Below are 115,343 nucleotides of genomic sequence, written 5' to 3'. Positions count from 1 at the left end.
TATCTCTCGGTAGGAATTAAAGCCTTCAGGTAAGTTTTGTAAGGTAATAATAATCGCGAGCAATAAACCACCGGATGTAGACACCGTAAAGGTAGCCCCCAGTGCAATAGCTTCAGGAATGAAGTCAGCTAACATAGCCACCAGTTGCCCTGCGGATGTCTTTCTTTTCGCAAGGAAAATATCCAAAAACATGAATACAGCGCCACCGGAGGCAAAACATAGTAGCGCCAGCAGTTGATTTAGACTGTCTATCGACTCTGGTACCAACACGAGTGCAACAGCAGAAAGAAGAGCCCCTCCCCCAAACGCCACTACCGTATGACGAAGTTCATTTTCCAACCACCGCGGACGAATATGTTCAAAACACGCTAAAGCAGCTCCGGCAGGCATAGCGAGACCAGCGACTAAGGTCAGAACGAGGATAAAAGTAAGTTCATGCATAACCGAAAACCCAAAGTGATGGTTACTTTACTGTAGACATAAAAAAGGCAGTTGAAAAACTGCCTAATGCTTTATGATCACGGTGCGCTTCACATTATTACATTACACGTCTACCAATCGACTGAATAATATCTTCACCAGGGCAAGTAAATGTCTGTGTTACACGTGAACATGGTTGCTCATCGCTTTCCACACAAAAGTCGAAACGCGTTTGTGTTTTTACCGGCTCAGAAATAATGCCTTGTGGTAATTGTTGCCAAGCCCAATTTTGAATGACATCTTCAGCTGCTTGACCAAAATAGCGAGCACTCTCCGCAACAATCTGAATATGGGTTACTTCATTCTCAGGGGTAATAACGTACTCTACAGTTGCGCAGCCATTCACGGACCGCATTGCCGCTTGCTCAGGGTAGCGCGCAGGAAAGCGTAGTAAATCGCCCCATTTGCTTTTCAGCAGTTCTCTAGGTGTCATTTCCATCGCCGTATATGCGTCATTATTTGCGCTTGCACTGTTTGAGTCTTGCGACATGTCGCTCGTAGATTGGCAAGCAGCTAATGTAACCGCTGCAACTAAAGTGAGAATTGATTTTTTCATGATTATCTTCCTTGTTTTTTCTACTTTTTAATCGGTCTTGAACAGCAGATACAAACTAGCATACTGCGCTGCGCAAAAAGTTCATCCAATATGGATTACCTGTACAACTCTTTTCGTATTTATTTACATTCAACCTTCGATGACTGGATACCCCAAGTCAATATACGCCAAAATGTATCCATATTGCTTGTCAGTTATCAGCCCCTTCTGATGATGCTCACGGGCTAAGTCAAAAGTCCAAGGCTGCCCTTCGGGAGATACAGGAACAGACAAATCAATATCCAATAAGCGCTGATCTTTTACCGTTAGCCCCTGTTCTTGTGCCTTTCTGGCGCAGTGTGCCAACACGTATTCAACTGCATATTTATCGACACTCGGTTGCCATGTATAAACAGTTTCGCATGCAGTTTTAAGTTGCCCGTCAGCATCGTAATATTCAAGTTTACCCTTCGTACAGGCTCCTAAAAACAGCGCAATCAGAATTGCGGTAATAGTGATTATTCTGCGCTTAATAAGGTGTTTCATACTCAAAGTCTGTACTCATTGTAAAATCCGAACTATTCAGCAAAACTAAGTAGCTTAATAAGTTAATGGCTGTACCTTGCATGTTATTAAACCAAAAAGCGAATCGGAATGAACATACTGGAAAAAATCACCAATGACTGGCAACGCCCTTGGGCGATAACTTGGTTTGTTTGCGGCGCCCTAGCCTTATTTTTAGGATTTTGGCTTACCACTGAACGTACCGGGTTAGACATATTCAAACTCTCTGTAGCGCTTGTCGGTCTATTATGCGTGCTTGCTTTGGCTTTTCGTAAAAACATCGGCGGCAATGGGCTTGGCATGCTTGCCAATGTCGGTGAGATTGTTGCTCAGGGAAGAAGTGGTGCGACCGGCTTAATGATGGCCCCGATATTCTACTTTTTTACTCACCTATTTGGCTTACTTCATTGGCGAAAACACCAAGACGACAAAGGTGACATGAAACCGCAATCAGGGAGCAAGCTGCTTTGGTTAATTACGCTGGGTTTTATAGCGCTGGGCTTGTTACTTTTTCCATGGGTAAATTCTAAGCTTCAAGCCTTTGCATTTATTCCCGCAGGTTCAAGCAGTGCAATCTCGTGGTTAGGCTTCAACATTACTTGGTATCAAATCAATGTTTTAGCTTTTGTTCTCGGCGTAACCGCCCAGACCATGATGATTTTGCGTTACGCAGCAAGTTGGTGGATTTGGATAGTCGTGAACTTCGTATGGCTAGCAGTGAACTTAGCCAACAACAACATGATATTTGCAATTCAAACGCTTATTTATCAAGTAAACGCGTTTATCGCTTTATATGAATGGTGGTCTTCTACGACTCGTCACAAACAAAACCTTGATTGAGTTCGTGCAAAAGAACTCGGTCTGTGTGCACTTCAATACTATAAAGCTTGTCGAACTCACTCTCGTCAAGCAACTCAAGTTCGGTGCCTGCCATTAAATTCGCAATAACCGGTGCGGTGTTACTGTGACCGACAATAAGCGCATCTTCCTTTTTACTGAGAACACTGTCGACTAAAGCTTGGCTGTCTCTTGCGTTATATTCTTGCACGACCAAACCTCGGTCTTGAGCTAGAGGCCGAGCTGTTCGCTGCGTACGTTGATAGCCGGTAGCATAAACTGCGTCGATATTTCTGTCTTTCAAAAGGTGAACTAAGGCTCGCGCACGCTGCTGTCCACAATACGACAATTGCGGATCGCGGTTTTCACCGTCACTCTTTGCCTTCTCAGCATGACGAATAATGTATACATGAAACTCATCAGCTTGATTATTCATACTTGAACATCCTGTCGTTATAGTTAAAGCAGTTAAAATCGCGAGAAATACCTTCACCTTACTTCCTCTTTCTTTTCGATGGCTTGCAACATTTAATAGTGAAAAAGCCTATTAGATGGTGAGAAACCACACTACAACAGCCATGTAAAAATCGTAAGCAACTGAAATATATAAAAATTACAAAGAGGCTTGAATCTTGCTTACTTTAATTCACATAAGCCATGTTGGTACAAACCACTATATTTACGCTAACGTGTATAAGATAACACGAGGGAATAAACAATGACGGTAAAGTTAGAAGACAGACCCATAGAGAAAGTTCGCGAAGAAACCATAGACAAGCTCATCGTTAACTATAGTCACGGTGTGATTTCTGCTGAAGCGTTCGAACGTAGATTAGACCAAGCATCGGAAAGTAACGATCATCAAGAGATTGTTGCCTTAGTAGAAGACTTACCTATGGAAGCAGATTCTAACTACGACACCTACAAAGAAAAGCAGTTTACACCCCATTACCGCTCGGGTAACGACGATACCCATCAAAAAATCACTACTATTTTAAGTAACACCGAAAAAAGTGGGCAATGGGTTGTGCCCAAGCGAATTAGCATCGTCGGGGTACTAGGCTCTACTAAACTCGATTTCAGCGACGCTATTTTTCAAAGTCAGAACGTCATTATCGACGTAAAAGATGCGCTGTGCTCTATTGAAATTTTAGTGCCAGAAAATGTAAATGTAGTCACTTCGGTCACCAATATTTTAAGTAATACTGAGCATCACGCCCCAAATATGGCAAACCGCCAGGCTCCAGTCATTACCATTGAAGGTTGGTCTGTACTTGGCAGTATCGAAGTAAAACTGAAAACCACAATGAAAGAAAAATTCATGGCGTTTGCCAACAGCATTAAAGAGTCTTTCTCAGGTAAAGATCTCTATTAATTTCAATAGCTAGCAATAGCCATGTTAAAAATATTTGACATGGCTATTTTCTAACCTTACACTTCCTCATGTTAAGTATTTTTAACATTGCTTGCTGTTATTTAATATCATGAGGTTTTCACATGTCATTCCAAGAACGCTCTGCATGGGCCATGCTCATTATTTTATCGGTCGCTTTTTTTGACCTCGCACACTCTGTTTACAACGCATCTATGCATGCGCAGCAGGTCATTGATCCGTCCTGGATGTTACTCGGTAAATTTGTCGGCACTATTATTGTTCTAGCCATCGCCTCGCACATCATTTTGGCGATAATTCAGCCTAAGCAAGCCGAGGGAAAGCTAGACGAGCGAGAAAAAACCATCGCACTTTTTAGTAGCCATATTAGTGGTATTGTACTCGCTATAGGTTTGTTTTTTGGGCTAGGCCATTACATGATTCACGAAGACGGCAATGCACTTTTCTATACTGCGTTTGGTTCACTCGTACTAAGTCAGATCGCCGAATACGTTATACTCATTTGGAAGCATCGCCGTGGCTAAGCTTCCTATCACCAATAGCGTACGAGAATTCAGAGAACAGCTAGACATGACTCAGGGTGAATTGGGTGACAAGGTAAATGTTACTCGACAAACGATTGCCGCCATAGAGCAACGACGTTACTCACCCTCTCTGGAAGTGGCATTTCGAATCGCTCATGAATTTAATCAACCTCTTGAAACTGTTTTTCAGTACGTTCCCGAAACATAAATTTAGGGCGACATAACCTGTCGCCCTCTTGTGTTGTGATAAGTTCTGTTATCATCAACAAGCTTTCACCCATATCGACAAGGAACTGAGTATGTGGACACCTGTTGTTCTTATTTCTATTGGCGCTAGTGCAGTTATCGGAGCCGTTATTGGCTTCTTATTTTCCCGCGCCCAAAGCCAACGCTCTATTGCTACCGTAGAGTCGGAACTTGCACATACTCAGCAGCAATTAGATACGCAAAAAGCGCAATACTCTGCAGTACAGCAAGAGCAACAAACCCTGCGCGAAAGCCTCACCAACACAGAACGCCAAGAAACTACGCTCAAAACTCAGCTAGAGGGCAAGCAGCAACAACTGAGTGAGCAAAAGTTAAGAGCAGAAGAGTTAGAAGCAAAGTTAGAGCAACTGCGAACTGAATATCACAGTTTGAATGTTACGCATACACGCCAACAAGAAGCACAAGAGAAGCAAGAAGAGTACTACCAGGCGCAACTTAAAGAGCTTAAAGAGGCACGAGCGGTGTTAACCAAAGACTTCGAAAACATCGCTAACAAGATATTTGAAGAAAAGGGAAAAACGTTCACGAGCACCAGCAAAGAAAGTATTGATGTGCTCCTAAAGCCTTTCAGAGAGCAAATCGAAGGCTTTCAAAAACGAATTAACGAAGTGCACGAATCGTCAGTGCGGGGTAACTCCAACCTGACATCGGAGCTGAAAAAAGTGCTCGATATCGGCTTAAAAATGAGTGAGGAAGCCAACAATCTTACATCCGCTTTAAAAGGTGACTCGCAGCAACGAGGCGCATGGGGTGAGGCACAGTTAGAGCGCACACTAGAAATGGGCGGCTTACAAGCAGACATCCATTATGAGAAGCAAAGCTCATTCAGAGACGCAGAAGGCAAGCATAAGCAAACCGACTACCTAATTAAACTACCCGACAACAAACAAATTATTATCGACTCAAAGGTCACCATGGTGGCTTACGAGAAAGCAGTAAGTGCCGAATCACCCGAAGAATACAACGCAGCAATGGTAGAGCACGTAAAAGCAGTAAAGCGCCACATCGACGATTTAGCGTCCAAAGACTATACCAATGTTATTGGCATGCGCAGCCCAAGCTTTGTACTGATGTTTATGCCTATTGAACCGGCTTACATTGAAGCATTGAAGCAAAACAAAGAGCTTTTTGAATACGGTTACCGCAAGAATATCGTATTGGTCTCCCATACCACGCTTATTCCAATTCTACGCACCGTGTCTAACTTATGGATGATGGACAAAAGCACCAGCGAAGCGCGCGAAATAAGCGAAAAAGCCGGTGAGATTTTTAACCAGGTTTGCTTGGTGGCAGAGCGCTTACAAAAGCTCGGTAGAACACTCAATACCGTAAGTAATCACTACAATGACACAGTAACCGCTGTTGCCGGCCAACAAGGTCTATACGGTAAGGTTGACCGCTTTAATCAACTCTCGGTGAAGGTATCTAAGTCTCTGCCTGACATGAGCACCTACCACGCAGATCACGACGTTGAAAAGCTTTCATTAGTGGTAGAAGCACTGCCTGACGAAGACGAAAAGTTAGAAGAAAAGCCTGATGAGAAAAGCGATTAATTTCGCTTTTCTAACTCAGCAACGCGTGCTTCCAACGCTTCTACTCGTGCGTTTAAGTCATCCGATTTACTCTCGTCACGAATCCATTTAGACAGCTTGGTTTCAGGCCCCACAATAGTAAGAAACACCATTACAGCAACACCACCAATAACAGCCCATTTTAAAATTTCAGCGACATCCATAATGTTTCCTCCGTTTAATCAATAGACACACTATAAACGATTTTAGGATTTCCAAAATACCGCTCGACACGCAAGAAGCACCGCTGGTGTAAATAAAAACCATATGGGGACAGGCTGAAGCCAGCCTCCTGTCCTACAACCCAAGCATAATACCTAGCAGAGTCTTTTAACCATTACCGTACTTGAATGGAATGTTTGCGGGCGAAGACTGTTGATAAAAAGGCAGATTTCGAACCAGAGGCTTGGCTTTTAGCATGAGGGAAGCACTCGATGTGCTTTTCTCATGCCGTGACATATACATTTCGGTAGCTATTGTTTGATGCAGCTTATCTTCCATGACAATAGGTGCGGATATACCTCTCACAGGGTCTCTGAGACATGGATGTCGAAGAGAAGCCCCCAGGGAAGGGTTTACGGCGTCCCTGTGAGAGGTATATCCGTGACCACATGGAAGATAAGCTGATACGTAACCAAATACCTAGCACCAGTTACTTTAACCATATGGGGACAGGTTGAAGCCAGTCCCCCTACTCAATAAAAAAGGGGGTCAGAGCACTAAGTGCTCTGACCCCCTTCCATCACGTAAAGAGTTTAGTTGCCAGTCAAGTCGTCGAAGAACTTCTTCACACCGTCAAAGAAACCACGTTCTTTTGGACGATAGCGAGCCGCTTCTTCGCCTTTGCCCATTGACTCTTCAAACTCTTGCAAAAGCTCTTTCTGCTTAGCCGACAAGTTCACAGGCGTTTCTAAAACAGCCTTACAAACCAGGTCGCCTACTGCGCCACTGCGCACAGATTTCACACCTTTACCACGCAAACGGAACATACGCCCTGTTTGTGTTTCAGTTGGAATTTTCAACTTCACACGGCCATCTAGCGTTGGCACTTGCACTTCACCGCCCAAGGCAGCTTGGGTAAAGCTTATCGGTACGTCGCAGTACAAGTTATTGCCATCACGGCGGAAAATAGGATGTTCACGTACATGCACTTGCACATAAAGATCACCTGCAGGAGCGCCATGCTCACCGGCTTCACCCTCACCTGCTAAACGAATTCTGTCGCCCGTGTCTACGCCAGCTGGAATTTTCACGCTAAGCGTTTTAGTTTTCTCTACCCGGCCTTCGCCATGACAGGTTTTGCAAGGGTTCTTAATAACCTTACCGCTACCACTACACTTCGGACATGTTTGCTGCACAGCAAAGAATCCTTGGCGCATTTGAATTTGACCTTGGCCATGACAGTAGTCGCAGGTTTCCGACTTCGAGCCTTTCTCTGCGCCAGAACCACCACAGTCGTCACATGCCGCTAACGTTGGAATTTTCAGCTCCGCTGTTTTACCAGCAACAGCTTCTTCCAATGAAAGTTCTAAGTTATAGCGAAGGTCTGAACCACGCTGAGCTCGGCTACGCTGTCTTCCGCGACCGCCGCCAAAAATATCACCGAACACGTCACCGAAGATGTCGGCAAAGTCCGCACCGCCGCCACCAAAGCCACCGGCTCCGCCTTGTGCTTGTTCAAATGCAGCGTGACCATATTGGTCATAAGCTTGGCGTTTTTGTGGGTCGTTCAAGACTTCGTAAGCTTCCTTTACTTCTTTAAATTTAGCTTCTAAGTCTTTGTCCCCTTTCGTACGGTCAGGGTGATACTTCATCGCCAAGCGCTTGTACGCTTTTTTGATGTCGCGTTCGTTAGCGCCTTTGTCTACGCCTAGAATTTCGTAATAATCGCTTTTAGCCATACTTTACGTCTTCTTTTATTCGGTTCTAAACAAACACACGGGCGTTACCTAGCGGCAACACCCGTGCAAGAACGTTCTAACAGAATCGACAATTATTTCTTGTCGTCGTCTTGAACTTCTTCGAACTCTGCGTCGACTACGTCATCCGCGGCGTTCTCTGCAGGGCCTTGCTCTTCACCTGCACCAGCTTGCTGCTGTGCGTTTTGCTGAGCAATTTCCATAAGTTTTGCAGACGCTTCCATTAAGGCTTGAGACTTCTGCTCAATCGCTTCTTTCTCACCCTCTTTCACTGCTTCCTCTAGCTCGCTAATTGCGCTTTCGATTGCAGTTTTGTCTTCTTCAGGAAGTGCATCACCTGCTTCTTCCATTTGCTTGCGTGTAGCGTGAATCAATGCATCAGCTTGGTTGCGAGCCTGAACAGTTTCTTCAAACTTGCGGTCTTCTTCTGCATTCAATTCTGCGTCACGAACCATGCTTTCTACTTCATCATCACTTAGGCCTGAAGAAGCTTTAATGGTAATTTTCTGTTCTTTACCTGTGTCTTTATCTTTCGCAGACACATTCAAGATACCGTCCGCGTCGATGTCGAAAGTAACTTCGATTTGCGGCTGACCGCGCATTGCTGCACGAATACCTTCTAGGTTGAATTGTCCCAATGACTTATTGTCACTTGAACGTTTACGCTCACCCTGAAGTACATGAATCGTTACCGCAGACTGGTTGTCTTCCGCAGTCGAGAATGTTTGCGACTTCTTCGTTGGAATCGTCGTATTTTTCTCGATAAGCGTAGTCATTACGCCACCCATAGTTTCGATACCAAGTGACAGTGGGCACACGTCTAGAAGTAGTACGTCTTTCACGTCACCTTGTAGTACACCCGCTTGAACCGCAGCACCAATTGCAACAGCTTCGTCTGGGTTCACGTCTTTACGTGGTTCTTTACCGAAGAAGTCTGTAACCAATTCTTGAACTTTAGGCATACGTGTTTGACCACCCACCAAGATAACGTCTTGGATGTCGCCTACTTTCAAGCCTGCGTCAGATAATGCTGTTTTTACTGGCTCAAGTGTCTTCTTGATCATGTCTTCTACTAAGCTCTCAAGTTTTGAGCGCGTTAGTTTGATAGCCAAGTGCTTAGGACCAGAACCGTCTGCTGTGATGTATGGCAAGTTCACTTCTGTTTGCTGCGCAGAAGAAAGTTCAATTTTCGCTTTCTCACCCGCTTCTTTTAAGCGCTGCATTGCCAAAGGATCTTTACGTAAGTCGATACCTTGGTCTTTCTGGAACTGTTCTACCAAGTAGTTGATTACACGGTTATCGAAGTCTTCACCACCTAGGTGCGTGTCACCATTAGTTGCTAGTACTTCAAACGTGTGCTCGCCTTCTACTTCGTCAATCTCGATAATTGAGATATCGAACGTACCACCACCTAAGTCGTAAACCGCTACTGTACGGTCACCAGCTTTCTTGTCCATACCGTAGGCAAGAGCAGCCGCTGTTGGCTCGTTGATAATACGCTTAACTTCTAAACCTGCGATGCGGCCAGCGTCTTTGGTTGCTTGACGTTGTGCGTCGTTGAAGTACGCAGGTACTGTAATTACAGCTTCAGTAACTTTCTCACCGAGATAGTCTTCTGCTGTTTTCTTCATTTTCTTCAAAACTTCAGCAGAAATTTGAGGTGGAGCTTTCTTCTCACCTTTCGACTCTACCCAAGCGTCGCCGTTGTCAGCTTTAACAATTTTGTATGGCATAATGCCGATGTCGCGCTGAACTTCTTCGTCTTCAAAACGACGACCGATAAGACGCTTAATTGCAAACAATGTGTTCGCTGGGTTAGTAACCGCTTGACGCTTTGCAGGAGAACCTACTAGCGTTTCACCGTCTTCTGTAAAAGCTACAATTGAAGGCGTTGTACGATCGCCTTCTGCGTTTTCAAGAACGCGTGCTTTGTCACCATCCATGATGGCAACACAAGAGTTTGTAGTACCTAAGTCAATACCAATCACTTTGCTCATAATAATCTCCCAAACTACCAATTCTTTCCGGGTTAACCTTTATGTGGGGTCACCCTGTTAAATTTCAATGAAATAACTCAAATTTCTTTGCAATTAAGCCTGAGTATCTACACCTTCGGTCGGCGCTCTAGACACCATCACCATTGCCGGACGTAAAAGTCGGCCATTTAGGGTGTAACCTTTTTGCATAACAGCAAGCACTGTATTTGGCGCGACGTCTTCGCTTTCCTGCATACCCATTGCTTGATGTAATTGTGGGTCAAACGCTTCACCTTCAGGATTAACCGGTTGCATACCAAACTTCTCGATAGTTTGGATAAAGCCTTTGTAGGTCATTTCAATGCCTTCATAGACACTTTTCATTGCATCGTCTTCGTTATCGATGGCTTGCATTGCACGCTCAAGATTGTCGATAACCGAAAGCAATTCACCTGCAAATTTTTCTAGCGCGAAGTTTTTAGCTTTTTCTACTTCCTGCGCTGAACGACGTTTCACATTTTCAGCTTCGGCAGCAACGCGCAACGCTTTGTCTTTTTCCGTTGAAGCTTGTTCTTGAGCAGCCGCTAAAGCCGCTTCCACTTCAGCAAGACGAGTTGCTAAATCGTTTTCACCTTCCGGTGCTTGGCTTTCTTGCGCGTCAGAAGTTGATTCTTCAACTTGCGCTTCGGTTTGCTCAACTTGAGCTTCTTCTTGCGGTTGTTCTTGTTGAGAACCGGGCTTAGCAGCGTCTGTCATGTGTTAAACTCCATTATTGGTCAATCTAATGAAGCCTATATGGGGCTAGCTAAAAATATTTCAATACAATTCGTAAGGGTTTTTATTGAATTTTTTTTAGATTCTTTTTAGCGTTACCCCATTAAACCTTTTCGTTCAACATTGAAAGGCGATTTGCAGGAATACCCGATGAGTCAGGATTTGATTACTACGCCAGCGCAAAATTCAACGTTCAAAACCATTGGACTGTTGGGTATTCCGTCGACCGACAAAGCTCGAGCAACATTTGAGTCGCTCTGCCAATCATTGTCAGACGCGGGTTACACCATCCTCGCAGAAGACAGAGCACACCAACAATGTTCAGTAGCGTCTATTGAGAGTGTGTCCACTTCAGAGTTAGGCAAGCGCGCTGACTTAGCTGTTGTGGTGGGTGGTGACGGCAATATGCTTGGCGCCGCAAGAGAATTGAGTTTGCATGATGTCGGCGTTATTGGTGTAAACCGAGGAAAGTTAGGTTTTCTTACCGATTTAAGCCCTGAGGACGCCACGAAGTATTTAAGTGAAGTGCTCGCGGGTGAATACACAACGGAAATGCGCTTCTTGTTAGACGCTCAAGTTAACAAAGAAAGTGGAGCATGCGAATATGGCAATGCCATGAACGAAGTCGTACTGCACTCCGATAAAGTTGCTCATATGATCGAATTTGAAGTGTTTGTTGACGACCAGTTTGTGTTTTCGCAACGCTCAGACGGTCTTATTATTGCTACGCCTACCGGCTCTACTGCATACTCATTGTCGGCTGGTGGCAGCATACTGCACCCCGGTTTGGAAGCGATAAACATCATCCCTATGTTTCCTCACACCTTAAGCAGTCGACCTTTAGTTGTTCCTGCAGAAAGCAAAATATCGCTTCGGGTTGCCCCCGACAACGAACCCCTTCATTTAAGCTGCGACGGTCATAACACCCTAGCTGTGAAACCTGGTTCAACGATAAACATTCAGCGTCAAGCTCAACATTTGCGTTTAATACACCCAAGAAATTACAACTATTTCAATGTTCTAAGAAACAAGTTGGCTTGGGGTAGCCGCCTCTTTTAAAGATTTTCTCTTAACTGACTTGCCATACTGTACAAACACTGTATATTTATACTGTACATATAAACAGTGCGGCATTTTCTATGGAGACTTCTTTATGTTAACGCAACTCTGTATTCGCAATTTCGCTATCGTCGATGACATGAGTATCGACTTTAAATCAGGCATGAGTGCTATTACAGGTGAAACCGGTGCCGGTAAATCCATCGCCTTAGACGCGCTAAGCCTTTGCCTAGGCGCACGCGCGGAAGCGTCTATGGTGCGCGACGCATCAAAAAAAGCAGAGATAAGCGCGAGTTTCCATACAGAAACCCTTCCCGACGTACAGAAATGGCTAGAGAGCCGTGAGCTTGAAGCCGACGAAGAGTGTGTTATACGCCGTACAATAAGCGCGGAAGGCCGCTCTAAAGCTTATGTGAATGCAGCACCTGTACCCGTTGCCTTACTGAAAGAATTAGGAAGTCTACTCGTAAGCTTACATGGGCAACACGATCACCATTTACTGATGAAGTCTGAGCAACAACTTACACTTCTCGATCAGTATGGAGATCATTCAAGTTTATTAGCGAAAGTAAAAGAGTCATGGAAAGCTTGGCAATCTTTACTGAAAGAAAAGAAACAGCTCAGTACAGAGAGCGAAGCTACACTCGCCCAGCGTCAGTTACTGGAGTATCAAGTTCGTGAACTCGAAGAGTTTGATATTCAAGAAGGTGAATTCGAACAGCTAGAACAAGATCATAATCGTTTAGCGAATACCACTCAGCTACAAGAGCACGCGCTTTATGGCTTAAATTCACTTTACGACGGTGAGCATAACAACGCTTATGGTCTGGTAGAGCAAGTTATTCAAAGACTCCAAGAAAGTGTAGAGCTAGACGACAAACTAGCCCCGATCGTTGAGTTACTCGAACAATCCAGCGTGCAAATAGAAGAGGCTGTTCGAGAATTAAGGCATTACCAAGATCATTTAGAAAGCGATCCACAAGCTTTCGCAGAAGTAGAGTCTCGGCTAACCAACGCTATGCAGTTGGCTCGCAAGCATCAAGTTGCGCCAGAAGAGTTAGTGAACCACTACCATGCTTTGCAAGGTGAACTAGCGGGTTTAGCCAATAGTTCTGAACGACTTGAAACGATAGACAAAGATATTGAAGCAGCGGAAGCTGAGTTTAAAGCTCATGCTGAAAAGCTGTCGTCAGCTCGCAAAACTACTGGCAAAAAGCTGTCGTCGCAGGTGCAAAGCACTATGCGAGACTTAAATATGAAGGAAGGTCAGTTTTTAGTTCGCATTGAAAGCTCGCTGCAGCAAAGCTCTGCGAAAGGATTTGATAGCGTAAGTTTTGATGTTGCCATGAATGCAGGTCAAACATTACAGCCTCTGCAAAAAGTAGCTTCTGGAGGTGAATTATCTCGCATAAGCTTAGCCATACAGGTACTCACAGCGCAGCACGACGGGTTACCTACATTGATATTCGACGAAGTAGACGTTGGCGTAAGTGGGCCAACCGCGGCAACCGTAGGAAAATTGTTGCGTAAGCTAGGTCAGGCCAATCAAGTTATTTGCGTTACTCACCTCCCTCAGGTTGCGGCGCGCGCGCACCAGCAATTAGAAGTGGAAAAGGTGAACCAAAATGGTAAAACAACAACGCAGATGACGCCATTGAATGACGACCAAAGAGTAAAAGCGTTAGCGCGCTTGCTCGGTGGCGACAATATTACGGCAAACAGCATTGCGAATGCGCAGGAATTACTTGCCGGTTAGGGAACTTTTTTGCATTAGATTAACCAAAGGCTGTGGTTCTCATATAGCGAGCCACAGTCTTTTTACGTTATGATGAACATTGTACTTTTGATGATTACACCAATGGATACCTTATGAAGTTTTTGGGAATTGCAGTATTTGTTATGTTTTTGGCGGGTTGCTCTGTGTTTGACCCGTTAGTTTATAAAATAGACATTCCGCAAGGGAACTATTTAGAGCAACGTGACGTAGATAATTTAAGAGTAGGAATGACGCACGAGCAAGTTACCTATGTTTTAGGCTCTCCAGTTGCAGAAGACGCATTCCGAAACGATACTTGGCATTATATATACCGTTTAAAGCCAGGTCGTGGTGACATCGTTACTCGTGAATTATTTGTCCACTTTGAAAATGGGCGTGTAGTAAGTATTTCAGGAGATTTCGAGACACCCGAAGATTTTAACGTACCGTTAGACGCCTAATTTAAGCAGTATTAACACCGGCGACTATATACTTTTCTGCTTAGCGAGGCTCTTCTCATGGTCACTACCAACAATTCTGAGGCGCAAAGCCAAGAATTTGTGATTGAGAAGAGTCCTTCTGATGAACGGGACTACAAATGGGTAACCTTACCGAATGGTCTTCCCGTTCTCTTGGTACATCAGCCAGACACCCCTCAATCAGCAGCTTCCGTCACGGTTAAAGCAGGACACTTTCAAGACCCGCCAGACACTCCTGGCTTAGCCCACTTTCTTGAACATATGCTGTTTTTAGGAAGTGATGCTTACCCAGAGGCAGATGCATATTCAGACTTCATGAGTTACTCCGGCGGCCACCATAACGCGTGGACAGGCACTGAGCACAGTAACTTTTATTTTGAAGTTCCTAATGAGCATTTCCACGAAGCATTAAAAAGATTCGCGCGAATTCTTATTGCCCCACAGTTGCATGAGGACTGGATAGAACGTGAACGCCAAGCTATTGAGTCTGAATTTAGGCTTAAGTTAAAAGACGAACTACGCCGATTATATGATGTGCACAAACAAACCAGTAACCCGTCGCACCCTTTCTCAAAGTTTTCTGTAGGCAACGCAGAAACACTACAAGACAAACCTGGGCTCACCATTCAAAATCAACTGCGCCAGTTTCACCAAGATTATTATCATGCTAGCAATATGGCGTTAACTTTGGTGAGTAGCGAGTCTATTGAAACCATGCAAGGTGACGTTGAACTGCTTTTTTCTGAGCTACCAAGCCAAGGGGTTGCACCGCCCGAAATCAGTGAACCGTTATACTTGAGCGACAACACCAGCCAATGGATTTACGTTAAACCGCTAAAAAATGCGAATCGTTTGTTTATAACGTTTGGCTTGGAAGAAATTAATAGCGACTACCTATATAAAACAACGAGTTTCATTGCGCATTTATTAGGTCACGAAGGAGAGTCTTCATTATGTGCGCAGTTACGCCACAAAGGCTGGATTCTTAACCTTTCTGCCGGTGGTGGCGCAAGCGGTAGTAACTTTAAAGACTTCACGATCAACATTCAGCTTACGGAAGATGGTCAGTCGCATATACAGGACATTATCCAATGGTGTTTTTCCTACATTCGGCTAGTCACAGCTGAGGGGATCAACGCAGCTCTATACAAAGACCGTGCTTCTATTGTAGGTTTGGCGTATCGCTTTCCTGAGCCTATTCAAGCCGTTGATTTAGCCTCACAACTCTCTGTAAATATGCTTCATTACGCACCTGAACATGTGGTTTCAGGTGACTACCGCATGGACGAACTGAATACTCTGTTTGCGCAAGACATTTTGGCTCGATTTATACCCGAGAACGCGCGCATTACTGTCGTTCATCCAGAGGTAGAAACTGACCAACATAGCCGTTGGTACGGTACCGAATTCTCAGTACGTAACATTACAGATTCAGAGGCAAAATTTTACATTCGAGAGCCAGAGCAAGTTACATTTAAACTTCCTAGCCGCAATGCGTTCATTCCGCAAAGAGACAAACCACTCCCTTTAGAAGGGCAAGCTGAAAGATACCCACAGCAAGTGGTACTAAATGAGGCATTTGACTATTGGCATTTACAAGACCGGGATTTCAGAGCTCCGAAAGGACACATCTATTTGATGTTGAAGCTTCCGTTTGCCAACGCTAGTGCACGCAATTACGCCTGTAGCCGTATTTGGTGCGAGTTAGGGCTAGAAACATTAAATGAACGCTTCTACGACGCTGAAATAGCGGGGGTTCATATTAACTTGTTCCCCCAACACGGGGGAATTACCCTTCACCTCACAGGTTTCTCGTGCCAACAGCCCAAGGTATTTAAAGAAGTAGTTAAAGCATTAAGTGAGGTGCGCGCCGACGAAGCTACGTTCGAGAACATTAAGCACTCGTTATCCAGCAATTGGGCTGCGGTTCACCAAACCAACCCGATTAACCACATGGTTGCCCTACTCCATCATCATGTTCAGCAAGGGGCACACACATCCAAACAGTTAGCCGAGAGTGTCTCCGACCTCGACTTTGACCATTACACCAATTTATTACCCGGCTTATTCAGAGACGCTCAAGCGACTTTGCTTGTTCATGGCGACTGGCCAGAAGATGAAGCTCGCAGCATGGCGCGTTACGCATCGTCGGTGTTACCTATAACCACAACACCTTCAACTACTTTGAGCCGATACGTTCGACGTATTTCTGAAGGCGTCGAGCGCGTAAGTTTTCCAAGTAGCCACCCAGACCACGTTGCAGCGTTTTTTATTCAAGGTGAACATACAGCACTTGCAGAAAAAGCTAATTTTCTGCTGCTTAATCATCTTGTGGGGCCTTTATTTTTTAACGAATTGCGAACTCGTCAGCAGTTAGGTTACTTAGTCGGAAACAGTTATATCCCTATGCATGGCTTACCCGGAATTTTGTTTTATGTGCAATCTCCACAATATTCCCCTGACGTTTTAGAAGGGAAAATTGTTGAGTTTTTACAAGAGTTTGCAGAGCAGGTTCAGCACATAAACAACGAGGAATGGCGCCGAGCCACGCAAGCTATTGCAGGGCACTTAGAAAATAAAGATCCAAGTTTACGCATTCGAGCTCAACGACTTTGGCAGTCAATAACCAAAAACCAAGCCGATTTCGAGTTGGCAAATACCCTTGCCCAAGAAGTCAGGAACGCACAACGGTCAGACTTCCTAGAATTTGTGCAACATCGCCTCACACAAGGGCTAGCCGCTATATCTTTATGTACGATAGCTTTGACAGAACCTGAATAATCCGTTAATTTTAGGTTCATAAATGATGCTATCCGTAATGGATAGTCTAATTCGAGGTGAGCGTGCGCTTCACAATAATAAATAAAATTAGTAGACGCATAACAACTCAATTCCCAATGTGGCTCACAAGCTGTTCTTTGCTCCTCTTAGCAACGGCAAGTTTACCTGTGTCTGCTACACAGCTCCCTCAAAACCTCGCGCCATGGTGGCGTTCAGGTTGGTCTATTGCAATTTTCAGCTTCTTTATTATTGTCTTACTTGGTTTGGGCTTTGAGATTTTCCGTGCACGACGAGAAACCATTCGGCACATAAAAGCCAGTGAGGAGCGCTTAAAGCTCAGTTTATGGGGAAGTGGCGATCAGCTTTGGGACTGGGAAATATCAAGCGGTGAGCTCTATTGTCAAAATGATTGGAATACCATTAAAGACTTTCCTCAAGACGGCATTCGTAACAAAAACGCCTCAGCCATTATTCATGAAGACGACCAAAGCAGAGTTCGAGACGCATTAATTCAGCACCTAAGTAATCATGTCGATCATTACGAGGTAACTTACCGCGTTAAAGACAAAGATGATGAATGGCGCTGGCTTCTTGACCGAGGCAAAGTTGTAGAAAGAGACGCAGATGGCACCGCGATTCGAATGACAGGTACCATCAAAGACGTTCATGAGCTATTTATGGCGCAAGAGCGAGTACGTTTATTCGCAGCCTCTTTCACCAATATCTCAGACGGTGTGTGTATTTACGACCGAGACTTCAAAGCGGTAGAAGTAAACGACGCCTTCGTTAGAATCACTGGAATTTCGCGAGAACAAACCACAGGTCGCCCTTTCAGGTTGGCGCTGTATTCCGATCAATTTACTGCTCATGTAAAAGAACAGCTTTCCTTAAGCGGAAGCTGGCGTGGTGAAGTGGACGACTTAAGAGCGTCTGGCGAGCGATACACCATCGATATTAGTATTGACGCCATCAAACGTGATGACGGTGTTATTACGCACTATGTGGCAAGCTTTGCAGACATTACACAACGGAAGGTTACCGAAACCGAACTGAGGCGTTTAGCCAACACCGATACCTTAACCGGATTACCTAACCGCTCCTACTTCCAGGTGAGTCACTCCACCCTTGTTCGAAAACGCATTCCACACGCACTTTTAATCTTTGATCTCGATAACTTCAAAAAGATTAACGACTCGCTTAGCCACGATATCGGTGACGTTCTACTTTGTCAGGTTGCAGAGCGCATTAATGAGTTAATTTCTCGCCAAGACTCACTTTACCGTTTGGGTGGTGACGAGTTCGCGATTGTTTTAGAACAAATATCCGACCTCAGCAGTGTGGCTAATATTGCAGAGGAGCTGGTTTCAGCCTTGCACGAACCTTTCTTAGTTGAAGAGCACGAGCTCGTGGTGAATGGCTCTCTAGGCGTAGTAGTTTATCCAGATGACGGCGACTCATCCTTAGAGTTATTGCAAAACGCAGACACCGCGATGTACCACGCCAAGTATAGGGGCGGAAACACTTATCAATTCTTCAGTGAGTCTATGAACGAAGCTGCGGTAAATCGCCTACAAATTGAAAACCAGCTTCGCCAGTGTCTGAAAGATGACCACCTACGTGTGCACTACCAACCGAAGCTGAATATTGCGACGGGCAAAATAGAAGGTTTAGAAGCGCTAGCACGCATATTTGTGCCGAATCATGGTGAAATGAGCCCTGCGGAATTTATTCCATTAGCTGAAGAAACAGGACTTATTTTAGAACTTGGTGAGCGGGTTTTAGAAAAAGCCTGTTTAGATGCAAAAGAGTGGCTACAGCGTGGACTGTTTCATGGCCGCGTTGCGGTAAACCTTTCTGCGAGACAGTTTAACCAACCTAACCTAGTACACAGCATTCTCGCTATTTTAGATAAAACAGGGTTACCTGCAGAAGCGCTAGAACTAGAAATCACTGAAGGGATGGTTATGACCAATCCCGAAAAAGCTATTCAAATCATGACCGAGTTAGCCAACTGTGGCATTCATTTGGCACTCGACGACTTCGGCACAGGCTATTCGTCACTAGCGTACCTGAAACGGTTCCCTATTCACTGCTTGAAGATCGATAAAGCCTTTATCGACGACATTCACACAAGTGCGCGAGAGCGTAATATGGTGGCGTCGATTATTTCTATGGCTCACAACCTCGACTTGAGCGTAGTTGCAGAAGGTGTAGAGTATGCGGAGCAACTCATGGTACTCAGCACCTTGAGATGTGAAACAGTGCAAGGCTTCTATTTTGCTAAGCCTATGCAAGGCGCCGACTTTGAAGTGTTCGCCGAAGAAAAAACTGCACTAAGCGTTAAATAAAACCCCTTCCCTACCCAGCGCTTTCAATAATCTAAATTGTTGATGCGTGCGAAACAGCGGCCATGCTAGTGGCCCTAAACATAAACCGATTAAACTCCACCGTCTTGGGCCCATAGCATACTGGTAAGCTTTAACGTAAAACATCACAGCGAAACACGCGCTTATCAAGAAGAACCAAAGCATGGCTTATCCTCATACAACTTAACTAAGGTAATTGTGGTTATTATAGCCAAAGCTTAAAGAAGGGTCATTTGCACGCTTGTTATGCAAAAAAGCCACGGAATAACAAATTCGTTACGCCGTGGCTTTGTTTCCAAAGGTTTTAATTAATCTTTGTAAAATTTCTGGTTTTCTTGTGCCATCGTCACTAGCAGTTCACAAGGTTTGAAACGCTCGCCCTCACTTGCTGCTAGAGCTTCAAGGCGCTCAACAATATGCGCTACACCGAGTGCATCCATGTATCGGAAAGGACCACCTCTGAACGGAGGGAAACCAATACCAAAGATCGCACCAATATCACCGTCGCGAGGCGAGCGGATAATATTTTCTTGTAAGCACCATGCCGCTTCATTCAGCATCGGCAATACGCAACGCTCTGAGATAGCTTTGGCGCTTGCTTGGGCATTAGGTTGAATACCTAAGACCTGATACACCGAGCTATCAACTTGCTTGCCCTTTGCTTTGCTATCGTAACGGTAGAAGCCTTTCTTGGTTTTGCGGCCTTTACGTCCGTCATCAATAAGTTTGCTAAACGCGTCTGGAGCTTCAAAGCGTTCGCCAAGTTCGTTACGCAAAATAGGCGCAACCTTACTAGCTACATCGATGCCTACTTCATCAAGCAACGCAACTGGTCCCACAGGGAAACCAAATTGAACCAACGCTTTGTCGATTGCTTCGACAGGCTCTCCGGCAAGTAACCAACGCGCAGCTTCATTCATATATGGCGCTAGAATACGGTTCACGTAAAAACCTGCACCATCTGCAACCACAATCGGCGTTTTACCTTGCTGCTTAGCAAACTGCACTGTCGTTGCAATTGTTTCTGGCGTAGTGCCTTCATGGGTAATAATTTCCGCCAACGGCATTTTCTCTACCGGAGAGAAGTAATGCAGCCCGATCACTTGTCCTGGACGCTTTGCTTTCGCTGCAATTTGAGTAATCGGTAACGAAGAAGTATTGGTAGCAAATATGGTGTGCTCAGCCGCATTTTGCTCGATGTCTGCAACCATCTTTTGCTTCAAGTCTAGGTCTTCGAATACTGCTTCTACAACGATGTCTGCGTCTTTGTAGCCACTGTAGTTTAAGCTTCCCGTAAGCATAAGTAACTGCTTCTCATAGTCCGCTTTCGTAATGTGACGTCGCTTTAACCGTGGTTGCAGTAATTTATTGTGATAAGCCATGGCGTTAGAAATACCGTCATGGTTAATATCTTTCAAGCGAACCGGTAACTTAGCTTTATTAATGGTGACATGCGCGATGCCGCCGCCCATTAAACCACCGCCTAGCACGCCAACTTTTTTCACTTCACTTGGTTTAGTGCCTTCAGCGCCAGTTTCTTTCTTCATCTCTGTGGTTGCGAAGAAGATATTACGAAGTTGCTGAGACTCTGGCGTCATCGCCAACTCACCAAACTTCTTAGCTTCAAACGCCAAGCCAGCTTTCATACCCTTTGTCACACCCGTTTTAATGGTGTCAATGATGCAATCAATAGCTGGGTAATTACCTTTCGCTTTCTTTTGAGCTTGTTCGCGAGCTTTACTAAACACCACACCTTTCATTGGGCCTTCAAGTACTTTACCCATGAAGTTCAATTTAGGTTTTGGTGTTGCAGGTTTGCCTTTCAGCGCCATTTCCATAGCCGCATCAAGTAATATCGACTCAGGCACAACCTCGTTCGCTAACCCTAACTTTTTCGCTTGTTTTGCACGTAACTGTTTGCCGGTCAGCATTAGCGTTAAACCTTGCTGAATACCTACAATACGCGGCAAGCGTTGCGTGCCACCAGAGCCAGGAAGTAGGCCTAGCTGTACTTCAGGAAGTCCAAGTACCGTTTTGGGTGAGTCTGATAGAACACGAGCATGACACGCCAGTGCCAACTCTAAACCGCCGCCTAAAGCTGGTCCATGGATAGCCGCAATCACAGGGATTGTCAGTGCTTCTAACTCATCAAATAAAGCCTGTCCTTGACGCGCTAAACTCTCGGCGTCTTCTGCGGTGCGGCATTCATTGATCATGCGAATATCAGCACCAGCGACAAACGAGCTCGGCTTACCGCTAATAAACACCAAACCTTTAAGGTCTTTATTGCCCTTAATTGCTGACATTAATTCAGAAACTTCTTCGACGAATGTCGCCTTAAGCGTGTTCATAGACTCGCCAGGAACATCGATTGTGACGACACCAATGCCGTTGTCGCGAATGTCTAAAGAAAATGCTTTCGCTGTATCAGTCATTATTCTGCCTCCACAATTACTGCTGCACCTAAACCACCTGCGGCACATGCTGTTGTTAGTCCTACACCACCGCCACGACGCTGAAGTTCACGAAGGGTTTGGGTTAGCATGCGTGTACCAGTTGCGGCAAAAGGATGCCCATAAGCGATAGAGCCGCCAAGTACGTTAAATTTACTTTCGTCAATTTCACCGATAGCTTCACTACGACCTAATTTTTCTTCTGCAAACTTTTTACTTGCGAACATCTTCTTGTTCGCCAGTGTCTGCGCTGCGAAAGCTTCGTGCATATCGATAAGATCTAAATCAGAAAGCTTCATTCCTGCACGGTCGAGTGCGATAGGCGTTGCGTACGAAGGTCCCATCAACATATCGGTATGTACATCTATTGCAGAGAATGCATAGCTCTTAATGTAACCCAATGGCTTATAACCTAACGCTTTAGCTTTACTCTCTGTCATCATGAGTACTGCAGACGCACCATCGGTTAGCGGCGTGGCATTTGCTGCAGTCACACTACCGTGCTTGCGATCAAACACCGGGCGTAATCTTGCGTAACCCGCTAAGTCAGAATTTTCGCGAATGTTGTTGTCTTTCTCATAATACGACTTATAAGGAGGCACATGAGCAGTCATCACTTCCTCGGTGAGCTTCCCTTCTTCCCACGCTTGGTGCGCTAAGGTATGTGAACGGTGCGCTAATTCGTCCTGTGCTTCTCGCGTAATACCATGCGTTTTAGCCATTTGTTCAGCGGTTTGTCCCATACTCAACCCTGTTGAATATTCTGCAACCGCTGGTGGCACAGGTAATAAGTCTTTCAGTCCTAAACGACGGAAAATAGCGATACGCTGACCTAAGGTCTTCGCTTTAGTCAGATCGACTAGCGCTCGCGCAAGCTTTTTAGACACGCCAATAGGCAACACCGACGACGAGTCTGCACCACCTGCGATACCAACATCGATAGTGCCAGCAAGCATCGACTCTGCAATATTTACAGCAGACTGGAAACTTGTAGCACAAGCTCTAGACACACTGTATGCATCGGTGCTTACGGGTAAACTCGTTCCTAATACAATCTCTCTGGCGATATTAGGAGCTTCTGGCATTTGTACGACTTGCCCAAAAACCAACTGTTGCACCCATGCTGGGTCTACGTCGAATCGTTGGATAAGCTCTTGAACTACCATTTTCCCCATATCGAGCGCAGGCACACCATGAAAAAAGCTCGCTTGTTTAGCGAACGGTGTACGTAAACCTGCCACGATTGCGATACGATCGCCGTTAGGCGTAATCAATCGTTGTTGCGGTGCTGACATATAAATCCCCTATCGAATACTGGTCTGACCACGAATTTCATCCCGATTCTAACGAGATCTGAGTCAGAAAGAAACCTTGCAAAGCAGATGAATAACCCCATTGTAAGAGTTACTATAAATCAAAATAACGAAGCCATTAGCATTTCCCTGCAAATACTTACTGTTGACGGGAACTGTAGAATGCATTCATGGTCGTAGCAAACGCCTTAAAAAATTATAAGAATCTGGGAGTCTTACAGATGCAACACGCAGCTCCATTTCAACAATTGCGCAAGTATTTAGAACAACAAGTATTGGGACAACCCGAACTTGTTGAGCACTTGCTTGTTACCTTACTTGCCAATGGTCATATTCTTGTTGAAGGTCCACCAGGCTTGGCTAAAACTCGTGCAGTGCAGGCACTCTCTCAAGGTATAGAGGGGGACTTTCACCGAGTCCAGTTTACCCCCGACCTCCTGCCTGCTGACCTCACAGGAACCGATATTTATCGACCTGAAACCGGCGAATTTCAATTTCAAAAAGGTCCTTTATTCCACAATTTAGTACTTGCGGACGAAATTAACCGTGCGCCTGCCAAAGTTCAGGCAGCATTACTAGAAGCCATGGCAGAGCGTCAAATTACAGTGGGCCAAACCACTTACCCATTACCCGAATTATTTACGGTTATGGCAACGCAGAACCCACTGGAACAGGAAGGTACTTATCCACTTCCAGAAGCTCAACTCGACCGTTTTTTAATGCACTTAGTGGTGTCGTATCCAGACAGTGAAATTGAAACCCAAATTCTGCGACTGAATAGAAATGAGTCGTTAGGAACACCTACCGTTGAGCCGCCTAAAATTTCGCAAACTGATATTTTCTCAGCGCGCCAAGAAGCATTAAATGTTCACATGGAAGAAAATGTGGAGCGCTATTTGGTTGCCCTTATTGTAGCTACCCGACAGCCGGGTGACTACGACGCTGAACTTGCACAATGGATAGAAATTGGCGCTAGCCCGCGAGCGACTATTGCACTAGACCGCTGCGCGCGAGCTAGAGCATGGTTAGACGGTCGCGACTTTGTAACTCCCGACGATATTCAAGCGATGCTGCACCCAGTACTTCGTCATCGTCTTATTTTAAGTTACGAAGCCGAAGCCGACGGAATTCAAAAAGACCAAGTTATCGATCAATTATTATTAAAGGTGCCTGCAACGTGAAGTCCACCCTTAAGCCGGAAGAATGGCTAAATAAGTGGAAATGTAATGGTGTGTCTTTGCAAGTCAAAGAGCTTCTCTATTACCGTTCGCGCCCGTTTACGCCTCCGTTTCGAGGTAAGCAAGGCAGCCATACCCAGCAAGGCTCTAAGCTAAGTAAACAACGTGGCAGAGGCATGGAGTTCGATGAAGTTCGCCATTACCAACCTGGAGACGATATTCGAGCTATCGATTGGCGCGTGACCGCTCGTACGGGAGACACCTACACAAAGCTTTTTCGAGAAGAGAAAGAGCGCCCTGTTTTTGTATGCGTCGACCTTTCTCACTCTATGCGGTTTGGTAGCCAGCTTCTTTTTAAGTCTGTGTGCGCAGCTCACATTGCCGCAGCAATCGGCTGGGCAGTAGCAAAACGAGGCGATAGAATTGGAGGATTAGTATTTACCGACTCTATTGCCCATGAAATGAAACCACAAGGTCGCGAAAAAGGTGTACTGCGCTGGTTGAAAATGATGATAAGAACAGAGCAAGAGTCAGCCTCTGAGGCGCCCGCTCAGCAAACTCTCTATAAACAATTACAACGGCTGCAAACATTGGTAACACCAGGTTCAGACGTTATTTTAATCAGTGATTTCTCGCAACTCGACCAAGCCTCTTTAACCCTTATACGTGGGCTACGAAGACATAACAGAGTTTTAGCCATCAACGTATATGACCCTCTCGAGATATCGCTACCGGAATTCAAAGGAGAGGCATTACGAGCTACCGATGGTGACTACGAAGTAGACTTTGACTTTTCCTCACCTCAATTTAAACAGGCCTATGAAGAAAACAGCTTACAGCTACAAGAGCAGCAACTTGAATACTTTAAATCGGCTGGCGTTCCTATCTTGAATTTTTCAGCTGGTTCTCCACCGGAAGAGCAATGGCAAGAGTCGAAGAGGCAATATGCATGAATAATCCTCTCGCTCAACTCAATGATATCCATGAGATTTCTACTGTAACCTGGTGGCCTTTAGGCTGGGGCTGGTGGGCACTTATAGCACTTTTAATCATTGCGATTACTGTAAGTATTTTAGTTTCGCGTAAACGTAAGCGCGACCAATGGGTATGGAGACAATGTTGCCAAACACTGCAGACGCCCCAGAACAGCATGGGTGACATTACGACCGTTTTGAAATTAGCCTGCCGTCGTTACCTTTCTGATGCTAACAACAGCGATGCAAAAGCTTTACATACGCTTACAGGCAAAGCATGGCTAGTGTATTTAAACAACCAGTTGCAAGAGCCCCTTCGCGCATCTGAGCAACACGTTGAAGCCTTGGCACTTAACATGTATCGGCAAACCGACGCGCAACATGTCGAGCAATACCAGCAATTCGCTTTAACTTGGCTTCATCATGCGTGTCCACGGAGGCCAAACTATGTTTGAGTTTGCTTGGCCATGGGTGTGGGTTCTTTTACCTGTACCGGTAATTTACTGGTTCATTAAGCCTTGGTCTCGTTCAGGTCAACGTTTTTCTTTTCCTAACATTAAAAAACGTGCTTTAGGAATCGAACACAACGTTGCCAGCCGCAAAATCAAATATCTCTTTCCATTATGGGTTTGGGCGTTACTCGTAGCGGGTATGTCACAGCCTCGATGGGTGGGAGAACCTATTCCAGTAGAACAAGAAGCGCGAGAGATTTTAGTCGCCATGGACTTGTCCGGCAGCATGCAAGTCGACGATATGGTTATGCAAGGACAACGCGTTACCCGACTTTATGCAGCGCACTCTATTCTCGCTGACTTTATTCGAAGACGTACAGGAGATCGCGTAGGTTTGGTGCTATACGCCGACTCGGCTCACTTATATGTACCCGTCACTTCAGACTTGGAAACGGTTGCTGAACTAGCCGAAGAAGCAGAAATTGGCTTAGTTGGGCAGCGCACCGCTTTAGGCGACGCAATTGGTATTTCTATTCGTTATTTCCTAGAAAGAGAAGCCGAACAAAAAGTTGTCATTATGCTTACCGACGGCATGGTAAATTCCGGCAACCTTGACGCTGAAGACGCCATACAATTGGCTCAAAGTAATGACGTGAAAATTTATACCGTCGGTATCGGCGCCGACGAGATGTTAGTGTCGGGGCTTTTTGGCAACCGACGCATTAACCCAAGCCAAGAACTGAATGAAGTATTCTTACAGCAGGTGGCTGAAGTCACTGATGGCGAGTATTTCCGGGCAAGAAGTGCAGAAGACATGGAGCGCATCTACGAAACTTTAGATCAACTCGAACCGGTTCAGTCTGACGAGCAATTTTTCAGACCATTTCAAAGCCTAACGCATTGGTTCATTATTTTAGCGTTAGTCAGCGTGCTTCTATTCGAAATGTTTCGAGCTATACGTTGGCGGAGGTTCAAGTAATGTTTGCCGAATTCCACTTTTTACGCCCACTATGGTTGTTATTACTACTGCCTTTATTTGTGCTCGTTCCGTGGTGGTTAAAACGTTCTTCTCAATCGGGTATTGCACGCCAAGTTATTGCCCCGCATTTACAGCAATACCTCGTGCAGTCCGCAGAGAAAGTTCGAAAATTTCCGTGGAAAATAGCTACTGCAATTTGGGTTATCGCAAGTTTGTCGGCAGCCGGCCCTGCATGGATTGAGCAACCAATTCCAGTAACAAGCCAAGACCGTGGCTATGTTATTTTATTCGACGCGAGCATGGACACACGCGCAACAGATTTAACGCCCGACCGCCATACAAGGCTTAAATATAAGGCTTTAGATCTCATTAATGCCTTAAAAGACGGCCAAACAGGCTTGGTGGCTTATTCAGGCGACGCATTTACCATCGCGCCCCTTACGCGGGATCCAGAAAACCTGCAAAGCATGATGCCAGCACTGACACCAGAAATTATGCCAGTACCTGGTCGTAACCCTTTAGCAGGTTTTCAAATGGCACACGACATGTTGACGCAAGCGGGATATTCACAAGGCGACATATATTGGTTCAGTGGCAGCATTGACCGCGCAGATATGGAAGATATTCGTCAATTCCTTCGAGAAGCCAACCACCGTGTTTCCGTGATCACAGCAGGAACAGAAGATGGAGCGCCGGTAAGAACTGAACAAGGCGAGTTACTTCGCACGCCGCAAGGTGACCTGGTTATTCCGCGCTTGTTTGTCGACTACTTCGAAAACATTGCGCAGCAAACAGGTGGCATACATCGCTCAATTTCGTCGAATAGCGGCGATATTGACGCACTTATATCACTTCCCGAACAAAGTGCAAACGCCACTGAACGCGAGTCAATTAATCATAATCAATGGCTTGATATGGGGCCTTACCTACTTTGGCTAATGTTGCCATTGCTATTCGCACTCGGTCGAAAAACACAAGTACTCAGTATTGCGGGAGTACTGCTTCTTTCACAGTTCCTGACCACACCACCTGTTTATGCTACGAACGCAGAAGATAGCGACTTAGTAATTGAGCGCGTATCTTGGTTCAACATGAATAGTGTGCGAAACGCATTTCGGAACAAAGAACAGAATGCTTTGAATGCATACCAAAGCCAACAATATGACCGTACCGAAGGACTGTCAGACGACCCTATGTTACAAGGAATGGCAGCGTATCGAGCCGGAGATTATGAACAAGCCGCACAATATTTCGGTCAGCAAGAAACCGCAGAGTCTTTTTATAATTTAGGTAACAGCCTAGCCCACTCAGGTCATTTAGAGGAAGCTATTGACGCTTACGATCAAGCCCTACAACAAAGACCTAACTGGCAGTCTGCGTTGGAAAACAAAGAAATTGTTGAGCAAATGAAGGAGCAACAATCTCAACAAGAAAATGAAAGCGGTGACAGTGACCAGAACCAACAAGGCGAAGATCAAGAGTCCAACGATGGGCAGGAGTCGCAAGATAGCAGCTCGTCTGATCAAAGCGACGCCTCACAAAGTGAGCAAGAGAACTCCGATACGTCGCCAAGTGAAGAGCAAAATGCCGACGGACAAAGCCAAGAGCAACAAGAACAGAATGATAGTCAAACGGCAGAGCAGCAACAACAATCCGCTGAAACCGAGGGCAACGAAGAGGCTTTAGAGATTCCAGAGGCTTGGCAAGACTTGTCTGAAGAGGAGCGTGCTGAACTTGAGCAATTATTACGCCGATTACCTAACGATCCCGCTCTATTGTTGAAAAACAGACTGTTACTTGAAGCAGAGCGCCGCCGTCTACAAAGATTTAACTAGGAGTTCAAACATCCATGCTGAAACCTTTCTACCTTGGTTTTGTCGCTGTGATACTCATTCTGACCAGCAGTAATGCTTATGGATTAGAAATTGACGTGTCAGTTGATCGCAATCCCGTCATTGTGAATGAGTCGTTTAACCTCACGGTAACAGCCGACGAAGACTTACCTCGTTGGGCATTTAGCTCTCGCCCGTTAATGCGGGACTTTGTGGTAGGTGCAACTTCCATTGATACCTCTAGCGTGACGAGTCAAGGCGTAACAAGAAGAACCACGCGTTGGACCGTAAGATTAACCGCCCGCGAACCAGGCCGCTACACAATACCCTCGTTCGATATTGAAGGCGCTCAAACACAACCCATTGAAATTGAGGTCATTGAAGTTCAGCGTAATCAGAATGGTGAAAATCGGCCGTTCTTTATTGAAGGTACCGTTAGTGAAGCTTCGCCTTACGTACAACAGCAAGTGACTTATACCGTAGACCTGTTTATTCACAGTGACATACCGCTTGAGAATGGCACTATAGCTCCCCCACTCGCGGACAACGCTAACGTTGAACAAATTACTCAGAACAGAGAGCGACAAGAAATTATAAATGGTCAACGTTACCAGGTGATCACGCAAGTTTATGCCATTACGCCGCAAAGGAGTGGCTCTGTGGAGGTTCAAGGAGTTCAGTTCGAAGGTATTTATCGTCAGCCCAACTCTCGAGGCTTTTCAGGCTTTTCCAGACCAGAACAAGTGTCGCTTATGACACCCAATGTAGAGCTTAATGTGCAGCCCATACCACAGCAATATCAGGGTCAATGGTTTGTGAGTGAACAGGTTGTCATTGAGCGACAAATCTCACCAGCATCGGGTATGGTTGCGGTCGGAGAGCCTATTACTGAAACTGTAACTATTACGGCTGAGGGAGTGCGCCCAGAGCAAATTCCAGAACTCGATATTTCCTCACCGGACGGACTTCGTGTGTACCCGGAAACGCCGCAGCAAGAAGTATTTGCCCGCCGCGACACACGAATTGGACAAGTAACCTATACCACGGTGTATATTCCAAGCCGAGAAGGTCAGTTTGAATTACCTCAAATTAATATACCTTGGTTTAATCCGAGCGCAGATCAAAGCAGGCAAGCTTCCACTGCTGCCGTTCAATTAACAATTACACCTTCTGCGTCTGAGCCTGAGCGTATAAGCCCGGTTGCAGAAACGGAAACAGAAGCTGAACAGCCATTAGATACTGCAACCCAGCCGCAAGTCGACACAGGTATAGCGAGTATTCATGAGCAAGGCGGCGCCAGAACATCGAATAGTTATTTATATGGCGCTCTCGCTGTCTTATTCATAATTTGGCTAGTCACCCTTATATTGCTTATCCGAGCTAAGCGTGGAGCGTCACGCAAGGCCTCTAGTGACGTGCAGAATACCTATATTCCAAACCGTGCTCGTCAGCCTTTAAACAACTTGAAGCAAGCCTGTAATAGCAATGAGCCAGTGTTAATCATGGAGAACTTTAGAGCATGGATGAATGCACGCAAAAATGACCAAGACAACGGAAAGGGTATTCGAGCTGAGCTCGAACAACACCAAGACTTTAAGCAGGAACTCGCTGCATTGGAAGCCGCTTTGTATGGGAAAGAAAAGTCAACTTATACACGCGGCAAAGCGTTTTGGAAAACATTTTCAGGCGCACATAAAAAAGCGCATCAAACGGATGCGCTTAAGTTATATCCTCATTAGCTTTTAATAACGTGAGGGGCGAGAGCCCTTCACTCATTGCTCACTCAGTGCAATGCTTAACGCAAACGTCTTTCGATAGTTGCGTTAGCTTTCAAAGCTTCCATAAGGGCACGATAAGATTGCTCGGTGTATTGACCAGCAAGCTCCTGCGCGAATCTGTCGTTCATGCTTTCGTCAATAGAGCCCTCACCTACGTCGGTCAGCTCAATAACTGCTGCATCGCCGTTACGAAGCTCCACCGTTGCAAAGCTAGACTCACCTTCTACGAAAGGCATTTTGAAAAGCTCAGTGCGCACAGCGCCCGGCAATTCCGTTGCAAAACGTTTCGTTGCTTCGATGTAGTTAAAATCGATACCCGCAGTGTCACCACTCTCGATACGACTTCTCAGGTCAGACGCAGCTTGTAAAGCTAAATCTTGCGCACGCTCAGTGGTCAATGTTGCAACGATTTGGTCGCGAACATCTGCCAATGGTTGAGTTTGCGCCGGCTGATAAGATTCCGCACGGACCACAACTGAACGCTCCGCTAACTCCACTAGCTCACTGTTTAAGCCTCTCTCAGTAACGTCACTAGAGAAAGCTTGAGCTAGAAGGTCAGGTGAATCGAACCCTTCTGGTGGATTAGCTCTGGAAATAACTGGGCTAGTTTGAATGTCTACGCCTAGAGCTTGTGCAGCAGGCTCTAATGTATCAGGAACTTCGAAGCTAATACGCGCCAACTCTTGCTGTAAACGGAAGTACTCGTCTTCAGCGTTAACACGCGCCAACTCAGTACGGATGTTGTCAGCAACTTCCTCAAACGGCGTTTGAGTAGCTTCATTAAACTCTGTCAGCTTAATGATATGAAAACCAAACTCTGAACGCACGACGTCAGACACTTGACCTTGCTCGTTTAACTCAAAACCCGCATCTTCAAATGTTGGGTCAATCAAGCCACGCTCTAATGTACCTAAGTCACCGCCGTCTTGAGCACTAAACATATCATCAGATACGTCAGCTGCAACTTCGGCAAAGTCTTCACCAGCTTCAATACGGGCTAGTGCAGCTTCGGCTTCAGCAAGTGCAGCAGCTTCATCATCACCAAACTCAACGAGAATATGCGCTACTCTGCGGCTCTCTTCTGAGCTATAAGCTTGCGGGTTTCTGTCGTAGTAATCTCGAACTTCTTCTTCAGACACATTCGTTCTTTCTACGATATCGTCTAGATCTAGCGCTACATACTGAAGTTGAATCTCTTCTTGCACCTGAAAACGTGACTCGTTGTCGTAGTAATAAGACTCAATGTCCGCGTCTGTAATTTCTACCTGGTCAGCGAACGCACTACCTTCTAATACAGAGTAACGACCACTTCGCGTTTGATTCTGTAATTTCTGAAGCGCATCAACTTCATGGTCTAGCGAGAAGTCGGTAGCAAATAAACTAGTCAACAGAACTTCACGGTTCACTTGCTCGTCCATGTAGTTTCTGAACTGCCCTGCGCTCATGCCTAAGTTCATTAACGCACGAGTATATAGGTCATTGTTAAATGTACCGTTGAAGTTGAACTGCTCCATGTTGCGAATAATATTACGCAAGCCTTCGTCAGACTGACGTAGACCTAGTTCATTCGCAAACTGAATGCTTAACTCTTCTTCGATAAGCTGCTCAAGCACGTCGTTACGCAAAGACTGCACGTAAGACTCGTCGGCAAGCAACATGGCAAACATTTCGCCATATTGAGATTCCATCTGACTGCGTTGGCTTTGGTATGCGCGGTCGAATTCGGCACGGGAAATTTCTTTGCCGTTTACAGATGCGACATAATTGTCTACTCCGCCGCCTAAATACGCATTCACACCTGTTAGAGCAAAAGCTACAACAAGTACTCCCAAAACGACTTTTACTATCGGGCCCTGCGCGCCCTCACGGATCCTTTCGAGCATAAATAATCTCTTTTATGAAAAATACTTCGATTCTACTTCAAGACAAAGTCGCAAACTGCAACTTCAAAACGCTGAGAGTATACCACACTAATTGATTAGATTATGAGTCCCCATGAACAACAAAGGCGCCTTACGGCGCCCTCGTGTAGCACTACTGTAAGTTTTTAGTTTACAGCGTCTTTAAGTGCTTTACCTGCTTTGAAAGCTGGAACTTTCGCAGCAGCGATTTGAATTGTTTGACCCGTTTGTGGGTTACGGCCAGTGCGTGCTGAACGCTCACGAACTGAAAAAGTACCGAATCCAACTAGAGCAACTTGATCACCGCTTTTCAATGCTTCTGTTACTGCGTCGACCATAGAGTCTAGAGCACGACCGGCAGCGGCCTTTGAAAGTTCTGCGTCTGCTGCGATTTTGTCAATTAGCTGAGACTTGTTCACAGTATCATCCCCTTAGATTGTTATTATGGAGTTTTCTGGTTCCATTTAGAAATGGGCCAGCAAAGTTTATAACAAGCTTATATCTTTAGTTCAAGTACTCAAGATGCTTGCTAAAAAGTCTACCGAATCCCTACGACCCTTGGCCTGCATGGCTTCGGATAACTTCCTTAAGGCTATCACAGTCGGCGGCGATGAAAAGTCTTTTTCGCTAAAAATTAACAATTTTCGTCGCAGCCGCTGCTTTCAAGCCCTAAGAAAAAGCTATTTTTTCTTATTTTTCATTGATTTAAATGGATCATTAGTCAACGCTAACTTCAACACTTCATCAATCCATTTTACTGGATGAATCTCTAAATCAGCCTTAACATTGTCCGCAATTTCCTTGAGATCGCGCTCATTTTCCTTTGGAATTAATACTCGACGGATGCCGCCACGGTGGGCTGCCAGCAATTTTTCTTTTAAACCACCAATAGCCAGCACTTCACCACGCAAGGTAATTTCGCCCGTCATGGCCACATCAGCGCGTACTGAATTACCTGTAAGCGAAGATACCAAGGCCGTTACCATGCCTATACCAGCACTTGGTCCGTCTTTAGGCGTTGCCCCTTCAGGAACATGGACGTGAATATCTTTTTTCTCGTAAAAGTCTTCTTCAACACCCAAAAGTTCCGCGCGACTGCGTACCACGGTCATAGCAGTACTAATCGACTCTTTCATGACGTCGCCAAGAGAGCCGGTACAAACCGTTTTGCCCTTACCCGGTACAGTTGTCGCTTCAATGGTTAGCAAATCACCGCCTACTTGCGTCCACGCAAGGCCGGTAACTTGACCAATTTGGTCATTCTCTTCTGCTTTACCAAAGTCGAATCGACGAACACCCAAGAAGTCCTCTAACGAGTTCTCGTCAATTTTCACTTTTTTCAATTTCTTGTCGAGTAAAATACGGCGTACCGATTTTCTACATAGCGTCGACAACTCACGCTCAAGGTTACGAACACCTGCTTCACGTGTGTAATAGCGGATTATTCCGAGAATAGCGTCGTCAGAAATATCAACTTCGCCCTTCTTCAAGCCATTGCGTTCCATTTGTTTATCGAGCAAGTGCTTACGCGCAATATTCAGTTTCTCGTCTTCGGTGTAACCCGACAAACGAATAACTTCCATACGGTCTAACAGCGGCGCAGGAATGTTCATACTGTTTGAAGTTGCCACGAACATTATGTCTGAAAGGTCGTAGTCCACTTCTAGATAATGGTCGTTAAATGCACTGTTCTGCTCTGGATCTAGAACTTCCAACAAAGCAGATGCTGGGTCGCCACGCATGTCCGACGACATTTTGTCGATTTCATCAAGCAAGAACAGCGGATTTCTAACATCTACCTTCGCCATTTTCTGCATTAATTTGCCCGGCATAGAGCCAATATATGTACGTCTGTGACCGCGAATTTCAGCTTCATCACGAACGCCACCGAGAGCCATACGCACATATTTACGTCCTGTCGCTTTGGCAATCGACTGTCCTAACGACGTTTTACCTACACCAGGAGGACCAACTAAACACAAAATAGGACCACGTACCTTTTTACTGCGCTGCTGTACAGCAAGATAATCAAGAATACGCTCTTTAACTTTTTCTAAACCGTAGTGGTCTTCGTTCAAAATAGCTTCGGCTTTCGCTAAATCTTTCTTCACACGGCTTTTCTTATGCCATGGAACCGAAGTCATCCAATCGATATAGCTTCTTACTACGGTCGCTTCAGCAGACATTGGCGACATCATACGAAGCTTTTGTAACTCAGCGCGCGTTTTGTCTTCCGCCTCTTTCGTCATTTTAGCTTCTTGAATGCGCTTCTCTAGGGCTTCAAATTCGTCTACGCCGTCTTCAGATTCACCAAGCTCCTTTTGAATAGCTTTCATTTGCTCATTCAAATAGTACTCGCGTTGGCTTTTTTCCATCTGCTGTTTTACACGGCTTCGAATTTTGCGCTCCACCTGCAAAATATCGATCTCACCTTCCATAAGCGCCATTAAATACTCAATGCGCTCACGAATATCAATAATTTCAAGTACGTGCTGTTTGTCAGCCAACTTCAGCGGCATATGAGCAGCCATGGTGTCAGCTAATCGGTCCGCATCGTCGATTCCGGAAAGTGAAGTAATAACCTCTGGTGGAATCTTCTTGTTCAGCTTCACGTAGCCTTCAAACTGATTCATCGCCGAACGACTTAAAACTTCTTCTTCCTTTTCAGGAAGTGCTTCAGACTCCACCGTTTTAATATCAGCGGTGAAAAAGTCTTCATCGTCGTTCCACTTTTCAATGTTGGCGCGCTGAATACCCTCGACCAGCACCTTTACGGTTCCGTCTGGGAGCTTCAGCATTTGAAGAATCGTCGCAATTGAGCCAACTTCATATATGTCGTCGGACGTTGGCTCGTCTACGCCTGCGTCTTTCTGCGCGACGAGAAATATTTGTTTATCTTGCTCCATTGCAGCGTCTAGGCAGCGAATAGATTTTTCACGGCCAACAAAAAGTGGAATCACCATGTGTGGGTAAACCACGACATCGCGCAATGGAAGTACTGGCATTGTATAGCTTTCAACGCTCGAATCTGTCATTACTTTCCCCATGTGGAGCGTACCAAATAGTTTGAATAGTTATATATATGCGGGTCGTGAAGCAAAGTTCAATAACAGGATGCAAAAAAGGGGCGAAATGCCCCTTAATTGGATGTTTATTCGCCAGATGCCTGAGCGTCTTTGTTGTTTGCGTAAATAATAATGGGGTCAGACTCACCGTTAATCACGGTTTCATCTATAACCACTTTACTTACGTTGTCCATCGAAGGTAGCTCATACATTGTTGACAGAAGCACGTCTTCCACAATAGAACGAAGACCGCGCGCACCTGTTTTACGTTGCATTGCTTTTCTAGCTATGGCTCTCAGTGCGTCTTCTCTAAATTCAAGCTCTACGTCTTCCATAGCTAACAGCGCGCCATACTGTTTCGTTAACGCGTTTTTAGGCTCTTGTAGAATTTGCACCAACGCATCTTCGTCTAGCTCTGACAAGCTCGCCACAACAGGTAAACGACCAATAAATTCAGGAATAAGACCATATTTTACTAGGTCGCCAGGTTCTACCTTGGTAAGCACGTCTATTTGAGACTTCTCTTTCTCTGAACGTACTTCCGCACCAAAACCAATGCCAGTGCCCGTAGCAAGACGTTGTTGAATCACTTTCTCAAGCCCTGCGAATGCACCACCACAAATGAATAGAATTTTCGAGGTATCGACCTGAACAAACTCTTGTTGTGGGTGCTTACGCCCGCCTTGAGGAGGAACTGAAGCAACTGTGCCTTCAATCAGTTTCAATAACGCTTGCTGCACACCTTCGCCCGACACATCGCGAGTAATTGACGGATTGTCAGACTTACGTGAAATCTTATCGATTTCATCAATGTAAACGATTCCGCGCTCCGCTTTTTGCGGATCGTAGTCACATTTTTGCAGAAGCTTTTGAATAATGTTTTCAACGTCTTCACCTACGTAACCAGCCTCGGTTAGCGTAGTAGCGTCGGCAACCGTGAAAGGTACGTCGAGGTATCGTGCTAAGGTTTCAGCAAGCAATGTTTTACCACTACCCGTTGGACCAATCAGCAAAATGTTACTTTTACCTAGCTCAACTTCTTCTTTCAGGCCCGCATTGCGTAAACGCTTGTAGTGATTATAAACCGCTACTGCAAGCACTCTTTTAGAGCGATCTTGACCAATCACATAGTCGTCCAAGTGCGCACGAATTTCTTTCGGCGTAGGCATATGGTCGCGCTGTTCTTGCGTGGCCAACTCTTTAATTTCTTCTTTCAGAATGTCGTTACACAAGTCAACGCATTCGTCACAGATGAAGACAGAGGGTCCTGCAATCAGTTTTTTTACTTCGTGCTGGCTTTTCCCACAAAAAGTGCAATATAAAGACTTGCCACCTTGAGAATCGCCACCTGTTTTATCTGTCATCGACTTAACCTTTCAATTCTCGTTTAGTCAATATATCGTCAACCAATCCATATTCAACAGCACGTTCTGCGCTCATGAAGTGGTCACGATCTGTATCTTTTGCAATTACATCAAGCGGTTGACCCGTATGGTCCGCCAACATTTGATTCAATCTTTCTTTAATATACAAAATTTCTTTTGCATGGATCTCTATATCCGACGCTTGGCCTCTAAACCCACCCAATGGTTGGTGAATCATTACGCGAGAGTTAGGCAAACAAAAACGTTTCCCTTCTGCGCCACCAGCTAGTAAGAATGCGCCCATACTTGCTGCTTGTCCAATACACACGGTAGAAACATCGTTACGAATAAACTGCATCGTATCGTAAATGGCTAGTCCAGCAGTTACCGAACCACCAGGAGAATTAATATAAAGATAGATGTCTTTTTCTGGATTTTCTGACTCAAGGAACAACATTTGCGCGACAATAAGATTTGCCATCTGTTCTTCCACAGGTCCAACGAGGAAAATCACGCCTTCTTTCAATAGGCGAGAATAAATGTCAAATGAGCGTTCGCCTTTCGACGTTTGCTCGATAACCATAGGGATCAATGCTGACATTGGATCGGTGATAGAATCCTGCATCTTTTACCAACTCCTTAAAATGAAATGGCTCGAGTGAGCACACTCGAGCCATTAAACCAATTCCTGACGAATTCAGCAAACAGTTATTGCTTAGGAGGGTTCATAACCTCGTCAAAGCTTTCTGTTTTGTCAGAGACTTTAGCTTTCTCAAGAATAAGCTCAATTGCTTGCTCTTCAAGTGCAACGTTACGTACTTGCTGCATCATCTCTTCATTCTGCTTGTAGTAAGAGATCACTTGCTGTGGATCTTCATACGCAGAAGCTGTGCTTTCGATCAGTGCGTCAACTTTCGCATCGTCAACCTTAAGCTCGTTTGTACGAATAACTTCGCCCAATAACAAACCTACTTTAACGCGCTCAATTGCTTGCTCTTCAAACAATTCAGCTGGAAGCTCTGGCATGTTTTGGCCTTGACCGCCGAAACGTTGCATAGCTTGCTGACGTAGAGCTTGAATCTCTTGCTCTTTCATAGCGTTCGGTACAGCAACGTCGTCGTTTGCTTCAAGCAAGCCTTTGATGACTTGTTGCTTCACTTTGCCTTTTACCGCGTTCTCTAGCTCACGCTCCATGTTCTTACGAACTTCAGCTTTCAAGCCTTCTAAACCACCTTCAGCAACACCAAACTGTTCTGCAAAAGCGTCGTCTAGTTTTGGTAGGTCAGGTGCTTCAACCGTTTTGATAGTTAAATCAAACTCTGCGGCCTTACCTTTCAAGTTTTCAGCGTGGTAATCTTCAGGGAAAGTGACTTCGATAGTTTTCTCGTCGCCAGCTTTTAACCCTTTAACACCGTCTTCAAAACCCGGAATCATGCGGCCTTGGCCCATTTCAAGTGCGAAGTTTTCAGCTTTACCGCCTTCAAACTCTTCACCGTCAACACGACCTAAGAAGTCCATAGTTACACGGTCGCCGTCTTTAGCACCACGTTTCACTGACTTCCAGCCTGCGTTCTGTTTACGAAGGGTGTCTAGCATATTGTCTAGATCTTTGTCCGTAACTTCAGCCGAAGGCTTTTCAACTTTTACTTTATCCAAGTCTTTCAGTTCGATCTCTGGATAAACTTCAGCAATCGCGACAAATTCTACGTCTTTACCTGGTTCGTCTGACTTAGGTTCAAAACGAGGCGCACCTGCTGGATTAATTTTTTCCTGCATGATGGCTTCAACATAATGGCGCTGCATTTGCTCCATGACTACGTCTTGACGAATCGCAGGTCCGAAACGCTTCTCTACCATTGACACTGGAACCTTACCAGGACGGAAGCCGTCCATACGTACAGTGCGTGCGCGTTGCTTGACTTGATTCTTTACTTCTTGATCAATTTTTTCAGCAGGAATAGAAATCGTAATGCGACGCTCTAAACCTTGAGTTGTTTCTACAGAAACCTGCATTGCGTTGTTACCTCAGTATCACTTGAAGGTATATAAACCGATAAAAACCGCGCCGTATGGCGCACTTGAACAGTACTTTATACACGAAAGTACTGTCTCATACTTAAAAAAGACGCGACATTATAGCGAGGCTTAAAGCATGAGTCGACCCGTTCCCCAAAATTTCCCTTTGCATTAAAATAACTGGTTGGCGTTGACATCAAATACTAAGCACTGCAATCTTGAATAGACTATTGTTTAATTAATACTTTTCCGATCACTGAACACATTGCCACGTATAGTGTAGTAACGGTTGCTGATGTCATTCACGAAGGATCGATACAACTGGATTTCTAGATGTCAGATAAAGGCTCAAGCCAACCATTGTTACCCACAGAGGTGTTAGAAGGTTATTGCACAGCGCTGCTCGAGCAATTTCCGGTAGCCATTATTTCTTCGTTTGAGCCAATTACCGGCAACGCAAGTTCGCTCTACGCGAACGAGGCCGCATGTAAGCTGCTTCAATTAAATAGCCAAAATCCAGATTTTGACGAAATTGAATCTCTACCCTTTTCCTTGGATGCTGACTTAACCGGATTTAGCGAAATGCGGCGACCCAAAGACCCGCCCATAACTCAAGCCTTGCAAGGTTTTCCAGTTGAGCGCAGAGACTTACTGATTCACGAGCGCGCAATTAACATTAGAAGCCATGCTATTGAGTTCAAGGGAAAAGTTATTCATTCCGCGTTGATCATGGAGCGCGACCACCGTTTGTTTGTTGTGCAACGAGACGCAGCAGACCTGCTCTCAAGCGAATTTAGTTTGCGTGACATGATTGCTTTCGACAAATTGATGTCGCAACTGTCCTCACAGTTGATCAATGCTCAGGGTGAAGAAATTTTCTCGCACATAGAAAACGCATTAGAGGCTGTAGGCGAGTTTTGTCAGTCTGACCGTGCATATATTTTCGAATTCAGTAACGAAGGTGAAAGCTTCAGCAACACGTTCGAGTGGGTTCGTGAGGGAATTACAAGCCATATAGACGAACTTAAAGATATTCCTCGAGAAGCACTTCCTTGGTTTTTCCAATGTATGGAACAAGAAGGTTTGTTCTTAGTACATGACACAAGCCTTATTCCTGAACAAGGGCAAGCAGAACGAGAAGAATTCGAAAATGAAGATATTCGCTCTGTAATTTGTGTGGGTATGTATGCACACAATAAACTTATTGGCGTAGTGGGTTGTGACATGGTGGCTCGCCACCGCCATTGGACAGAAGCTGACACCCGTCGACTAAAGCTTGTGGGTGAAATCATTGCCAATTCGCTGCAAAGCGAACAATACATGCGTTCATTAAAAGCGACCCAGCAAGAGCTTATCGAAGCCAACGAAAGCTTAAAAGAACTCGCACATAAAGATGGTTTAACGGGGATAGCGAACCGACGCCATTTCGACTCCCGGTTACAAGAAGAAGTTGCTCGAGCAATTCGACATTCACATTCAGTTACGCTGCTTTTGCTCGACATCGATTTTTTCAAAGCATTTAACGACCATTATGGTCATATTGCCGGTGATCATGCTTTACGTTCTGTGGCGAAGCTTCTTACCGAATATTTCCGACGTAGCGGCGAAGTTGTTGCGCGCTTTGGCGGTGAAGAATTTGCAGTACTGCTACCTGAAGGCACATTAGAACAAGCCCTGGAGCTTGCGCAGAGCTTTCAAGTAGCGTTGAAAGAACTAGCTATACCTCACGACACAAGCGAAGTAAGTAATCATTTATCTGTGAGTATTGGCATAGCCCATAAAACACCTAGTGACATGTCAGACGCCGAGCATGCAATCCTTGAAGCAGACGAAGCTTTATACCAAGCTAAAAAGGTAGGACGGAATCGCGGTTGTTATCGAATAGGTGATGATTTTAAGGAATTGGTTTAAGTTTCTAAAAATTAAAGTGATGTGTTATACCTTTAAGCTCATCAGTAGGAGTCATTTTTGTATGATGCGTGTGTTCACACTTCTAATTTCGGCCACAGTGCTTGCAGCTTGCAGTAACGCTCCGCAAGAGCTGCCCCAAGCGACCATTACGGTTACTGAAAACGCGATTGAAATGGTAGGTGAGACAAGCGCAAGTAGCGTAGAACAACTCCTCGAAATATCTAACGCAAACCCTCAAATAAAGACCTTCAGAGTGACCAGCAACGGCGGTGACCCAATGTCAGCGATGCAGTGGGGTTATCACCTCTACCGCAACCAGTTCACGATTGAAGTGATGGACTACTGCCTAAATAGTTGTGCTAATTACTATTTCACAGCGGCCCATAAGCGCGTACTCAACAACGACGCTGTAGTCGCGTGGTCTGGGGGCGCACAAAACGAGAGCTGGGTGCAAAACTGGAGCTTTTATATTTTCCCTGGATTTCGAAATGTTGTGCAGCATTACTTAGATGCCTTTTTGCGCAGAGAAACACGCTTCTTTAATAGAATCAATGTGGACCAAGACATTACAGAGTTCGGCTTCGACGAGTCCGTTGGGTGTATGAATGAAGGCGATTTCGATGGGTTCTATTACAGTGTTGCCGATTTGCTCATATTGGGGGTCAGCAAAACTTCTAGGAAGAATGTGAGTTGGGACAACACCTTTAACCATTACCCAAGCAATTATTGCCAAGTTGAACTCGACCCCGTACAAATGCTTCGTTAGTTCTCAACCTCAACTTCAAACTCAGGTCGCTGAGACAGGTCTTCTAGAGCGCCAGCAATTCGTTCTGGCGCGTTGAATTGAATCGTTACTACATGACTATACTGACAGTCCCGAACACTAATCCCCTGCTCTCCTAGCCAATGACGCACATATTGCTCTTGTGAAAAATCACACGAGATAGAAGCCTCTTTCGTGACTTCAAAATGGGTTAAGGCGAGCTCTGAAACGGCTTGCTCTGCGGCTGCTGAATAAGCTCTAACTAATCCTCCGGCGCCTAGCTTAATCCCACCAAAATAACGCGTAACCACAACCATAATGTGGCCTATATCTTTATGCTGGATAACGTTCAGAATAGGCTTACCAGCAGTTCCACTGGGTTCACCATCGTCGTTCATAGCCGCCATTCGCGGTGAAGCTGGAGAGCCAATTTGGTATGCCCAGCAATGGTGACGAGCGTCAGGATAACGTTGCTTTTCTGCTTCAAGCACCTTTTGGACATCCGATTTCTTGTCCACACGAGCCGCAAGCCCAATAAAGCGGCTTTTCTTGATCTCTAGTTCTACTCTACTACTTCCGTCAGGAACGAAGAATGCACTACTCAAACCGTTTTTGTCGCCTCTATTGCCTGTAATAAGTCCTTAAGCAAATCATCTTTTCCTTCTATTCCTACGGACAGCCGCAATAGATTGTCCGGAACAGGTGTTCCTTCCCCTTCGATACTAGCTCGGTGCTCAATTAAACTTTCAACCGACCCTAACGATGTTGCCCTGCGCCAAATTTGTGTTTGTGCGGCTATGGCAATCGCGCGCGGTGCACCACCTTTGACACAAATCGACATCATCCCGGTAAATCCGTGTTTAAACTGCGATTTAGCAACCGTGTGACAGGCTGAGTCAATGAGACCTGGGTATAACACCTCCTCAACTTCGGGGTGCTGGCTTAACTCATGTGCCAAAAACATCGCATTTTCCGATGATTTTTCGACCCGAATCGACAGCGTTCTCATACCCCGTAAAAGCTGTGAGGCATCAAATGGAGAAAGCACAGCGCCAGCTTGCTTACGATACCTTTTCACGGTTTCCCAATACTCGTTAGAACGCTTACAAACAAGCGCTCCGGCAATTACATCTGAATGGCCATTCAAATACTTAGTAGCCGAATGCATCACAATGTCGGCCCCCAACGCCAGCGGCTGGCATATAATTGGCGTTGCCACAGTGGAATCTACTGCAAGTAAAATAAAGTGTTTTTGACAGATTTCAGCGACTTTCTTGATGTCTGTGACGCCCCACATAGGGTTTGCGGGCGACTCAACCCATATCAGACGGGTTTCGTTTGGTTTTACAGCGCTGGAAAGCTCATCTAGGTTGCTCATGTCTACAAAATCTACACTTACCCCATATCTGGGAGCGTCTGTTTTCAACCAGTTTCGTAAAGACCAGTACATTATCTTCGGTGCGATAACGTGACTGTTGGCAGGTAAGCTCATAAAAACGGCCACAGCAGCCGCCATTCCAGAAGCAAACAATAAAGCTTCTTGCCCACCTTCTAGGTCCGCTAATAGCCTTTCTGCCGGTAAATAGGTCGGGTTGTTGTCACGACTATATACTCGGCCTGTTCGATATTGGTTATCAGCGTCTCTATAATAAGTTGTTGCCGAATGGATAGCAGGAACAACACCTTGCGTAAGCTCATCATAAGCACCTAAGGCTTGGGCAACCTTAGTGTCTGCAGACCATTCACTCGTAGCTTTAGATTTCATGACAAGCTCTCTCTCAATAAAAATGTACACAAGTTTGAGCTCTATTGTGCTTGAATTGTCTGCCCAACAGAAGCGGGATCACTTATAATGTTTTGGATTTTATTATGTCTAAGGCCAATATGACACATCAGGCAATAGAAAAGACCGAACGCTGGCTTGAGCATTGGGTGATCAAAGAAAATTTATGTCCTTTTGCGCACAAGGAATGGGCTAAGAAAACCATTCGATACGAAGTGCTTAAGACAACAGACGACGGTGAGGTTTTCGACCACTTTCTGCATGAATTGCAGTATTTAAAAGACAACCCAAGCATCGCAACAACGCTAATCATTTGGCCGAACTGTAACGATTTCGATGACTTTCTAGGGCGCGTTGCCATGCTAGAAATGGCATTGCAAACGCATCGACTTGATGCAACCTTCCAACTCGCCCACTTTCACCCAAACTATACATTTGAAGGCGCCCAATCGAGCGACGCTGAAAACTATACCAACAGAAGCCCTTACCCAATGCTGCATATACTTCGTAGTGAAGACATGGAGAAAGTACTCAGTCGTTACCCCAACCCCGAGTCTATTCCTGAAAACAACATTGCACGCATGAACGAAATCGGTGAAGAGCGCCTAAAAGCGATACTTTCAAAGCTCACATCTGATTGATAAAAATATTAAAACGAAGATGGTCGGCGAGACTGGATTCGAACCAGCGACCCCTTGGACCCAAACCAAGTGCGCTACCAAGCTGCGCTACTCGCCGAACTAGGATATTTAAGAAAGATGGGGTGGATGATGGGACTTGAACCCACGACAACCGGAATCACAATCCGGGGCTCTACCAACTGAGCTACACCCACCACTGATAGGTCTGTTCTATTCACACTGGCACGCCCGGCAGGATTCGAACCTGCGACCGACGGCTTAGAAGGCCGTTGCTCTATCCAGCTGAGCTACGAGCGCGCGGTATGAAGCGATATTCCTGCTAAGACTTCGCAGTGTAAATGGTCGGCGAGACTGGATTCGAACCAGCGACCCCTTGGACCCAAACCAAGTGCGCTACCAAGCTGCGCTACTCGCCGACTTTTACATTTTTATTGTCCCAACATGCAAGACGCTGGTGACAACGGAGGCGAATATTACAGTTACGCTGTTCTTCCGTCAAACCTTTTTTCAAGCAAACCGCGTGGTTGCTTATTTTTACGCCAACATAGCGTAGAAAAGTTATGATTCACTCATTTATCTGTTAATTCAAGTGGAATTTTGCGAAAATATAGCGCCATCTAATACATCAATTCTAGTGGAATAAAATTCATGGTCACGAGCGCCCAAATTATCGATGGGAAAGCCATAGCTGCGGGTATCCGAGCTGAAGTTAAACAAGGTGTTACACACCGTGTTAAAGAAGGTTTGCGTGCGCCTTGCTTGGCAGTCGTGCTTGTAGGTGAAGACGCAGCATCCAAAGTTTATGTGGGAAGCAAGCGTAAGGCATGTGAAGAAGTAGGCTTCAAATCTAGAGCATACGATCTTCCTGTCACGGTATCTCAAAGTCAGTTAGAAACTTTAATTGACGAACTCAATGAAGATAAAGAAGTTGATGGTATTTTGGTGCAGCTTCCCCTGCCAGCAGGAATTGACGCGACTCGAATTATTGAACGTATCGTACCCCATAAAGACGTAGACGGATTCCACCCATACAATATTGGTCGCCTCGCGCAGCGGATTCCAGTGCTACGCCCATGTACACCATGGGGGGTAATGAAACTGCTCAACCACACTGGGCATGACATGCACGGTAAGCATGCGGTTATCGTTGGAGCTTCTAATATTGTTGGACGCCCCATGAGCTTAGAGCTTTTAATTGCAGGCGCCACCACTACAGTTTGTCACCGTTTCACGAAAGATTTACAACAGCACGTAGAGCGCGCAGACATTGTTATTGTGGCTGTGGGTAAAGCTAAATTCATTCCAGGTGAATGGATTAAAGAAGGCGCAATCGTGATCGACGTTGGTATAAACCGTCAAGCTGACGGCACCTTATGTGGTGATGTTGACTATGACGTTGCAGCGCAACGGGCAAGCTGGATAACCCCTGTCCCGGGTGGTGTAGGCCCCATGACGGTAGCATGCCTAATGGAAAACACACTATTTGCCTGCAATAAGTTTCACACCGATTAATCATTATTCGGCATCTGAAAGTCAGACTTCATCGTAAATCGAGTCTGGCTTTCAAGACGAATATAGGGCACTCCGTTACCTCCATATAATGCGCACTCATTAGCATCCTTTAGCGCCAATTCAAAGAGTTGATTTATCACCGGCACCCGCAACGGAAAGCACCATTCAACCCTCAACGTGGGCGTATTAGCACGCAGCCACTCTTCTCTTTCTTGTTCACTCAATTTAGTTAAACGAGCTATAACAAAATCGGATTTGAGTACCTTTACCCCATGTTCTGTATTTTGCCAAAACGAGCTGTCTTCTAAGTCTTTATCCACGCTTAGCTCGAACTTAGGTATAGCTAAACCTCCGTGAGGTAGCTGTTTCATTCGATCAACAAAGATACTTATGAACTCGGTTTGAGCTTTCTGATTTGCAGCTGCATAGAGGGAAATATGCTGAGTGGTCGCGTGCAATAAATGCTGAGCTAAAAACAACCACCCCAATTGAATCAGACCAGCAAGAAATAAGAGTACTAATGGAAAGGCTACGATAAATTCCACCATACCTTGGCCATGTTGCCGCAAATACCTTATTGGCAGCCCCCTTCTTGTACACAGGCGCTCCATAATACCTCTAACGTATCTAGTCGCTGTATAAAGTCATTAAAACTTCCTTGTGGAGTAATAAAGTCACTTGCGAATATTTCGTCGGCCTCAAGTGTCTGGGTTTCAACGCTGTTTGCTACAACCTCATCTACTGTAAGTTGTTGGGCGGTTAATTGGTGAACATCTAGTTCATCAGCAGACAGTTCATCCACTAATAAATCCTGTATTTCCGCGTAGTCTGTCGTCATGTTTGTAACGGTCAACTGCTCTCCAGTTAAATTATTTACATCTAACTGGTTTAGGGTTGCCGTATTTCGCACAAGTAAACTATCTGAAGTGTAAGTATGAGCATTCAACCTGTTCGTTGTCAGAGTGTTGGCTTGCACCGAGGTAGTATCTAACATGCCCACATTTAAAATATCGAAGTTATTCATATCTAAATGCGTTTGCATTTGGTTTAGTTCTGGTCGTCCAGATATCGGATAGCGATAAAGTGCAAAATCCCACACAACGTCAGTCACCGGCTTTTGCACAGCAAAAGTAAGTGTACTTCCGGAAATATCTGTAGAACCCAACAACCGAGATACTCTTTGAGCTGCCGTTTCACTTGGAAATTGAGTCCGTACATTTAACGTTTCGCCTTGTTGTTGCATGTTAAACGTCAAGTTCCAGGGCACTTCATTAGGCAAGTTCGGTAGTTCAGTAACAACCTCTGGAAAGTGACCATGTAAAGTAGCAAACCGATTAACCTCTTGCTTCAATTTCACCATGTATTCAGCAGCATGTTGCACCATTTTACTTTGATGCAATGTCGACTGAATCTGCATGCCAACTAATACCAACCCACTCAGAATAGCCATACTTATGGTGAGTTCGAGCAAACTAAAACCGTTAATTGCTCTCATGACAATTCACGCTCGTTTCGGTTACCGTTTCATTGAATACCCACTGTTCCTCAAGCACTCTTTGCTGTACTTGCGAGGAAAATACACATTCACTCGCCTTTTTTCCTATATCGTCTAATGCAAGGTTAGGTGAGGCGTGATACAAGGCAAAACTAGCAGCAACTCCACTTGCTAGAGCAATTACAATAACGGTTTCCATCAATGTTAAAGTCACAGCTAACCCTGAAATCCAATTTCGACGCTGTCGCCGGAGAAGGAAACGTCTTCAGAAATCTCCGAATAGTCGCGCACCAAGCGCTCACCTTCTTGCTCCAAGCTAATATTCGTTATGGTCACCCGATACTTGGTTGCATCGCTACTATCCACTTCAACCTCAATATCGCCTCCCCAGGGATTAATTGCAGAACCGTCGTCCCAAGAAACCGGAACTGCGGCTATCGACGACAGTTCCTCCACTGAAATACCGGTATAAATGCCATTTCGAGGACGCCATTGCTGTACACCAGACTGTAAAGTGGCAATCTGCCCTTTCGCCTCTGATATTCGAGCATTACTAGCTGCCCAATCTCTGAGTGCGAGCACTCCCATGGTTGACAATGCGATGATGCTCAACACCGCAAGCACTTCAATAAATGTAAATCCTTTTACGTTCTTCATGTCATTTCCTTATTAGTTTTCTGTTTGCCTTAACTCCATTGTTCAAGCATATAAAATACCGTTTGTGCTGTTGCTACTACCGTAGCAACCACTAACAAAAACGATATTGAATACAAACTCCACACCACAACTTTCAGTCGCCTTCTCGTAATTGACTCAGCTTTCCGACTTAAGTTAATGGCGAGTTCGTAAATTTGTTGACTGCGCTCACTCTGTCTACCCGACGACATCCGCAACCGCATGAGAGATGACGACTCCAAAAGTCCTGAATTCATTACATCGGAAAGCTCGGTATAGCCATTTGCGTAATGCTCGAGCATGACTTGGTAATGATGTTTAACCAGTCCTTGCGCATGGTTTTTCAGAATCACACATGAGCGCGCCAAACTTCTTGAGTATTTAGCCATTAAGCTAAGTTGGTTAAGTACGCTTACGGCACAAAACAACCGATAAACTTGGTAGAAAACCGTGGTACTAACCAGCCTATGAAAAGTCGATGTGTATACCTTACGGTTGCTCAATACCCAAATAATCAGCGAAACAAGCAATAGAATACAGGGGACAAACAACAGCTGAATAAGATTTGCCATTTCCGACACAGCGACAGCCACAGGCAGCATTTCGGCCTGTCCATAACCATCCAATAACCTAGGAAGAATTTGAGTTCCAACAAACCACAGCGCCACTAAGCTAGTCGCAAATAGTGATATTGGGTATATAAGCTGCCGCACAATCGCTTGTAGTAATTTGCGCTTTAACTGAACATTTCTCTCGAGCTCCTGAATTGCACCAATTAAATTGTCAGCTTTTACCCCAGAATCTAAAATCACTACAAGTTCAGGGTTTGCCCAACCGTGAAAAGCCTGACCTAAACTTTTCCCTTCCGATAACTCCGCAAGAAGGAAGCGGGATGCAGTTTCTAATTTAGCGTCACCTAACTCACGAGACGACACCAAAACCATATTGAGCCCTTGCCATACGTTTACACCTTGACGCATCCAATTCATTAAATCTAAAGCAAGTTGTAATTGTTCACTATCAGTAAGCCTAGGCACCTTACCTACTTGTTTGCTACCCCACCAACTCACGAACAAAGTGCTTCTCCCGTAAGTTTCGACAGATTAATGTTCGCGCTTGTTTCAAGCCCAGGAACCAATTCATAAGCATGGTGAGGATCAACAAGTTGCTGTCGCACCAACAGCATGGCATCTACAGCCATTGCGTCCCAACCACTCTTCGCTAAATTTCGCTTCCAAGTATCCCAGTCGCCTTGCTTAATCCAAACGGATGCGCGTTCGTCTGGAATAATCAATTCACTTACAGCTACGCGACCCGTTAAACCGGTGAAATGACAAGCTTTGCACCCATTTTCAGATTGTACGGCGTGTTTACCCCATTGGGGGGAGTGATGTTCCTGTTTACATTGGGTACACAGGCGAGGAAGTAACCGCTGTGCGAGAAGTCCAGCGAACAAGCCAGGTTGACTCAATTTTTCTAGCGATACGCCCAAGTCATGAAGTCGACTAATAATACCCACAGCATCTGTTGCGTGTATCGTGGACGCAACTAGGTGCCCAGTTAAAGCCGCTGAGATACTAGCATTCGCTGTTTGTAGATCCCGTGTTTCGCTAATTTCTACTAAATCCGGATCTTCTCTCAACACAGCTTTTATCATGTTCGCAAAAGCATGGATGTCTTGTTCACTGGAAACAAATTTCTGCTCAATTTCTGGCTGTATAATTTCTATGGGGTCCTCGAGCGAGACAATCTTACGAGACGCGGGAATGCAGCTATTGATGGCAGCAAGTGTGGTTGTTTTGCCATGTCCGGTTGGCCCCGAAATAAAAAACAATCCGCTTGCTTGTCCAACAACTCGTTTTATTACATCAATTCGCGATGGCGAAAACCCCAGTTGGTAGAGTTCAGGCAAACTCCTTTGCTCACTCGGCTGCAACCTAAGCGTTACCGAAAAGCCGTCCCTACACGGCGACTTTTGTGTTCGAATTCTCATGGTCTGACCGCTATCGGGCATTACCAAAGAAATGCTTGCTCCACTCAAATGGCGCTCATCAAATACTTCTCGAAAATCCTCTGACTGGGTATTTAGCGCGGCTGCGATAGCCTCTGTAACTGACGTTCTGCTTCGGGACGGCTGTCTATAGAGCTGACCATGAATTCGGTATGCAATACGAGCCTCTCGCCCAACCATACGAAGGTGAATATCGGTAGCTTGCTGCCTATGAGCATCCATAACAATGTCTATGAGCGCTTGTTTAGCCATAGACTGGTTGCTTTCATCAAAGCTTAAAGACTCAGAACGCTCTCTTCGTATAGCGTCCGACTCGGTTAAAGTTTGGCGAATTAATGCACTTTCACACTTGGCCCAGTGCAATGTCGGATAGTGAAGGCGAGCTTGCGCATCTATTCGCGTGATGAGCATTTGCTCAGACGACCAAACCGATTCTGAAGCAAGCAAGTAACCATTGTCTAACACCACGATAGCTAAGCTTGAGTCAGACCACTTGTGGGTTGCTTGCAGGCACATATTCAATAGCTTTGGGCAAGCTTGAGTATGCAAAAGCTGCTCCTTGGTAAAAACAGTAAGCATTAGAATCCTCCCATAGAAAGTTCATGACGCTTACCATCTATGTTCAGAACGACTTTATGAGTGTTTACGTGCACAACTATGTTGCCTAGCAGCCGGTCACCATGCTTTACGGTGAACAAATGTTCGCCGTAAGCGAGTTTTGCACGAACACCATTAGAGCGACGCCATATTCCAAGTAAACGGAAACGCTTTAAATCTGTTTGATACGAAACTTCATTATTAGACTCGTCACTGGTTTGTAATTCACTAGAATCCACCACAACAGAAAGCTGGCGAATAGCATGCAGCGCTTGAGCCGCCTGTAATTGAAATTGCAATTGGCGGGCACGAGACTCCGCCTGGGCTTCTAACAATCTTTGATTACGAAGAGATAATGCGAGTTGCTGATGTTGTCTCCCTTCTTCAGGAAAAACCGCATGTTCGGTCAGCAATTGACGTTGCTCTTCAGGCGTACGCAAATACGACTCTTTCTCTTCGTCATCCTCAGCATACGCCTCAAAAGCACATATTAAGCAGAGTAAGACGACTAAAAGTGTATGCTTGCAGTTATTCATCTTTGCCTACTCCTATCAGTTCTATATGACCTGAAATCTGAGTTTTATGGCGCTCTACCTCCCCACTTTGAAACTGTACAGGAAGCTTTTCCAGAATAGCCGCTAGAGTGAGTAGATCCGGTAGGTACTGCTTTTCAAACAGCAAAACAAACCTATGAATACGATAGTCTCCATGCTGCTTTTCGGGGACAGACAAAAGCTTTGCTCCGGGCATCCACAATTCAAGTTGATAATCTATCCAGTCCGACAAGGCTTCAATATCGACCCAGTCGAGCTTTTCTATTTCCTCAATTGGTGCCGGCAAGGCAACAGGTTGAGACGCTAACCACTGACCATTTTTCTGCTCAACCTTCATATTCAAAGCGGAAAGCTTCTTGCGCAAATACCTCAAATTGCCACCGTCTCTCACAAGCTCGTAGCGAAGTGAAGATGTAGTCATTGAAGAGCTTTTAAGGCGCCAGCCGTGAATCTGAGTTAAAGCAGTCTGATTGTTGTAATCTAAGCGTAATAGCGGCGTCACTTTACCCGGCAAATGTTCCAGTATTTCTGCTATCTTATCTTTATCAGACGGAGGCTTTGCTACCGGCACAGTCTTGTCCGGCAGAAACATATAGCCCATCGTGCATACAGCAGTAATGACGATCAAAGCACTTAAAGGCACTGATTGTTGGTGACGACTTAACCGCTTGTAGTTGACTGCGACTCGGCCCAGATCATTATTTTCAGGCTTCTTCAGGGCCCCTTGGGCGGTTAATGCATTGATCTTATGCATGAGTGGGTGAGAGTTCTTAACTTGTTTAAACGTCTCAAGCGCCGGCTGCTTCACTGAGCATCCGTTGGTCATAAGCACTTCTGCGTGTTCATACGAGCCTAAATAAACGACTTGCAGCTTCGAATCTCGCACCACAACCCATAAAACTTGCGGTCCATAGGCTTCTATATATGCACAGTTGCTGGTCAGTAATGATTTCCACCACATAAGAAATGTGCGACTTAACGGAAAATCAGTCGCAATAAGCCATTTTTCCTGAGGTAAGCGAAATACACCTCCAACACCATCTGGAAAGTGCGCTTTGGCTTGTTTAAAAGCCTGTGAGCTTTTCATTCTCTTTATTGGAATGGCGATAGCTGCGCTCACAATATTGCTCCCGTAGGTAAGATTCTGGGCGTAAGCAATACAATAGTTTCCGTGCGCTGGCTTTGGTCGGTTTGACTGCCGCCAAACAGCCAAGGCAAAAATCCCTGTTTACTTTGCCAATGTCGCTTTCCACTTTTTAAACCGGAGATAAGCAGTGTTTGTTCATTGCCAACAAGAGACTTCATGAAGAATTTCTTACGCGTTGTTTGCGGCGTTTGAATGGTGGTTTCACCCGAGGTGATTTCTTCAATACCCAACAAATCACTCAAGCTGGTAGAGACCTGTAATAACACCTGTTGGTTAGAAATTTTAGGCAGTACAAATAATTCGAATCCAGTGCGAACCACACCAGGGATAAGCAAGTCGCTTGAGCCAACATTTGCAGTTGAACTGCTTCCAGCCGAAGCCAAATAGGTGACATTTTCTTCCAACACGACTTTAGATATTTGATTGTTTATAGAAACCATCCGAGGGTGGTTATTAACCTCGACCACGCCTTGTTGACGAAGGGCACTTAACAAAACCTCTGAGCCCGCATAGCGTCCCGAATTTCGTGTTATAGATAAACCTTGTTGCTCACCAATAAATTGATTCAAACCATTTTGAAAGAGGTTTAGAACCTGTTCTCCCCCTGTCGCTTCATACACCAGAGACCAATCAATACCTGTCTGATTATCATTGGTAAACGTGACATCAATCACTTGGATGTCGATAGCGACTTGCCGCGTGAGCCGCTCATTTTGTTGTAGCAAGTACTCGCGCACAAGTTGGACGTGTTGCGGCAGATCCCGGACAAGAACAGAGGTGGAGCTCTGATTAATAGACAAAGATCCGTCTTCGGAAAGCAGCAACGTAAGCGCATGTTCTAAGTCTTCCCATACCGACAACGCCTCGCTAGTAAAATTTAGATATTGAGCGCTATCGTCATTAACGCCTGCTCCGGAAACAACAACCTGATTACCGGAGGTATTATTGGTGGAGCTTGAAGAGGAATCGTCCTCGCCCAGGAAAAAGTTGGTTACGCCAGCTAAAAAAGCCACATCAAACTCTGCTATTTCGTATTGCCGCCAAGTCACTAAACGGTCCTCTGCCACATACGAAAAGCCGGTCATTAATCCAATTTGCTGCAATGCTTCTCCGACCGTACCTTCATGCCGAAGGGAAATAGGCGTGGTGACATCAATGTCATCCAAGAGCCTTACACTCACCCCTTCTGGTGCCAGTAAGTCGTTCAATGCTCGTCCTAGAGGATATCCATCAAAGACAAATTGAACCGGTAAGCCCATCCACGACGGTCCTTCACGTTCCGGTAAATTCAAAGGAGGAACGAAATACCCTTGCGCACGCACCACATTGGCAGTCTCAGGAGCTGAAGATTGTGTCGCCCTAGCCTGGGCTATGCGCTGTGAGGATTCACTAGCGGCCTCTTGATAAGAGTCGCCAAGCTGAGCACAACCAACCAAAGACATTACTCCGAAAATGAGTATGAAAACGTATCTCATAAGCTCACCGCATCGGGCATATAATCAACAACGGCGGTTCGATTCTCGTGTATTGCCACTCTTAACTGATAGGGCTCCAACACCTTTGAAAGTAAAACGTCCCAGCTTCTTTCAACCAACTCAAAATCAGTAGGCCACACATGATGAGGATCCGCGTACCAAACCACTTTTTGAATATCCCAATGGGCGAATAGCAGAGACTCAATCTGCGGTTTTAGGCGGTCAGCTTTAAGTTCAAAACGAACTTCAGGTATTGACTCCGCGCTGACTTGAGGGGGTTCTTGAATGAGGTAGAGGCATTGTTCTGAAATATTCGCTGGCAGCGAGAGGTTCGCTGCCAGGGTTCCTACGACAATCCATGTCATACCGGCTTCCTTTATCCATAAAGTTTAACTTTTCTTGCTACGACTCCCTTTTTTGCTAGCCGCGCGCTTACGAGTGGTTGAAGACGACTTTCCTTCGACTTCCTTCCATTCGCCATTCTCATAGTGTGCTTGCCAACCGGTAGCTTTTCCACCTTCTTCAGACATAACGTACTGACTTTTTGTTTTCCGGCTGTAACGCACAATAGCCTCATTCCCTTTCGAGTCCTCTGCAGGGGCCTCGGCTAGGTAATAAAACTTTTTCGGCAAGCGGTCTTTGAAACGCTTCAACTCGCTTACCTTAACTGCTCGGGTTTCTCTTGAGCGTGGGAACGTATTCGCAGACATGAAAATACCCGACGCACCGTCACGAAGCACAAAGTATGCGTCCGAGTTCTCGCAAGGTAACTCAGGTAACGGAACAGGGTCCTCTTTTGGTGGAGCGGGCTCACCATTTTTCAATAATTTACGGGTGTTCTTACAATCGTCGTTAGTACATCCAAAGTACTTACCGAAACGACCTGATTTCAGCTGCATCTGCGACCCACATTTATCACAATCGATAATGGGTCCGTCATACCCCTTAATTCTGAAACTACCCTGCTCAATTTCAACACCGTCGCAGACAGGGTTGTTACCACAAACATGTAATTTTCTTTTCTCATCGATCAGGTAACTGTCCATCGCTGTACCGCATTTACTGCAACGCTTACGCGCCAGCAGCGCAACAGCTTCGGCTTCACTATCCTCGTCACCCTCTTCAATTTTTACCGCTTCATCACCCGGCAACAAATTAAGCGTTTGCGTACACTTATCTTCGCCTTCCAGGTTATAGCCAGAACAACCTAAGAACACCCCAGTACTGGCGGTTCGAATTCCCATTTTGCGTCCACATTTCGGACAGTCAACATCGGTAGGAACGGCCACGTTGCTGCGCATTCCACCCGAAGCTTCTTCGGAACCAGCGGTCTCTAAACGTTCTTTAAACTGGGCGTAAAACTCATCTAACGCTCGCTTCCAGTCTTGCTCACCGTCAGCGATGTCATCTAGGCGTTGTTCCATTTGCGCCGTGAAGTCATAACTCATTAGGTTTGCGAAGTTCTCGGTAAGTCTATCTGTGACTATTTCACCCATTTTCTCCGCATAAAATCTGCGGTTCTCGACACGAACGTAACCTCGATCTTGAATCGTAGAAATAATGGAAGCATAGGTAGACGGTCGGCCGATTCCTCTTTTCTCCAGCTCTTTCACCAACGACGCTTCAGAGAAACGTGCGGGAGGCTTCGTAAAGTGTTGCTGCGGATTCAACGCCTGCAGCGCCAACACTTCACCTTGTTGAATATCGGGAAGAGAAGCGTCTTCTGCGCCTTTCTTCTGTACCTGAGGTTGTACTTTTGTCCAACCATCAAAACGCAATACACGACCACGAGCTTTTAATTCAAAGTTACCGGCTTGTACCGTTAAACTTGTGGAATCGTATTGGGCTGGTGTCATCTGACATGCCACAAATTGACGCCAAATGAGCTCGTAGAGACGTTCCGCGTCTCTTTCCATACCCTTGAGTTGATTAGAACGAATAGAAGCGTTAGAGGGCCGTATCGCTTCGTGAGCTTCTTGCGCATTTGCCTTCGAGCCGTAGAAGTTCGGTTTCTCCGGTAAATATTTTGCGCCAAAGTCTTTTTCAATGAGCTGACGACACGCTTGTATAGCATCTTGGCTTAAGTGCGTAGAGTCGGTACGCATATAAGTAATGTAACCCGCTTCATATAAACGCTGGGCCATCATCATGGTTTTCTTCACACCGAAGCCTAAACGCGTACTTGCAGCCTGTTGCAACGTCGAAGTGATGAATGGCGCACCAGGGCGGCTTGAAGTTGGCTTATCTTCACGCTTAACCACCTCGTAGCGTTCATCTTTAAGAGCGCTTAATGCCAGTTCCGTTTCTTGTTTACTCTTTGGCTTGAAGGTTTTGCCGTTTTCTTTAGCAACCTGAAATACAGCTTGGCCCTGTTTCGCCGCCAAGTCTGCATGCACATCCCAGTATTCTTCTGGGTTAAAAGCCTTAATTTCACGCTCGCGTTCCACCACCAATCGCACGGCTACAGACTGAACACGCCCAGCTGAAAGACCTCGTGCAATTTTTTTCCAAAGTAGTGGCGACAACATAAAGCCCACTACACGGTCTAGAAAACGTCGTGTTTGTTGCGCGTTAACGCGGGAGATATTTAAGTTAGCAGGCTCCGCAAAAGCACTCTTAATGGCTTTTTGCGTAATCTCATTGAACACTACCCGCTGAAAATTCTCGTCTTCGCCTCCAATTAATTCGCGAAGGTGCCAGGCGATAGCTTCTCCCTCACGGTCCAAATCGGTTGCGAGATAAACTTTGTCAGCTTTCTTCGCCAGAGACTTTAATTCTTTAACCACCTTTTCTTTGCCGGGAAGCACTTCGTAATGAGGTTCCCATCCATGCTCTGGGTCGATACCCATGCGCATCACAAGATTTTGGTAATCTCGTTGCTGTTTATACGCTGCTTTTTCCTCGGGCGACATTTTGCGCACTTCAGCCGCAGGTTTTGCAGGAGCCTTTTGCAGTGCTTTAGTCGGCAAGTCACGGATATGCCCAACACTAGACTTTACGATGAAGTCGTTACCGAGGTACTTATTGATTGTTTTGGCCTTTGCAGGAGACTCAACAATAACGAGCGATTTTCCCATGTGGTCAATGATCTCTATTTATAGAATGTATAGGAGGTGTAGGCCCTGATATAAGCGCTTAATTCCTTATCTTCAAGTCTAAACTCCGGCTTTCTCTTTTTTTAACATATATAGATTATCCTCCCCAGTGACAACCCATGAGCGATATTAAGCATATAAATAAAGTTCTTATGAATAGCTAATCAAATCTCGCATATCGCTTTCTAGGCCACGGAAAATAAGGCTTTTATTGGTCAGCAAGGTGCGTATAATTAAGTTTCAATTAATTTTCAAATTAAGACATCTGCGGTAGGAGCGTTGCGCAAAATGAAGCACTTTGAGGTGAATTTTGACGGCCTAGTAGGGCCTACACACAACTATGCTGGTTTATCATTTGGTAATGTTGCTTCACTAAGCAATGCCCGAAGCGTGTCTAGTCCACGCTCTGCTGCCAAGCAAGGCCTGAAAAAAATGAAGGCCCTGCAAGAAATGGGTATGGTTCAAGGAGTGTTAGCTCCACAAGAGCGTCCAGATATTTATGCACTTAGACGTATTGGCTTCACAGGGAGCGACGCAGAAGTTCTTGCTAAGGCTGCAAAAGAAGCCCCAGCTATCTTTCAAGCATGTTGCTCGGCATCGAGTATGTGGACTGCAAATGCCGCAACGGTGTCGCCAAGCGCAGACACTCATGACGGCCGTGTGCACTTCACACCAGCTAATTTAACTAACAAGTTTCACCGCTCTTTAGAACCGACTACAACCGGTCGCATTTTGAAAGCGATGTTTAATAACGAAAAATATTTCCAGCACCACACGCATTTACCTGACAACGAACACTTCGGTGACGAAGGTGCAGCGAACCACACGCGGTTCTGCGACGAGTATGGTTTCTCTGGTGTAGAAATGTTTGTATTCGGTCGTTACGCATTTGATGCTAGCAAACCTGCACCTACCCAATACCCTGCGCGTCAAACTTATGAAGCCAGCCTTGCCGTTGCTCGTTTGCATGGCTTAAGTGAAGAAAACACAGTATTTGTACAGCAGAATCCAGGTGTTATCGACCAAGGCGTATTCCACAACGACGTAATCGCAGTGGGTAACCAAAACGTACTGTTTTATCACGAAGAAGCATTCCTCGACACGCAAGCTAAGCTTCGCGAACTTGAAGAAAAGTTAGATAAGCCTATGCACTTTATCGAAGTGCCAACAGCTAAAGTTCCGGTTGCAGAAGCGGTTAAAACATACTTGTTCAATACGCAGCTAATTACGTTGAGCAAAGACCACATGATTATTGTTGCGCCTACCGAGTGCCAAGAAAGTGAAGTCGTTTCACGATACTTAGAAGAGCTGACGAGTGCGAATAACACGCCGATTAAAGAAGTGCGCTACTTTGATGTGAAACAGAGTATGAGAAATGGTGGCGGTCCTGCATGTCTTCGTTTGCGCGTAGCATTGAATGACCAAGAAGTTGATGCGGTGAACCCTGCATGTATCATGAACGACGACCTTTTCGCCAAACTCAATACTTGGGTTGATAAACATTACCGTGACGAGCTAAGTAGCGATGATCTTGCAGATCCTCAGCTGCTGATTGAATCGCGCACTGCACTAGACGAGCTTACTCAAATTATGAAACTTGGTTCAGTGTATCCATTCCAGCAAGACTAACATCACATTTTACCCGCTGCTTTTTAGTGGCGGGTAATTTCTGCTCCAGCGCGTTCAAACAAGTCGAGCAGCCCCTGCTCTCCACCTAAGTGCGCGGCACCAACACCAACGAAAACGGTGTCATCTGCAGCGATCTCTTGCCTAATTTGGCGAAACCACTTTTGATTGCGCTCAACCAAAAGCACATGCTTAGTGCGTTCGCTCATCTCTGCGGTAGCTGAGGTCAGAAGCTCTGCAAGTTCACCTCGTTCCCACATGGCTTCCAAACTACGCATATCTTGCACCGCTGACTCGCTATCGCCAAGAATCAATTCAATATGCTCTATAAGCGGCATCTCGTCGCGAGCATCCATAAGAACCGATACTTGGTCTTCTGCGTCCTCTAAACCTCGTAGCGGCTTCTCCAGGGCTTCTGCTGCACGAATTAGCTGCATATCTATGCCTAGTTGCTCATCAAAACCTTCTTTACGTAGTGTCAGCACGAGTACAACATACTCTAACAACCAAGGCTCCATTCGACCCACCACCGAAGTGGCTAAACCTAGTCGTGATGTGACGGCAGCGAGTTTTGCCCATTGCTCTGGGTCAAGCTGTTCTTGAAGGTAAGGTTCGGAGCGAACGCCCTGTTCGAAAAGTAACGTGGAACTTCGAGATAACTCTTGCGGGGTCATTTCCAACCACACAAAACGACTCTCTTGCAGAGCCGATTGTGCAGTGTCACTCAGGCGAGTTTCTTCATTACTCACCAAATGTATAGTGCCCAGTAACCATACGGTTTTATTATCCCAAGTTACTTCATAAAGCAATTCGGCCTGTAAAGTTGTTGGCAGCCATGCTGCCAAAAGTAACCATACTGCGGTGAATACTTTTAGCTTTAACCTTTTCAATTCAAGCTCCTTGGGACACTAGAGCATGAATCAATCCTCTTCGTTATAAACCTCGAGATTCGACTCATCTTGCCCTTGTTGACTGCGCGCGTCGTCATTTCGCGCTTCATGTAGACGATCTAAATACTGCTGATTCACATCGCCAGTGACGTACTGACCATTGAACACTGAAGCTTCGAACTGCTCAAGTGTTGGGTTTTCGCTTTGCGCTGATGCAATCAAATCTTCCAAGTCTTGATAAATGAGTGCATCGGCTTTAATCAAACTACAAATTTCATCAGACTCACGGCCGTAACCAATCAATTCGTTCGCGCTTGGCATATCGATACCATAAACATTCGGGAAACGAATTTCTGGAGCTGCAGAAGCAAAGTAAACTTTCTTCGCACCCGCTTCTCTAGCCATTTCTATGATTTGTTCCGATGTAGTGCCTCGAACAATTGAGTCATCTACCAATAATACATTCTTGTCTTTAAATTCGGCACTAATTGCATTTAATTTACGTCGCACCGATTTTCTGCGTTGCGTTTGTCCCGGCATAATAAATGTGCGGCCAATGTAACGGTTCTTCACAAAGCCCTGTCGGTAAGGCACAGATAGTACGCGTGAAATTTCCAAGGCAATGTCACAAGCGGTTTCAGGAATTGGAATAACTACATCTATGTCCAAATGCTCATACTTAGCTTTAATTTTTTCACCAAGTCTATTTCCCATGTTAATGCGGCTTGCATACACAGAAACACCGTCAATAAACGAGTCTGGACGCGCAAAATAAACATATTCAAAGATACATGGGCTATGTACGGGGTTTTCTGCGCACTGACGGCTAAATAATTCACCGTCTTCTGTGATATAGATTCCCTCACCCGGCTCCACGTCACGCACAAACGTGAATCCCGTACCGTCAATCGCCACACTTTCAGACGCGATCATGTACTCTGTTCCTTGCGGAGTTTCGCGTTTACCTAATGCTAGAGGGCGAATTCCATGTGGGTCACGAAACGCCACCATACCGTGGCCGATAATCATACCAACAACACCGTATGCACCTTTAATCTGCTCATGCACACGACTAATCGCACTGAAAATATCCTCAACTTCAAGGTGAAGCTGGTCTTTTTTCAATAATTCATGGGCGAATATATTTAATAAGATTTCAGAATCTGAAGAAGTATTGATGTGGCGTTTTGCAGTTTTAAACAGTGTTTCCTGCAGGACATCGGCGTTAGTTAAATTACCATTATGAGCCATGGCAATACCGAAGGGAGAGTTCACGTAGAATGGCTGCGCTTCTGCCGAGCTAGAACTCCCTGCAGTAGGATAACGAACGTGGCCGATACCGATGTTGCCACTTAGACGACGCATATGGCGCGTGTGGAAAACATCACGAACCAGCCCATTACCCTTTCGAAGTCTCAGGTGATGACCATCAATCGTCATTATACCTGCAGCATCCTGACCACGATGTTGTAGCATCGTCAGTCCGTCGTAAAGAGCTTGGTTAACAGGTTGATTTCCAACGATACCGACTACACCACACATAAATAAACCTCAGACTTCGTTAGGTTGAATAAAACTGGACGCATCCTGCATGTAATTTAGGAACCACTCTATATAGGGTCCGAAATGAGGAATAAGCAATGACTGTTGCCACCACTCCTCATTTGAAAATTGGGTAAATGAATCTATTGCAAACAATATTCCGCAAACCAACAATAAACCTCTAAGCGCCCCGAAAACTGCGCCGAGCACTCGGTCTGTGCCACTTAAGCCGGTTTTCTCTACAAGCTGGCTGACTAAGTATGTCACCATCGCGCCCACAATTAGGGTCGCCACAAAGAGAGCTACAACCGCTAGAGCGTTTCGAATTAAAGGGTCTTCAAAATGAGTAAAGTAAACCGCTACATCGGCATAAAACATAGCCGAAACAAACACTGCACCAATCCATACAGCAAGAGACAAAGCCTCCCGAACGAAGCCCCGAATCAAGCTGACAACAACCGACAACCCGATAATTCCGATAATGACAAAATCAATCCATTGCATGATTTGCGTTCCACCTCATTTTGCGGCGCATTCTACCAGAAAGAATACACAACGTGATGTTTTAATTATCCGCCGGGCGATAAGGCATCACCTTACCTTCTAAATTTGTCAGTTCTTGCAGGGGGGCAAGTTGTTGTTCCAATGCTTCTTTGCTCATGTCTGGGCCTACCAACACTAAATGTAATGGACCAGCATCTCTTTGATAAACACGGCTATAGGCGTTGTAGCCAGCATCTTCTAGTTCCGCTAAAAGACTGACAACTGTATCTTGGTTTTGAAACGCACCCAGTTGAATAACCCAAGCAGCCTCCGCCTGCACATCAACTTCGTCGGCTTCTGAAGTTACGTTCTCACTGGGTTCAGAGTTACTGTCGTTGTTAGCTTCAGGAGCTTCAATATCAGTATTTGTAGTTTGATTTGCTGGGTCTTCTGTAGCGGAAGAGTCTACTTCGCCCAAATCCACTGAAGCTGGTAGTTCACGAATCTCAATTTGATCTTCAACGATAGGAACGGAAACGGTGTCTCGTGAGCTTTGATCTTCGACACTGAACTCGTCAGGAAATGAGGTAGAACTCATGCGTTGCTCGACATCTGGGCGAGCGGGGGTGCTGCGAAATTCTTGCTCAGAGCCTTCTGAGTTACCGCTAAAGAAGTCGGGAAGAAAAATGACAGCGATAGCCACCACGACTAGGGTTCCAACAATTCGATTCTTCAAAGTCGAGCTAGCCACGAATAATTTTTCCTTCTGTTTTATATATTTCAGAAACGGTCAAAAACGAGCCAAAACATAATATCACATCCGCGTCTTCCGCTTCACGCAATGCTGTATTATATGCGTCCGTAATCGATGAAAAAACATCGAATGCAGCAGAAGTTGATAAAGATTCTGCAAGTTGCTGTGATGAAGCTCCACGTTCGGATGGTAAGGAGCCCAAGTACCAATGGTCAACCTGCGACTCCATTACTGAAAGCGTACCCTTAATATCTTTGTCTTTTAGCATTCCGCAAACCGCAAGTACCTTTTTGGCTCCAGTTTTAGCAAGTTGCTGTGCCAGATAATTAGCCGCATGAGGATTGTGCCCTACATCGAGAATGACGCGCGGCGAATTGTGTAACGTTTCAAAGCGCCCCGTTACCTGCGCTTTCTGTAAGCCATCGATTACCGATTCTTTAGTCAATTTCAGACCACTTTGTTTGAGCGCCATAACAGCTGTTGCTGCGTTCACTAAAGGCAAATGAGGTTTAGGTAATACCCAGGTCTCATCCATACCTGTCATGTAGAAAGCCCAGTTTGAATTATCTTGAGACTCGATACCGTAATCTGTGCCGGCCAGAAATAAATGCGCGTCCGTTTCTTGTGCGTGTTTAATCAATTTTAATGGCGGATTTAAATCTCCGCATACGGCTGGGCAATTCGCTCTGAACACACCAGCTTTCTCGTAGCCAATAACTTCACGATCTGATCCCAAAAAGTCGACATGGTCAATCCCCACCGAAGTCACAATGCTTACGTCTGGCTCAACTATATTTACTGCATCTAACCGCCCTCCTAGCCCTATCTCTAGAATGGCGATGTCCACGACCTTTTTCTTAATTAAATGAAGCGCAGCCAAGGTTCCGAATTCAAAATAAGTCAGTGTAGTATCTTCACGTGCATCTTCGACATCTTGAAACGCCTCACAATGTTCAGACTCTGCTAGCCACTCCCCATTAACTTTTACGCGTTCGCGGTAATCGACAATATGGGGGCTGGTGTAAGTTGCAGTGCGATATCCTGCGCTGGTCAAAATGGCGTCTAACATGGCTACGGTTGAGCCTTTACCATTCGTGCCAGCTACAAGAAATACAAAAGGTGCAGGCTTCAACACATCTAGTGTTGCAGCGACCTTACTGACACGCTCTAATCCCATGTCTATAACTTGGCTATGAATTTTTTCCAAATAAGAAAGCCACGTCTCTAGGGAACGTGGCTCTTCATTATGTTTCAAAATGCTCATCTGCTTTTTTATGCTTAATCAGTCGATGTGATTTCCTGTTCTGGCTCCGGCAGACCTTGTAGCTTTGTTAATACCGATGCCAACTTATTTCTCATTTCACGACGGTCGACAATCATGTCTATTGCGCCGTGCTCCAGCAAGAATTCGCTACGTTGGAACCCTTCAGGAAGCGTTTCGCGTACAGTTTGTTCAATAACTCGCGGTCCAGCGAAGCCGATTAGCGCCTTAGGTTCAGCAACATTAATATCACCTAGCATTGCCAAACTTGCTGACACACCACCCATTGTCGGGTCAGTTAATACCGAAATGTAAGGTAAACCTTCCTCACTCATACGAGCTAGCGCGGCGGACGTTTTCGCCATTTGCATCAGTGAAAGCAATGCTTCTTGCATTCTCGCGCCACCCGAGGCTGAGAAGCAAACGAGCGGGATTTTATGCTCTAAACAAGCTTCAACCGCTTTAACAAAGCGAGAACCCACTACCGTAGCCATAGAGCCGCCCATAAAGTTAAATTCAAAAGCAACAGCCACTACGGGGTTACCTTTTAGCTTACCCTTCATAGCAATCAACGCGTCTTTCTCACCCGTTGCTTTTTGAGCTGCTGCGATACGGTCTTTATAGCGCTTCGAATCTTTAAACTTTAATAAGTCTTGCGGCTCTAATTCAGCTCCTAGCTCCTCATGCCCTTCTGAATCTAGGAAAGTTTGCAGACGCTCGCGCGCTGTTAACCGCATGTGATGTCCACATTTGGGGCAAACATGCAGGTTTCTTTCTAGATCTGCACGGTAAAGTATCGCTTCACAACCACCGCACTTACTCCACACCCCTTCAGGAATGTTTTTACGTTTAGTTGCCTGTGGTTTTGCAAGAATTTTCTCAATCCAGCTCATAAATACCTGTCGATGACCTTGCGGTAAGCCGCATATTTGAAAGTATAGGAAATTTCCGACATTAAAGCACAAATCGACACGCGATTGCAGCAGTAAGTGGTCTAAGCTCTAGTCAGTTCATCATACTAACTCGTCTGGGAAAAATAATGGCCCCATAGGATGCTTCGGCAGTTCCCATGCGTCTGGGTAATAAACATTCACCAAATATAACCCGTTAGGCTTCGCTGTAGCAGCCGCTTGCGTGCGGTCTTTTGCCGCTAAGAGTTGTTCAATCCATTGCTCAGGTTGTTCATTCATCCCTACAATGGTCAGCGAACCGACAATATTGCGAACCATGTGGTGTACAAAAGCGTTCGCCTGTATGTCGACCACAACATAATCACCAAACCGTTTAACCGCTACAGACTGAACATTTCGAAACGGAGAGTTCGACTGACATTGAGCAGCTCGAAAGGAGGTAAAGTCTTGCTCACCTAGCAGGTATTGTGCGGCGCGATGCATTTTTTCGTGATCTAACGGATGATAAATATGAGTCACGCCCCCGCTCAGAACAGCGGGCTTCATTGCTGCATTGTAAATAACGTAACGATAACGCCGAGCGATAGCACTGAATCGAGCGTTAAAGTCGGGGGCGACTTGTGTAACCCATTTTACCGCTATGTCATCAGGCAAATTGGCATTGACGCCTAAGGACCAAGCGCGATCTGGACGTTCCGCTTCAGTATCAAAATGAACGACTTGCTGGGTGGCGTGAACGCCAGCATCAGTTCTTCCGGCACAGGTTACATTAACGGTATGGCAGGCAACTTTAGTGAGGGCTTTCTCTAACGCTTCTTGCACACTCGGTACTTCTTGCTGACGCTGCCAGCCAAAGTAACGTTCACCGAAATATTCAATACCGAGTGCTATTCTCATGCGGGGACTGCTCTTGTGGAATTACAAAGCGCGCAAGTATACCAAGGTTCTAGTGAAGACCGAAGTCTTCACTTTTAATCATTAACCTTGCTCGTTAATGCGAGAGAGTAACGACTGCGCCTCGTCTTTTAACGTGTCGTCGTTCGAGTCTAATACCTTTTGCAAGGCTGCCTTGGCATCTTCAAACTCTTCCATTTCGATGTAAGCTCGGGCTAAGTCAAGCTCGGCTGCAAGTTCATCTTCGCCACGCATACTGTCGTCTTCATCATCTTCAGATTCCGACGCTTCGGTTTCTTCAGCTTCTGCAAGAATATCTTCAATATCTCTATACTCTTCTGAGGCTTCCTCAGGGCTATCTAGTTCGTCAGTAGGCTCTAGTTCCTGTTCAGACTCTGGTTCTTCTGAGAAATCATCCTCTTCACCGAACAATGCGTCTAGTTCATCTTCAGCTTCTTCTTCCGCTTGACGCATTTCATCTTCATCAAGCTCAAAAAGCTCTTCGTCGATTTCTTCTTCTGAAGCAATATCTTTTAATTCATTGTCTGCAATCTCAATATTGTCCTGCTCCGCGACATCTTCTTCTGCAGCCAACTCTTCGCCGTCATCATCCGAATCGTCCGACAAATCAGGAACTTCATAGTCTTCGCTCGGCTCTGGAAGTTCTGGGTCTTCTTCTTCGTCAATGTCTAAAACATCTTCTAGATCTTCATCAACATCGTCGTCTTTTTCATCAGGAAGCTCGCCCCAATCATTTTCATCGACAGCGTTGGCTTCTTCTGATGGCTCAACATCTTCAAGATCAATAACATCTTCGTCATCTTCAACATCAGAATCTTCGTCAATTGCGGTCTCTGGGTCGTCTTCACTTTCCGATAACTCGCTATCACTGTCGGTGGTGCTATCGATGCCATCTTCCAAAGCTTCTTCATCGCCGCCAATAACGTCGTCATCAACGTCTTCATCTTCGTCTTCTTCAAATACCAACTCATCAGCGGGTTCAGCTTGCTCTTCGGGCTCTTCTTCAGACACTTCGCTGTCTTCAAAATCTTCGCCAAAGCTTTCGGCATCAAAGTCTTCGTCGTCGGCTTCTTCACCAACTTTCTCAAGTAGCGAATCGATATCACTAGGATCTAAATCTTCGTCTTCATCCTCAATCCCTAGTTCATCAAACAGTGAATCCATGTCGAAGTCTTCATCGTCTTCGCTTTCACTTTGCTCCGACTTTTGTTCTTGTTCTGACTCTAGCTCTGCTTCGGGTTCTTCTTCCGCTTGCTTATCCGCAGAATCATCAACGTCTTCTATATCTTGTTCAACTTCTGTTTCATCTTCATCAAAGTCGGACTCAGCGCTATTATCTAGATCCACATCTGGGTCTAGCGGGTCAGGTTGCTCGCCCTGTTCTTCCGGCTGTGCGGATTCTTCCCCAGGTTCGTCAGCCCCAAACTCACCGAAAATATCGTCGATATCGTCATTGCCCATGATATCTTGGCTATCATCGTTTTCTGGCTCTTGTTCGTTAGACTCTTCAGTATTAACATCATCGTCGTCGGTAGAAGTAAATAAGTCGTCGTCATCATCGCCAGCGCCCTGAAGTAGCTTATCAAGCTCGTCCTGGTCCATTTCGCCGCTGCCGCCCGACTCTTCTTCATCTTCTGATGAGTCATCACTTTGAGGCTCATCCATCACCTGCGTTTCTGTGCTGGAGTCTTCCTCGTCCTCATCTTCTAACTCGCTAAAGCTATCGAGGTCGTCTTCACCGTCTAACTGTACCCCAGAGAAGTCATCCTCTTCATCGTCTGACTCTTCTCCAGGCACCAGCATTTCATCGGTTAGGCTGTCGAGGTCATCGCCCTCCTCATCGTCCTCAAATCCATCAAATGCTGTATCAGACAAGTCATCATCTTCTTCAAAGCCACCAAGAAGTTCTTTATCTAGCTCTTCGCGCGCTTCGTCGTCTGTTAAATCTTTCTCTGGTTTCACAGACTCTGGCTTAGAACCGCTTCCCGAAACTATGGCGTACTCAGCAAGATCAGACTGGCGTTTTCTTAAGAGCCAAGTGGTTAACAGAATCAGCAATAACGCTGGAATCGACGCAAGCGCAGCCAAAGCAATAGGATGCTGAAGTAATTGTTCTACGGTAGAAAGCTCTTCTGAACGGGCAATCGCTAAGTCTTGTTCACGTCTTAGTTCAGCTTGTTGCTGACGAATGTCCTGAATTTCGGCTTCATATTGCTCTGCACTTACAATCCCCTCTTGCAAGCCTTCTAATAGCTCTTCAAGGCGCACTAAACGCTCTTGCAATTGATCGTTGTTCTCTACTACACGCTCGGTATTTTGAATGGAGCGAACTAAGTCGTCTCTTAAAGTAACAAATTCTTCTTCATACTCTGCACGCACAGCATTAATTTGTTGCTCAGTCATCCTGCGTGTTTGGTTGACGATTCGGTCTTGTTGCTCAACACGGCGTTCTAATTCTTGTTGTTGACGCGCAAGTGTTTGATTTTGTGCGTCAATCGTTTCACCTAACTCAATACTTCTTCGAGCTGATTCTGGGTTAAGCATTTGAATTTCTTGCAGGCTGGGGATTCGCAAGTAAAAGCCATTGAGCATTTCGTTAGGATTACCGTCTCTGAATGCTCTTGGATTTGCTTGAACAATAGCCGCCATCACCTGATGAACAGACACAGAAGAATGAGGTCTCACTCCAGAAGCTATTGACCAGAGCGTATCTGTAGGTTGAATTGGCCCATAACGTTCTGAGCCTTGACGAACGTCAGTCTGTTCTGAACCTGCTGGCCCTAAAACGACTACGGGGTCCTCTTCCTGTGCAACCGCCGTATGCATACTCAACAACAACGCAACTGCGACAACCCAAGCACGGCCAAAACCAGCCTTGCTTATCAATTGAAACAATTTACTTCCCTGACATCGTAGAGTCATTTCAAATTTCCCGAAATCGCACGCTCGTTTTGTTATTGAATAGACGATACTGTCTAGGTCGTAATTGACGAGCTTTTTTTACGACCTTAGAACAATATAAACCATTTATGTAGTTAACGGCAGTGCGCCGTTAACCTTTATATAAAGCTAACAGAAAACCGATACTTACCAATAGTTTTCTATCAAATACTCTGCAATTTGAACACTATTTGTTGCAGCGCCTTTGCGTACGTTGTCAGCCACAACCCATAAGTTAAAGCCTTGCGGGTGTGTAATGTCTTGTCGAACGCGCCCCACGAACACCTCATCGCGGCCGGCGGCGTTACTCACTTGTGTAGGGAAGTCTTCTCGACTATCCATCAAAACAACACCTTGCGCATCAGCTAACGCGTCTTTAATCGCTTGAACATCAGTAGGCTGTACGGTTTCTAAATGAATTGCTTCAGCATGACCGAAGAATACAGGAACTCTAACCGCAGTTGCGTTTACTCGAACATCTGGATCGCCCAAGATTTTCTGAGTTTCCCACACCATTTTCATTTCTTCTTTGGTGTAATCGTTATCTAAAAACACGTCAATCTGAGGAATACAATTGAACGCAATTTGGCGTGCAAATGCTTCATGCTCAACAGGTTTTGCATTCAATAGCGCTGCTGTTTGCTGGGCAAGCTCTTCGACACCAGAAGCGCCAGCACCGGAAACCGACTGATACGTTGCAACGTTGATTCGATCAATTCCAAACTTGTCATGTATAGGTTTCAACGCAACCAGCATCTGTATTGTGGAACAGTTAGGGTTGGCAATAATGTTACGGTTCCTAAAGTCAGCTAACGCAGCACCATTGACCTCTGGAACAACAAGAGGGATGTCCGGTTCATAACGAAAATGGCTAGTGTTGTCGATGACCACGCACCCTTCGTCTGCCGCCAGCGGAGCATATTTCGCGGAAATACTTCCTCCGGCAGAAAAGAACGCAATATCAACTTGGCTCCAGTCGAAAGTATCGGCGTCAATAACTTCATACGTTTCACCAGAGAACTCAACTTCTTTACCCGCCGAGCGACTGCTCGCTAACGGATAGAAGTTACGCACAGGAAACTTACGTTCTGCCAAGCACTCAATCATTTGCTTGCCTACAAGTCCCGTTGCTCCAAGAACAGCTACATTTAGTTCTAACGCCATGTTTTCCTCTAATTCATATAATTCAATCGGTGTATTTTACTGGCGTTATTCGCCAAGCTCTACCCCAAAACCTAATGCTTCAACTTGAGCGGCTATTGCTTTTTTCGCTTGAATACGAAGCGACGACAATTCGCGACGAATAGGGTAATTTTGTCGGAGCGCGTCAAAACCACTCGCTGTTAAACCTTCTTTTCTAAAGTGCCAGTCGTCTAGTTCAATATTGTAGACACTAGATACGATATTTTTTAGCCCGTTAAGTTCGGGAATTCTAGACCATTGATAATCGGTCGTGGTGACAGGCGGCGCTATGTTTTGCCAGCTACGTTCGGAAAATTGCTCAGGAAAATAACTACATAGAGAATGGTATAGCTGTAAACTTGCTCTAAGCTTACCCTCTAAACTATGTCCAGCAATATGCGGCGTCGCTATCTCGGTGAAATCCACTAACTCCTCTAGCACGTGAGGCTCACCTTCCCAAACATCTAAAACTAAATGAAAGGCGTTTGAGTTGCTTCGAAGATGGGCAAGTAATGCACGATTGTCTATCGTTGCACCGCGGCTCGCATTAATTAAGATGGCGTTCTTTTTAACGCGCTCTAATTCAGCTTGAGCCATTAAATGAAATGTAGGATTTGGTTCATCTTTGACCAACGGCACATGAATGCTTATAACATCTGCATGCTCCAAAAAATCCCAACTCACAAACGTTTTTGTAGAATCTTCAATTACCGGGGCAGGATCAATGTAGTAAACCTCTAAACCCAATGCTTCTAGTCTGCGCCCTGCTTGGGTTCCGGTATGGCCGGCACCCACTACGAGTGCTTTCTTTCCCTCTAAGGTCAAGGAGTGCTTACTGGCCACATGAAGTGTTGCCGCAAGTACATACTCACCAACAGATACCGCATTCGCTCCTGGCGTACTTACAAAAGAAATACCCCGCGCTTTACATGCTTCAATATTAACGTGATCAGTGCCTATGGTTCCCGTACCAATCAGCTTCACATGAGCAGCTAAATCTAATAGTGACTCATCGACTCGAGTTATAGAGCGCAAAAAAATCACGTCTGCTTGGCGTAATTGGTGTGCTAAAGGTTGTCTTCCTGAGAATACTTCGACATCACCTTGAGATGCCAAAAGTTCCGGGAGTTGAGGTAAGTTTTCGTGGACTAAAAAATTCATGCGCACAGGTTATTTGGAAAGCCTGTGCGCAGTGTATCAGAAATGATTATTTCTCGAAGCGTTTAAACACTAAAGAAGCGTTCGTTCCGCCAAAACCGAAACTATTCGACATTACAACGTTCAAATGTTGCTCGCGAGGCTCACGAACAATATTCATACCTTGTGCCTTTTCATCTAATGTTTCAATGTTGATTGAAGGTGCAATGAAACCGTCTCTCATCATCAACAGTGAGAAAATAGCTTCGTGTACACCGGCAGCTCCTAGTGCGTGACCCGTCATAGCTTTAGTCGCACTAATCGCAGGCGTGTTGTCACCGAAAACTTCGCGAATTGCTTCAAGTTCTTTTACGTCACCAACAGGAGTACTTGTTCCATGGGTGTTGAGGTAATCTATTTCACCTTCAACGTTAGCCATCGCCATCTTCATGCAGCGCACAGCACCTTCACCAGAAGGGGCAACCATATCGAAGCCGTCTGACGTAGCACCATAACCGATAATTTCCGCATAGATAGTTGCACCGCGTGCCAGAGCTGTTTCTAACTCTTCAATCACTAACATGCCGCCGCCACCAGAAGGTACAAAGCCATCACGATTTGCATCATAAGTTCTAGACGCCTTGCTTGGGTCTTCATTGTACTTCGTGCTTAGTGCGCCCATTGCGTCGAACTCCATACCCAACGTCCAATGCAACTCTTCACCGCCACCGGCGAATACACGATCCTGTTTACCCAGCTGAATAAGCTCTACGGCATGTCCAATACAGTGCGCACTCGTAGCACAGGCTGAACTAATCGAGTAATTCACTCCTTTAATTTTTTTCGGAGTAGCCAAGCACGCTGACGTGGTAGAAGCCATGCAGCGCGGCACCATGTATGGACCTACACGTTTAACACCTTTTTCCCGAAGCGTGTCGGCAGCTGCAACTTGATGTTCTCCAGAAGCGCCACCAGAACCAACCACTAAACCAGTTCGTTCGTTAGAAACTTCTTCGTCGGTTAATCCTGCGTCTGCTATCGCTTGCTCTAAAGAAATATATGCATATGCCGCTGCGTCACCCATAAACCGCAATGCTTTTCGGTCGATATGTTCGCTTACGTCAATTTTAAGGTCGCCCCATACTTGGCAACGCAGTCCCATTTCAGCAAAGCTTTCTGAACGGGTAATGCCTGAACGGCCATGTTTTAAAGCGTCAAGAACCTCGTCTGAGTTGTTACCAATACTAGAAACAATACCCATCCCGGTTATCACTGCTCGTTTCATTGTGTCTGTCCTATTTATAGATTTGTGCGTATCATATCGCGTCAACAAGCAAACTAGAATCCATCATTAAAGTGGTCTGCTTTGCTGACCATTACCAAAGTCGTTTTTATTAGGGTCTTTATCTAATGGCTGCGCCACAAGTTCAATATGCAGATCTGCACATTGATGAGCAATACAACCCAGAGTCAACGCGCCACGGCGACGTTTATTTCTCTCGTAGTGAAGGTATCGCCGAGAGCAAATACGTATTTCTTGAGCAAAATGATTTCCCTTCTCGCTGGTCACGGCAAAAAAACTGGTGTGTCGCTGAAACAGGATTTGGTACGGGCCTTAACTTTTATTTGTGTGCCCACTCCTTTTTGCAGCAGGCAAGTAGCGACTGCCAGCTGCATTTCGTGAGCTTTGAGAAATACCCCATCGCCCCAGAGCAGCTCGCAAAAATTCTCCCTGAGATAACAAAACAGTTTCCAGAGCTTCAAGCTCTAGCCGATTCACTTTTAGCACAATATCCTCTTCCTTTTGCGGGACTGCATCGAATTCAGATTCACCCTCAAATCACTCTCGATCTTTACTTCGGAGATATCTCAGATACTTTACCCGACTGGCAAAGCAATAATTATAATTGCGTAGACGCTTGGTTTTTAGACGGTTTCGCACCATCAAAAAACCCTGATATGTGGCAATCGAGTCTATACATGGGCGTATTTAATACGCTCAAAGCATCCGGTACATTTTCAACCTTTACTGCAACAGGTCATGTGCGAAGAGGTTTAAAGGCCGCGGGGTTACAGGTCAGTAAAGTGAAAGGTTTTGGTAATAAGAGGGAAATGCTAATAGGCAGAAAGCTAACGCTTGGTACAGCGAATACCCCGCATAGCCCTCACATAGTAATTGTGGGTGGCGGGATAGCCGCGGCGACATTGTTATACGCCCTTAAAACTTACCCAGGTAAAATTACTCATATTTACGATGTGTTAGCTGACGGAGCATCTGGCAACCCACAAGCTGCGATTTATCCGCCTTTGCAAGCGCAATGGAACACCTTTAGTGAATTTTACCTTCATGCATTTCTCTATGCCCAGCGTTTCTATCAACCTTTGCAAGAGCAAGCTATATTTTGGTCTGGAGTACATCTAAAACATCGCACGCCAGCAGACCGGGAACGTCAGCAAAAACTACTCGCACTTTACAAGAATCACCCACCAGTACTGTCGCCTAGTCCATTAGGCATCGAAATACCCCGTGCAGGTTGGGCAAAACCGGAACAGCTGGTTAGCAGTATGATTCGCGATACACATGATTACCGAGCACATCAACAGCTGCAAACCAAAGTCATAGAACAGAGTAAAGTAACTCAGGTACATAGCCACGGAAGAGGCGTGGTTATAAGCCTAAATTCACAACAAGAACCAGTGTCTGCGGAACGCATTATCTTTTGCACCGCACACCATCAAATTCCACAGCATAGCTTTTTGCCAATTCGACCTGTTCGCGGGCAAGTTACGCAACTACAATGGAAAGGCACACCAAGTCGTTTAACAGAATTGGCAGAACACGTTGTATGCGAGAAGTCCTATGCAACTCCTCCGCATAATGGCACGTTCTGTGTTGGCGCAACGTTCGATAAAAGCACGTCGGAAGCAGAAGTTAAAGACCAAGATAATCTGGAAAATATTGAACAATTTAACCAGATGAGCGGCGAACAATATCAAGCCTCAGACATTAAATCCTGCCGCGCTTCGGTTCGTGCCACCACGCCTGATCACCTTCCAATTGTTGGATTCACTAACAATGGCAAAGTGGGAATATTTTCAGGGTTAGGATCTCGAGGGTTCACTAGCGCTCCGATTCTAGCCGAAGCGCTCGCTAGTGAAATTTTAGGCAAACCAGCTCCATTTGGTCTGCGCATTCAACAAAGAGTATCGATAAATCGGTTCGAGCGTCGCTAGTTTATTTTAACGCAGGGTGCTCAACCGTTTTTCTAATTCTGTTCAGTAGCTTTTTCACTAACTCCCAATCGTGCTCAGCAAGTTCTTTTGCGTTGCTTTGTAAGCTCTGGTCTACCTCATCCCAAAACTTATCCACGTCCTGTTCTCCAGCCATGAGCAACTGAGCAGCAACCAAGTCAATATGACCACGCAAGTACCCACTAGCGAATAGTTCATCGTCGCTTCCATCTACAATCATACGGTCGAATTCTACTTCAAGTTGGTCTGCAACTTCGGTAATGCTTTTGCTCATTGAATTAGCCTATTTAAACAACTTAAGGAATGATTATATCGCCCCTAGACCTCAATTTCGACCGAGAACTTATTTCTAACCTTTGATACAATTACACTTTATTTCAAACCCATATATCAGTGTCGTTGAAGTTTTATGAGTGAATTTAAAATCGGACTATTTTATGGCTCGTCCACTTGCTATACCGAAATAGCTGCGGAGAAAATTCGTGACTTTATCGGGGCAGATATTGTTGAAATTCACAATATAAAAGACGTGCCGCTTAGTGAAACGCAAAACTACGAAATACTCATTTTCGGCATATCCACTTGGGACTTCGGTGAACTGCAAGACGACTGGGAAAGTCACTGGGAAGAAGCGAGCTCTTTAAATCTTCAAGGTAAAACCCTAGCCATATACGGCATGGGCGATCAGGAAGGTTATGCCGAGTGGTTCCAAGACGCTGTGGGTATGCTTCATGACGCGGTGCAGCAACCGGGCTTAAAAAGAATTGGTTATTGGCCCAATGAAGGTTACGAATTCATAGCATCTAAAGCGCTTACCCCTGATCGGAAGCAATTTGTCGGTCTAGCATTAGACGAAGACAGCCAATACGACCTTTCAGATGAGAGAATAGCTACTTGGTGTACGCAGGTTTTAGAGGAAATTGCAGGCAGCTAAACAGCCTGCAATTTTAACTCTTTCGCTAGTTGTTGAGCGAACGCTTCAACCGTTTCGGTAGTATAGGGTTGAGCAGGTAGTTTTCCCCATACTGGCGCGGGCCAAGCAGGGTCTGACTTAAACCTCACAACGTGATGTACATGCAGTTGCGACACCACATTGCCTAATGCAGCTACGTTTAGCTTATCCCCATTAAAGTGGCGCATTAACCACATGCTCAGTAACGACGACTCTTGCAACAACTGTTGCTGTTCCATCGCCTGTAACTCATAAGCTTCTGTTACACCCTCTACTCGAGGTACAAGAATTACCCAAGGGTACTGAGCGTCGTTCATGATCAGAACACGCGACAGTGGGAAATCTCCCACTGTCACTGTGTCTTTTTCTAATTGAGCGTTCAATTGCCAAGACATGAACTTAACCCTTAATGACGAATACTATTTTCGTCGCCAGCAAACACCTGACCAAAATAGCTGTCTTCATTCCAAGTTGGACGCTCTTGTGCATTCGCAACAGTTTTTCCAATCTCGAAATTAATATTGGTGAACGTTGCTGCAGCACCGTAACGAATACCACCGTAAACTTCAGTTAAAGTGCTAACCTCGTCGGTTGGGCGGTGGTACTGTTCACGCAAGAACTGATGCCAAATAGCGCCAGCATCTTCACCTTCTACCTGAGAATTAAATCCAGTCATTAGAAATACAGAAGGAATACCCTGCTTCACAAGCGTGTAATGATCTGAGCGAGTAAACAAAGCTTCTTCCGGCATTGGGTCTGGGCTACTAGTAATCGAGAACTTCTCTGCAGCAGTAGACACCGCACTATTCAATGAAGAATGATTAGCACCAAACGCAACAACATCTGCAAATGTATACAGTAACACCGGCATGTCTAGGTTTACGTTCGCAACAATGTTTTCAATCGGTACTGTTGGGTTATTCGCGAAGTAGTCCGCACCAAGCAACCCACGCTCTTCGGCAGTTACCGCGGCGAACAAAATAGAACGTTTAGGACGCTGTCCAGAAGCAGCTAAGTCAGAAAACATGCGTGCAGTTTCTAGCATAATAGAAACACCAGAGGCATTGTCCATCGCGCCATTATTGAACTCTTCTGGGCCTTCTACACTGCGTACCGGACCGATATGGTCAGAGTGAGCAGTATAAATAATATATTCGTCTTTAAGCTCTGGATCGCTGCCAGGTAGCATCGCAATAACGTTTGGACTGTCCATATCTTCATAGGTTGAAGATTTCTCAAGCGTAACCGTTAAACCAAGCGGCATACCTACCGGACGCTCGCCCTCGTCCATTTGCTGCCAAATTTGCTCTGGCTGCAAAGCAACTTCCGAGAATAACGCATCGGCAACTTCGTAATTTATGGTCGCAGCACCTTTAATTTCAGGGTAAGCATTTTGTGGCTCGCCATTAGGAGCGACCCAGCGCACGCGCGGTGCGTTTGCGTAAAAAATCATGCGCTCATAAGGGCGTGTTTCCGCGCGCTTCGGCGTGTGAATGCTTACAATACCCACAGCTCCGCGCTCAACAGCAAGTTGCGTTTTAATACTGTTTAGATGCGCAGCTTCTTCACTAGGAAGTCCATCCGGAAGACCTGAAAGCATAACCACAATAGCGCCTTCAACATCCAAGTTTGCGTAGTCGTTGATATCGAACTTATCAGACACCATTCCGTAACCTACGAATACTAATGGAGCCGTTACCGTAGATTCATTCTCAAAAACGCTTGGCCCCATAAGGAAGTCTCTTGGGTAAACAAGTTCTACGTTTTCACCGCTACTTTGATGAATGGTAAATTTTTGACTGTCAGGAGTAATACGAGCAGTTCTTAGAGGCACGCGTTGGTAGAAACCTTCGGTACCGGCTGGCTCTAGACCCATTTGCTGAAATTCTGCAGCAATATAAGCAGAGGCAATTTCGTGCTCTTGCGAACCCGTATCGCGGCCTTCTAATAAATCACTCGCTAAAAATTCCAGATGAGACTGAATGGCTTGAGCATTTGCTTCTATGTCTGTTTCTTGCTGGGATTCGCCACATCCAACCAATACAAGCGCCATACCTGCCAGAGCACTTAGCGCAGACTTTCGCCCTAAATAGTTTTTCATGATTACTCCTTTTTTATAGTCAGCGCAGTTTATCGACTTCTGGTCGCAGACGCCACATTTGGGGTTGATCAAAACCGCCGATGAATGTAATGTTATATTATTACATTAAATACAAGTAAGGGTTATCACCATGAAGTTTAAGAAGTCCTTCATCGCAAAACAGGTTATTACTGCTTTAGCGTTTTCTAGCGTAGCTGTTTCAGCCATGGCGCAAAATACTCAAGAAAACGACGTTGCCGACGAGCACGATCATGACTACGAACGTATCGTTGTTACAGCGTCACCATTGCAAAAATCAGCCGTCGACAGCGCTCAACCCATTTATGTGATGAGCCAAGACGAATTACGTCAGTCACAAGCGGCTACCTTAGGTGAAACTCTTAGAAGTATCGTAGGGGTTCAAGCCAGTTATTTTAGTCCTGTTTCTAGCAGCCCTATTATTCGTGGACTAGGCGGTCCTCGCGTACGCATCCTACAAAACGGCTTAGACGTCGCAGACATTTCTCGCGGCGGGCCAGATCATGCCGTATCAACAGAAACAAGTACTGCACAACAAGTCGAAATTTTCCGAGGTCCTTCTACCTTGCTTTTCGGTAGCGGCGCAAGCGGCGGTGTCGTAAATGTCGTTGATAACCGCGTTCCACGTTTTCTAGAGCAAGGCGTTTCAGGCGAATATGGTGTGCAATATAACGACGTAAGCGACGAAAAGCTTGTGAGTGGCGAATTTAATGCCCGTTCTGGAGACTTTGCCTTCCACCTTGACGCATTCAAGCGTGATGCAGATAACTACAGCGTGCCAGAGTTCACGAATGACGAAGGTGAAGTAACCGACCATATAGAAAACAGCTATACGGAAGATGAGGGTTATACCATTGGCTCAAGCTACCTTTTCAACGGCGGCTTCATTGGCTTTTCTGTAGGCCGTTTAGACCGTACCTACGGAATTCCGGGTCACTCGCATGGGCATGAAGACGAACATGCACATGAAGAAGAAGGCGCTCACGATGAGCATGAAGAACACGAGGAAGAAGGTGTTTACGCTCTATTCAAGCAAGACCGTTATCAACTGCTGAGTTCATTTGTGGAGCCAATGTCAGGTATTCAGCGCTTAGACATTAATTTTGGTTACTCAGAATTGTCTCATAACGAAATTGAAGAAGAATTAGTGGCTTCTGGTTTTGCTGTCGAGCAATCTGAACTAAGAGTTTCAGCAACGCATACCGCTGTTATGGGTTGGACGGGTGCATTCGGAGCACAATTCGAGCAACGTGAATATAGCTCGAATGGTGAAGAAGCTTATACGCCAACATCAGACACAGACCTAGCTGGTTTGTTCTGGCTTGTAGAGAAGCAATTTGGAGCGCTTACTGTAGAAGCCGGTGCTCGTTATGAAGAAGTTTCTCTAGAAACTGAAGAGTTCAATACGCTCGAATACACACCTATGAGTTTCTCGTTAGGCGCACGTTACAGTGTAAATGAAAATTTGAGCTTGGCATTTAACTCAAGCTACAGCGAGCGCGCACCACAAGCGAATGAACTGTTCTCTGACGGCGCACACCTTGCTACAGGAACCTACGAATTAGGTGGTGTTTATGAGCTGCATGAAGCTCACCACGAAGAAGAAGGTGCCCACGAAGAGCACGAGGGAGAAGAGGTTTATCATATTGAGCGACGCAGCAATGCGCTAGCCACCGAGAACTCACAGAACATCGACCTTGGATTGCATTACCAAGGTGATCGCTTCCACGTTGAAGCAAATGTGTTTTGGAATGAAATAGAAAACTTTATCTATCAACAAAACTCAGGTGTGTCTTCAGCTCAATTTGACGAACATGCTCACGAAGAACATGAAGGCGAAGCGCACGAAGAAGAACATGCTCACGGTGAACTTCCTGTCTATGTTTACCAGCAACAAGACGCGCGACTATATGGTTACGAGATTTCGGGTCATTACCAACTCAGTACGAATTGGCACGTAGATGCATTTACCGACTACACCCGCGCTAAGTTCGTAAACGGTGGCAATATTCCGCGTATTCCAGCACAACGCGTTGGCGCTACGCTTAAATATTTACAGCCTAATTGGGACACGTCTTTAAGCGTGACTCGCTACAACGAACAAGACAAGGTAGGTATTAACGAAGAGGCAACCGAAGGATTTTCTCTGGTGAACGTGCGAATGAATTACTACCCAGGACGTTTCGCAAACCAAGACTTCTCGGTTTACTTGAAAGTTGAAAACCTTACTGACGAACTAGGTTTTGTGCATAGCTCTTTCATTAAAGAGGACGCGCCATTACCCGGACGAAACGTGGGTATCGGAATTCGCGCTCACTTTTAAACCGGTCGAGTAACAAATCGAAGTTCTCCCTTAAATGCCGTAAGTGTGCACTTACGGCATTTTTTTATGTTGCTTTGATGGTTTTATTTTAAATACCTCCGAGGAAACCGATATAGTATCTAAACATCGTTTTAAGAAGAGTGAAGTTAGATGGCTACCCCTCATATTGAAGCTAACATAGGCGACATCGCGAAATGCGTTCTGATGCCCGGCGATCCCCTTCGTGCCAAATACATTGCCGAACATTATTTAGAAAACGCCACTCAATTTAATTCAGTACGAAATGTACTTGGCTACACAGGCACGTTTCAGGGGCATCGCGTTTCTGTAATGGCAAGCGGTATGGGTATGCCGAGCATGGGTATATACGCTTACGAGCTCTACAATTTTTATGGCGTCGACACTATTATTCGTATTGGTAGCTGCGGCAGTTACAGCGAAGCATTAAATATCGGTCAAGTACTCTTAGCTACAGAAGCTTTTTCAGAGTCATCATTTGCTCGCGTACAAAGTGGAGAAATGAGCGACACATTATTTCCCTCACATGGGTTATTACAGCATATATTGCAGAAGTCTAAGGCACTTAACATTAACCTCGACCAGGGCGCTATTCACAGTAGCGACGTGTTCTACCGACTTAATGAACATATTCCCGCATGCGTTAAGGAAAAAAGCCTCGTAGCTGTCGAAATGGAATCATTCGCTCTTTTTAATATCGCAAAATGCCTAGATAAGTCAGCCGCAGCGTTGCTTACGGTAACCGACTCCATGCTGACTAGTGAAAGTCTATCTTCGCACGCTCGCGAATCCAGTCTTAATGACATGATTACACTTGCACTTCATGCTGCGGTTACTTGGCAAGATTCTTAAGTCGAGTTATCTTATTCATAACATTCAAAGGTAAGGAACTTTCCAATTATGCGTTTTCTTTCTCGACGCCTCGTAATGCCTAACGACCTGAATTTTGCCGGCTCATTGTTCGGTGGACGTATTTTAGAGTGGATAGACGAAGAAGCTTACATTTTTGCATCTTGCCAATTAGAAGCAAAAAGCTTAGTGACCAAGCACATCGGCGCGATTACTTTTGAAGCCTCAGCTTTTCAAGGTGACGTAGTAGAGTTTGGGCTAGCCATTAAGCACGTAGGCAACAGTTCCATTAGCGTAACTTGTGTCGTACGCAACAAAGGAACCAAACAAAATATTTGTACCGCCGACGACATTGTTTTCGTTCATATCGACAGTGAAACCCGTAAACCGCTGCCACACGGCAAAACAAAAGAACAGCTCGATGAAATGAAATTCGAGTTGCCTTAACTTCAGATCTTGAATAAAGACCAATCTAGAAACAAAAAACCCAGCATGTTGCTGGGTTTTCTTTATTCGGTTGCTTGCTTGTTACTTATCCAAGAAAGCTCCCGCCAATGCAATAACAGGGGAAGCAGAAGGCTTACCATGTTGCCAGTTACCACCTTCAACACCACTACCTGCGATATCTATGTGTGTATATGGCAAAGGTGTATCGCTATTCTGACCATGTTTGTCTAAGCCAGCTACAGCGACTAAGAATGCCATGGGGAACTGGTGTCCGCGCACAGTAGTCGCAGAAGGTCCATTGTTCGACGACAATACATCATCTGCCTTCGTGCGGCCGCGAATAAAGTCGAAGTCTTCACGACGACTTGGCGAAAGTTCAACGCCGTCACCCCAGCTTTCGCCTGCGTCTAAAATACGCTGCACATATCCCTTAGACATTGCAGGCTTATTAGGCACTAAAGCCGCATAAGGTCCTTTTGCTAGAGCTGCGTGGCCTGTAAGGGTTGCGATAGTGTACAAAGAAGGGTTGGTAGCAGACACCGCTTCCTCAGTTAACTTCGCCAAAGGATCAGCCATAACTAAACGCCCTTCAGCATCGGTATTACCAATACGCACGCGAACTCCCGAGCGTCCGGTAATAATTTCGTCCGCTACGAATGCAAAGTTGTCGATGTTGTTGCGCACAAACGCCAGTTCAGCAACTACTTTCACGCCCTTAGGATTCAACCCAGCTAATGCTTTCACAAAACCAGCAACGGCCGCAGCACCACCTTTGTCACGGCTCATACCTGCCATGTGGCCACCAGTTTTCAGGTCAGCACCTCCCGTATCGTAGGTAATCCCCTTACCCACAAGGAAAATAGACTCTTCGATAGGTCCTTCGCCTTCAAACTCCAAACGGACAACAGCAGGTAGCTGCTTTTCCACTTCAAACGAAGCTCTAGCAACCGCACAAAGCAACGGATATTCATGCTCCAGTTGCATACGGTCGTCAATAACTTGCACAGAAACAGACGTTCCAGCGAAAGCTTCTTGGCAATATTCCGCCGCACGCTTCGGAGACATACGCTCTGGCTCGGTTCCACAAATGTCTCTTGCAACCCGACGCCCTGCTTCAATTGATTTTACGAAGCTGGGGTCAACATTGCCCACAACACCAACGGTTGCAAAAGGTTCTACGTCATCGCCATGATGTTCTCTGGCTTCTAATGACTCGTAATTACCTTGGTTAAAACCAAAGTATGCAGAGGCTAATGCCTTGTTCCATAGCGCGCCAGTAGGTACCGCAGTAACCATAAGTGCTGGCTTTTTCGCACCAGATGCTGCAACACGAGCGACAGCTTCGCGCGCGGCGTCGTAAAAACGTCTTACGTCGTCATAGTCGCGGTCTAATGGTCCTGTAGGCGCGAGTAACAAACGATTCCCCGGAGCTACTTCACAGGAAAGTACTGACAAAGTCTCGCCAACCGATGCGTCAAACATTTTCGCATTCTGTATTGCTGCTTGATAGTCACTGTCCAATTCAGAAAAGTTTGGACCGATAACGATAAGGGCGTCCCAGTCGCCACCTTCCAATGCTTCAAATGTTAAAACTTCCGGTGCTGCTAAAGCCATTAATCACCTCTTACTTTTAATCTTTAAAAGTTAACCTTTACGCCAACGCGTACCTTCAGGCCCGTCTTCCAAAACAATGTTCATAGCCTGTAGTGCGTCGCGCGCCTTATCTGCACGAGCCCAATCTTTTGCAGCTCGTGCGTCGTTGCGCTCTTGAATCAACGCTTCTATTTTACTTACTTCGTCGGTATCCGCTTGACCGCGCAGGAACTGCTCAGGGTCTTGCTCTAAAATACCAAGCACCGCGCCAAACTCTTTCATTAAGCTGACGCACATTCCCATTTCTTGCTGCTGGTTCTCTTGCCCTTTTAATCGGTTCAATTCGCGAGCCAAGTCAAAAATGACCGTCATAGCTTCAGGAACATTAAAGTCGTCGTCTAACGCAACTTTGAACTTTTCTCTATATACCGCTGCAAAGCTTTCGGTGGCAGCTACAGCCGTCACACCTCGTAAGGCGGTATAAAGTCGTTCAAGCGCACTTCGGGCTTGCTCTAAGTGGCTTTGAGAGTAATTCAACTGACTGCGATAATGCCCACTTAACAAGAAAAAGCGCACTGTTTCAGCGTCGAATGTTTTCAGTACGTCACGAATAGTAAAGAAGTTTCCTAACGACTTAGACATCTTTTCAGAATCAACCTGAACCATGCCTGTGTGCATCCAATAATTTACATATGGACTGTCATTAGCACAGCACGACTGTGCTATTTCATTTTCATGGTGCGGAAACTGTAGGTCTGAACCGCCACCATGAATGTCAAAATGCTTACCTAAATGTTTGCCATTCATTGCTGAACATTCAATATGCCAACCCGGTCTACCCTCTCCCCATGGAGAGCTCCAGCTCGGCTCACCCGCTTTTGCCTTTTTCCATAATACAAAGTCTAGCGGGTCTTCTTTTCCTTCAGCTACTGCAACACGAGCGCCCGACTGCAACTGTTCAATGGCTTGGCCGCTCAGTTTTCCATAATCAGGGAAACTACTTACGTCGAACAATACATCGCCAGAAGCGGAGACGTATGCGTGCTTCTTCTCTAGAAGCTGTTCAATCAGTGCAATAATTTCCGCCATGTGAGTGGTAACGCGTGGTTCAATATCCGGCTCTACTAAATTAAGCGCTGCAAAGTCTTCATGCATTAGCTTTAGGTTTTGCTCAGTTACAAAGTCGATAGACTGATTGGTTTCTTCTGCACGCTTAATTATTTTGTCGTCAACGTCCGTTACGTTACGCACGTAAGTCACGTCGTAACCTGAATAACGTAAATAGCGAACTGCCACATCGAACGCCACATAAGTTCGCGCATGACCAATGTGACAAAGGTCATAAATGGTTACGCCGCAGACATAAAGCCCAACTTTACCTTCCACTAAAGGTTTAAAAGTTTCTTTCTGGTGAGTAAGTGAATTATAGATCTGCAGCATCGTTCGCTCTGGTCTCCAAAGACTACCTGTGGTAAAACCCGAAGCTTACCATTATTGGCCGCTTCGAGGAACCGAATGAGCGACACATCTAAGCAAGAACTTGAGCAAAACCTACAAGCTCTAGCGGGACATCAACAAGAAGAAGATATTGCTAAACACCTTGCCAACGAATGGCAAAAAGCAGAAAACACCTTCAACAATGAAAGTGTGCACCATACTATCTCCATTTTTGGTAGTGCCCGCATTCCAGCGCCAGAAGAAAAGACCGATAGCGCGTGCTCTAAAATGTCTCGGTTCTATCAAGAAGCTCAGCAACTCGCCTATGAGCTTGGAAAGATCATCGAGGATTCACCGCACCAAGGGGTACGCCTGATTACCGGAGGTGGGCCAGGTATTATGGAGGCAGCAAGTAGGGGTTCCTTCGATGCAGGACATCCAAGTATAGGGCTGAATATAGTCATTCCGCGCGAGCAACGGTTGAACCCTTTTATTGCCGCAAAGCACAGTATTGAGTTTCAGTACTTCGCACTCCGTAAAATGTATTTTTTAAGAAGAGCAAAAGCACTCATTGTTTTTCCTGGAGGATTTGGCACGCTTGATGAGTTATTTGAAACATTAACTTTAATTCAAACCAAAAAAATGAAACGCGTTCCTGTAATTCTTTACGGTAAAGACTTTTGGGCTCGGTTGCTGGACCTGGCGGTATTGGAAGAATGCGGCTTAATAGACAACACCGACGAATCCTTATACCAAATCGTGGACTCGGTTCCCGAAGCATTAGAAGCCATGCAACCGGTTTTCTCATCGCTTAATAACAGCAAATAAGAAGAATCGATAAATCATAGCTTTTGTTTCCAATAACAGTGATATTCGCTACACTTCGCAGCGTATTCGCATTTAAACAGGATAAATTCATGTTCGTAACACTACACACTAACCACGGCGATATTCGTATTGAGCTCTTTGCTGAGCAAGCGCCAAAAACAGCAGCTAACTTTGTTAAGTACGCAGAAAGCGGTTTTTACGAAAATACTTTATTTCACCGTGTGATTAGCGACTTCATGATTCAAGGTGGTGGTTTCACCCCAGGTATGGAACAAAAGCCAACAGACGCACCGATTGAGAACGAAGCGAACAACGGTGTTTCTAACGAGCGCGGCACAATTTCTATGGCTCGTACGCAAGACCCACACTCGGCGACTTCGCAGTTTTTCATTAACGTGAAAGACAACAAGCCATTAGACTTTACGGGCGAAAACCCATATGGCTGGGGCTACTGTGTATTCGGTAAAGTTGTTGAAGGCATGGACGTAGTAGACAGCATTCGTGACGTAGACACAGGCCGCTCTGGTTACCATGCAGACGTACCTGTTGAAGATGTTGTGATTAAAAACGCTACTGTGGAAAAATGATCACACGATTCATATCTGATCTACACCTCAGTGAGAACAGGCCTGACATAACAGGCCTGTTTGTTTCTTTCCTAAGAGGTGAAGCAAGAGAAAGTGACGCGCTCTACATTCTCGGCGACCTGTTCGATTATTGGATTGGCGACGACGACCTGCGCCCATTTCACCTGCATATCATTCAAGAGCTGAAGAACGTAGTGGAATCAGGTGTTCCAGTTTACTTCATGGCAGGAAACAGAGACTTCTTGATTGGGAAAAAGTTTGCAGAGCTTACCGGCATAACCATACTTCCAGACCCTACCGTAGTCGACTTATATGGCACGCCTACCCTGCTACTTCATGGCGACACGCTTTGCACCCAAGACGAAGGCTACCAAAAATTTCGTAAAACAATTCGTAACCCTCTACTTCTGGGTATTCTTACTAAGCTTCCGCTTTCATGGCGCCGTAAGGTTGCACAAAAGCTACGCGCAAATAGTAAGAGCCAGCAGAACTTGTCTGCAGAGCAATTAGCTATGATGGATGCTACAGAAGAGGCGGTAGTGCAAGCGTTTGAAAGTCACAAAGTAGAACGCATGATTCACGGCCATACGCACCAGCCCGACATTCATGAACACCCATTGAGTGAGGGTAAAACCGGACTTCGTATCGTTTTAGGAGACTGGTACGAGCAAGGCAGCATTCTCGAGCTTACTGCCGACACCTTTATTCTGCGCAACGAACCTTTTAGCGAAGACGAAGATTAAGCGGGAACCCCACTGTGAAACCGAAGTTCATTGTCGGTAGAAGTGATTAACCCCGCTTCCACGTCCACTAGCCTTTGTATATCTGCACTAATGTCGCGCCCCGCAATTTCTTGCGCCAGCTTCAGATAATCCTCGAAATGACGCGCTTCAGAGCGTAACAAGCTTATATAAAATTTCTGCAGTTGCGAATCTAAATGCGGAGCTAAGGCAGCAAAACGTTCACACGACCGAGCCTCAATTAAACCACCCACAATAAGCTTGTCGATTAAAGTTTCAGGCTCGTAAGTACGCACATGGCTAAGTAAAGACGCTGCGTAACGGGAAGCACTTAAGGGCTGTATATCCATCTCTCGTTCACGCATAATTTCATAAACTTGAGTGAAGTGATGCAGCTCTTCTTTCATCAGAAGCAACATGCGGTCCACCATACGTCCCTGCCAATTACGCTTCTGCTCTTCAGTTTTGCGAATCCTAGGTATTTCCTTTTGTGCAGCAATAAGATCGTGATTAGCTTTGCGGTAAGCCACGTCTTCAAAGGGCACTAACCACTCCAAAACCTGACTCGCCTGTTCTTTCGTGAGCACATATTTACGAAGCAAGAAAGCAGCACTTTGTGCAGCCTTTAACTCACAGTGCAAATGATCAATAAGTAACGCATGTAACTCATCAGACCTTGCCGCTTCATTGATCCAAGCGGCTGGAGTAGATGAGCCCAAAAAACCATGAATCGGTTCTAGTAAATGGTTCATTTCACCTTGGCTTACTGATGTTTCGCTCACTACAACGCACCTATAGATAGTTAACCTTTATATAACAAAAAGTTCTGAACAGTTTTTGTTCAGAATGTTTCATTCTTGATTTCAAAGCTCGTTCGCTCCGTATAATGGAGTCGACAACAGGTGTATTTTTGTTGATGGTCAACGAGTCAATGCACTTCAAGGAGTAGTTATGATACTAAATCATATTTGGGGACTCTACTTTCATCCGCTAAGAGAATGGAAAACCATCGATGAGCGTCATGAAAGCCTAAGATTTTCCCTTTCACACATATTATTGGTTGCGCTAATTCCAGCGTTCTGTGCGTATTATGCGTCTTCGAACATTGGCTGGAACATTGGGGCGCGAGAGCATATTTTCATATCTGAACAAAGTGCGACCATTATGGCAGTGCTTATGTACGCAGGTTTGATTGCTGGCGTATTAGCACTCTCCTACTTGGTGCATTGGATGGCGAAAACTTTCGGTGCTAAGCCTACTTTTACCCAGTCGTTGGAACTTGCTGCATACACGGCAACTCCGGTACTTATGTCGGGTATTAGTGCGCTTTACCCAGAACTCTGGTTTGTAAGTGTTGTGTTCTTAGGTGGGGTAGCTTACTCGGTTTACCTACTGTACACGGGCGTGCCGATTTTAATGCACATTCCTGAAGAGCGCGGATTTATGTACGCAAGCTCTGTAGTTACAGCTGGGTTAATCTTAATGGTTGTACTTATGGTGACCACGGCAATTTTATGGACAAATGGTTTTGCGCCAACTTTTGAACACGCGTAATTTCTAAGTTTGTCCTTGTGAAAGAAAGCGCCTACCTGGGCGCTTTTTTATTATCTGTAACCCTGATCTTTAGTTAAACTAACCACCGTAACCCTACTACATAGAATTTTGGTACTTGGGAAAAGCACATGCTGAACATGAACTTTAACGAACGAGTGGTTATCGACACCAATGCAATTAACTGGGAGCCTAGTCCCATGCAAGGGGTTGATCGTAAAAAGCTTGCGCGTGAAGAAGCCGAGCAAGGGCACGCAACCAGTATTGTTCGCTATGCACCAGGCTCTGAGTTTAAAGCTCATGCCCATCCGTTAGGTGAGGAAATACTGGTGCTCGACGGTGTCTTTTCCGACGAACACGGTGATTACCCAGCAGGTACCTACTTTAGAAATCCTCCAGGCACATCCCATGCACCTTTCTCAAAAGAAGGCTGTACTTTATTCGTGAAATTGCATCAGTTCGATCCGCGCGATCTAAAGCAGTTTGCAATCAACACAAATGAACAAGAATGGCTACCAGGTATAGGGGGTTTGCAGGTTATGCCACTGCATGACTTCGAACATGAACACGTTGCACTTGTGAAGTGGCCTGCGGGCGGGGTGTTTAAACATCACCGACACTTCGGCGGAGAAGAGATACTGGTTCTCTCTGGCGTGTTTCGGGACGAAAATGGCAGTTACCCTGCCGGAACATGGTTACGCAGCCCACACAATAGCGAACATACGCCTTTTGTAGAGGAAGAAACCGTTATTTGGGTGAAAACCGGGCATCTTCCTCTACCCTATTAGTTAAACCGCTTATTCATCTTCTTGCTGACGAAATCGGTCAAACCAATAGGTGACATAAGCAGGTTTAGCCATCAGCTGACTGGGTCTAACATGCAGCGCATGCGAAGCCCCCGGAACTCTCACCATTGCAGACTCTACGCCTCTAAGCTGCAATGCTTGATAATACTGTTCTGTTTCTGAAATCGGTGTGCGGTGATCTGACTCACCAGTAAATAATAATGTTGGTGTGTTGACCTGACCAACATAAGAAATAGGCGAGTACTTCAGGTAATGCTCAGGAATATCCCATGGAAACCCAGGGAACCAATATTGGGTAAAGTAATTATACAAATCCGCATTTAATACGAAGCTGTACCAATTAATGACTGGGTTCACGGCAACTGCTGCTGCAAATCGGTCGGTATGCGCGATACTCCATGTCGTAAGAACACCACCACCGCTACCCCCAGTAATAAAGAGTTCTTCTTCGTTGATAAAGCCACGGTCAATGACCGCGTCAACACCATCCATTAAGTCTTGAAAGTCATGACTTGGGTAGTTGTGATGAATCTCATTACCAAAACTCATGCCATAACTGGTACTGCCGCGAGGATTCGTATAAAGCACGACATATCCTTTCGCCGCCATAAGTTGTAATTCCATGGCAAAAACATCGCCATAGGCAGCATGCGGTCCACCGTGAATCTCAAGAATCAGAGGATATTTTTTGGTGTCGTCGAAACCAGGTGGATACATAATCCATCCTTGTATGGGTAGCTCGTCAATAGTCGACTCGTACCAAAACATTTCAACATCGGCGATTTCACGCGCCATGTCTAAGTCGTCATTAAACTGAGTAAGCGTTTCCGCACCTGAACGTCGAACCGCAGCAAGCTCTGCAGGGCGCGAAGTACTGGCTTGGGTATACACCAGTAAACCATCGTCTGAAACACTGAAGTCTCCGCCTAGGTATGGACGACTGTAAGCACTGCCACCAAGGTCGTTCACCAACACTGTGTGTCTGCCGCGCAAGGTTTGATTCGCAAGAATGCCACGCCCTTCGCTGTTATACGAAACGACAAGCTCTCTGCTGTTTTCTTTCCACGCAAAATCGTTAATGCTTCTATCGAGTTCGCCTGTAAGTACTTCAATGTCCGAACCGTCAATGTTCATCACATAAAGTTTGTTCTGCTGGTAAGCCAAGCGCTGATCGTCAAAACCTAAAAACGCGATACGCCGTCCATCAGGCGAAACTTTAGGACTCGAGTCTGGCCCCGAGCGCTGGGTGATTTGTTGCAACTCCTGCGTTTCAACATCAATGCTAAAAATCTCTGAATTCAAAGGTTGGGATTTCCAGTCTTCGTGGCGGTTAGCAGAAAAAAAGATTCGGTCACTTTCAGATGCCCAACTTAACTGTCCTGAATGATGAAAATTTCCCGATGTGAGTTGTATTGCAGTTCCACCAGCTGAAGGCACGACATAAAGGTGACGATATCCGTCAGGAAGGTAGCCAGCGCCATCTGAACGGTAGTTCATGCTATCAATAAACTTCGGTGGAGCCGCCCAATCAGCGCCCGCGGGCTGTCCAGGAAGTTGTAGAGGTGCCGTATTACTACCTGCTGTAAACATTGAAAAAGCGAGCCAGTGACCATTTGGCGACCATTCGACAGAACTCGGTGAACTCGCAAGCTGGGTAATTTGACTAACGCGACCACTTTCTAACCAATACATATGAATTTGACCATCTGCGATAAACGCAATTCGGTCACCGGTGGGAGACCATCGTGGCGAGTAGGCGTTTATATTCATATCGAGAAGCGCTTGTAAGTTCTCGCCATCTTCTTGCACGATCCACAACGACATACGTCTTCTATCCGTCTGTCGGTCCATCCAGTTTCTCACGAAGACAATGCTTTCTCCGTCGGGGCTAGGTTGTGGATCACTCACAAACTCCATTTCAAAGACATCATCGAACTGCAATGGCTGAATCTGATTCTCGGCCTGCTCTGACGGCTCTGCAGCTACTGTGAAAACAAAGAGTAGAACCGATAAACCTAGAAAAATATTATGCGCTCTCATGCTATAACCCTTCAGTAGTTTGAAGTTTTATATTAGCTCAAAGAAAGCGAAAGTAGAGGGTAACTAGTTCAACGGGTATTAAAGTGCGTTTATTGCAAACAAGTTCTGGGTGTTTTTCAATATTTGCGTCTGAATTTCGGCAGCAGATTCTGATCGTAGCTCACACAATGCACGAAAGATATGTGTTATGTTTTTTGGCTCGTTTCGTTGACCTTGCTTGCCTTCAATAGGCATATCTGGACTATCGGTTTCTAAAATCAAAGATTCGAGCGGCACTCGGGAAATGGCGTCTCGTGTTTTCTTAGCGCGAGCGTATGTAATCACACCACCCACGCCCAACTTAAAGCCCATTTCATACCAGCTCATTGCTTGTTCATAGCTACCACTGAAGGCGTGAAGTAACCCAGAGTCACTGCGGGAGCCAAGTATGTTTTTAACAGCAACAAGTAAATCGTTTTGCGTTTTCTGATGGTGCAACACCACACAGCGCTTTAAACCTTCAGCTATTTCTAGTTGCTGATGGAATAGTTTCAATTGAATTTCGTAGCTCTCTATACGGCTGTCTAAACCAATCTCGCCAACAAAAGCCAGCGGGTAAAGATCAAGAAAGTGCTCCAGAGCCATTATATCTGCAGGCACATGCTGACTTATAAAGTATGGATGCAACCCGAAGCCTATTGAGCTTTGCATATATTGCTCATGGAAAGAGACTAGCCTCGGCCAAGTGTCTTTCGACACGCCCGGAACTACAAAATGGTTTATACCAACGTTTTCTGCAGCTTGCACAACCGCTTCGCGATCAGTGTCAAACTCTGGAAAGTCGAGGTGGCAATGGCTATCAATCAGTGTCGGAGGATTCTGGCTCATGCTTCTTTCCACGAATCAGAACGGGTTTTCTACGTCGAATAAACGCTACAGCGACCATAAAGCCCGCGAAAAAAGCGAGTAAGGTTAAATAGGCGTTCTCACGTAAAATACCTCGGTGATAAGGGCGAGACTCTGCCATTATACGGTCGTAGTCGAAGGTAATGCGTACAAAGCCCAATAGATTAGCGCCAGCACCATCACGGTCTAGTACCGGTTCTACCATAGGTACGGCCCATATCACCTCGGGTAAAGTTTGCAAATATTCATGAATAGGTTGGTCGTGGCCTGCTCGAACAATGGTTTGCCCCCACTCGTCTTGAATGGCCACTTCTAGGACAACACTTTGCGCCACCAAATGGTTCGCTAAACTCTCGAGTGCTTCTTCATTTTCCTCTAAAAACCATATCCGTGCTTCGTGCTGCGCTTGCGACATGCTCAGTCGCGCAGACCGTTCGGTTTGAGCCATTAACGCAGCCTCACCTCGAGCTTTGGTTTGTAAAAACGTGTCGGCAATAGCAATGAAAAACAGTGTAGCTATCGCTAGGTAAAGCCCCCGGCGAATCCATCTGTCTTCTCTAAAGTGCCAACGGAAAGTCCGTTTCGTTCTAATCTCGGTTTGCATGAGCACACTTTAGCCTAAGCGCCCCACAGTGACAATCTTATTCGAGTAGGATAATCTTGCCACTTCCTTAACATGAAAGGTTAACTGCATTCATGAGCCATTTACTTCCCAAAATGCATGCTCCGGGCATGGTTGTATTTGATATGGACTCTACATTAATTCAAATGGAGAGCATTGATGCAATTGCCGAGGCCGCCGGCTGTGGAAGTGAAGTTGCTGCGGTTACCGAGGCCGCTATGCAGGGGCAACTCGATTTTAAAGAAGCCTTAGAGCAACGTGTGAGCAAGCTCACTGGCGTTTCAGAAGAAGTCATTTTGCAGATGTGTGACAACCTGCCCTGGTCCCCAGGAATAGATGATCTTATGACTTGGTTTAAAAGCAAGCGTTGGCGAGTCGTTATTGTTTCCGGTGGCTTCACCTGGTTCGCTGATGAAGCAGCCAGAAGATTTAAAGCCGACCACGTCGTGTGTAACCAACTAGAAGTGAAAAACGGACGTTTAACCGGCCAGCTGATTGGCGACATTATAGACGCCAAAGCCAAGCAGCAAACTTTGTTAAGCCTGATGAATACTTGGCACTTACCACAACAACAAGTGGTAGCAGTAGGTGATGGCGCGAACGATATCGACATGATTCAGTCAGCAGGAACAGGCATAGCCTACTGCGGCAAAGCAGCATTGAAAAAAGTCGCAGATATCTGCCTTGATGACAAAGACATCAGCCGTATAATTGGAATCTTATCTCCCACCGTTTCATCGGATTGAGTCAGTACAATAAGAGGGTTTACCTAGCACCATGGCAAATTGGTCTAACGAGCAAGTTCGAGCACTCAAAGCGCTTGGTATCCCTTTATTTGAAATGGGTAGCACCGCAACAGAAACTCCTTCAACAGATGTAAATGCGGAGACCACGCCAAGTGAGCCAGTGCAAAAGCAACCGGCTAACACTGCTACCCAAGACGTGAAGAGAACTTTTTACCAAGTAGGTGTATGGACCTTAAGTTTTCCGGTAGAAGTTCCTGTACCGCGTTTTCAATGGTTAGAAGATTTAAGTCGTGCATTCGATACACGGCCTACTCAAGTCAGTTCTCCTGAGCACAACTCAGTTGTTGATTGCACGGCCTATGCAAAGTCAGCGCTCAGCCCCGACGAAAAACGAGCATTGTGGGCGCAGCTTAAGCCATTGCTCCAGCCATGATTTTCAGTCAGCTTCATGAATACTCTGAACAGCTTTATGAAGTGGAATGTACTGCCCACCCGCTACCTTGGAAGGAAAAAACACTTGCGGGCTGCTTTAGTGCAACTTATGACGTAGTTGCCCTGTTCATTAAGCCCTCAGAATCAGAGCATGACCAGATTGCAGGTTTTTATATCTGCCAACATGTAGCCGATGAAGTGACCTTAATGAATATCGCAGTACACCCAAAATTTCAGGGGAAGGGCTTGGGTTCGGCACTACTCAACGACATGCTGATGCGCTACAGCGATTTCAGTGACCAAGAATGGCAAGTGAATGTGCCTATTTATCTAGAGGTACGAGAGAGCAATACCGCTGCCATACGCTTGTATGAAAGGTACGGGTTTAAATGCTTAGGAAGTCGTCCTGGGTATTATCCGCCAGTGAATGCTGGAGAGCCTAAAGAAACAGCGTTAGTGTATGCGAGGCTTGTGGAGTAAAACTGGCAGGGGTGGAGGGATTCGAACCCCCAACCGTCGGTTTTGGAGACCGCTGTTCTACCAATTGGAACTACACCCCTGCAACTAGGCTCGGAATTATACAGCCGGGTTTGAATCTGACAAGTGTTTTTGCGAATGTTCTGGCTTATATGGTTATTTGTTGAGCACCGCCCCACTTCCGCCTGGCTTGTGACAGCAAGCGGGTTCGGCTAACATCGAAGTTTGTAGTGGATACTCCTAAGCTAACAATAACAAGATTAAGCGAGCACACTAGGCATTCATGATTACCTCACTTCAAGGTTATAAAGTTTATATTGCGCCAGCCAACCCCAAGGGAAAGCTGTTGGCTGAATCGCTAGAGCAAAAGCGCGCTAATGTAATCGGCCTTGTCGATAATTTAAAAACGGGTGAAGGTATTATCAACCTCCCGGAACAAGCTGAACATTACGACTATCTTGTGATTGCCGACGGCCCCTATCAGCAAGAAATTGCCCGCACCTTGGTACAGAAAGGTTTTCAAAGTCAGTCAATTTTGTGCGAACAGGAAGGACACTTCGAAGTATACAATTATGGGTTCGTAGCTTGTGTAAGTCATAAGATCCAACAACTAAGTATCAAGGCACTCAAAACATTTGTTTCATTGGTTAGTAGCGCAATGCCTAGCCAAAGGGTGGTTTATTACACGGAGGATTTTGTCGACAACAACACGTTAAGCGCTTGGTTTTACCACGCAAAAGAGCAACCCAAAACATTACTGGTGGGTAAAAACCTGAGCGACACTAACCTGCCCTATCTAGATGTAAAAACGTTCAGTGGCGCATGGGCCTTAATGCGCGCAAAGTGCGTTGTTCTCGATCACGAATATCAAGGCACATTATTTAATATTATCCGTGAAAAACGCCCATGTATTCAGCTTTACCACGGGCTGCCCTACAAGTTTCTAGCGGGTAATCGACACTTTGAACATATAAACGACTTTGCTTTTGTATCTAGCTCCGAATATTTTAATCAGCATATTTTTCCACAGTTGTTTAATGCTCAAGCTTATTTAACTATAGGCTACCCCCGGAATGACGTATTTCTCCAAGCGGCAAATGACCGTTGTTGGTTAAATACGCCTGAATCACAGCCGCAACACATCATAGAAAGCACCGGAAAAATTTGGGTGTATATGCCCACATATAGAGACGACGGCACATTTAACATGCCATTCTCCCTTTCTAAAATGCAGGCATTATGTGAACAATTAAACCGTAGCCTTATTCTAAAATTTCATCCCTTTGTGGCAGAACAAGTCATTCAAGAGTTTGGGCTACAGAATGCAGAGTGCAATATAGTTTCGCTACCCCATTATCCCAATATCTATCTCTACCCTACACGAATGAACATTTATCCTTGGCTTGCAGATACTGAGGTTCTTATAACCGACTACTCAAGTGTCGCTTTCGACTTTTTGCTCGCCGACAAGCCAATGGTGTTCTTTCAATACGACCATCACCAGTACTACCAAAACCGAGGCAAATTCACATTCCCAACCGACGAATTTGCTGCAGGTCACGAGGTTTATAAGGAAAGAGAGCTGTTTGAGGCACTTACTCAAATAACCGAGCAAAATGCCGATACGTACAAAGACAAGCGACAAAAACTGCTTCGTAAACTCGGGCTCAATAAAGAACTCGCTAGCCCAGAACTAGTGAAATTTATTCAGGAAAAACTATGAAAACAGTGATCACCTATGGCACGTTCGATTTATTTCATATTGGCCATGTAAACCTTTTGAAACGAGCACGTAGCTTGGGTGACCGTTTAGTCGTTGCGGTGTCTACGGACGAGTTCAATCAAGGCAAAGGAAAAACAACACTGGTGCCTTATGAGCACAGAGTTGCGATATTAGAGAGCTGCCGCTACGTGGACAAAGTTATTCCTGAGAACGATTGGGCACAAAAACGCGACGATATTAAGAGCGAAAACGCCGACGTTTTTGTGATGGGTGACGACTGGAAAGGTAAGTTCGACGAGCTTTCTGACTTATGCGAGGTAATTTACCTGGACCGCACGAAAGACATTTCATCCACTGCCATGAAGCAGGCTATTATGGTCTTTACACAGCTGCAAAAAGATCTTTTATAAGTCCTGGCTGGCTACCTATTATTTTCTTAAAGTTATGACCTTGTGAGGCAACCTTACAATTTTGTCTTCTGATATACCTAGCTTGTCCATAAGTGCACTTTTTATCTCGTAATAAAAGACACTAGAGATCAGTACGCTGTCGATATCCTCGCTCAATTCTTTAAGGGTTTGGGGGCTTATAACCTGTATCCCCTCTACGCGAGTACCATGTAGTTCTGAGTTACTATCGCAAATAGCTTCTACTTGAAAACCAGGACTTAATCTAGACAAGGCATTTCGCCCTGCCTGACCCGCACCGTAAAGCACTACTTTTAAGGGCTCTACGTAGTTCAGCTCGATACGCTTTCTTACATTTGTATTTGATGTACCCAGTATGAAATTCCGAAACCTTCTAAAAAGCGACTTCAGAGTAATCCCCTGATTACCCAAAAGGAATTTCTGTCGTGCTATTAGCATTGCCCATAGCTCTTCAACAATTTGGTAATCTACGGCGGTCAGACCTTGTTGAATGGCCGCCCGCAGATCAAGCCATTGTTGTGTAGCAAGCTGGTGTAACCGGTAGTCATTTACAAAGTTTGGTCGAACAGTTTCTCCTTTATGTAATAGAGGAGCAAAAATTTCACCAGGCTTAACGATCTTGCGCTTACTGGGAGCCGCCATAAAGCTATTTTGATGCCTGCGATACTGGACTAATACTTCAGGAAAGTAGTGAGCTCCCTCGCTAAGAAGAGCTCTAAAGAACATAACGTGGTCTTCAAAATCTGGAAATGCGAGCGGCGTTCCAAATCGTAAATACGTGTCTCTACGATAAGCTATAGCAGCACCTAAATATCGAACGGGCATTTGGTTCTTGAGGTAGTCTTGCAGAGCAAGAGTAGGGTTACTAAGCAAAGAATGATCTTGGTAGCGATACTGGATTGTTCGCCCACCCTCAAAAACTTCACCTTGCTCGTTAATTTCCTCGAGCGCGTGGGCTACTAGCGCGGGCTTTCCATGTTCTAACCACTCTTCAACTATTCGGCTAACACGATTGGAATGTGAGATATCGTCACCACCGCACGCAACAATGAGTTCACCATCAGCGAGCTCTTCCATGATAAACGCGAAATGACGACCCACACCTAGATTGTGCTCATTTCTATTAATTTTAATCTGGTGTGACCCTTTATAGTCCTCAGCTAAACGTTCGATAATCGCAAATGTTTCATCTGAAGAGGTATCATCCGAAATTATAATCTGCAGGTTTGAGTAGTCTTGAGCGAATGCCGACCGAACACTCTCTTCAATAAACTCTTCCTGATTAAAAGAGAACATGATGAGCGTAACGTGCGGGTTAGTTTCCATGAAAACCTCTCATACCGTTTCGAGCCTATTCAGGCATTTTTTCTAGTATTATTGTCGTGTTAGGCCATAATCTGGTCTTGGTCATTAGAGCATGATAAGTTCAGTCAGTCACCATAAGGAGCTAATCTTGGCGCAACTACTTTGGCAAAACTTTCTCTTTCATATCAAAAGCCATCTCGCTTTGATTTTGAGTTGGGTTATTCCCCGTAGCGGCGCGATTTGGGTTGTAGGAAGTTCAAAGGGACTAAGATTTGCTGATAATGGTAAACATTTTGCGATTCACGCCCGTCGTAAATGGCCAAAGCAACGAATTATTTGGTTATCTCCTAGTGAAGAAGTTAGAAACCAAGTTGAAACAGCAAACATTGAAGCATATGCACCATCTAGCCTAAAGGGAATGTGGTACGGGTTCAGAGCGAGTTGGCATGTGTTCGACGTTTCCATAGCCGATACCCACATTTTTTCATCTACAGGCGCCAACAAACTTAACTTGTGGCACGGCGTTACATTGAAAGACTTAAATGTAATGGAACAAAACGACGCGCAACATTGGCTTTCTAAGTTTCATGATTGGTGGTACCGAAAGAGTGCTCGCAAAAACTACTTTATATATCCGAATAAGAAACACATGTCTTATTTGTTGAATCTTTTTAATATTCCTAATGAAAATTTCATACTAGCCAACTTACCAAGAAACCAAATACTGATTACTGGCTCAGCTGGAGTTTTATCAACCTCAGAAGAGTCCTTAAGAAACACTATTCAAAGTAGCTCTGAAACCATTATTGGATACTTTCCTACATGGAGAAATACAGGTCAGGACAAGTTTCTTGGGCTTTCCAGTAAAGAAGACATTTCCTTATTGAATGACTTTCTGAAGCAAAACAACACGAAAATCCTAACCAAATGGCATAGCTGCTCTTATAAAGAATACCAACATCAAGGCGTTAGCCAGACACACGAGTCAATAGACCAAGAAATTGAAGCCGCCAGTCAAATTATTAAATTACCTTTTGACAGTGACCTTATGGCGTTTTTAGACTTATGTGATGTGCTGATTAGTGACTATTCCAGTGTTCTTATCGACTACCTAATTCTTGAGCGCCCTATCATTCAGTCTGTTTATGACCTTGACGAATACAAGGAGCTGAACGGATTTATGGAGGACTACCCATACTTCGCAAAAACCAGTGGTCCACAAGTTGTCGATTCAGAATCACTGTTTATTGAAATTCGTAGCGCTATTGAACAGTGCAAGAACGAGTCAAGCTCCAGCCGCCCCAACTTAGTCGAATTGAAAAACTACTATTTTGAGACGTTGCAAACTATAGAGCTTTTGGAACCTGTGCTAAAGCCAGTTAAGTAGAGCATAAAGTGCTCCACCCGCTGCACAAAGAAACAAAATTAAGGTTGTAAGAAAAGAGAAATAATATACGTTGTCTTGACCAACCGCCTTTTGTTTTCTAATGAAGAAAATCTTTTCTCTCGGAATATTGAGCTCATCTGTTAACTGCTTGAGAATTTGATATTGATATGCGCTAGCTATACAAATTTTATCGAATTGAAGCGTATTAATGTCGTTGGGAGCGCTTATTTTTAAGTTCTCTAGTTCCGTACCATGTTTATTCGCATCATTGTCTAGAAATGAACCAATAACATATTGTTTTTTGAGTATATGATAAGCTTTTATTCCCGCTGTACTTGCTCCGAAGATCAAAATTCGTTCTTTATCACTCATATCTATCTCGCTAAGTTCTCACATCTGAATTTTGAAAAAGTTGCGGTTAGGAAAACTGATTACAAACAGTAATTACAGTTTGTACCTGCTCTTCAGTTAACACAGGACTCATCGGTAGGCTTAAAACTTGTTGATGAATCTCGTCTGTTTGAGGGTAATCACCCATAGCTAGATCAGAGTAGGCCTTTTGGCGATGTGGTGGCACCGGATAATGAATTGAGCTTTGAATATTGTGATCACTTAAATACTTCTGAAGTCGCTCGCGCTCTGGCGATCGGACAACAAACAAATGCCAAACATGATTTTCACGCACGGGACTTGGTAAAAAAATCAATGGATTGTTAATTCCTTGAAGATAGGCTTCAGCCACTTCTCTTCGCTTTGTTATCTCTTGATTGAGGTACTTAAGCTTAACGCTCAGCATTGCCGCTTGAATCTCATCCAAACGACTATTTATACCCTGGTATTTATGCTCATATTTTTGTTCACTGCCATAATTACCTAAAGCACGCACGAGGTTCGCTAATTCTTGGTTTTGTGTGGTTACCGCACCACCATCGCCAAGTGCGCCAAGGTTTTTACCGGGATAAAAACTGAAACCAGCAGCGTCTCCCCAGCTTCCTGATTTTTTACCCTGAAACTCTGCGCCATGAGCTTGCGCCGCGTCCTCTAAAACAAGCAAATCGTGTCGCTTCGCAATATCCAATATGGCCGGCATATCGGCCAATTGTCCGTATAAATGGACAGGTAAAACAAGGCGTGTATTTCTTGTTAATGCTTTTTGGGTGTTTTGCGGGCACAAATTATAGGTTTTGGGGTCTGGCTCCACGAGCACAGGCTTTAATCCATTCTCAGTAACAGCCAATACGCTGGCAATGAAAGTATTCGCTGGCACTATAACTTCGTCACCATCGTTGAGTTTTCCCATCGTTTTCCATGCCCTAAGTGTCAGACTTAGCGCATCTAAACCATTCCCCACCCCTACCGTGTGGTTCACGCCGCAATACGCAGAAAACTCATCTTCAAATTGCTTTAATTCTCGCCCACCGATAAACCAGCCAGAATCGATAACTCGTCGAGCTGCTTCAAACAATTCTTCGCGGTAGTTGGCATTTGTTTCCTTTAAATCTAAAAATGGAATCATTCTAGATACCTAATAATTCGGGCCGGATTGCCAACCACGACAGCTTTTTCTGGCACATCTTTCGTCACAACAGCACCAGCACCAATCATTGCATTCTGACCTATTGTGACACCTGCTAATATTGTTGCATTAGCTCCGATACTTGCCCCTTCGCGAACCGTAATACCAGTAAATTGTTCTGGATACTCTTTAGAACGAGGGAACGGGTCATTTGTAAACGTTGCATTGGGTCCTATGAACACCTTATCTTCAATACGCGTGCCGTCCCAAAGCTGAACACCACACTTCACTGTTACATTGGAGCCAATAACAACATCATTTTCTATGAATACGTGGGAATTAATATTACATCCATGACCAATCACTGCATTCTTTAAAACAACACAAAACTGCCAAATAGAAGTGCCCTCACCGATCTGAGTTGTTTGCACATCAGAAAGTTCATGTATAAAAGTCACTCAGTCACCTGTCGTATAAAATCGTCGTAACTTCGAATATAGTCTTCTTCACTATAGTGTTCACTGGCAAGCACTAAAAGTACACAATCCTCACTAAAATCATGCATTTCCCGCCAAGTCATATTATCGATGACTAACCCCTTTGTTGGCGAGTCTAACCAAGTTTCCTCTCGTTGCTTGCCATTATCCAGAACCATTTTGCATTTACCGGTTACACATACAGCAACTTGCTTGAGTTTTTTATGAGCGTGGAATCCACGGCTTACGCCCGGCTGAGTTCCGAAAATGTAATATACGCGTTTAATCGGAAAGGGAACGGTTTTATCACTTTCAAGCGCCACTAAAGAGCCTCGTTCGTCTCCCAATGGAGGAAAGTCCACAAACTCTAATAAACTCATTCATGCTCCTTGAGATAGAATATCGAGGCATACTATAAATACTAACCATAACAGACTTTTGACTGTACTTTCTTTATCGTACTTAAAGATATATTCTTGAAATTAATGCTACTTTAACGCTTTCAGCAAAGCATTATAGGTGAGCATTGCTCTCATTGAGTAACAAAGTTAGGTGCCATGACCAAATTCTATCAATGCCTTCATATTTACCCAGGATATGCACGTCAATACGAACGTGAGTTTGAGCCAGGTAATCAACCCAACCTTACTTTTTCGGCGCTAAACCAGCATTTACGTGGGCATGGTTATTATCAGTCATATATCCTAGAACCATCACCAGAAAGCAAGGACACAGCCTTTTTTAATTTGTGGGATTACCGTCGCCTTCAATACCTTTGGGCGCAAGAAAATAATCTGCCGGAAACTGCATCGTTATTAGATATTAAACTTGCACAGGTTGAGCAGCTTCAACCCGACGTAATTTTCGATATGTCTCCTTTCATCGACCAAGAGTTTATTCAGATACTCATTAGTCGCTATGGTAAGAGTAATATTCGGTACATCTGCTGGAATGCTTATATCAAGGACCATGCAATGACATTTCCCGATTATCATGGGCACACATCTTTGCATAAACCTTTCGTAGACTATTGGAACGCTAACGGAATACCAGCCATTGAGCTTCAGCCGGGAATACCTAGTTTTTGGGTGGAGCGCAGTACGAATACCGAGCGCGACATCGACATTTTATTCTATGGGCAATATATCGAAAGCATCTTTAAAAACCGAAGGCATGTTATTCAAAGCCTGTTGGAACGAAAAGCTAAAGGTCAGGAAAAAATTAATATTCATCTGCAAGCGGAAAGCGCCGCAGCAAAACAGTCTTTAAAAAATTATACAGACCTTATTTCTCCTCCTATTTTCGCCGAACAACTACATAGCAAATTAAGCAGAGCAAAAGTTGTCGTTAATACTTACGGTGACTTCAATCAGCTGTATAAAAGTAATGCTCGATTATTTGAAGCGATAGGTCATGGAGCAATACTCATTTCTGAGCGCGGTAATTATCCTGAAGGGTTTATAGAAGGTGAGGACTATCTTGCTTACGATGACGAACATGAACTGAATGAAAAGCTTGATCATGTTTTAGCGAATTGGAGCAGTTATCAATCAATGCGAACAAAAGCGCAAACTAAAATTGCGAGCCTTTACAGCAACACATCCTATTTTTTGAAGTTTAAAGCTTTTGCTACCACGCTATAATTACCTGCATATTAAATAGATAATTGAAGTCCCTCTAACCATAAATCATGGACTCTTTCCAGACTGAAGAGGTGCCGATAATGGTCAACATTAACGTTAAAATCTGACAAAAACTCTTCGGAAAGATTAGGGTTCATAACATCTCCCACATGGAACCCTAATTCCAAGAAGTGTTGGGAACTTGCACCGTTCATATAGCCAAAAATAGGCATTCCCGTAGCGAGAGCCGCCATCCAATGTTGGCCAGCTTGTTGGCGCTCGTGAGCAAAGAAATAGTAATCTACACAACTAAGAATTGTTCGATAAATATCATTAGTCACAGGCTCCTCGAGCACGACAACTTGTGCTTCCGGAAAAAATGACCGCGCGACATCGACAACATTTTTACGATACGCTTCATGAGCGCCGTAAGCTAAAGGCAACAGAATTAGCCCATTAAATTGGTTTTGGCTCAATGCCTCTAAGATTTCTCTGTGTTTGTTTGCAGGTGTACCTGAGTTCCCGATAAGTGCTACTTTTTTCCCGGACAAAAGAACTTTAAAGGAGTCAGGCAGACTTTTTTCAGTCAATTGCTTCTCAAGCTGTTTAGGTTGCCAATCTTGTAGATAAACATAACGGCCTACAGCGTTATGCCTGCCAAGACACTCTTTTACAATATTCTCTTCTTGCTGAGTGAACGTGAGTATTGATTTCACATTTTTCGTAGTCGCTCTCATCAATTCCAGGCGTTCCAGCGCCGGCTTTTCTAAACCTTCATATATTTCTCCGCCAAAAACGACCCATACAGAGTGACTCGCAATATTTGTCTCATGGGCTAAGAAATCCCAAGCTGTGGCATTGAACATACTATGAAATACAAGCGTATTGTATTGACGGAAGACACGTCTCAACCAAGGAAGCATGTCACCATTATTCGTAAAATAGTGCCCCCTATCGGTTGGTACATATTCTTTTTCAGGGAAAAAGCCATCCCGGTCAAAGTAGACATATTCTGAAGAGATATCTCCAAACTGAGAGAAAGCTTCAAACATGTCATAAACGGGTCGGTTATGATGATGAGAGTCGTAAAAAATATGAAGCAGATGTTTCAAGAGCTCACCTGATGATATCCAAGCAACTCCATATTTTCACCACATATCCTATTGATAAGTTTTATATTCTCACCAAAATAATCGCTCCAACCACTCACTTGCTTTCCTTTAGGTTGATATTGCTTATTGTAATCTAGCGCCTTCACAACCTTCTGCCCCAGTCCCAAATCGATACCTAAATTCGATATGAAGGCTTCTCTATTTTCTTTAAAATCTTCATACCGAATAAACTTAGCTGTTGGTAACACTTTTTGAAGGTCACAACTTATTTTCCAACGCCAGGCCAAAGCCTCTATGTAATTCGAGGAGGGTTGACCTAGCCAAGTCGAATCCAGGCATAGTCTCCAGGCTTTGGTTTTTACCAGTTCTTCCCACTCTTCAAATTTAATGCTTTCAAGGTGAGCCGGAATTTTTAATCTTTGCAGTGTGCTACGTACTACCTCATAAGGATGCCGCAATACAACAAGAAACTTTGCTTCAGGAAAAGTTTCTTCCAACTCCTGCGCAAAAAAAGTTAGGCACGGCTCTTTAACAATAGTTCTATTGAAGTCATCCGTGTGTGAATCCACAAACTCCTTGAAAGGCATCAAACCGAATTTCACCTTAAGCTGCCAATCGCTTGAACTGATAGCTCCATTGAGATCAAGTGTCGTAGGAATTCCAAAAGCATCTCCCAGCAACCCAGCAATTGCGGAGGTTCCAGATTTCTGCACACCTAATATGAATAATTTATCGTTCATATCCTTCCCACACTTGTTTAACCCTCAACTCTGGAAGAAGCGCATCTAATGTATCGACAACAGGCGCGTAATGTTCTCGGACAGAGGAGATTGTTTCCAAAGAAATCACTTCAGCTCGCTTGGTCTTATTGATCGGCGTAAAATCGATTTTGACCTCATGCAATGACAATCCCAAAAAATCAAACAGTTGGCTTAACGAACATTCACTAAATAAGTCTTCGTATAATAAAAATTGAACATCTTGCTTGGGAAATGCATTTTGCAATGCTTTAACTGTTTGATGATATTGAGTCCTCATCCAAATATCTTTTCTATCAAAGTTTTTATTCAGATACTCTTCCTCTGACATCTCTGCACCCGAGTCGTTTCTATAAAGCTCAGGATTGTTTTTCTTATGCATACGACATGCCGACCACACTCTATCGTATGGCTCTCGCATAATAAAAACGACTTTCACGTCAAAACCCGACTCGATTAAGCTCGCCCTAATATGACGGAAGTTCTCTTCCGATAGCATCGAGTATGAAGGTGTAAAATCACCCGTTAATGTAATTCCGGGTTGAGACAATACCTTCTTAAAGTATTGGTAGTAGCATTCAGGTTTAGCGTAAAACTCCATGAGCAGTTGGAGATGCTCAGGTTTTGTGCCCGTCGAGATCGCTGCTTGCTCGGCACGTTCATCCGCATTTAAGCGAAATCTTTGTTCTTCATGATAAAGAGCATCAAAAAAGTGGTACTCCTTGGTAAAACCCAAATCAACGTCCTTGTGTTTTTGTAACGCATGCCATAGCCAAGTTGTCCCGCCTTTCTGAGCACCCACACAAAGCAAAAATCGCTTATTGTGACGCATCTTGAAAACACCACATTGACTGAAGGAGCGCGCGGTCACCAAACTGATACGCCGTAAAGCTTTCGCGTGCGTGAAGGAGCAAGCCATCATTAAAACAAAAGGCGTCTCCTGTTTTTGAAGTAAGTCGCTCAACAGACTTTGAATGCATTTGCACATCTAAAAATTTAAAGAATGCATCGCACATATCTTCGATTTCTTGAGTCTCACGAATAATCCGATAATAATTCCAGTACACCTTAGTAGTCTTTTCGTTCATTCTTTTCAATATCGGTGTTCTATGACCACCAAGTTCACTGCCTTTTTGAATTGTGACTTCCACATTCAAAAGGCTATTAAGCAGCTCAGGCTCAATCTTCTGTAAATCCGCCAGCAATCTGTCTATTGGGTAAACTAATTGATGCCCACCGCTTTCAGCCTGCTTTTCTAAATAAAAGAAATTAAGTTCAGGAGGGTTTGCAAACCAAGCGTTATCGGTATGAAAAGGTTGGGTAGTTTTGCTATGGGCATAGGTATGGTCATGGTTCGGATCATATTCGATTCGCCACCAGTCTCTTTCATTGAGATTAGAATCAACATCAAAGTGACGTCTGTCAGACTTCAGGAAAGGTAGAGAGGTTAAAAATTGATACCATTGCCCGCTGCCAAAGGAAACGTTTCCAGCCTTCAGATGAAGAACATGCCCTTGCGTTCTCAACATCTCAATTTCTTCTGCGACTTGCTCTAAATCGAATGTATCTAGGGTTTTAATCATATCATCTCCCGCATGCATCGACGCGTGCTTTCAACACCCCATTCAAAAACAGAGTCAACGACAGACGACAACTGTCTTGGGGTTAATTGGCTATGGTAATCTTTAAACTTCAATCTTAGACCAGCGTTTTCAAATTCCTGTGCATCGTATAACTCTTTTCCTCCAATTGGATTGATATATTCACTCGCTCCAACTGCGTGACAAATATTGATAATGCGTTTTGCGCCTTTCTCAACTGAGATATCTAGATCAGATGCTTTGATTACCTTTGTATTTATTTCTAGCAAATCTAAAACGGTTTGAATGAGCGATTGATTAATTTCTGCCACATTTTTATTTTGAGATGACTCCTCGGACTCCCCATTTAAACGATCTATCCCATCAAGTATTTGAGGGAAATCATGTGCTGCAGGGTAAGTTTTTTTTAAAAGCTCACACAGACCACCATCATTAATGTATGTGTGTTCATTGATCATTCTATTCTGACTTACCTTATGAACAGGCAAGGTGAATCTAAATGGCGCGTCCTCAACCCAAATAACGTTACGGTTGATATAACTCTTTTTCCGAAATGAAACATTGTCGAGCACCACAAAAATATCTGCATCTGCAATTAATCTGAAGTAACCGATGTAAGGGAGAAAATATGGCTGAAAAGCTGCAGCAATCATTTCACTGCCTCTAAAACGGTTTGAGCTATGGCATCTACATCATTCATGGATAAATCAAAGTAGATGGGCAAGCACACTACAGTGTCGCAAGCATGTTGTGCATTAGGTGTAGGAGCTTGATCACTTTCACCAAACATAGAGCAGTTCAAGTTTTTGTAAAAATATTGCTTATAACCTACATGTTGAGAATCTAACGCTTTAACCACTTTGGCTCTTTGTTGCGCTGATTCAAGAAAAATCGGCATATATGCACCATTTGGAGAGGACTTGGAATGCCACTGTTGAATCTCAACCCGCCCTTGAAAGTGTTTAATGTATCTTTCGTATAAGGAGATACGATGTTTTTTCACACGCTCAATAGTCCTCATTTGTACGAGTCCTACAGCAGCATGGTACTCACTCATTTTTGAGTTAATACCAATTTCTGTAACCTCTGCACTTCGGTCTATACCGAAGTTGATAATTTTTCTAGCACGCTCAAAAACTTCCTCATTTGGAACGGCAATAGCTCCTCCCTCAACGCTGTGGAAAATCTTCGTAGCGTGAAAACTTAGTACCGAGAGTTCGCCAAACATCAACACCGAACGGTCATCTACTTTGACATCAAAAGCATGTGCAGCATCGTATATAATTTTTACATCGTAGTCTTTTGCAAGTCGGTCAAGCGCTGCTACATCGCACGGATTACCGTATACATGGGTAGCAACAACTGCATCAACTTTACCCTGATTTTTTGATAGGTACTGTTCGAGAGCTTTTGGGCAAATATTTTTAGAGTCCGGATCAATATCTACAAAATGCGTTTGAATGCCCATCCATTTGAGGGAGGAAGAAGTTGCCACAAAACTAAAAGGGGTAGTGACCACACTCTTGCATCCAAGAAGCATGAAACAGGTCATTAAACCGTTAGTACAACTCGAAACCGGCAATATGTGTTGATGGCCAAGTAAGTTACTCAATTGAGCTGCGAGCTTATCACTTAGGGGACCAAAGTTAGTTAACCATTTACGTTGATTAATCTCCTCCAAATAGGAAGAAAGTAATCCGACATCAGGCACGGTTGGAACGTAATATGGAATCAATGTATTACCTATTTAATCTATCTTAATCTCTGGACATTTATTGAGAATTAACTCGTCCCAAAGCAGTTACCAAATCAACCCCATCCCAAACCACATCAAAGTTCAAAGCTTGGCCGACGGGTACTACTCTATCGACACCCACGAGACAATCCTTTAACCACTCATGCACGTCTTCTACGCCCCAATACGTCATTGTCTGATGCGCAGGAGTCATGTATCGGTTTAATTCCTGTAGCTGCTGTACGTGGCTCTCTACAAATAGCCCTGCTCCACGGTGTATCTCGGAAAAGTCTTCACGAAGTTGCTTTGCCCATACTCTAACCACTTGCTCGGCATGCATTTGTCCACTTACGACTCCAGCCATTGCCATGTCTTGTGCGTTATTCAGCGCTTGGTATCGCTCACTTTCTGTAAGCTTGTACTTACTGCGCCCTTTTTCCGAGCTCAAATAGGCTAAAAGAGCTGTCCAAAATATATTTTGAGCCTCAGCTAAATGTTCTTCGTTACCCTGCCAAATTACCCATTTAGCAGAAGAACATGCTTGCTGTGAAAATGTTAAATTATCACGCGCAAAGTCTTCCACTAATTGCTGCAAGGTTGGTTTGTCGACACGAAGCAATGCGTCTATACCCAATACACTGAACGAGATTTTGTGCGCGAATACAATGTCGCGACAATGCGCTGGCGTTTCGACACTTTTAAGTGCTTTTATGCCCTCATTTGAGCCCCACAGCACGCGAGCATCAACATTCGCCTGCAGAGCTTTTAACTTCGGATCGTCTCGCTCGCAGCGGATAAGTTGAAAGCGAGCGGAAACCTCAGGGTGTTCGGGCGCAAGCTCGGCCAATATGTCACACAAGACGTCGGCACTTCCGCCCACTTTTGACGACAGCCGAATTGTGTTCACATTCCCACATAACAGGCTAAGAATGCCAGAATAAACAAACAAGCTATCTACATTACCTGGCGCTGCATGAAAAACATGTCCCAAAGGACGAATGAGCTGAGACTCATATTGCTCTGCAATTTTTTGCATATTGGCGTTTCTCAGCCAATAACCCAACGCAACTAAGTCGGGAAAATCTCTCGCTTGGGCATCGCGAATTAAGCGATTTGACAGCTGAGAAGTGAACGCAAAGAAGCTATGGTCTGCAAATCGAGTGAGCTTCGGCTTCATTCCTACCTCATTTATCGTTTGCCAACTCGATGCTTGCTGCTTCATGAGGCACCTCGCTCAAACGTATCACTGCACCCTCTAGCTTCGACCTTTGCCATTCTACCTAATACTTTAAAATATGTGCCTTTGCGGCCACATTGGCAGTCGTCACGCCCAACCACAAAGCCTTTATCTTCAGTTAATAAACTATGCCCTGGGTAACTTTCGGGTAATGCGGAAAGAACTTGTATACAGCCCGTTTCACCTACTGCAGCAGGTTTCCATGTTTCTGGGTTGCGAATAATCACTTCAGCCGTAGACGGAGCGTGAAAATAACCGTGCTCACAAGCTACAAAGATAGAGCCGACTTGTTCGACCATACCATAAAAATTATGCGCTTTTATTGAGCCAAGACAGTCGTTTGCAACGGTATTGAATGTGTCCGTACTAACCGCTTCGTCCTGTAACTTTTTCCAACCACCACTATGCAACAATACCGCGCTCTCGAAGTTCAACTTTAAGCTCGACGCTTGCAGCGCTTGAATTCCGTACTTCCACACCATGAAAGTAAAACCAAACATAAAAACGGGTTGGTCTGAAAACTTCTCATGAAACTCATTGATTGCTTCAACGTTTAGCGACATATCATCGTTTAGTGCATACGTATGATTGCGACCTAAAAACGACAAGCCTTGAATACCTGCCCCGCGTGCTGAAAAAGACGCTTTGTCTTTGATTACATTAGGGTGATCCCAAATCAGCATATGGCGCCTTTGCTTACCCAGCCATTCCTGCATAATTTTAACGAGTACTCGACTTTGCAATTTCGCAGTTTGTGCATCTAAGTAAATTTGCGAAGGACGCTGTCCGGTTGTTCCCGAAGACTGCAAAACTTTAAATACATGGTCTTTGGTGATGCTTTTCAGCTCCCGTTGTTTAAACAAAGGAACCGTGAGAAAAGGAATGTCTTCGAGTTGCTTTATTGAACCTAGCTCTATATCGCCAAACAGCTTCTGATAATCCGCGCAGTTGGCTATGTGATGCTCTGTGAGGCTAACTAACCTCTGCCTTAGCATCGTTGTTTTTATTGCTTCAGAGAGCTCGTAAGGGCCTACATCAAACAAGTCCATGGCTATTCACCTTCCCTCTTGTTGCACATTGTAAGCAGCTTCTGGAAATCAATTTTACCACTAGAAAGCGTAGGCAGCTCAGTAACTTCAGTAATTTGGTACAAGCTAGGGTGTAATCCTAAAGACTCACGTAAATATTGATGGGTTGTTTCGGTATCAGGCGCATTTACTACATAAAGCATGTCGTCTTCACCGCAACATAATATGTCCTTAGAAATGCTTTGCATGGCCTGCTCTATGTGGTCGAGCTGTAAGCGTTTGCCTCTAATTTTTATAAACCGTGAAAGGCGTCCTGTAATACGCACTAATCCGTTATCCGTCCATTCAGCAATGTCGCCAGTGGCTAAGCTTTGTTGTGGTACACGCTCTAGCGTCCAGTCAGTAGCAGCTTTAGCGTAACCTAACATTACATTATTACCGAAATACCACAGCTCACCCGCTTGGTCAGAACTTCTTATAAGTTCACTAGTTCCGATTTCACGAATTTCAAACCGTCCGCCAGGAATCGCTTTTCCTATGGAATCTCTAGCACCACTTAAAACCTCTGGCGGAACATAAGCCATACGAGCCGTTGCTTCAGTTTGACCGTACATTACATAGAGTGTCCAGTCTCGGTCTTTCGCTATACCTTCAAAATGCTCAACGAGATCCGGCGACATTTTGCCACCCGCTTGGGCTAAATAGCGCATCTGTGGCAGCTCCATGCGCTCTAACCGGAGCATTTGTAGCATCTGGAAATGGAACGGAACGCCAGAAAGAGAAGTAACACCGTGCTCTCGGAAGAGTTGCCAAAACTCTTTAGACATCAAAGGGTGTTTAGTCAGAACTATCCGAGCACCTTTCGCAAGATGAGTATTTAAAACAGATAAACCAAAACTGTAATGCAAAGGAAGCGTTGTTATTGCGCAGTCCGCCTGCTCTATGGGCAAATAATCTAAAATTGAATTTGTATTCGAAATTAAGTTGTCCCGACTTAACATAACCGACTTTGGAGCCCCAGAAGAACCACTAGTGCTGAGCAAAAGTGCAGCTTTTGCTTTGCTTGAAGCAATAGGCTTTTGAGTATTATGAAAAGGCCACGGCGCTATTTGCATAATAGCTTTTCCGCTAAGCACAATACTCACCCCTAGCTTCTCATACATAGCCTTTTTCATGTCTATGTTGAGGTCAGGGTCGATTAACAGCAATGGAACCTGCGCTCGCAGAGCAGCAAGATAATTGACGACACTTTCTATGTTGTTCTCGAATGCGAGTGCTGCCAAGCAAGGCTCTCCTCGCTCATTAATACACTGCTGTTCTATTTCTAATGCATGCTCTGCTACACGTTGCTCGAGTTCAGCATAGCTCACTGACTCTTTGTCAGTTAGAAGAGCGGGACCTAAAAAGTAGTCTAATCTATTAAAAATATCTGCATTTTTCTGCAAATTAACACTCGACGTCATATTTTTTTAGAATTTCACGACACTTGCCTACAGAGCTCATATCAATAATATCGTCTGTGTCGAGCATGACTTCAAATGTATCCTCAATTTCGGCCACAAGAATCATATGAGCAGTGGAATCCCATTCTTTAATGGTGTTGTAGGTTAAGTCATCATTAACCTTCTCTAAAGGAATACCAAGAGCTTTTGCAAAAACGGAATATAAAACTTCTGATGTCATTATTATTTTTTCCAAATGTAAAACGTATTAAACAAGCATACCGCCATCTACGCCAACGACCTGACCTGTTACATAAGACGATAAGTCCGAGGCTAAGAATAAAACTGAGCGCGCAACATCGTCCGGCGTCCCTATTCTTTGCATACCGATAGAGTCCATTCGCTGCTGGTATTTATCTTCTGGAATGCTCTTCGTCATATCAGTATCTATAAAACCAGGAGCTACCGCGTTAACTCTTATGTTTTGTGCCGCTAACTCTTTAGCCAAAGATTGGGTAATACCAATCACAGCAGCTTTGCTTCCGGCATACACCGCTTGGCCTTCATTACCGACACGGCCAATAATGGAAGCGATATTAATAATACTACCTGAACCTGCGCGTGCCATCAGTCTCGCGGCATACTGGCTGGTATAAAGCACACTATAGGTGTTTGTTGAGAAGGTATTCTTTATCTGCTCTTGCGACACCATACCAATGAGCGCGTCGTCTAAAATGCCAGCGTTATTGACCAGAATATCCAACCTTTTCGAGACTTTAAATATTTTCTGAAATGCATCTTTTACTGCTTGCGGATCAGTAACATCGAACGCTATTGGCTCTGCGGTACCTGAAAAACTATCATTAAGCTTTTGGCAAAGCTCAGTGAGCGCATCCTCGTTGCGGCCATTGACCAAAACATGAGCTCCAGCTTTCACTAAGAGTGACGCAACTTCAGCTCCTATACCTCTGCTAGCTCCGGTCACCAATGCGACCTTTCCTGTTAAATCGATTTCAATACTCATAGTTTTCTTGTACTCAACCCTTAGTACCTTATAAACCTAGCGATTGGAGCTTTAGCGGCTTCGTAATCTTTTCTATTTAAACTGTACCACTGTAAATCTTTCTGTTGCTCTTCTACATGAGTTATTTGAGAAGTAGATTTATAACCACATTTTTCATGGAACCGCACCGAAGCCTCGTTATCAACAAATATTTTGCCCACAAGGGTCGTTAAACCAAGCTCTTCAAACGCAAAGTCGTTCAAAGCAAATGCGACACAAAAAGGAATAATATTATTCTTAAACTGCTCGGGGTAAATATACATGCCCGGCTCAGCACTACCTTTGCTAAGGTCAATTTTAGTCAACGAAGCGACGCCGATGGGTTGTTCCTTGAACCAAGCTACCCAGTAAATCCTGCTATCGTCTTCCTGAAGCCCTTGGTACCAATTTTCCTGCTGCTCTTTTGAAATTTCACCTTGTTGTAGCATGTGTTTCGCCACTTCAGGAGAGTTTCGCCACGAACGGACTTGCTCTAGCATATCTTCTTCGAGGCGTTTCAATGTAACGCCGTATCTTTGAAACGGTACAACCGCCTTCATACCAAGTCCCATTGCATAGCTGTACCCTTCTTAGCAGATCGCTTAATAGGGCGACCTAACAGTATAGGTAAATACTTCACAGGTAAGCCGAGTCCAGGGCGAACAGACCTAAGATTCTTCTCAGTTAGAATTTCACCTTCTGCCATGTCTTCAGCAATATAGAGCGAACGACGGTGTTTTCGTGACGCTATCTCTTGCTCGGTACATCCGTAGTGTACTGTTCCCATAGCATCATGTGCACGCTTCGCTTCTTCAACTAACTGTTTAAACTCATGGGGCTCCATCGAAAACTCGGCATCTACCCCACCTTCACTGCGGTCGAGTACAAAATGTTTTTCTATAACAGTAGCACCAACCGCAACAGCGGCTACAGCGACGCCAAGCCCAGCAGTATGGTCTGAAAGTCCAACTTCACAGCCAAAAAGCTCGCGTAAATGAGGAATCGTATTGAGGTTTGCGTCAACAGGACGCGCAGGGTAATGGCTTGTGCATTTTAGGAGAATATAGTCCTCGCAACCATTGCTCTCCAACACCTCCACTGCCTCAGCTATCTCAGTTTGGCTTGCCATACCCGTAGACACAATAACGGGCTTTCCTGTTCTTGCGACAGCCGCAATAAGTTCATGATCAGTATTCTCAAAAGACGCAATTTTGTAGCAAGGCGTATCTAGCGACTCTAAATAATCGACAGCAGTTAAATCAAAAGGTGAACTGAACGCCAAGATACCTAATTGCTTAGCACGCTCGAAAATGGGTTTATGCCACTCCCAAGGTGTCATTGCCTTTTGATACAACTGATATAAAGAATAGCCGTGCCAAAGGTTTTCTTTGTTATCTATATAAAATTCATTTTCATGAACGTCGAGCGTAATGGTGTCTGCGGTGTAGGTTTGGAGCTTAATCGCGTCTACGCCAGCAGCCGCAGCTGCATCAACCATAGTCAGAGCTTTCTCTAGCGATTGATCATGATTACCGGACAATTCAGCAATTATAAAAGGCTTCTCGCTCGAGCCTATCTTACGTTGACCTATTTTCATTGCTCGTTTACCTCTTTCATCGCATTGACGACCCGAGTTACACCGTTACCGTCAACCAACGTCGCAGCTTTTCTGGACATAGCTGATAAACGGGAATGATCATGCGCTAACATTTGAATTTGATGCACTAACTCTACCGCAATATCTTCAACCTTTAAACGAATGCCTACCCCTTGTGCTTCAAGTGCTACAACCGCTGTACGTTGATTGGGTGCCAACTCCATCATTATAGTTGGTAAGCCTAAGCAGCAGCGCTCCCAAGACGTTGTTCCCGCAGCTCCAATCGCAAGATCGGCATGCATCATCACTTCCGCTACATTGCTTATACCATGGAGTACACTAACGTTTGTTTGGTTAAACTTAGTGACTGCAGACCTAATTGAGTCAACATGGGGTGAAGTAGCGCCTAAAACCACATCAATTTGGGTAAATAACCCATCTAGTTTTTCGGCAATACACTCAATAATTTGATGGGTATAATTAAATTCATCTACCCCACCTAAGGAAATCATTAACCGCTTAAGGCTTGTCCTTGTTTTTGCTTGCGCGCGGGCATTTAAAAACTCATCGCGTAATAACGTATAAGAAGTGCCCGCAAGAACTTGCCCATGTACTTTACCTTCGTAGTTTTCAGCCGTTCTGCCTAAGTTTTGATCAAGCAGTAAATCGGCGTCGTAATTACGATTAGCTAGGTCGTCAATGACCAATATATGCTTTGTAAGTTGTCGTGTTAAGCTATGCCAAGTAGACGACAAGCCATAGTGATCTACAATCACCCAGTCATAACTGGGTTCGCTAAAAAGCGATTGTACTTTTTCAAAATCTTCATTTTCAGACCATGGCAGCCAGCCATCGTAAGAACTATCACAATTCAGCCGATGAACCACATAGCCTTGTGCTTCTATGTGACCAATGAAGTTACCTGGTTGATCAATGCAAACGAACTCAACGCTAGCATCAGAACTTTTAAGCTTATTAGCAAGCGTTAAACAACGCATTACATGTCCGCTGCCCATGTGAATATTAGCGTCAACACGAATTAGAATATTCACCGGAATTATTTTCCAACCTCTAACGCTTTCATCATAAGCTCTGCTCTTTCCCAATCCTCATGCGTATCAATATCTTGAACACGAGAGCGTGGTAATACAAAACCTTGCGCGCGGCCTGAAAAAACGCTTTCCTTGCTTAACCAAGCTTCGGAGGTTCCCCAATAAAACTGACCAGCGTCATGGAATGCTTCTTCTAAGTCTTGAGAGCGTACATTGAAGTTTCGCTGTTCAAACTTTTCTACATGACCAGAATCAGAAAGCTTTACCGCTCGTTGAATCGGATAGGGAAAAGAACAAATACTGAATACATATGGGCAGGAATGGTCAGTGAGCATTTGCTTTGCTGACGACAAAAACTCTGGAACGAGAAAAGGTGCCGTAGCATAAATGCAGCAAACTTCGTCATAACTTTCTCCTTGTTCCTTCAGTGTTTCAATAGCGTGTCTAACAACGGGAGAAGTGCCAGTGTAGTCATCACTTAACTTTTGAGGCCGCACAAACGGCGTTTCTGCACCATAAGATCGAGCGACCTCTGCGATCTCTTCGTCGTCAGTCGAAACCACTACGCGCTCAAAACAATGGCTATTCAAAGCCGCCTCAATAGACCAAGCTATCATAGGCTTACCACAAAAGGGTTTTATGTTTTTACGGGGGATACGTTTACTTCCACCCCGAGCAGGAATAACCGCTAACGCCATATCGCCGTACTCTTTTAGTTTTAATTATAGACTTATCATACATCGACCATAAGCAAGAATCATTGATATAAAAAACAAATCATTTTTATGCCTACTACATGACGATTAAGGCTTACACGAATCGTTACGGTTAATCTGCAGTTGGGATTGGAGATACAGTCTTTAAGCTTAACCGTGCAGACCGCACAGCGGTCCGTACGAACGTAGCTCTATACAAGATAGGTGCTCAATGTGCCTGGCTTGTGCTCTGACTTTATAATCTTGTGGGGTAAAAGCCGTTAAAGCGAGCACTGCTCGCTAGGCTTTTACGCGAGGCATGGACGCCGAGCCGGGGGATGCTACATGGGTAAAAACCGCCCGAAGCGAGCACAGCTCGTTTAGGTTTTTACGCGAGGCATGGACGCCGAGCCGGGGGATGCTACATGGATGTATACATAGGTGGAACCCAAACAAAAAGCCCCCCGCTCACCGCGAAGGGCTTTAAGCCTGGACAGGGTAAAAGCCGTTAAAGCGAGCACTGCTCGCTAGGCTTTTACGCGAGGCATGGACGCCGAGCCGGGGGATGCTACATGGGTAAAAACCGCCCGGAGCGAGCACAGCTCGTTCAGGTTTTTACACGAGGCATGGATGCCGAGTCGGGCGATGCTACATGGATGTATACATAGGTGGAACCCAAACAAAAAGCCCCTCGCTCAACGCGAAGGGCTTTAAGCCTGGACAGGGTAAAAGCCGTTAAAGCGAGCACTGCTCGCTACGCTTTTACGCGAGGCATGGACGCCGAGCCGGGGGATGCTACAGGACGTAAGTTTAACCATCACTGTAGTTCACTGGCGAGCGACAAATAAAAAAGCCCCTCGCGCATTGCGGGGGGCTGTTTTATTAGAAGCCTGGCGGTGACCTACTCTCACATGGGGAATCCCCACACTACCATCGGCGCTGACATGTTTCACTTCTGAGTTCGGAATGGATTCAGGTGGTTCCACGTCGCTATGGC

The 115,343-nt window shown here is 45.0% G+C and carries 107 protein-coding genes, 5 tRNA genes and 1 rRNA gene (1 of these 113 running past the window's edge); 38 read left to right on the top strand and 75 right to left on the bottom strand.

What is annotated here, in order from left to right:
- From DQX04_RS00570 to DQX04_RS00560, 3 genes are all read right to left on the bottom strand, one after another.
- Positions 1 to 441: the 5' portion of a ZIP family metal transporter gene (locus DQX04_RS00570; protein ID WP_111913858.1), read on the bottom strand. It extends 273 nt beyond the left edge of the window; only the first 441 of its 714 coding nucleotides appear in the window; its start codon is at positions 439 to 441; its stop codon lies off the left edge, out of view.
- Positions 442 to 538: 97 nt separating this feature from the next.
- The gene (locus tag DQX04_RS00565; RefSeq protein ID WP_111913857.1) at positions 539 to 1,036 is read right to left on the bottom strand and encodes a TonB family protein; all 498 of its coding nucleotides are present in this window, start codon (positions 1,034 to 1,036) and stop codon (positions 539 to 541) included.
- A 129-nt stretch (positions 1,037 to 1,165) separates the two neighbouring features.
- A complete protein-coding gene (locus DQX04_RS00560; protein WP_111913856.1) occupies positions 1,166 to 1,561 on the bottom strand; it encodes a hypothetical protein in 396 nt (131 codons plus the stop codon).
- Between the two features lie 108 nt (positions 1,562 to 1,669).
- Here DQX04_RS00560 and pnuC point away from each other — a divergent pair, with 108 nt between their 5' ends.
- Positions 1,670 to 2,419, top strand: coding sequence for a nicotinamide riboside transporter PnuC (gene pnuC, locus DQX04_RS00555; protein WP_207801066.1), 750 nt, complete (start codon positions 1,670 to 1,672; stop codon positions 2,417 to 2,419).
- Here the strand turns inward: pnuC and DQX04_RS00550 are convergent.
- Positions 2,388 to 2,852, bottom strand: coding sequence for a histidine phosphatase family protein (locus DQX04_RS00550; RefSeq protein WP_111913854.1), 465 nt, complete (start codon positions 2,850 to 2,852; stop codon positions 2,388 to 2,390). The two genes, pnuC and DQX04_RS00550, sit on opposite strands and share 32 nt — an antisense overlap.
- Before the next feature lie 282 nt (positions 2,853 to 3,134).
- Here DQX04_RS00550 and DQX04_RS00545 point away from each other — a divergent pair, with 282 nt between their 5' ends.
- The 4 genes from DQX04_RS00545 to rmuC all read left to right on the top strand — a co-directional run bounded on the left by DQX04_RS00545 (position 3,135) and on the right by rmuC (position 6,153).
- Positions 3,135 to 3,791 carry a LiaF domain-containing protein gene (locus tag DQX04_RS00545; protein ID WP_111913853.1) on the top strand — a complete coding sequence of 219 codons (657 nt, stop codon included), beginning with the start codon at positions 3,135 to 3,137 and terminating at the stop codon, positions 3,789 to 3,791.
- A 122-nt stretch (positions 3,792 to 3,913) separates the two neighbouring features.
- The gene (locus tag DQX04_RS00540; protein WP_111913852.1) at positions 3,914 to 4,333 is read left to right on the top strand and encodes a hypothetical protein; all 420 of its coding nucleotides are present in this window, start codon (positions 3,914 to 3,916) and stop codon (positions 4,331 to 4,333) included.
- The gene (locus tag DQX04_RS00535) at positions 4,326 to 4,541 is read left to right on the top strand and encodes a helix-turn-helix transcriptional regulator (RefSeq protein WP_111913851.1); all 216 of its coding nucleotides are present in this window, start codon (positions 4,326 to 4,328) and stop codon (positions 4,539 to 4,541) included. Before DQX04_RS00540 ends, DQX04_RS00535 begins: the two co-directional genes overlap by 8 nt.
- Positions 4,542 to 4,632: 91 nt before the next feature.
- The gene (gene rmuC, locus DQX04_RS00530) at positions 4,633 to 6,153 is read left to right on the top strand and encodes a DNA recombination protein RmuC (RefSeq protein WP_111913850.1); all 1,521 of its coding nucleotides are present in this window, start codon (positions 4,633 to 4,635) and stop codon (positions 6,151 to 6,153) included.
- On the opposite strand, the gene DQX04_RS00525 is transcribed toward rmuC, so the two are convergent.
- From DQX04_RS00525 to grpE, 4 genes are all read right to left on the bottom strand, one after another.
- Complete coding sequence (locus DQX04_RS00525) at positions 6,150 to 6,335, bottom strand: hypothetical protein (protein ID WP_111913849.1); 186 nt, start codon at positions 6,333 to 6,335, stop codon at positions 6,150 to 6,152. The two genes, rmuC and DQX04_RS00525, sit on opposite strands and share 4 nt — an antisense overlap.
- 591 nt (positions 6,336 to 6,926) lie before the next feature.
- Positions 6,927 to 8,072 carry a molecular chaperone DnaJ gene (dnaJ, locus tag DQX04_RS00520; RefSeq protein WP_111913848.1) on the bottom strand — a complete coding sequence of 382 codons (1,146 nt, stop codon included), beginning with the start codon at positions 8,070 to 8,072 and terminating at the stop codon, positions 6,927 to 6,929.
- A gap of 92 nt (positions 8,073 to 8,164) precedes the next feature.
- Entirely contained in the window at positions 8,165 to 10,087 is a 1,923-nt protein-coding gene (dnaK, locus tag DQX04_RS00515) for a molecular chaperone DnaK (protein WP_111913847.1), read from the bottom strand.
- Between the two features lie 93 nt (positions 10,088 to 10,180).
- Positions 10,181 to 10,822 (bottom strand): nucleotide exchange factor GrpE, encoded by a 642-nt coding sequence (grpE, locus tag DQX04_RS00510; RefSeq protein WP_111913846.1) that lies wholly within the window; start codon positions 10,820 to 10,822, stop codon positions 10,181 to 10,183.
- Between the two features lie 168 nt (positions 10,823 to 10,990).
- Here grpE and nadK point away from each other — a divergent pair, with 168 nt between their 5' ends.
- The 5 genes from nadK (at position 10,991) to DQX04_RS00485 (ending at position 19,263) form a co-directional block, all read left to right on the top strand.
- Positions 10,991 to 11,899, top strand: coding sequence for an NAD(+) kinase (gene nadK / locus DQX04_RS00505; RefSeq protein WP_111913845.1), 909 nt, complete (start codon positions 10,991 to 10,993; stop codon positions 11,897 to 11,899).
- 94 nt (positions 11,900 to 11,993) lie between these two features.
- Positions 11,994 to 13,655, top strand: a complete 1,662-nt coding sequence (gene recN / locus DQX04_RS00500; protein WP_111913844.1) for a DNA repair protein RecN — start codon at positions 11,994 to 11,996, stop codon at positions 13,653 to 13,655.
- Between the two features lie 113 nt (positions 13,656 to 13,768).
- A complete protein-coding gene (gene bamE, locus DQX04_RS00495) occupies positions 13,769 to 14,116 on the top strand; it encodes an outer membrane protein assembly factor BamE (RefSeq protein WP_111913843.1) in 348 nt (115 codons plus the stop codon).
- A 57-nt stretch (positions 14,117 to 14,173) separates the two neighbouring features.
- Positions 14,174 to 16,915, top strand: a complete 2,742-nt coding sequence (locus tag DQX04_RS00490) for an insulinase family protein (RefSeq protein ID WP_111913842.1) — start codon at positions 14,174 to 14,176, stop codon at positions 16,913 to 16,915.
- A gap of 167 nt (positions 16,916 to 17,082) precedes the next feature.
- Complete coding sequence (locus DQX04_RS00485; RefSeq protein ID WP_207801065.1) at positions 17,083 to 19,263, top strand: bifunctional diguanylate cyclase/phosphodiesterase; 2,181 nt, start codon at positions 17,083 to 17,085, stop codon at positions 19,261 to 19,263.
- A gap of 326 nt (positions 19,264 to 19,589) precedes the next feature.
- Here the strand turns inward: DQX04_RS00485 and fadJ are convergent, their stop codons facing one another.
- The gene (fadJ, locus tag DQX04_RS00475; RefSeq protein WP_111913839.1) at positions 19,590 to 21,716 is read right to left on the bottom strand and encodes a fatty acid oxidation complex subunit alpha FadJ; all 2,127 of its coding nucleotides are present in this window, start codon (positions 21,714 to 21,716) and stop codon (positions 19,590 to 19,592) included.
- Positions 21,716 to 23,029, bottom strand: a complete 1,314-nt coding sequence (fadI, locus tag DQX04_RS00470; RefSeq protein WP_111913838.1) for an acetyl-CoA C-acyltransferase FadI — start codon at positions 23,027 to 23,029, stop codon at positions 21,716 to 21,718. The genes fadJ and fadI overlap by 1 nt, the downstream gene beginning before the upstream one ends.
- Before the next feature lie 239 nt (positions 23,030 to 23,268).
- Here fadI and DQX04_RS00465 point away from each other — a divergent pair, with 239 nt between their 5' ends.
- From DQX04_RS00465 to DQX04_RS00440, 6 genes are read left to right on the top strand one after another with little or no spacing between them, the layout of a single operon-like run.
- Entirely contained in the window at positions 23,269 to 24,228 is a 960-nt protein-coding gene (locus tag DQX04_RS00465) for a MoxR family ATPase (protein ID WP_111913837.1), read from the top strand.
- Positions 24,225 to 25,178 carry a DUF58 domain-containing protein gene (locus tag DQX04_RS00460; protein WP_111913836.1) on the top strand — a complete coding sequence of 318 codons (954 nt, stop codon included), beginning with the start codon at positions 24,225 to 24,227 and terminating at the stop codon, positions 25,176 to 25,178. The genes DQX04_RS00465 and DQX04_RS00460 overlap by 4 nt, the downstream gene beginning before the upstream one ends.
- A complete protein-coding gene (locus DQX04_RS00455; protein ID WP_165831904.1) occupies positions 25,175 to 25,654 on the top strand; it encodes a DUF4381 domain-containing protein in 480 nt (159 codons plus the stop codon). Before DQX04_RS00460 ends, DQX04_RS00455 begins: the two co-directional genes overlap by 4 nt.
- Positions 25,647 to 26,630 (top strand): VWA domain-containing protein, encoded by a 984-nt coding sequence (locus DQX04_RS00450; protein ID WP_165831903.1) that lies wholly within the window; start codon positions 25,647 to 25,649, stop codon positions 26,628 to 26,630. Before DQX04_RS00455 ends, DQX04_RS00450 begins: the two co-directional genes overlap by 8 nt.
- Positions 26,630 to 28,465: a tetratricopeptide repeat protein gene (locus DQX04_RS00445; RefSeq protein ID WP_111913833.1), complete on the top strand. Its 1,836-nt coding sequence runs from the start codon at positions 26,630 to 26,632 to the stop codon at positions 28,463 to 28,465. The genes DQX04_RS00450 and DQX04_RS00445 overlap by 1 nt, the downstream gene beginning before the upstream one ends.
- A 14-nt stretch (positions 28,466 to 28,479) precedes the next feature.
- Positions 28,480 to 30,201: a BatD family protein gene (locus DQX04_RS00440; RefSeq protein WP_111913832.1), complete on the top strand. Its 1,722-nt coding sequence runs from the start codon at positions 28,480 to 28,482 to the stop codon at positions 30,199 to 30,201.
- Positions 30,202 to 30,257: 56 nt separating this feature from the next.
- On the opposite strand, the gene DQX04_RS00435 is transcribed toward DQX04_RS00440, so the two are convergent.
- The 6 genes from DQX04_RS00435 to tig all read right to left on the bottom strand — a co-directional run bounded on the left by DQX04_RS00435 (position 30,258) and on the right by tig (position 38,583).
- Complete coding sequence (locus DQX04_RS00435) at positions 30,258 to 32,123, bottom strand: SurA N-terminal domain-containing protein (protein WP_111913831.1); 1,866 nt, start codon at positions 32,121 to 32,123, stop codon at positions 30,258 to 30,260.
- Positions 32,124 to 32,287: 164 nt separating this feature from the next.
- Complete coding sequence (gene hupB, locus DQX04_RS00430) at positions 32,288 to 32,560, bottom strand: nucleoid-associated protein HU-beta (RefSeq protein WP_111913830.1); 273 nt, start codon at positions 32,558 to 32,560, stop codon at positions 32,288 to 32,290.
- 261 nt (positions 32,561 to 32,821) lie between these two features.
- Positions 32,822 to 35,176 carry an endopeptidase La gene (gene lon / locus DQX04_RS00425; protein WP_111913829.1) on the bottom strand — a complete coding sequence of 785 codons (2,355 nt, stop codon included), beginning with the start codon at positions 35,174 to 35,176 and terminating at the stop codon, positions 32,822 to 32,824.
- 116 nt (positions 35,177 to 35,292) lie between these two features.
- A complete protein-coding gene (gene clpX / locus DQX04_RS00420) occupies positions 35,293 to 36,570 on the bottom strand; it encodes an ATP-dependent protease ATP-binding subunit ClpX (protein ID WP_111913828.1) in 1,278 nt (425 codons plus the stop codon).
- 4 nt (positions 36,571 to 36,574) lie between these two features.
- On the bottom strand, positions 36,575 to 37,195 hold the full coding sequence (gene clpP, locus DQX04_RS00415; RefSeq protein WP_111913827.1) for an ATP-dependent Clp endopeptidase proteolytic subunit ClpP: 621 nt from the start codon (positions 37,193 to 37,195) through the stop codon (positions 36,575 to 36,577).
- 83 nt (positions 37,196 to 37,278) lie between these two features.
- A complete protein-coding gene (gene tig, locus DQX04_RS00410) occupies positions 37,279 to 38,583 on the bottom strand; it encodes a trigger factor (protein ID WP_111913826.1) in 1,305 nt (434 codons plus the stop codon).
- 336 nt (positions 38,584 to 38,919) lie between these two features.
- On the opposite strand from tig, the gene DQX04_RS00405 reads away from it, so the two are divergent.
- Positions 38,920 to 40,497 (top strand): diguanylate cyclase, encoded by a 1,578-nt coding sequence (locus DQX04_RS00405; RefSeq protein ID WP_111913825.1) that lies wholly within the window; start codon positions 38,920 to 38,922, stop codon positions 40,495 to 40,497.
- Between the two features lie 61 nt (positions 40,498 to 40,558).
- Positions 40,559 to 41,263 carry a hypothetical protein gene (locus DQX04_RS00400; RefSeq protein ID WP_111913824.1) on the top strand — a complete coding sequence of 235 codons (705 nt, stop codon included), beginning with the start codon at positions 40,559 to 40,561 and terminating at the stop codon, positions 41,261 to 41,263.
- Here DQX04_RS00400 and DQX04_RS00395 read toward each other — a convergent pair.
- Positions 41,260 to 41,865 carry a YigZ family protein gene (locus DQX04_RS00395; protein WP_111913823.1) on the bottom strand — a complete coding sequence of 202 codons (606 nt, stop codon included), beginning with the start codon at positions 41,863 to 41,865 and terminating at the stop codon, positions 41,260 to 41,262. The two genes, DQX04_RS00400 and DQX04_RS00395, sit on opposite strands and share 4 nt — an antisense overlap.
- On the bottom strand, positions 41,862 to 43,025 hold the full coding sequence (locus tag DQX04_RS00390; protein ID WP_111914817.1) for a PLP-dependent aspartate aminotransferase family protein: 1,164 nt from the start codon (positions 43,023 to 43,025) through the stop codon (positions 41,862 to 41,864). The genes DQX04_RS00395 and DQX04_RS00390 overlap by 4 nt, the downstream gene beginning before the upstream one ends.
- Before the next feature lie 104 nt (positions 43,026 to 43,129).
- Between DQX04_RS00390 and DQX04_RS00385 the strand changes: the two genes are divergently transcribed.
- Positions 43,130 to 43,684 (top strand): DUF1415 domain-containing protein, encoded by a 555-nt coding sequence (locus DQX04_RS00385; protein WP_111913822.1) that lies wholly within the window; start codon positions 43,130 to 43,132, stop codon positions 43,682 to 43,684.
- Positions 43,685 to 43,704: 20 nt separating this feature from the next.
- Here DQX04_RS00385 and DQX04_RS00380 read toward each other — a convergent pair.
- The 4 genes from DQX04_RS00380 to DQX04_RS00365 form a co-directional block, all read right to left on the bottom strand.
- Positions 43,705 to 43,781 (bottom strand) — tRNA-Pro (locus DQX04_RS00380).
- A gap of 21 nt (positions 43,782 to 43,802) precedes the next feature.
- Positions 43,803 to 43,878, bottom strand: a tRNA-His gene (locus DQX04_RS00375).
- Between the two features lie 26 nt (positions 43,879 to 43,904).
- A tRNA-Arg gene (locus DQX04_RS00370) sits at positions 43,905 to 43,981 on the bottom strand.
- Between the two features lie 42 nt (positions 43,982 to 44,023).
- Positions 44,024 to 44,100: transfer RNA gene (locus DQX04_RS00365), tRNA-Pro, on the bottom strand.
- Positions 44,101 to 44,332: 232 nt separating this feature from the next.
- Between DQX04_RS00365 and folD the strand changes: the two genes are divergently transcribed.
- Entirely contained in the window at positions 44,333 to 45,196 is an 864-nt protein-coding gene (gene folD / locus DQX04_RS00360; RefSeq protein ID WP_111913821.1) for a bifunctional methylenetetrahydrofolate dehydrogenase/methenyltetrahydrofolate cyclohydrolase FolD, read from the top strand.
- Here the strand turns inward: folD and DQX04_RS00355 are convergent.
- The 11 genes from DQX04_RS00355 to topA are packed head-to-tail and all read right to left on the bottom strand — an operon-like array spanning position 45,193 to position 56,227.
- Positions 45,193 to 45,744, bottom strand: a complete 552-nt coding sequence (locus DQX04_RS00355) for a TadE/TadG family type IV pilus assembly protein (protein ID WP_165831902.1) — start codon at positions 45,742 to 45,744, stop codon at positions 45,193 to 45,195. The genes folD and DQX04_RS00355 overlap by 4 nt on opposite strands.
- Positions 45,745 to 45,770: 26 nt before the next feature.
- Entirely contained in the window at positions 45,771 to 46,691 is a 921-nt protein-coding gene (pilV, locus tag DQX04_RS00350; protein ID WP_111914816.1) for a shufflon system plasmid conjugative transfer pilus tip adhesin PilV, read from the bottom strand.
- On the bottom strand, positions 46,678 to 46,905 hold the full coding sequence (locus DQX04_RS00345; protein WP_111913819.1) for a hypothetical protein: 228 nt from the start codon (positions 46,903 to 46,905) through the stop codon (positions 46,678 to 46,680). Before DQX04_RS00345 ends, pilV begins: the two co-directional genes overlap by 14 nt.
- Before the next feature lie 2 nt (positions 46,906 to 46,907).
- Complete coding sequence (locus tag DQX04_RS00340; RefSeq protein WP_111913818.1) at positions 46,908 to 47,348, bottom strand: type II secretion system protein; 441 nt, start codon at positions 47,346 to 47,348, stop codon at positions 46,908 to 46,910.
- 29 nt (positions 47,349 to 47,377) lie between these two features.
- Entirely contained in the window at positions 47,378 to 48,436 is a 1,059-nt protein-coding gene (locus tag DQX04_RS00335; RefSeq protein ID WP_111913817.1) for a type II secretion system F family protein, read from the bottom strand.
- A complete protein-coding gene (locus DQX04_RS00330; RefSeq protein ID WP_111913816.1) occupies positions 48,433 to 49,956 on the bottom strand; it encodes a GspE/PulE family protein in 1,524 nt (507 codons plus the stop codon). The genes DQX04_RS00335 and DQX04_RS00330 overlap by 4 nt, the downstream gene beginning before the upstream one ends.
- Positions 49,956 to 50,510, bottom strand: coding sequence for a hypothetical protein (locus DQX04_RS00325; RefSeq protein WP_111913815.1), 555 nt, complete (start codon positions 50,508 to 50,510; stop codon positions 49,956 to 49,958). The genes DQX04_RS00330 and DQX04_RS00325 overlap by 1 nt, the downstream gene beginning before the upstream one ends.
- Positions 50,503 to 51,648 carry a hypothetical protein gene (locus tag DQX04_RS00320; RefSeq protein WP_111913814.1) on the bottom strand — a complete coding sequence of 382 codons (1,146 nt, stop codon included), beginning with the start codon at positions 51,646 to 51,648 and terminating at the stop codon, positions 50,503 to 50,505. Before DQX04_RS00320 ends, DQX04_RS00325 begins: the two co-directional genes overlap by 8 nt.
- The gene (locus DQX04_RS00315) at positions 51,645 to 53,150 is read right to left on the bottom strand and encodes a hypothetical protein (protein WP_111913813.1); all 1,506 of its coding nucleotides are present in this window, start codon (positions 53,148 to 53,150) and stop codon (positions 51,645 to 51,647) included. The genes DQX04_RS00320 and DQX04_RS00315 overlap by 4 nt, the downstream gene beginning before the upstream one ends.
- On the bottom strand, positions 53,147 to 53,515 hold the full coding sequence (locus DQX04_RS00310; protein ID WP_111913812.1) for a hypothetical protein: 369 nt from the start codon (positions 53,513 to 53,515) through the stop codon (positions 53,147 to 53,149). Before DQX04_RS00310 ends, DQX04_RS00315 begins: the two co-directional genes overlap by 4 nt.
- Before the next feature lie 24 nt (positions 53,516 to 53,539).
- Positions 53,540 to 56,227: a type I DNA topoisomerase gene (topA, locus tag DQX04_RS00305; RefSeq protein ID WP_111913811.1), complete on the bottom strand. Its 2,688-nt coding sequence runs from the start codon at positions 56,225 to 56,227 to the stop codon at positions 53,540 to 53,542.
- A 306-nt stretch (positions 56,228 to 56,533) separates the two neighbouring features.
- On the opposite strand from topA, the gene astB reads away from it, so the two are divergent.
- Entirely contained in the window at positions 56,534 to 57,874 is a 1,341-nt protein-coding gene (astB, locus tag DQX04_RS00300) for an N-succinylarginine dihydrolase (RefSeq protein WP_111913810.1), read from the top strand.
- Between the two features lie 23 nt (positions 57,875 to 57,897).
- Here the strand turns inward: astB and DQX04_RS00295 are convergent, their stop codons facing one another.
- The 11 genes from DQX04_RS00295 to fabB all read right to left on the bottom strand — a co-directional run bounded on the left by DQX04_RS00295 (position 57,898) and on the right by fabB (position 71,171).
- Entirely contained in the window at positions 57,898 to 58,761 is an 864-nt protein-coding gene (locus tag DQX04_RS00295; RefSeq protein ID WP_111913809.1) for a TraB/GumN family protein, read from the bottom strand.
- Positions 58,762 to 58,791: 30 nt separating this feature from the next.
- Positions 58,792 to 60,303 (bottom strand): amidophosphoribosyltransferase, encoded by a 1,512-nt coding sequence (gene purF, locus DQX04_RS00290; RefSeq protein ID WP_111913808.1) that lies wholly within the window; start codon positions 60,301 to 60,303, stop codon positions 58,792 to 58,794.
- Positions 60,304 to 60,312: 9 nt separating this feature from the next.
- Positions 60,313 to 60,807, bottom strand: coding sequence for a CvpA family protein (locus DQX04_RS00285; RefSeq protein ID WP_111913807.1), 495 nt, complete (start codon positions 60,805 to 60,807; stop codon positions 60,313 to 60,315).
- Between the two features lie 61 nt (positions 60,808 to 60,868).
- The gene (locus DQX04_RS00280) at positions 60,869 to 61,537 is read right to left on the bottom strand and encodes an SPOR domain-containing protein (protein ID WP_111913806.1); all 669 of its coding nucleotides are present in this window, start codon (positions 61,535 to 61,537) and stop codon (positions 60,869 to 60,871) included.
- Positions 61,530 to 62,804, bottom strand: a complete 1,275-nt coding sequence (gene folC / locus DQX04_RS00275; RefSeq protein ID WP_111913805.1) for a bifunctional tetrahydrofolate synthase/dihydrofolate synthase — start codon at positions 62,802 to 62,804, stop codon at positions 61,530 to 61,532. The genes DQX04_RS00280 and folC overlap by 8 nt, the downstream gene beginning before the upstream one ends.
- A gap of 14 nt (positions 62,805 to 62,818) precedes the next feature.
- The gene (gene accD / locus DQX04_RS00270; protein WP_111913804.1) at positions 62,819 to 63,694 is read right to left on the bottom strand and encodes an acetyl-CoA carboxylase, carboxyltransferase subunit beta; all 876 of its coding nucleotides are present in this window, start codon (positions 63,692 to 63,694) and stop codon (positions 62,819 to 62,821) included.
- Positions 63,695 to 63,814: 120 nt separating this feature from the next.
- Positions 63,815 to 64,609 carry a tRNA pseudouridine(38-40) synthase TruA gene (truA, locus tag DQX04_RS00265; RefSeq protein WP_111913803.1) on the bottom strand — a complete coding sequence of 265 codons (795 nt, stop codon included), beginning with the start codon at positions 64,607 to 64,609 and terminating at the stop codon, positions 63,815 to 63,817.
- Positions 64,610 to 64,690: 81 nt separating this feature from the next.
- Positions 64,691 to 67,522 carry a FimV/HubP family polar landmark protein gene (locus tag DQX04_RS00260; protein ID WP_165831901.1) on the bottom strand — a complete coding sequence of 944 codons (2,832 nt, stop codon included), beginning with the start codon at positions 67,520 to 67,522 and terminating at the stop codon, positions 64,691 to 64,693.
- Between the two features lie 192 nt (positions 67,523 to 67,714).
- On the bottom strand, positions 67,715 to 68,731 hold the full coding sequence (locus DQX04_RS00255; RefSeq protein ID WP_111913801.1) for an aspartate-semialdehyde dehydrogenase: 1,017 nt from the start codon (positions 68,729 to 68,731) through the stop codon (positions 67,715 to 67,717).
- A gap of 45 nt (positions 68,732 to 68,776) precedes the next feature.
- Complete coding sequence (locus DQX04_RS00250; protein ID WP_111913800.1) at positions 68,777 to 69,910, bottom strand: 4-phosphoerythronate dehydrogenase; 1,134 nt, start codon at positions 69,908 to 69,910, stop codon at positions 68,777 to 68,779.
- A gap of 46 nt (positions 69,911 to 69,956) precedes the next feature.
- On the bottom strand, positions 69,957 to 71,171 hold the full coding sequence (fabB, locus tag DQX04_RS00245) for a beta-ketoacyl-ACP synthase I (protein WP_111913799.1): 1,215 nt from the start codon (positions 71,169 to 71,171) through the stop codon (positions 69,957 to 69,959).
- A 125-nt stretch (positions 71,172 to 71,296) separates the two neighbouring features.
- Here fabB and mnmD point away from each other — a divergent pair, with 125 nt between their 5' ends.
- Positions 71,297 to 73,120 (top strand): tRNA (5-methylaminomethyl-2-thiouridine)(34)-methyltransferase MnmD, encoded by a 1,824-nt coding sequence (mnmD, locus tag DQX04_RS00240; protein WP_111913798.1) that lies wholly within the window; start codon positions 71,297 to 71,299, stop codon positions 73,118 to 73,120.
- Position 73,121: 1 nt separating this feature from the next.
- Here the strand turns inward: mnmD and DQX04_RS00235 are convergent, their stop codons facing one another.
- Entirely contained in the window at positions 73,122 to 73,412 is a 291-nt protein-coding gene (locus DQX04_RS00235) for a YfcL family protein (RefSeq protein ID WP_111913797.1), read from the bottom strand.
- A 135-nt stretch (positions 73,413 to 73,547) separates the two neighbouring features.
- Between DQX04_RS00235 and fldB the strand changes: the two genes are divergently transcribed.
- The gene (gene fldB / locus DQX04_RS00230) at positions 73,548 to 74,072 is read left to right on the top strand and encodes a flavodoxin FldB (RefSeq protein WP_111913796.1); all 525 of its coding nucleotides are present in this window, start codon (positions 73,548 to 73,550) and stop codon (positions 74,070 to 74,072) included.
- Here fldB and DQX04_RS00225 read toward each other — a convergent pair.
- Positions 74,069 to 74,485 (bottom strand): HIT domain-containing protein, encoded by a 417-nt coding sequence (locus DQX04_RS00225; RefSeq protein WP_111913795.1) that lies wholly within the window; start codon positions 74,483 to 74,485, stop codon positions 74,069 to 74,071. The genes fldB and DQX04_RS00225 overlap by 4 nt on opposite strands.
- Before the next feature lie 11 nt (positions 74,486 to 74,496).
- Positions 74,497 to 76,191 carry a M28 family metallopeptidase gene (locus tag DQX04_RS00220; protein ID WP_207801064.1) on the bottom strand — a complete coding sequence of 565 codons (1,695 nt, stop codon included), beginning with the start codon at positions 76,189 to 76,191 and terminating at the stop codon, positions 74,497 to 74,499.
- Between the two features lie 130 nt (positions 76,192 to 76,321).
- Here DQX04_RS00220 and DQX04_RS00215 point away from each other — a divergent pair, with 130 nt between their 5' ends.
- From DQX04_RS00215 to DQX04_RS00205, 3 genes are all read left to right on the top strand, one after another.
- Complete coding sequence (locus DQX04_RS00215) at positions 76,322 to 78,532, top strand: TonB-dependent receptor (protein WP_111913794.1); 2,211 nt, start codon at positions 76,322 to 76,324, stop codon at positions 78,530 to 78,532.
- A gap of 150 nt (positions 78,533 to 78,682) precedes the next feature.
- A complete protein-coding gene (deoD, locus tag DQX04_RS00210) occupies positions 78,683 to 79,402 on the top strand; it encodes a purine-nucleoside phosphorylase (RefSeq protein ID WP_111913793.1) in 720 nt (239 codons plus the stop codon).
- Between the two features lie 48 nt (positions 79,403 to 79,450).
- On the top strand, positions 79,451 to 79,846 hold the full coding sequence (locus DQX04_RS00205) for an acyl-CoA thioesterase (RefSeq protein ID WP_111913792.1): 396 nt from the start codon (positions 79,451 to 79,453) through the stop codon (positions 79,844 to 79,846).
- An 81-nt stretch (positions 79,847 to 79,927) separates the two neighbouring features.
- Here the strand turns inward: DQX04_RS00205 and DQX04_RS00200 are convergent, their stop codons facing one another.
- Positions 79,928 to 81,460, bottom strand: coding sequence for a leucyl aminopeptidase family protein (locus DQX04_RS00200; RefSeq protein ID WP_111913791.1), 1,533 nt, complete (start codon positions 81,458 to 81,460; stop codon positions 79,928 to 79,930).
- 30 nt (positions 81,461 to 81,490) lie between these two features.
- Complete coding sequence (gene cysS, locus DQX04_RS00195; RefSeq protein WP_111913790.1) at positions 81,491 to 82,879, bottom strand: cysteine--tRNA ligase; 1,389 nt, start codon at positions 82,877 to 82,879, stop codon at positions 81,491 to 81,493.
- 75 nt (positions 82,880 to 82,954) lie between these two features.
- On the opposite strand from cysS, the gene DQX04_RS00190 reads away from it, so the two are divergent.
- The 3 genes from DQX04_RS00190 (at position 82,955) to lpxH (ending at position 85,034) form a co-directional block, all read left to right on the top strand.
- On the top strand, positions 82,955 to 83,704 hold the full coding sequence (locus DQX04_RS00190) for a TIGR00730 family Rossman fold protein (RefSeq protein WP_111913789.1): 750 nt from the start codon (positions 82,955 to 82,957) through the stop codon (positions 83,702 to 83,704).
- 89 nt (positions 83,705 to 83,793) lie between these two features.
- Positions 83,794 to 84,291: a peptidylprolyl isomerase gene (locus DQX04_RS00185; RefSeq protein WP_111913788.1), complete on the top strand. Its 498-nt coding sequence runs from the start codon at positions 83,794 to 83,796 to the stop codon at positions 84,289 to 84,291.
- Positions 84,288 to 85,034 (top strand): UDP-2,3-diacylglucosamine diphosphatase, encoded by a 747-nt coding sequence (gene lpxH / locus DQX04_RS00180; protein ID WP_111913787.1) that lies wholly within the window; start codon positions 84,288 to 84,290, stop codon positions 85,032 to 85,034. Before DQX04_RS00185 ends, lpxH begins: the two co-directional genes overlap by 4 nt.
- Here lpxH and miaE read toward each other — a convergent pair.
- On the bottom strand, positions 85,031 to 85,813 hold the full coding sequence (miaE, locus tag DQX04_RS00175) for a tRNA isopentenyl-2-thiomethyl-A-37 hydroxylase MiaE (protein WP_243699857.1): 783 nt from the start codon (positions 85,811 to 85,813) through the stop codon (positions 85,031 to 85,033). The two genes, lpxH and miaE, sit on opposite strands and share 4 nt — an antisense overlap.
- Before the next feature lie 169 nt (positions 85,814 to 85,982).
- On the opposite strand from miaE, the gene DQX04_RS00170 reads away from it, so the two are divergent.
- Both DQX04_RS00170 and DQX04_RS00165 read left to right on the top strand, forming a co-directional pair.
- Positions 85,983 to 86,585 (top strand): Yip1 family protein, encoded by a 603-nt coding sequence (locus tag DQX04_RS00170; protein ID WP_111913786.1) that lies wholly within the window; start codon positions 85,983 to 85,985, stop codon positions 86,583 to 86,585.
- Between the two features lie 128 nt (positions 86,586 to 86,713).
- The gene (locus DQX04_RS00165; RefSeq protein WP_111913785.1) at positions 86,714 to 87,370 is read left to right on the top strand and encodes a cupin domain-containing protein; all 657 of its coding nucleotides are present in this window, start codon (positions 86,714 to 86,716) and stop codon (positions 87,368 to 87,370) included.
- Between the two features lie 9 nt (positions 87,371 to 87,379).
- On the opposite strand, the gene DQX04_RS00160 is transcribed toward DQX04_RS00165, so the two are convergent.
- From DQX04_RS00160 to DQX04_RS00150, 3 genes are all read right to left on the bottom strand, one after another.
- Complete coding sequence (locus DQX04_RS00160; RefSeq protein ID WP_111913784.1) at positions 87,380 to 89,428, bottom strand: S9 family peptidase; 2,049 nt, start codon at positions 89,426 to 89,428, stop codon at positions 87,380 to 87,382.
- Positions 89,429 to 89,506: 78 nt separating this feature from the next.
- The gene (locus DQX04_RS00155) at positions 89,507 to 90,295 is read right to left on the bottom strand and encodes a TatD family hydrolase (RefSeq protein ID WP_111913783.1); all 789 of its coding nucleotides are present in this window, start codon (positions 90,293 to 90,295) and stop codon (positions 89,507 to 89,509) included.
- A complete protein-coding gene (locus DQX04_RS00150; protein ID WP_111913782.1) occupies positions 90,267 to 90,917 on the bottom strand; it encodes an AhpA/YtjB family protein in 651 nt (216 codons plus the stop codon). Before DQX04_RS00150 ends, DQX04_RS00155 begins: the two co-directional genes overlap by 29 nt.
- A gap of 92 nt (positions 90,918 to 91,009) precedes the next feature.
- Here DQX04_RS00150 and serB point away from each other — a divergent pair, with 92 nt between their 5' ends.
- The 3 genes from serB to rimI are packed head-to-tail and all read left to right on the top strand — an operon-like array spanning position 91,010 to position 92,593.
- Positions 91,010 to 91,681 carry a phosphoserine phosphatase SerB gene (serB, locus tag DQX04_RS00145; RefSeq protein WP_111913781.1) on the top strand — a complete coding sequence of 224 codons (672 nt, stop codon included), beginning with the start codon at positions 91,010 to 91,012 and terminating at the stop codon, positions 91,679 to 91,681.
- A 31-nt stretch (positions 91,682 to 91,712) separates the two neighbouring features.
- A complete protein-coding gene (locus tag DQX04_RS00140) occupies positions 91,713 to 92,114 on the top strand; it encodes a hypothetical protein (RefSeq protein WP_111913780.1) in 402 nt (133 codons plus the stop codon).
- Positions 92,111 to 92,593 (top strand): ribosomal protein S18-alanine N-acetyltransferase, encoded by a 483-nt coding sequence (gene rimI / locus DQX04_RS00135; protein WP_111913779.1) that lies wholly within the window; start codon positions 92,111 to 92,113, stop codon positions 92,591 to 92,593. Before DQX04_RS00140 ends, rimI begins: the two co-directional genes overlap by 4 nt.
- 3 nt (positions 92,594 to 92,596) lie before the next feature.
- Here rimI and DQX04_RS00130 read toward each other — a convergent pair.
- Positions 92,597 to 92,673: transfer RNA gene (locus DQX04_RS00130), tRNA-Trp, on the bottom strand.
- A 200-nt stretch (positions 92,674 to 92,873) separates the two neighbouring features.
- Here DQX04_RS00130 and DQX04_RS00125 point away from each other — a divergent pair.
- Positions 92,874 to 94,313: a CDP-glycerol glycerophosphotransferase family protein gene (locus tag DQX04_RS00125; RefSeq protein ID WP_111913778.1), complete on the top strand. Its 1,440-nt coding sequence runs from the start codon at positions 92,874 to 92,876 to the stop codon at positions 94,311 to 94,313.
- On the top strand, positions 94,310 to 94,723 hold the full coding sequence (gene tagD / locus DQX04_RS00120; protein WP_111913777.1) for a glycerol-3-phosphate cytidylyltransferase: 414 nt from the start codon (positions 94,310 to 94,312) through the stop codon (positions 94,721 to 94,723). Before DQX04_RS00125 ends, tagD begins: the two co-directional genes overlap by 4 nt.
- 18 nt (positions 94,724 to 94,741) lie before the next feature.
- Here tagD and DQX04_RS00115 read toward each other — a convergent pair whose 3' ends face one another.
- Positions 94,742 to 96,067 (bottom strand): glycosyltransferase, encoded by a 1,326-nt coding sequence (locus tag DQX04_RS00115; protein ID WP_111913776.1) that lies wholly within the window; start codon positions 96,065 to 96,067, stop codon positions 94,742 to 94,744.
- Between the two features lie 127 nt (positions 96,068 to 96,194).
- On the opposite strand from DQX04_RS00115, the gene DQX04_RS00110 reads away from it, so the two are divergent.
- Positions 96,195 to 97,433: a CDP-glycerol glycerophosphotransferase family protein gene (locus DQX04_RS00110; RefSeq protein WP_165831900.1), complete on the top strand. Its 1,239-nt coding sequence runs from the start codon at positions 96,195 to 96,197 to the stop codon at positions 97,431 to 97,433.
- Here DQX04_RS00110 and DQX04_RS00105 read toward each other — a convergent pair.
- From DQX04_RS00105 to DQX04_RS00090, 4 genes are read right to left on the bottom strand one after another with little or no spacing between them, the layout of a single operon-like run.
- A complete protein-coding gene (locus DQX04_RS00105; RefSeq protein WP_111913774.1) occupies positions 97,416 to 97,805 on the bottom strand; it encodes a nucleoside-diphosphate sugar epimerase/dehydratase in 390 nt (129 codons plus the stop codon). The genes DQX04_RS00110 and DQX04_RS00105 overlap by 18 nt on opposite strands.
- 46 nt (positions 97,806 to 97,851) lie before the next feature.
- Positions 97,852 to 98,949: a DegT/DnrJ/EryC1/StrS aminotransferase family protein gene (locus tag DQX04_RS00100; protein ID WP_111913773.1), complete on the bottom strand. Its 1,098-nt coding sequence runs from the start codon at positions 98,947 to 98,949 to the stop codon at positions 97,852 to 97,854.
- Positions 98,946 to 99,407 carry an acyltransferase gene (locus tag DQX04_RS00095; protein WP_111913772.1) on the bottom strand — a complete coding sequence of 154 codons (462 nt, stop codon included), beginning with the start codon at positions 99,405 to 99,407 and terminating at the stop codon, positions 98,946 to 98,948. The genes DQX04_RS00100 and DQX04_RS00095 overlap by 4 nt, the downstream gene beginning before the upstream one ends.
- Positions 99,404 to 99,805: an FdtA/QdtA family cupin domain-containing protein gene (locus DQX04_RS00090; RefSeq protein ID WP_111913771.1), complete on the bottom strand. Its 402-nt coding sequence runs from the start codon at positions 99,803 to 99,805 to the stop codon at positions 99,404 to 99,406. Before DQX04_RS00090 ends, DQX04_RS00095 begins: the two co-directional genes overlap by 4 nt.
- Positions 99,806 to 99,982: 177 nt before the next feature.
- On the opposite strand from DQX04_RS00090, the gene DQX04_RS00085 reads away from it, so the two are divergent.
- Positions 99,983 to 101,068, top strand: a complete 1,086-nt coding sequence (locus tag DQX04_RS00085) for a glycosyltransferase (RefSeq protein WP_111913770.1) — start codon at positions 99,983 to 99,985, stop codon at positions 101,066 to 101,068.
- An 11-nt stretch (positions 101,069 to 101,079) separates the two neighbouring features.
- Here the strand turns inward: DQX04_RS00085 and DQX04_RS00080 are convergent, their stop codons facing one another.
- The 16 genes from DQX04_RS00080 to rrf all read right to left on the bottom strand — a co-directional run.
- Positions 101,080 to 102,159, bottom strand: a complete 1,080-nt coding sequence (locus DQX04_RS00080; protein WP_111913769.1) for a TDP-N-acetylfucosamine:lipid II N-acetylfucosaminyltransferase — start codon at positions 102,157 to 102,159, stop codon at positions 101,080 to 101,082.
- Positions 102,156 to 102,899 (bottom strand): sulfotransferase, encoded by a 744-nt coding sequence (locus tag DQX04_RS00075; RefSeq protein ID WP_111913768.1) that lies wholly within the window; start codon positions 102,897 to 102,899, stop codon positions 102,156 to 102,158. The genes DQX04_RS00080 and DQX04_RS00075 overlap by 4 nt, the downstream gene beginning before the upstream one ends.
- Positions 102,889 to 103,749 (bottom strand): sulfotransferase domain-containing protein, encoded by an 861-nt coding sequence (locus DQX04_RS00070; RefSeq protein ID WP_165831899.1) that lies wholly within the window; start codon positions 103,747 to 103,749, stop codon positions 102,889 to 102,891. The genes DQX04_RS00075 and DQX04_RS00070 overlap by 11 nt, the downstream gene beginning before the upstream one ends.
- Complete coding sequence (locus tag DQX04_RS00065; protein ID WP_165831898.1) at positions 103,736 to 104,500, bottom strand: TauD/TfdA family dioxygenase; 765 nt, start codon at positions 104,498 to 104,500, stop codon at positions 103,736 to 103,738. The genes DQX04_RS00070 and DQX04_RS00065 overlap by 14 nt, the downstream gene beginning before the upstream one ends.
- Positions 104,497 to 105,171 (bottom strand): WbqC family protein, encoded by a 675-nt coding sequence (locus DQX04_RS00060; protein WP_111913765.1) that lies wholly within the window; start codon positions 105,169 to 105,171, stop codon positions 104,497 to 104,499. The genes DQX04_RS00065 and DQX04_RS00060 overlap by 4 nt, the downstream gene beginning before the upstream one ends.
- Positions 105,168 to 106,253: a DegT/DnrJ/EryC1/StrS aminotransferase family protein gene (locus tag DQX04_RS00055; RefSeq protein WP_165831897.1), complete on the bottom strand. Its 1,086-nt coding sequence runs from the start codon at positions 106,251 to 106,253 to the stop codon at positions 105,168 to 105,170. The genes DQX04_RS00060 and DQX04_RS00055 overlap by 4 nt, the downstream gene beginning before the upstream one ends.
- 37 nt (positions 106,254 to 106,290) lie before the next feature.
- Positions 106,291 to 107,475, bottom strand: coding sequence for an acyl-CoA reductase (locus tag DQX04_RS00050; protein WP_111913763.1), 1,185 nt, complete (start codon positions 107,473 to 107,475; stop codon positions 106,291 to 106,293).
- On the bottom strand, positions 107,472 to 108,539 hold the full coding sequence (locus tag DQX04_RS00045; protein WP_111913762.1) for an acyl-protein synthetase: 1,068 nt from the start codon (positions 108,537 to 108,539) through the stop codon (positions 107,472 to 107,474). Before DQX04_RS00045 ends, DQX04_RS00050 begins: the two co-directional genes overlap by 4 nt.
- Positions 108,540 to 108,541: 2 nt before the next feature.
- Positions 108,542 to 109,963, bottom strand: coding sequence for an AMP-binding protein (locus DQX04_RS00040; RefSeq protein WP_165831896.1), 1,422 nt, complete (start codon positions 109,961 to 109,963; stop codon positions 108,542 to 108,544).
- A 1-nt stretch (position 109,964) separates the two neighbouring features.
- Positions 109,965 to 110,201, bottom strand: a complete 237-nt coding sequence (locus DQX04_RS00035; RefSeq protein ID WP_111913760.1) for an acyl carrier protein — start codon at positions 110,199 to 110,201, stop codon at positions 109,965 to 109,967.
- A 27-nt stretch (positions 110,202 to 110,228) separates the two neighbouring features.
- Positions 110,229 to 110,984, bottom strand: coding sequence for an SDR family NAD(P)-dependent oxidoreductase (locus tag DQX04_RS00030; RefSeq protein ID WP_111913759.1), 756 nt, complete (start codon positions 110,982 to 110,984; stop codon positions 110,229 to 110,231).
- Between the two features lie 20 nt (positions 110,985 to 111,004).
- Positions 111,005 to 111,562: a UDP-4-amino-4,6-dideoxy-N-acetyl-beta-L-altrosamine N-acetyltransferase gene (gene pseH / locus DQX04_RS00025; protein ID WP_165831895.1), complete on the bottom strand. Its 558-nt coding sequence runs from the start codon at positions 111,560 to 111,562 to the stop codon at positions 111,005 to 111,007.
- Positions 111,559 to 112,599, bottom strand: coding sequence for a pseudaminic acid synthase (pseI, locus tag DQX04_RS00020; RefSeq protein WP_111913757.1), 1,041 nt, complete (start codon positions 112,597 to 112,599; stop codon positions 111,559 to 111,561). The genes pseH and pseI overlap by 4 nt, the downstream gene beginning before the upstream one ends.
- A complete protein-coding gene (gene pseG, locus DQX04_RS00015) occupies positions 112,596 to 113,651 on the bottom strand; it encodes a UDP-2,4-diacetamido-2,4,6-trideoxy-beta-L-altropyranose hydrolase (RefSeq protein WP_111913756.1) in 1,056 nt (351 codons plus the stop codon). Before pseG ends, pseI begins: the two co-directional genes overlap by 4 nt.
- Before the next feature lie 5 nt (positions 113,652 to 113,656).
- Positions 113,657 to 114,349, bottom strand: coding sequence for a pseudaminic acid cytidylyltransferase (pseF, locus tag DQX04_RS00010; protein WP_111913755.1), 693 nt, complete (start codon positions 114,347 to 114,349; stop codon positions 113,657 to 113,659).
- Positions 114,350 to 115,234: 885 nt separating this feature from the next.
- Positions 115,235 to 115,343: ribosomal RNA gene (gene rrf, locus DQX04_RS00005) — 5S ribosomal RNA — on the bottom strand; the annotation flags it as partial.

Source organism: Aliidiomarina sp. B3213 (assembly GCF_003290085.1).
GTDB lineage: Bacteria > Pseudomonadota > Gammaproteobacteria > Enterobacterales > Alteromonadaceae > Aliidiomarina.
Note: the sequence above shows the minus strand (reverse complement) of the source record. Positions and strands in the feature narration are given on the sequence as shown.

What these genes read in the sequence shown, in the direction of transcription:
- DQX04_RS00150 (WP_111913782.1), bottom strand. Translation starts at nt 90,917, where the DNA reads ATGCAAACCGAGATTAGAACGAAACGGACTTTCCGTTGGCACTTTAGA.
- DQX04_RS00255 (WP_111913801.1), bottom strand. Translation starts at nt 68,731, where the DNA reads ATGGCGTTAGAACTAAATGTAGCTGTTCTTGGAGCAACGGGACTTGTA.
- DQX04_RS00315 (WP_111913813.1), bottom strand. Translation starts at nt 53,150, where the DNA reads ATGAGATACGTTTTCATACTCATTTTCGGAGTAATGTCTTTGGTTGGT.
- DQX04_RS00330 (WP_111913816.1), bottom strand. Translation starts at nt 49,956, where the DNA reads ATGCTTACTGTTTTTACCAAGGAGCAGCTTTTGCATACTCAAGCTTGC.
- DQX04_RS00045 (WP_111913762.1), bottom strand. Translation starts at nt 108,539, where the DNA reads ATGGACTTGTTTGATGTAGGCCCTTACGAGCTCTCTGAAGCAATAAAA.
- DQX04_RS00490 (WP_111913842.1), top strand. Translation starts at nt 14,174, where the DNA reads ATGGTCACTACCAACAATTCTGAGGCGCAAAGCCAAGAATTTGTGATT.
- DQX04_RS00525 (WP_111913849.1), bottom strand. Translation starts at nt 6,335, where the DNA reads ATGGATGTCGCTGAAATTTTAAAATGGGCTGTTATTGGTGGTGTTGCT.
- DQX04_RS00465 (WP_111913837.1), top strand. Translation starts at nt 23,269, where the DNA reads ATGCAACACGCAGCTCCATTTCAACAATTGCGCAAGTATTTAGAACAA.
- pseF (WP_111913755.1), bottom strand. Translation starts at nt 114,349, where the DNA reads ATGGCGTTAGCGGTTATTCCTGCTCGGGGTGGAAGTAAACGTATCCCC.
- DQX04_RS00160 (WP_111913784.1), bottom strand. Translation starts at nt 89,428, where the DNA reads ATGAGAGCGCATAATATTTTTCTAGGTTTATCGGTTCTACTCTTTGTT.
- pilV (WP_111914816.1), bottom strand. Translation starts at nt 46,691, where the DNA reads ATGAGAGCAATTAACGGTTTTAGTTTGCTCGAACTCACCATAAGTATG.
- pnuC (WP_207801066.1), top strand. Translation starts at nt 1,670, where the DNA reads ATGAACATACTGGAAAAAATCACCAATGACTGGCAACGCCCTTGGGCG.
- truA (WP_111913803.1), bottom strand. Translation starts at nt 64,609, where the DNA reads ATGAGAATAGCACTCGGTATTGAATATTTCGGTGAACGTTACTTTGGC.
- fldB (WP_111913796.1), top strand. Translation starts at nt 73,548, where the DNA reads ATGAGTGAATTTAAAATCGGACTATTTTATGGCTCGTCCACTTGCTAT.
- lpxH (WP_111913787.1), top strand. Translation starts at nt 84,288, where the DNA reads ATGATCACACGATTCATATCTGATCTACACCTCAGTGAGAACAGGCCT.
- fadJ (WP_111913839.1), bottom strand. Translation starts at nt 21,716, where the DNA reads ATGACTGATACAGCGAAAGCATTTTCTTTAGACATTCGCGACAACGGC.
- cysS (WP_111913790.1), bottom strand. Translation starts at nt 82,879, where the DNA reads ATGCTGCAGATCTATAATTCACTTACTCACCAGAAAGAAACTTTTAAA.
- DQX04_RS00060 (WP_111913765.1), bottom strand. Translation starts at nt 105,171, where the DNA reads ATGATTGCTGCAGCTTTTCAGCCATATTTTCTCCCTTACATCGGTTAC.
- DQX04_RS00215 (WP_111913794.1), top strand. Translation starts at nt 76,322, where the DNA reads ATGAAGTTTAAGAAGTCCTTCATCGCAAAACAGGTTATTACTGCTTTA.
- DQX04_RS00165 (WP_111913785.1), top strand. Translation starts at nt 86,714, where the DNA reads ATGCTGAACATGAACTTTAACGAACGAGTGGTTATCGACACCAATGCA.
- DQX04_RS00070 (WP_165831899.1), bottom strand. Translation starts at nt 103,749, where the DNA reads ATGCGTCACAATAAGCGATTTTTGCTTTGTGTGGGTGCTCAGAAAGGC.
- recN (WP_111913844.1), top strand. Translation starts at nt 11,994, where the DNA reads ATGTTAACGCAACTCTGTATTCGCAATTTCGCTATCGTCGATGACATG.
- serB (WP_111913781.1), top strand. Translation starts at nt 91,010, where the DNA reads ATGAGCCATTTACTTCCCAAAATGCATGCTCCGGGCATGGTTGTATTT.
- nadK (WP_111913845.1), top strand. Translation starts at nt 10,991, where the DNA reads ATGAGTCAGGATTTGATTACTACGCCAGCGCAAAATTCAACGTTCAAA.
- dnaK (WP_111913847.1), bottom strand. Translation starts at nt 10,087, where the DNA reads ATGAGCAAAGTGATTGGTATTGACTTAGGTACTACAAACTCTTGTGTT.
- DQX04_RS00545 (WP_111913853.1), top strand. Translation starts at nt 3,135, where the DNA reads ATGACGGTAAAGTTAGAAGACAGACCCATAGAGAAAGTTCGCGAAGAA.
- DQX04_RS00185 (WP_111913788.1), top strand. Translation starts at nt 83,794, where the DNA reads ATGTTCGTAACACTACACACTAACCACGGCGATATTCGTATTGAGCTC.
- DQX04_RS00540 (WP_111913852.1), top strand. Translation starts at nt 3,914, where the DNA reads ATGTCATTCCAAGAACGCTCTGCATGGGCCATGCTCATTATTTTATCG.
- DQX04_RS00445 (WP_111913833.1), top strand. Translation starts at nt 26,630, where the DNA reads ATGTTTGCCGAATTCCACTTTTTACGCCCACTATGGTTGTTATTACTA.
- DQX04_RS00550 (WP_111913854.1), bottom strand. Translation starts at nt 2,852, where the DNA reads ATGAATAATCAAGCTGATGAGTTTCATGTATACATTATTCGTCATGCT.
- mnmD (WP_111913798.1), top strand. Translation starts at nt 71,297, where the DNA reads ATGGCTGCGCCACAAGTTCAATATGCAGATCTGCACATTGATGAGCAA.
- clpX (WP_111913828.1), bottom strand. Translation starts at nt 36,570, where the DNA reads ATGACAGATAAAACAGGTGGCGATTCTCAAGGTGGCAAGTCTTTATAT.
- DQX04_RS00435 (WP_111913831.1), bottom strand. Translation starts at nt 32,123, where the DNA reads ATGCTCGAAAGGATCCGTGAGGGCGCGCAGGGCCCGATAGTAAAAGTC.
- dnaJ (WP_111913848.1), bottom strand. Translation starts at nt 8,072, where the DNA reads ATGGCTAAAAGCGATTATTACGAAATTCTAGGCGTAGACAAAGGCGCT.
- DQX04_RS00385 (WP_111913822.1), top strand. Translation starts at nt 43,130, where the DNA reads ATGTCTAAGGCCAATATGACACATCAGGCAATAGAAAAGACCGAACGC.
- DQX04_RS00560 (WP_111913856.1), bottom strand. Translation starts at nt 1,561, where the DNA reads ATGAAACACCTTATTAAGCGCAGAATAATCACTATTACCGCAATTCTG.
- DQX04_RS00310 (WP_111913812.1), bottom strand. Translation starts at nt 53,515, where the DNA reads ATGACATGGATTGTCGTAGGAACCCTGGCAGCGAACCTCTCGCTGCCA.
- DQX04_RS00090 (WP_111913771.1), bottom strand. Translation starts at nt 99,805, where the DNA reads ATGAGTTTATTAGAGTTTGTGGACTTTCCTCCATTGGGAGACGAACGA.
- DQX04_RS00220 (WP_207801064.1), bottom strand. Translation starts at nt 76,191, where the DNA reads ATGAAAAACTATTTAGGGCGAAAGTCTGCGCTAAGTGCTCTGGCAGGT.
- DQX04_RS00100 (WP_111913773.1), bottom strand. Translation starts at nt 98,949, where the DNA reads ATGATTCCATTTTTAGATTTAAAGGAAACAAATGCCAACTACCGCGAA.
- pseH (WP_165831895.1), bottom strand. Translation starts at nt 111,562, where the DNA reads ATGAAGGCGGTTGTACCGTTTCAAAGATACGGCGTTACATTGAAACGC.
- tagD (WP_111913777.1), top strand. Translation starts at nt 94,310, where the DNA reads ATGAAAACAGTGATCACCTATGGCACGTTCGATTTATTTCATATTGGC.
- DQX04_RS00225 (WP_111913795.1), bottom strand. Translation starts at nt 74,485, where the DNA reads ATGTCTTGGCAATTGAACGCTCAATTAGAAAAAGACACAGTGACAGTG.
- DQX04_RS00285 (WP_111913807.1), bottom strand. Translation starts at nt 60,807, where the DNA reads ATGCAATGGATTGATTTTGTCATTATCGGAATTATCGGGTTGTCGGTT.
- DQX04_RS00440 (WP_111913832.1), top strand. Translation starts at nt 28,480, where the DNA reads ATGCTGAAACCTTTCTACCTTGGTTTTGTCGCTGTGATACTCATTCTG.
- pseI (WP_111913757.1), bottom strand. Translation starts at nt 112,599, where the DNA reads ATGAAAATAGGTCAACGTAAGATAGGCTCGAGCGAGAAGCCTTTTATA.
- rmuC (WP_111913850.1), top strand. Translation starts at nt 4,633, where the DNA reads ATGTGGACACCTGTTGTTCTTATTTCTATTGGCGCTAGTGCAGTTATC.
- DQX04_RS00205 (WP_111913792.1), top strand. Translation starts at nt 79,451, where the DNA reads ATGCGTTTTCTTTCTCGACGCCTCGTAATGCCTAACGACCTGAATTTT.
- fadI (WP_111913838.1), bottom strand. Translation starts at nt 23,029, where the DNA reads ATGTCAGCACCGCAACAACGATTGATTACGCCTAACGGCGATCGTATC.
- DQX04_RS00085 (WP_111913770.1), top strand. Translation starts at nt 99,983, where the DNA reads ATGACCAAATTCTATCAATGCCTTCATATTTACCCAGGATATGCACGT.
- DQX04_RS00170 (WP_111913786.1), top strand. Translation starts at nt 85,983, where the DNA reads ATGATACTAAATCATATTTGGGGACTCTACTTTCATCCGCTAAGAGAA.
- folD (WP_111913821.1), top strand. Translation starts at nt 44,333, where the DNA reads ATGGTCACGAGCGCCCAAATTATCGATGGGAAAGCCATAGCTGCGGGT.
- DQX04_RS00405 (WP_111913825.1), top strand. Translation starts at nt 38,920, where the DNA reads ATGTCAGATAAAGGCTCAAGCCAACCATTGTTACCCACAGAGGTGTTA.
- clpP (WP_111913827.1), bottom strand. Translation starts at nt 37,195, where the DNA reads ATGCAGGATTCTATCACCGATCCAATGTCAGCATTGATCCCTATGGTT.
- DQX04_RS00200 (WP_111913791.1), bottom strand. Translation starts at nt 81,460, where the DNA reads ATGGCTTTAGCAGCACCGGAAGTTTTAACATTTGAAGCATTGGAAGGT.
- folC (WP_111913805.1), bottom strand. Translation starts at nt 62,804, where the DNA reads ATGAGCATTTTGAAACATAATGAAGAGCCACGTTCCCTAGAGACGTGG.
- DQX04_RS00050 (WP_111913763.1), bottom strand. Translation starts at nt 107,475, where the DNA reads ATGAAGCAGCAAGCATCGAGTTGGCAAACGATAAATGAGGTAGGAATG.
- astB (WP_111913810.1), top strand. Translation starts at nt 56,534, where the DNA reads ATGAAGCACTTTGAGGTGAATTTTGACGGCCTAGTAGGGCCTACACAC.
- DQX04_RS00455 (WP_165831904.1), top strand. Translation starts at nt 25,175, where the DNA reads ATGAATAATCCTCTCGCTCAACTCAATGATATCCATGAGATTTCTACT.
- DQX04_RS00450 (WP_165831903.1), top strand. Translation starts at nt 25,647, where the DNA reads ATGTTTGAGTTTGCTTGGCCATGGGTGTGGGTTCTTTTACCTGTACCG.
- DQX04_RS00115 (WP_111913776.1), bottom strand. Translation starts at nt 96,067, where the DNA reads ATGGAAACTAACCCGCACGTTACGCTCATCATGTTCTCTTTTAATCAG.
- DQX04_RS00325 (WP_111913815.1), bottom strand. Translation starts at nt 50,510, where the DNA reads ATGAATAACTGCAAGCATACACTTTTAGTCGTCTTACTCTGCTTAATA.
- accD (WP_111913804.1), bottom strand. Translation starts at nt 63,694, where the DNA reads ATGAGCTGGATTGAGAAAATTCTTGCAAAACCACAGGCAACTAAACGT.
- DQX04_RS00030 (WP_111913759.1), bottom strand. Translation starts at nt 110,984, where the DNA reads ATGAGTATTGAAATCGATTTAACAGGAAAGGTCGCATTGGTGACCGGA.
- deoD (WP_111913793.1), top strand. Translation starts at nt 78,683, where the DNA reads ATGGCTACCCCTCATATTGAAGCTAACATAGGCGACATCGCGAAATGC.
- DQX04_RS00235 (WP_111913797.1), bottom strand. Translation starts at nt 73,412, where the DNA reads ATGAGCAAAAGCATTACCGAAGTTGCAGACCAACTTGAAGTAGAATTC.
- DQX04_RS00565 (WP_111913857.1), bottom strand. Translation starts at nt 1,036, where the DNA reads ATGAAAAAATCAATTCTCACTTTAGTTGCAGCGGTTACATTAGCTGCT.
- bamE (WP_111913843.1), top strand. Translation starts at nt 13,769, where the DNA reads ATGAAGTTTTTGGGAATTGCAGTATTTGTTATGTTTTTGGCGGGTTGC.
- DQX04_RS00075 (WP_111913768.1), bottom strand. Translation starts at nt 102,899, where the DNA reads ATGAACGATAAATTATTCATATTAGGTGTGCAGAAATCTGGAACCTCC.
- DQX04_RS00065 (WP_165831898.1), bottom strand. Translation starts at nt 104,500, where the DNA reads ATGATTAAAACCCTAGATACATTCGATTTAGAGCAAGTCGCAGAAGAA.
- topA (WP_111913811.1), bottom strand. Translation starts at nt 56,227, where the DNA reads ATGGGAAAATCGCTCGTTATTGTTGAGTCTCCTGCAAAGGCCAAAACA.
- lon (WP_111913829.1), bottom strand. Translation starts at nt 35,176, where the DNA reads ATGACAGATTCGAGCGTTGAAAGCTATACAATGCCAGTACTTCCATTG.
- DQX04_RS00035 (WP_111913760.1), bottom strand. Translation starts at nt 110,201, where the DNA reads ATGACATCAGAAGTTTTATATTCCGTTTTTGCAAAAGCTCTTGGTATT.
- DQX04_RS00355 (WP_165831902.1), bottom strand. Translation starts at nt 45,744, where the DNA reads ATGGTGGAATTTATCGTAGCCTTTCCATTAGTACTCTTATTTCTTGCT.
- DQX04_RS00340 (WP_111913818.1), bottom strand. Translation starts at nt 47,348, where the DNA reads ATGAAGAACGTAAAAGGATTTACATTTATTGAAGTGCTTGCGGTGTTG.
- DQX04_RS00105 (WP_111913774.1), bottom strand. Translation starts at nt 97,805, where the DNA reads ATGAGTGATAAAGAACGAATTTTGATCTTCGGAGCAAGTACAGCGGGA.
- grpE (WP_111913846.1), bottom strand. Translation starts at nt 10,822, where the DNA reads ATGACAGACGCTGCTAAGCCCGGTTCTCAACAAGAACAACCGCAAGAA.
- DQX04_RS00155 (WP_111913783.1), bottom strand. Translation starts at nt 90,295, where the DNA reads ATGAGCCAGAATCCTCCGACACTGATTGATAGCCATTGCCACCTCGAC.
- DQX04_RS00140 (WP_111913780.1), top strand. Translation starts at nt 91,713, where the DNA reads ATGGCAAATTGGTCTAACGAGCAAGTTCGAGCACTCAAAGCGCTTGGT.
- tig (WP_111913826.1), bottom strand. Translation starts at nt 38,583, where the DNA reads ATGCAGGTTTCTGTAGAAACAACTCAAGGTTTAGAGCGTCGCATTACG.
- fabB (WP_111913799.1), bottom strand. Translation starts at nt 71,171, where the DNA reads ATGAAACGAGCAGTGATAACCGGGATGGGTATTGTTTCTAGTATTGGT.
- rimI (WP_111913779.1), top strand. Translation starts at nt 92,111, where the DNA reads ATGATTTTCAGTCAGCTTCATGAATACTCTGAACAGCTTTATGAAGTG.
- DQX04_RS00390 (WP_111914817.1), bottom strand. Translation starts at nt 43,025, where the DNA reads ATGAAATCTAAAGCTACGAGTGAATGGTCTGCAGACACTAAGGTTGCC.
- DQX04_RS00400 (WP_111913824.1), top strand. Translation starts at nt 40,559, where the DNA reads ATGATGCGTGTGTTCACACTTCTAATTTCGGCCACAGTGCTTGCAGCT.
- purF (WP_111913808.1), bottom strand. Translation starts at nt 60,303, where the DNA reads ATGTGTGGTGTAGTCGGTATCGTTGGAAATCAACCTGTTAACCAAGCT.
- DQX04_RS00250 (WP_111913800.1), bottom strand. Translation starts at nt 69,910, where the DNA reads ATGAATTTTTTAGTCCACGAAAACTTACCTCAACTCCCGGAACTTTTG.
- DQX04_RS00190 (WP_111913789.1), top strand. Translation starts at nt 82,955, where the DNA reads ATGAGCGACACATCTAAGCAAGAACTTGAGCAAAACCTACAAGCTCTA.
- DQX04_RS00125 (WP_111913778.1), top strand. Translation starts at nt 92,874, where the DNA reads ATGATTACCTCACTTCAAGGTTATAAAGTTTATATTGCGCCAGCCAAC.